Annotated in this window: 108 protein-coding genes and 2 tRNA genes (2 of these 110 only partly in view); 53 read left to right on the forward strand and 57 right to left on the reverse strand. The window is 39.8% G+C overall.

Annotated features, from left to right (window positions below; all coding sequences use genetic code 11):
- The 3 genes in view from H3V00_RS02290 to rlmB are tightly spaced (at most 58 nt apart) and all read right to left on the reverse strand, a layout consistent with a single transcriptional unit that may run on beyond the window.
- Positions 1-105 carry the 5' end (the start) of an SPFH domain-containing protein gene (locus H3V00_RS02290; protein WP_025330623.1) on the reverse strand. Its footprint begins 849 nt before the window's first position, so 105 of the gene's 954 nt are visible here — the first part of the coding sequence; its start codon is at positions 103-105; its stop codon lies off the left edge, out of view.
- A 2-nt stretch (positions 106-107) separates the two neighbouring features.
- Entirely contained in the window at positions 108-542 is a 435-nt protein-coding gene (locus tag H3V00_RS02295; RefSeq protein ID WP_198206552.1) for an NfeD family protein, read from the reverse strand.
- 58 nt (positions 543-600) lie between these two features.
- A complete protein-coding gene (rlmB, locus tag H3V00_RS02300) occupies positions 601-1,344 on the reverse strand; it encodes a 23S rRNA (guanosine(2251)-2'-O)-methyltransferase RlmB (protein WP_084586700.1) in 744 nt (247 codons plus the stop codon).
- A gap of 381 nt (positions 1,345-1,725) precedes the next feature.
- Here rlmB and H3V00_RS02305 point away from each other — a divergent pair, with 381 nt between their 5' ends.
- The 6 genes from H3V00_RS02305 (at position 1,726) to H3V00_RS02330 (ending at position 7,047) form a co-directional block, all read left to right on the forward strand.
- On the forward strand, positions 1,726-2,391 hold the full coding sequence (locus H3V00_RS02305; protein ID WP_025330626.1) for a DUF421 domain-containing protein: 666 nt from the start codon (positions 1,726-1,728) through the stop codon (positions 2,389-2,391).
- Positions 2,392-2,520: 129 nt separating this feature from the next.
- Positions 2,521-3,324 (forward strand): squalene/phytoene synthase family protein, encoded by an 804-nt coding sequence (locus H3V00_RS02310; RefSeq protein WP_198206551.1) that lies wholly within the window; start codon positions 2,521-2,523, stop codon positions 3,322-3,324.
- A 288-nt stretch (positions 3,325-3,612) separates the two neighbouring features.
- Complete coding sequence (locus H3V00_RS02315; protein WP_174830081.1) at positions 3,613-4,611, forward strand: ABC transporter substrate-binding protein; 999 nt, start codon at positions 3,613-3,615, stop codon at positions 4,609-4,611.
- A 103-nt stretch (positions 4,612-4,714) separates the two neighbouring features.
- On the forward strand, positions 4,715-5,617 hold the full coding sequence (locus H3V00_RS02320) for an ABC transporter permease (RefSeq protein WP_037393450.1): 903 nt from the start codon (positions 4,715-4,717) through the stop codon (positions 5,615-5,617).
- Positions 5,614-6,408 carry an ABC transporter ATP-binding protein gene (locus H3V00_RS02325; RefSeq protein ID WP_037393448.1) on the forward strand — a complete coding sequence of 265 codons (795 nt, stop codon included), beginning with the start codon at positions 5,614-5,616 and terminating at the stop codon, positions 6,406-6,408. The genes H3V00_RS02320 and H3V00_RS02325 overlap by 4 nt, the downstream gene beginning before the upstream one ends.
- 66 nt (positions 6,409-6,474) lie before the next feature.
- Positions 6,475-7,047: a pseudouridine synthase gene (locus tag H3V00_RS02330; protein ID WP_100125589.1), complete on the forward strand. Its 573-nt coding sequence runs from the start codon at positions 6,475-6,477 to the stop codon at positions 7,045-7,047.
- 86 nt (positions 7,048-7,133) lie between these two features.
- Here the strand turns inward: H3V00_RS02330 and H3V00_RS02335 are convergent, their stop codons facing one another.
- From H3V00_RS02335 to H3V00_RS02350, 4 genes are all read right to left on the reverse strand, one after another.
- On the reverse strand, positions 7,134-7,976 hold the full coding sequence (locus tag H3V00_RS02335; protein ID WP_037393445.1) for a MetQ/NlpA family ABC transporter substrate-binding protein: 843 nt from the start codon (positions 7,974-7,976) through the stop codon (positions 7,134-7,136).
- A gap of 160 nt (positions 7,977-8,136) precedes the next feature.
- Positions 8,137-10,965 (reverse strand): excinuclease ABC subunit UvrA, encoded by a 2,829-nt coding sequence (gene uvrA, locus H3V00_RS02340; protein ID WP_084551875.1) that lies wholly within the window; start codon positions 10,963-10,965, stop codon positions 8,137-8,139.
- A gap of 123 nt (positions 10,966-11,088) precedes the next feature.
- A complete protein-coding gene (locus H3V00_RS02345; protein ID WP_232335894.1) occupies positions 11,089-12,417 on the reverse strand; it encodes an MFS transporter in 1,329 nt (442 codons plus the stop codon).
- Between the two features lie 29 nt (positions 12,418-12,446).
- Positions 12,447-12,773, reverse strand: a complete 327-nt coding sequence (locus tag H3V00_RS02350; RefSeq protein WP_025330635.1) for a hypothetical protein — start codon at positions 12,771-12,773, stop codon at positions 12,447-12,449.
- Between the two features lie 258 nt (positions 12,774-13,031).
- On the opposite strand from H3V00_RS02350, the gene H3V00_RS02355 reads away from it, so the two are divergent.
- Entirely contained in the window at positions 13,032-13,895 is an 864-nt protein-coding gene (locus H3V00_RS02355; protein WP_198206550.1) for a DMT family transporter, read from the forward strand.
- Between the two features lie 78 nt (positions 13,896-13,973).
- On the opposite strand, the gene H3V00_RS02360 is transcribed toward H3V00_RS02355, so the two are convergent.
- A complete protein-coding gene (locus tag H3V00_RS02360) occupies positions 13,974-15,929 on the reverse strand; it encodes a LysM peptidoglycan-binding domain-containing protein (protein ID WP_198206549.1) in 1,956 nt (651 codons plus the stop codon).
- A 159-nt stretch (positions 15,930-16,088) separates the two neighbouring features.
- Here H3V00_RS02360 and H3V00_RS02365 point away from each other — a divergent pair, with 159 nt between their 5' ends.
- Positions 16,089-16,787, forward strand: a complete 699-nt coding sequence (locus H3V00_RS02365) for a class I SAM-dependent methyltransferase (RefSeq protein WP_078475548.1) — start codon at positions 16,089-16,091, stop codon at positions 16,785-16,787.
- 69 nt (positions 16,788-16,856) lie between these two features.
- Here the strand turns inward: H3V00_RS02365 and H3V00_RS02370 are convergent, their stop codons facing one another.
- From H3V00_RS02370 to H3V00_RS02385, 4 genes are all read right to left on the reverse strand, one after another.
- Positions 16,857-18,245: an aspartate aminotransferase family protein gene (locus H3V00_RS02370; RefSeq protein WP_198206548.1), complete on the reverse strand. Its 1,389-nt coding sequence runs from the start codon at positions 18,243-18,245 to the stop codon at positions 16,857-16,859.
- Between the two features lie 87 nt (positions 18,246-18,332).
- Complete coding sequence (locus H3V00_RS02375; protein ID WP_025330640.1) at positions 18,333-19,667, reverse strand: glutamine synthetase family protein; 1,335 nt, start codon at positions 19,665-19,667, stop codon at positions 18,333-18,335.
- Between the two features lie 8 nt (positions 19,668-19,675).
- Complete coding sequence (locus H3V00_RS02380) at positions 19,676-20,446, reverse strand: gamma-glutamyl-gamma-aminobutyrate hydrolase family protein (RefSeq protein WP_198206547.1); 771 nt, start codon at positions 20,444-20,446, stop codon at positions 19,676-19,678.
- A 674-nt stretch (positions 20,447-21,120) separates the two neighbouring features.
- Complete coding sequence (locus H3V00_RS02385; RefSeq protein ID WP_025330642.1) at positions 21,121-21,942, reverse strand: pyruvate, water dikinase regulatory protein; 822 nt, start codon at positions 21,940-21,942, stop codon at positions 21,121-21,123.
- Between the two features lie 419 nt (positions 21,943-22,361).
- Here H3V00_RS02385 and ppsA point away from each other — a divergent pair, with 419 nt between their 5' ends.
- Entirely contained in the window at positions 22,362-24,749 is a 2,388-nt protein-coding gene (ppsA, locus tag H3V00_RS02390) for a phosphoenolpyruvate synthase (RefSeq protein WP_198206546.1), read from the forward strand.
- 900 nt (positions 24,750-25,649) lie between these two features.
- On the opposite strand, the gene H3V00_RS02395 is transcribed toward ppsA, so the two are convergent.
- The 3 genes from H3V00_RS02395 to gpmI all read right to left on the reverse strand — a co-directional run bounded on the left by H3V00_RS02395 (position 25,650) and on the right by gpmI (position 30,179).
- Positions 25,650-27,212 (reverse strand): S41 family peptidase, encoded by a 1,563-nt coding sequence (locus H3V00_RS02395; RefSeq protein ID WP_025330644.1) that lies wholly within the window; start codon positions 27,210-27,212, stop codon positions 25,650-25,652.
- A 139-nt stretch (positions 27,213-27,351) separates the two neighbouring features.
- The gene (locus H3V00_RS02400; RefSeq protein WP_198206545.1) at positions 27,352-28,656 is read right to left on the reverse strand and encodes a murein hydrolase activator EnvC; all 1,305 of its coding nucleotides are present in this window, start codon (positions 28,654-28,656) and stop codon (positions 27,352-27,354) included.
- Complete coding sequence (gene gpmI / locus H3V00_RS02405; protein WP_198206544.1) at positions 28,656-30,179, reverse strand: 2,3-bisphosphoglycerate-independent phosphoglycerate mutase; 1,524 nt, start codon at positions 30,177-30,179, stop codon at positions 28,656-28,658. The genes H3V00_RS02400 and gpmI overlap by 1 nt, the downstream gene beginning before the upstream one ends.
- A 207-nt stretch (positions 30,180-30,386) precedes the next feature.
- Here gpmI and H3V00_RS02410 point away from each other — a divergent pair, with 207 nt between their 5' ends.
- The 4 genes from H3V00_RS02410 to H3V00_RS02425 all read left to right on the forward strand — a co-directional run bounded on the left by H3V00_RS02410 (position 30,387) and on the right by H3V00_RS02425 (position 32,797).
- Positions 30,387-30,965, forward strand: coding sequence for a YqgE/AlgH family protein (locus H3V00_RS02410; RefSeq protein WP_025330647.1), 579 nt, complete (start codon positions 30,387-30,389; stop codon positions 30,963-30,965).
- On the forward strand, positions 30,958-31,419 hold the full coding sequence (ruvX, locus tag H3V00_RS02415; protein ID WP_078475554.1) for a Holliday junction resolvase RuvX: 462 nt from the start codon (positions 30,958-30,960) through the stop codon (positions 31,417-31,419). Before H3V00_RS02410 ends, ruvX begins: the two co-directional genes overlap by 8 nt.
- A gap of 264 nt (positions 31,420-31,683) precedes the next feature.
- Complete coding sequence (argB, locus tag H3V00_RS02420; RefSeq protein ID WP_198206543.1) at positions 31,684-32,598, forward strand: acetylglutamate kinase; 915 nt, start codon at positions 31,684-31,686, stop codon at positions 32,596-32,598.
- A 123-nt stretch (positions 32,599-32,721) separates the two neighbouring features.
- Positions 32,722-32,797 (forward strand) — tRNA-Asn (locus tag H3V00_RS02425).
- A gap of 59 nt (positions 32,798-32,856) precedes the next feature.
- On the opposite strand, the gene H3V00_RS02430 is transcribed toward H3V00_RS02425, so the two are convergent.
- Positions 32,857-33,429, reverse strand: a complete 573-nt coding sequence (locus H3V00_RS02430) for an FKBP-type peptidyl-prolyl cis-trans isomerase (RefSeq protein ID WP_198206542.1) — start codon at positions 33,427-33,429, stop codon at positions 32,857-32,859.
- Positions 33,430-34,036: 607 nt separating this feature from the next.
- Between H3V00_RS02430 and rho the strand changes: the two genes are divergently transcribed.
- A complete protein-coding gene (gene rho / locus H3V00_RS02435; RefSeq protein WP_025330651.1) occupies positions 34,037-35,296 on the forward strand; it encodes a transcription termination factor Rho in 1,260 nt (419 codons plus the stop codon).
- A 290-nt stretch (positions 35,297-35,586) separates the two neighbouring features.
- On the opposite strand, the gene H3V00_RS02440 is transcribed toward rho, so the two are convergent.
- Positions 35,587-36,327, reverse strand: coding sequence for a UDP-2,3-diacylglucosamine diphosphatase (locus H3V00_RS02440; RefSeq protein WP_084554249.1), 741 nt, complete (start codon positions 36,325-36,327; stop codon positions 35,587-35,589).
- Positions 36,328-36,345: 18 nt separating this feature from the next.
- The gene (locus H3V00_RS02445; protein ID WP_198206541.1) at positions 36,346-36,699 is read right to left on the reverse strand and encodes a Spx/MgsR family RNA polymerase-binding regulatory protein; all 354 of its coding nucleotides are present in this window, start codon (positions 36,697-36,699) and stop codon (positions 36,346-36,348) included.
- A 194-nt stretch (positions 36,700-36,893) separates the two neighbouring features.
- Here H3V00_RS02445 and H3V00_RS02450 point away from each other — a divergent pair, with 194 nt between their 5' ends.
- Positions 36,894-37,535 carry a hypothetical protein gene (locus tag H3V00_RS02450; protein WP_084554245.1) on the forward strand — a complete coding sequence of 214 codons (642 nt, stop codon included), beginning with the start codon at positions 36,894-36,896 and terminating at the stop codon, positions 37,533-37,535.
- Between the two features lie 179 nt (positions 37,536-37,714).
- Here the strand turns inward: H3V00_RS02450 and secF are convergent, their stop codons facing one another.
- The 5 genes from secF to putP form a co-directional block, all read right to left on the reverse strand.
- A complete protein-coding gene (secF, locus tag H3V00_RS02455) occupies positions 37,715-38,650 on the reverse strand; it encodes a protein translocase subunit SecF (protein WP_025330655.1) in 936 nt (311 codons plus the stop codon).
- Between the two features lie 6 nt (positions 38,651-38,656).
- On the reverse strand, positions 38,657-40,510 hold the full coding sequence (secD, locus tag H3V00_RS02460) for a protein translocase subunit SecD (protein ID WP_084551886.1): 1,854 nt from the start codon (positions 40,508-40,510) through the stop codon (positions 38,657-38,659).
- A gap of 96 nt (positions 40,511-40,606) precedes the next feature.
- Positions 40,607-40,906: a preprotein translocase subunit YajC gene (gene yajC, locus H3V00_RS02465; RefSeq protein ID WP_025330657.1), complete on the reverse strand. Its 300-nt coding sequence runs from the start codon at positions 40,904-40,906 to the stop codon at positions 40,607-40,609.
- A 124-nt stretch (positions 40,907-41,030) separates the two neighbouring features.
- Positions 41,031-41,705, reverse strand: a complete 675-nt coding sequence (gene radC, locus H3V00_RS02470) for a DNA repair protein RadC (protein WP_084551887.1) — start codon at positions 41,703-41,705, stop codon at positions 41,031-41,033.
- Positions 41,706-41,832: 127 nt separating this feature from the next.
- The gene (putP, locus tag H3V00_RS02475; protein ID WP_172397116.1) at positions 41,833-43,320 is read right to left on the reverse strand and encodes a sodium/proline symporter PutP; all 1,488 of its coding nucleotides are present in this window, start codon (positions 43,318-43,320) and stop codon (positions 41,833-41,835) included.
- 620 nt (positions 43,321-43,940) lie between these two features.
- Here putP and radA point away from each other — a divergent pair.
- From radA to H3V00_RS02525, 10 genes are all read left to right on the forward strand, one after another.
- Complete coding sequence (radA, locus tag H3V00_RS02480; RefSeq protein ID WP_198206539.1) at positions 43,941-45,314, forward strand: DNA repair protein RadA; 1,374 nt, start codon at positions 43,941-43,943, stop codon at positions 45,312-45,314.
- An 89-nt stretch (positions 45,315-45,403) separates the two neighbouring features.
- A complete protein-coding gene (locus tag H3V00_RS02485; protein WP_084551889.1) occupies positions 45,404-45,706 on the forward strand; it encodes a putative quinol monooxygenase in 303 nt (100 codons plus the stop codon).
- 142 nt (positions 45,707-45,848) lie between these two features.
- A complete protein-coding gene (locus H3V00_RS02490) occupies positions 45,849-46,499 on the forward strand; it encodes a fumarylacetoacetate hydrolase family protein (RefSeq protein ID WP_084551890.1) in 651 nt (216 codons plus the stop codon).
- 259 nt (positions 46,500-46,758) lie between these two features.
- Complete coding sequence (locus tag H3V00_RS02495) at positions 46,759-48,162, forward strand: glycosyltransferase family 39 protein (RefSeq protein ID WP_198206537.1); 1,404 nt, start codon at positions 46,759-46,761, stop codon at positions 48,160-48,162.
- Between the two features lie 84 nt (positions 48,163-48,246).
- The gene (locus H3V00_RS02500; protein WP_084551892.1) at positions 48,247-49,206 is read left to right on the forward strand and encodes a glycosyltransferase family 2 protein; all 960 of its coding nucleotides are present in this window, start codon (positions 48,247-48,249) and stop codon (positions 49,204-49,206) included.
- On the forward strand, positions 49,206-49,619 hold the full coding sequence (locus tag H3V00_RS02505; protein ID WP_198206535.1) for a GtrA family protein: 414 nt from the start codon (positions 49,206-49,208) through the stop codon (positions 49,617-49,619). The genes H3V00_RS02500 and H3V00_RS02505 overlap by 1 nt, the downstream gene beginning before the upstream one ends.
- A complete protein-coding gene (locus H3V00_RS02510; protein WP_172397114.1) occupies positions 49,600-50,379 on the forward strand; it encodes a ChbG/HpnK family deacetylase in 780 nt (259 codons plus the stop codon). Before H3V00_RS02505 ends, H3V00_RS02510 begins: the two co-directional genes overlap by 20 nt.
- A gap of 195 nt (positions 50,380-50,574) precedes the next feature.
- Positions 50,575-51,588 carry a methionine ABC transporter ATP-binding protein gene (locus H3V00_RS02515; protein ID WP_198206533.1) on the forward strand — a complete coding sequence of 338 codons (1,014 nt, stop codon included), beginning with the start codon at positions 50,575-50,577 and terminating at the stop codon, positions 51,586-51,588.
- A complete protein-coding gene (locus tag H3V00_RS02520) occupies positions 51,585-52,253 on the forward strand; it encodes a methionine ABC transporter permease (RefSeq protein ID WP_198206531.1) in 669 nt (222 codons plus the stop codon). The genes H3V00_RS02515 and H3V00_RS02520 overlap by 4 nt, the downstream gene beginning before the upstream one ends.
- 236 nt (positions 52,254-52,489) lie before the next feature.
- Positions 52,490-53,302, forward strand: a complete 813-nt coding sequence (locus H3V00_RS02525; protein ID WP_025330669.1) for a MetQ/NlpA family ABC transporter substrate-binding protein — start codon at positions 52,490-52,492, stop codon at positions 53,300-53,302.
- Between the two features lie 72 nt (positions 53,303-53,374).
- Here H3V00_RS02525 and H3V00_RS02530 read toward each other — a convergent pair whose 3' ends face one another.
- A complete protein-coding gene (locus tag H3V00_RS02530; protein ID WP_025330670.1) occupies positions 53,375-53,959 on the reverse strand; it encodes a superoxide dismutase in 585 nt (194 codons plus the stop codon).
- A gap of 213 nt (positions 53,960-54,172) precedes the next feature.
- Between H3V00_RS02530 and dnaB the strand changes: the two genes are divergently transcribed.
- From dnaB to H3V00_RS02560, 6 genes are all read left to right on the forward strand, one after another.
- On the forward strand, positions 54,173-55,564 hold the full coding sequence (gene dnaB / locus H3V00_RS02535) for a replicative DNA helicase (protein WP_037393315.1): 1,392 nt from the start codon (positions 54,173-54,175) through the stop codon (positions 55,562-55,564).
- 111 nt (positions 55,565-55,675) lie between these two features.
- Positions 55,676-56,404, forward strand: a complete 729-nt coding sequence (locus H3V00_RS02540) for a Tfp pilus assembly protein FimT/FimU (RefSeq protein WP_198231791.1) — start codon at positions 55,676-55,678, stop codon at positions 56,402-56,404.
- A gap of 18 nt (positions 56,405-56,422) precedes the next feature.
- Positions 56,423-56,932, forward strand: coding sequence for a hypothetical protein (locus H3V00_RS02545; protein WP_084551899.1), 510 nt, complete (start codon positions 56,423-56,425; stop codon positions 56,930-56,932).
- Positions 56,929-57,816, forward strand: a complete 888-nt coding sequence (locus H3V00_RS02550; RefSeq protein ID WP_084551900.1) for a PilW family protein — start codon at positions 56,929-56,931, stop codon at positions 57,814-57,816. Before H3V00_RS02545 ends, H3V00_RS02550 begins: the two co-directional genes overlap by 4 nt.
- Before the next feature lie 36 nt (positions 57,817-57,852).
- Positions 57,853-58,434: a PilX N-terminal domain-containing pilus assembly protein gene (locus H3V00_RS02555; RefSeq protein ID WP_084551901.1), complete on the forward strand. Its 582-nt coding sequence runs from the start codon at positions 57,853-57,855 to the stop codon at positions 58,432-58,434.
- Between the two features lie 27 nt (positions 58,435-58,461).
- Positions 58,462-58,917, forward strand: coding sequence for a type IV pilin protein (locus H3V00_RS02560; protein WP_084551902.1), 456 nt, complete (start codon positions 58,462-58,464; stop codon positions 58,915-58,917).
- A gap of 128 nt (positions 58,918-59,045) precedes the next feature.
- Here H3V00_RS02560 and H3V00_RS02565 read toward each other — a convergent pair whose 3' ends face one another.
- Positions 59,046-59,447 carry a Spy/CpxP family protein refolding chaperone gene (locus H3V00_RS02565; protein WP_084551903.1) on the reverse strand — a complete coding sequence of 134 codons (402 nt, stop codon included), beginning with the start codon at positions 59,445-59,447 and terminating at the stop codon, positions 59,046-59,048.
- Between the two features lie 117 nt (positions 59,448-59,564).
- Between H3V00_RS02565 and rpe the strand changes: the two genes are divergently transcribed.
- Entirely contained in the window at positions 59,565-60,260 is a 696-nt protein-coding gene (rpe, locus tag H3V00_RS02570) for a ribulose-phosphate 3-epimerase (RefSeq protein WP_084551904.1), read from the forward strand.
- Positions 60,261-60,411: 151 nt separating this feature from the next.
- On the opposite strand, the gene polA is transcribed toward rpe, so the two are convergent.
- The 6 genes from polA to H3V00_RS02600 all read right to left on the reverse strand — a co-directional run bounded on the left by polA (position 60,412) and on the right by H3V00_RS02600 (position 66,999).
- Positions 60,412-63,207, reverse strand: coding sequence for a DNA polymerase I (gene polA / locus H3V00_RS02575; protein WP_198206526.1), 2,796 nt, complete (start codon positions 63,205-63,207; stop codon positions 60,412-60,414).
- Positions 63,208-63,495: 288 nt separating this feature from the next.
- Positions 63,496-63,951, reverse strand: a complete 456-nt coding sequence (locus H3V00_RS02580) for a type VI secretion system amidase immunity protein Tai4 (protein ID WP_025330680.1) — start codon at positions 63,949-63,951, stop codon at positions 63,496-63,498.
- Between the two features lie 174 nt (positions 63,952-64,125).
- Positions 64,126-64,599 (reverse strand): T6SS amidase immunity protein Tai4 family protein, encoded by a 474-nt coding sequence (locus H3V00_RS02585; protein ID WP_025330681.1) that lies wholly within the window; start codon positions 64,597-64,599, stop codon positions 64,126-64,128.
- Positions 64,596-65,177 (reverse strand): type VI secretion system amidase effector protein Tae4, encoded by a 582-nt coding sequence (locus H3V00_RS02590; RefSeq protein ID WP_144340666.1) that lies wholly within the window; start codon positions 65,175-65,177, stop codon positions 64,596-64,598. The genes H3V00_RS02585 and H3V00_RS02590 overlap by 4 nt, the downstream gene beginning before the upstream one ends.
- 126 nt (positions 65,178-65,303) lie before the next feature.
- Positions 65,304-65,834 carry an inorganic diphosphatase gene (locus H3V00_RS02595; RefSeq protein ID WP_198206524.1) on the reverse strand — a complete coding sequence of 177 codons (531 nt, stop codon included), beginning with the start codon at positions 65,832-65,834 and terminating at the stop codon, positions 65,304-65,306.
- Positions 65,835-66,003: 169 nt separating this feature from the next.
- Positions 66,004-66,999 carry an SHOCT domain-containing protein gene (locus H3V00_RS02600; protein WP_198206522.1) on the reverse strand — a complete coding sequence of 332 codons (996 nt, stop codon included), beginning with the start codon at positions 66,997-66,999 and terminating at the stop codon, positions 66,004-66,006.
- Between the two features lie 208 nt (positions 67,000-67,207).
- Between H3V00_RS02600 and H3V00_RS02605 the strand changes: the two genes are divergently transcribed.
- Entirely contained in the window at positions 67,208-67,780 is a 573-nt protein-coding gene (locus tag H3V00_RS02605; RefSeq protein ID WP_198206520.1) for a helix-turn-helix domain-containing protein, read from the forward strand.
- A gap of 136 nt (positions 67,781-67,916) precedes the next feature.
- A complete protein-coding gene (locus H3V00_RS02610; RefSeq protein ID WP_198206518.1) occupies positions 67,917-68,102 on the forward strand; it encodes a hypothetical protein in 186 nt (61 codons plus the stop codon).
- A gap of 45 nt (positions 68,103-68,147) precedes the next feature.
- On the opposite strand, the gene H3V00_RS02615 is transcribed toward H3V00_RS02610, so the two are convergent.
- The 14 genes from H3V00_RS02615 to gatC form a co-directional block, all read right to left on the reverse strand.
- Positions 68,148-68,223 (reverse strand) — tRNA-Lys (locus H3V00_RS02615).
- Positions 68,224-68,340: 117 nt separating this feature from the next.
- Positions 68,341-69,633 carry a serine--tRNA ligase gene (gene serS, locus H3V00_RS02620; protein ID WP_198206516.1) on the reverse strand — a complete coding sequence of 431 codons (1,293 nt, stop codon included), beginning with the start codon at positions 69,631-69,633 and terminating at the stop codon, positions 68,341-68,343.
- A 99-nt stretch (positions 69,634-69,732) separates the two neighbouring features.
- Positions 69,733-70,785, reverse strand: coding sequence for an anthranilate phosphoribosyltransferase (gene trpD, locus H3V00_RS02625; protein ID WP_041880190.1), 1,053 nt, complete (start codon positions 70,783-70,785; stop codon positions 69,733-69,735).
- Between the two features lie 45 nt (positions 70,786-70,830).
- Positions 70,831-71,400: an aminodeoxychorismate/anthranilate synthase component II gene (locus tag H3V00_RS02630; protein WP_084565647.1), complete on the reverse strand. Its 570-nt coding sequence runs from the start codon at positions 71,398-71,400 to the stop codon at positions 70,831-70,833.
- A gap of 60 nt (positions 71,401-71,460) precedes the next feature.
- The gene (locus H3V00_RS02635) at positions 71,461-73,098 is read right to left on the reverse strand and encodes a phospholipase D family protein (protein WP_198206514.1); all 1,638 of its coding nucleotides are present in this window, start codon (positions 73,096-73,098) and stop codon (positions 71,461-71,463) included.
- Positions 73,099-73,157: 59 nt separating this feature from the next.
- A complete protein-coding gene (gene ubiD, locus H3V00_RS02640; protein ID WP_198206512.1) occupies positions 73,158-74,636 on the reverse strand; it encodes a 4-hydroxy-3-polyprenylbenzoate decarboxylase in 1,479 nt (492 codons plus the stop codon).
- Between the two features lie 18 nt (positions 74,637-74,654).
- The gene (gene pth, locus H3V00_RS02645; protein WP_174833389.1) at positions 74,655-75,230 is read right to left on the reverse strand and encodes an aminoacyl-tRNA hydrolase; all 576 of its coding nucleotides are present in this window, start codon (positions 75,228-75,230) and stop codon (positions 74,655-74,657) included.
- A 34-nt stretch (positions 75,231-75,264) separates the two neighbouring features.
- Positions 75,265-75,561 carry an RnfH family protein gene (locus tag H3V00_RS02650; RefSeq protein WP_232335892.1) on the reverse strand — a complete coding sequence of 99 codons (297 nt, stop codon included), beginning with the start codon at positions 75,559-75,561 and terminating at the stop codon, positions 75,265-75,267.
- Entirely contained in the window at positions 75,551-75,985 is a 435-nt protein-coding gene (locus tag H3V00_RS02655) for a type II toxin-antitoxin system RatA family toxin (RefSeq protein ID WP_025330693.1), read from the reverse strand. The genes H3V00_RS02650 and H3V00_RS02655 overlap by 11 nt, the downstream gene beginning before the upstream one ends.
- A gap of 44 nt (positions 75,986-76,029) precedes the next feature.
- Positions 76,030-77,013, reverse strand: a complete 984-nt coding sequence (gene holA, locus H3V00_RS02660) for a DNA polymerase III subunit delta (protein WP_198206510.1) — start codon at positions 77,011-77,013, stop codon at positions 76,030-76,032.
- A complete protein-coding gene (lptE, locus tag H3V00_RS02665) occupies positions 77,010-77,495 on the reverse strand; it encodes an LPS assembly lipoprotein LptE (RefSeq protein WP_025330695.1) in 486 nt (161 codons plus the stop codon). The genes holA and lptE overlap by 4 nt, the downstream gene beginning before the upstream one ends.
- 18 nt (positions 77,496-77,513) lie before the next feature.
- A complete protein-coding gene (gene gatB, locus H3V00_RS02670) occupies positions 77,514-78,956 on the reverse strand; it encodes an Asp-tRNA(Asn)/Glu-tRNA(Gln) amidotransferase subunit GatB (protein WP_255516727.1) in 1,443 nt (480 codons plus the stop codon).
- Between the two features lie 15 nt (positions 78,957-78,971).
- On the reverse strand, positions 78,972-80,456 hold the full coding sequence (gene gatA / locus H3V00_RS02675; protein WP_232335891.1) for an Asp-tRNA(Asn)/Glu-tRNA(Gln) amidotransferase subunit GatA: 1,485 nt from the start codon (positions 80,454-80,456) through the stop codon (positions 78,972-78,974).
- A 63-nt stretch (positions 80,457-80,519) separates the two neighbouring features.
- Positions 80,520-80,807 (reverse strand): Asp-tRNA(Asn)/Glu-tRNA(Gln) amidotransferase subunit GatC, encoded by a 288-nt coding sequence (gene gatC, locus H3V00_RS02680; RefSeq protein WP_025330698.1) that lies wholly within the window; start codon positions 80,805-80,807, stop codon positions 80,520-80,522.
- Between the two features lie 190 nt (positions 80,808-80,997).
- Between gatC and H3V00_RS02685 the strand changes: the two genes are divergently transcribed.
- From H3V00_RS02685 to rodA, 5 genes are read left to right on the forward strand one after another with little or no spacing between them, the layout of a single operon-like run.
- Positions 80,998-82,035 carry a rod shape-determining protein gene (locus tag H3V00_RS02685; protein ID WP_025330699.1) on the forward strand — a complete coding sequence of 346 codons (1,038 nt, stop codon included), beginning with the start codon at positions 80,998-81,000 and terminating at the stop codon, positions 82,033-82,035.
- A 32-nt stretch (positions 82,036-82,067) separates the two neighbouring features.
- Positions 82,068-82,958: a rod shape-determining protein MreC gene (gene mreC, locus H3V00_RS02690; protein ID WP_025330700.1), complete on the forward strand. Its 891-nt coding sequence runs from the start codon at positions 82,068-82,070 to the stop codon at positions 82,956-82,958.
- Positions 82,951-83,448, forward strand: coding sequence for a rod shape-determining protein MreD (gene mreD, locus H3V00_RS02695; protein WP_025330701.1), 498 nt, complete (start codon positions 82,951-82,953; stop codon positions 83,446-83,448). Before mreC ends, mreD begins: the two co-directional genes overlap by 8 nt.
- Positions 83,445-85,484 carry a penicillin-binding protein 2 gene (gene mrdA / locus H3V00_RS02700; protein WP_025330702.1) on the forward strand — a complete coding sequence of 680 codons (2,040 nt, stop codon included), beginning with the start codon at positions 83,445-83,447 and terminating at the stop codon, positions 85,482-85,484. The genes mreD and mrdA overlap by 4 nt, the downstream gene beginning before the upstream one ends.
- Before the next feature lie 8 nt (positions 85,485-85,492).
- A complete protein-coding gene (gene rodA, locus H3V00_RS02705; RefSeq protein WP_025330703.1) occupies positions 85,493-86,599 on the forward strand; it encodes a rod shape-determining protein RodA in 1,107 nt (368 codons plus the stop codon).
- A 139-nt stretch (positions 86,600-86,738) separates the two neighbouring features.
- Here rodA and clpP read toward each other — a convergent pair whose 3' ends face one another.
- The 4 genes from clpP to H3V00_RS02725 all read right to left on the reverse strand — a co-directional run bounded on the left by clpP (position 86,739) and on the right by H3V00_RS02725 (position 90,673).
- Positions 86,739-87,350, reverse strand: coding sequence for an ATP-dependent Clp endopeptidase proteolytic subunit ClpP (gene clpP / locus H3V00_RS02710; protein ID WP_025330704.1), 612 nt, complete (start codon positions 87,348-87,350; stop codon positions 86,739-86,741).
- A gap of 84 nt (positions 87,351-87,434) precedes the next feature.
- The gene (gene tig / locus H3V00_RS02715) at positions 87,435-88,754 is read right to left on the reverse strand and encodes a trigger factor (RefSeq protein ID WP_198206506.1); all 1,320 of its coding nucleotides are present in this window, start codon (positions 88,752-88,754) and stop codon (positions 87,435-87,437) included.
- Between the two features lie 174 nt (positions 88,755-88,928).
- On the reverse strand, positions 88,929-89,795 hold the full coding sequence (locus H3V00_RS02720) for a DUF1853 family protein (RefSeq protein ID WP_025330706.1): 867 nt from the start codon (positions 89,793-89,795) through the stop codon (positions 88,929-88,931).
- 44 nt (positions 89,796-89,839) lie between these two features.
- Complete coding sequence (locus H3V00_RS02725) at positions 89,840-90,673, reverse strand: RNA methyltransferase (RefSeq protein ID WP_232335890.1); 834 nt, start codon at positions 90,671-90,673, stop codon at positions 89,840-89,842.
- 204 nt (positions 90,674-90,877) lie between these two features.
- On the opposite strand from H3V00_RS02725, the gene H3V00_RS02730 reads away from it, so the two are divergent.
- From H3V00_RS02730 to H3V00_RS02760, 7 genes are all read left to right on the forward strand, one after another.
- Positions 90,878-91,669 carry an inositol monophosphatase family protein gene (locus H3V00_RS02730; RefSeq protein ID WP_198206504.1) on the forward strand — a complete coding sequence of 264 codons (792 nt, stop codon included), beginning with the start codon at positions 90,878-90,880 and terminating at the stop codon, positions 91,667-91,669.
- Between the two features lie 79 nt (positions 91,670-91,748).
- Positions 91,749-92,204: a copper chaperone PCu(A)C gene (locus H3V00_RS02735; protein ID WP_198206502.1), complete on the forward strand. Its 456-nt coding sequence runs from the start codon at positions 91,749-91,751 to the stop codon at positions 92,202-92,204.
- Positions 92,205-92,469: 265 nt separating this feature from the next.
- The gene (locus H3V00_RS02740) at positions 92,470-94,599 is read left to right on the forward strand and encodes an AsmA family protein (RefSeq protein WP_198206500.1); all 2,130 of its coding nucleotides are present in this window, start codon (positions 92,470-92,472) and stop codon (positions 94,597-94,599) included.
- Complete coding sequence (mnmC, locus tag H3V00_RS02745) at positions 94,596-96,176, forward strand: FAD-dependent 5-carboxymethylaminomethyl-2-thiouridine(34) oxidoreductase MnmC (protein WP_198206498.1); 1,581 nt, start codon at positions 94,596-94,598, stop codon at positions 96,174-96,176. The genes H3V00_RS02740 and mnmC overlap by 4 nt, the downstream gene beginning before the upstream one ends.
- Positions 96,177-96,367: 191 nt before the next feature.
- Complete coding sequence (locus H3V00_RS02750; RefSeq protein ID WP_084565713.1) at positions 96,368-97,096, forward strand: metal ABC transporter ATP-binding protein; 729 nt, start codon at positions 96,368-96,370, stop codon at positions 97,094-97,096.
- Positions 97,097-97,101: 5 nt separating this feature from the next.
- Positions 97,102-97,977, forward strand: a complete 876-nt coding sequence (locus tag H3V00_RS02755; protein WP_078475598.1) for a metal ABC transporter permease — start codon at positions 97,102-97,104, stop codon at positions 97,975-97,977.
- A 36-nt stretch (positions 97,978-98,013) separates the two neighbouring features.
- A complete protein-coding gene (locus tag H3V00_RS02760; RefSeq protein ID WP_198206496.1) occupies positions 98,014-98,901 on the forward strand; it encodes a metal ABC transporter substrate-binding protein in 888 nt (295 codons plus the stop codon).
- A gap of 43 nt (positions 98,902-98,944) precedes the next feature.
- Here the strand turns inward: H3V00_RS02760 and H3V00_RS02765 are convergent, their stop codons facing one another.
- Positions 98,945-99,796: a ferritin-like domain-containing protein gene (locus H3V00_RS02765; RefSeq protein WP_198206494.1), complete on the reverse strand. Its 852-nt coding sequence runs from the start codon at positions 99,794-99,796 to the stop codon at positions 98,945-98,947.
- A gap of 153 nt (positions 99,797-99,949) precedes the next feature.
- Here H3V00_RS02765 and H3V00_RS02770 point away from each other — a divergent pair, with 153 nt between their 5' ends.
- A complete protein-coding gene (locus H3V00_RS02770) occupies positions 99,950-100,363 on the forward strand; it encodes a DUF1090 domain-containing protein (RefSeq protein WP_198206492.1) in 414 nt (137 codons plus the stop codon).
- A gap of 285 nt (positions 100,364-100,648) precedes the next feature.
- Positions 100,649-101,263: an outer membrane lipoprotein chaperone LolA gene (lolA, locus tag H3V00_RS02775; RefSeq protein ID WP_198206490.1), complete on the forward strand. Its 615-nt coding sequence runs from the start codon at positions 100,649-100,651 to the stop codon at positions 101,261-101,263.
- Positions 101,264-101,327: 64 nt separating this feature from the next.
- Here lolA and H3V00_RS02780 read toward each other — a convergent pair whose 3' ends face one another.
- The gene (locus H3V00_RS02780) at positions 101,328-101,768 is read right to left on the reverse strand and encodes a hypothetical protein (protein ID WP_179300431.1); all 441 of its coding nucleotides are present in this window, start codon (positions 101,766-101,768) and stop codon (positions 101,328-101,330) included.
- A 70-nt stretch (positions 101,769-101,838) separates the two neighbouring features.
- Positions 101,839-104,106 carry a DNA internalization-related competence protein ComEC/Rec2 gene (locus H3V00_RS02785; RefSeq protein WP_084551931.1) on the reverse strand — a complete coding sequence of 756 codons (2,268 nt, stop codon included), beginning with the start codon at positions 104,104-104,106 and terminating at the stop codon, positions 101,839-101,841.
- Positions 104,107-104,538: 432 nt separating this feature from the next.
- Here H3V00_RS02785 and H3V00_RS02790 point away from each other — a divergent pair, with 432 nt between their 5' ends.
- Both H3V00_RS02790 and aspS read left to right on the forward strand, forming a co-directional pair.
- On the forward strand, positions 104,539-105,255 hold the full coding sequence (locus tag H3V00_RS02790) for a DUF502 domain-containing protein (protein ID WP_084551932.1): 717 nt from the start codon (positions 104,539-104,541) through the stop codon (positions 105,253-105,255).
- A 71-nt stretch (positions 105,256-105,326) separates the two neighbouring features.
- Positions 105,327-107,135: an aspartate--tRNA ligase gene (aspS, locus tag H3V00_RS02795; protein ID WP_037395221.1), complete on the forward strand. Its 1,809-nt coding sequence runs from the start codon at positions 105,327-105,329 to the stop codon at positions 107,133-107,135.
- Positions 107,136-107,225: 90 nt separating this feature from the next.
- Here the strand turns inward: aspS and trmA are convergent, their stop codons facing one another.
- Together trmA and H3V00_RS02805 are read right to left on the reverse strand one after the other, a co-directional pair.
- Positions 107,226-108,317 carry a tRNA (uridine(54)-C5)-methyltransferase TrmA gene (gene trmA, locus H3V00_RS02800; protein WP_084554167.1) on the reverse strand — a complete coding sequence of 364 codons (1,092 nt, stop codon included), beginning with the start codon at positions 108,315-108,317 and terminating at the stop codon, positions 107,226-107,228.
- 35 nt (positions 108,318-108,352) lie between these two features.
- On the reverse strand, positions 108,353-109,081 hold the full coding sequence (locus H3V00_RS02805) for an SDR family NAD(P)-dependent oxidoreductase (protein ID WP_100125546.1): 729 nt from the start codon (positions 109,079-109,081) through the stop codon (positions 108,353-108,355).
- Between the two features lie 190 nt (positions 109,082-109,271).
- Here H3V00_RS02805 and bioB point away from each other — a divergent pair, with 190 nt between their 5' ends.
- Both bioB and H3V00_RS02815 read left to right on the forward strand, forming a co-directional pair.
- On the forward strand, positions 109,272-110,321 hold the full coding sequence (gene bioB / locus H3V00_RS02810; RefSeq protein ID WP_084586142.1) for a biotin synthase BioB: 1,050 nt from the start codon (positions 109,272-109,274) through the stop codon (positions 110,319-110,321).
- A gap of 532 nt (positions 110,322-110,853) precedes the next feature.
- On the forward strand, positions 110,854-111,309 hold the full coding sequence (locus tag H3V00_RS02815) for a hypothetical protein (protein ID WP_198206488.1): 456 nt from the start codon (positions 110,854-110,856) through the stop codon (positions 111,307-111,309).
- Positions 111,310-111,626: 317 nt separating this feature from the next.
- On the opposite strand, the gene H3V00_RS02820 is transcribed toward H3V00_RS02815, so the two are convergent.
- Complete coding sequence (locus tag H3V00_RS02820) at positions 111,627-112,784, reverse strand: hypothetical protein (RefSeq protein WP_084551937.1); 1,158 nt, start codon at positions 112,782-112,784, stop codon at positions 111,627-111,629.
- A gap of 600 nt (positions 112,785-113,384) precedes the next feature.
- Here H3V00_RS02820 and tadA point away from each other — a divergent pair.
- On the forward strand, positions 113,385-114,116 hold the full coding sequence (gene tadA / locus H3V00_RS02825; RefSeq protein WP_198206486.1) for a tRNA adenosine(34) deaminase TadA: 732 nt from the start codon (positions 113,385-113,387) through the stop codon (positions 114,114-114,116).
- 23 nt (positions 114,117-114,139) lie between these two features.
- On the opposite strand, the gene H3V00_RS02830 is transcribed toward tadA, so the two are convergent.
- Entirely contained in the window at positions 114,140-114,916 is a 777-nt protein-coding gene (locus H3V00_RS02830; protein ID WP_037476347.1) for a TSUP family transporter, read from the reverse strand.
- Between the two features lie 8 nt (positions 114,917-114,924).
- Positions 114,925-115,343, reverse strand: partial view of a CNP1-like family protein gene (locus H3V00_RS02835; RefSeq protein WP_198206485.1) — the 3' portion only. 112 nt of this gene lie beyond the right edge of the window; 419 of the gene's 531 nt are visible here — the last part of the coding sequence; its start codon lies beyond the right edge, outside the window — the gene reads right to left on this strand; it ends in the stop codon at positions 114,925-114,927.

Here is a 115,343-nt window from a genome sequence, read left to right on the forward strand (position 1 = left end):
GCGGCCTAAACGTTCAACAATATAGACTTCCTGCTGAGGTACAACTTTAAATGCCATGCAGATAAATGCAACAATGGCGGCGAGAAAAATAAAAGTCAGAATCATGATTATTCCTGCTGAGTAGAAGGGGCTTGAGAAGTAATATTTAAAATATTGCCTTGATGGCTGATGATTTGAGCACTGTCACCGGATTTTGCGTCAGTCGGATGATTAAAACGAGCCTGCCAGATAGTGCCCCGATAATGTACCTGCCATAATCCGTCGGGTAGGAGCTGAGTAAGTATCACTGTCTGACCGTAGTCCGGATCATCAGTTGGTTTTGCCATGTTTTCACGCGGATGTTTCTTTTGCCAGACACGTACGATGGTAATACCCAGAATAGAAAAAACTATTGCAATAACAGCATTGATGCTCTCACTGGTTTTCAGCAGCCATTCAGCCAGACCGGCACTGAGTAATGAGGCACTGATTACCAGCATATAAAAAGTGCCGCTAAACATTTCCAATACAAACAGAACCAAAGCTGCAATACACCAAATCATCAGTATCTCCTTAACTTTATAATATTTAACAGAAATGTGTTTTATTGTAAAGCCGACTTTAGGCAGATAGTATCCGTTGCCTACGGGTTTCGCTCAGAACGATACCAGTGCTGACAGAAACATTCAGGCTTTCAACGGTTCCGAACATAGGAATGGATACCAGTGTATCACACAGATCTCGTGTTAAACGGCGCATGCCATTACCTTCTGCACCCATTACCCATGCTACTGCTTCCGGGGCCGTAAAGTGATATAAGTCATCACTACCGTTCATATCAGTACCGATAATCCAGATACCGCGCTGTTTTAATTCACGAATGGTGCGTGCCAGATTTGTCACTGTAATATAAGGTACTGTTTCCGCAGCACCACAGGCTACTTTACTTACGGTGGCATTTAATCCGACACTTTTATCTTTGGGTGCAATTACCGCGTGAACTCCCATAACATCTGCAACACGCAAACAGGCTCCCAGATTATGCGGATCTGTAATGCCGTCAAGAATCAGCAATAACGGTGGTTCATTCAGATTTTCAAGTACATCTTCTATGTCTACATGTTGTCTGGAAGCATCGATAAAGCCTACTACACCCTGATGGCGGGCATGTTTACTCAAAGTATCGAGCCGTGCCTGATCTGCGCTGATAATGCGCACATTTTCTGCTTCAGCTTTATTTAATACATCGCGCATACGGGCATCATGTTTACCCTCCAGTACATAAAGTTCAATTATGCTGTCCGGGTTTTGCCATAAACGGGCATTAACTGCGTGAAAGCCAATGATGAGGCGCTGATTTGACATGTATATTTCATTTAGTGAGTAAAGAAACCAATTATAACGGAAATTAGTGTACTAATCTGATTATACCGAATAAATATCATTCTTCATTTAAAAATGTAATTGTGATGTAATTTTCCTGATAAAAGAAATAAATACCGTTGACAGGTAATTAAATTTTTCGCTCAGGGTTAAGACGGTATCAGTTACATCTTGATAAAAAATTATTGCTTATAAAATGTTATCTTTATCATTTATTTAAAATAAAGCAAATTAAACTAAAGTTTCTTAATGTTCATTTTCAGAGTTTATGAATAAAGTTAAGAATGATGCTTGTATGAGGGGAATGAACTCTGATCGGTAATAACTGGTTGGGAATTTAACTTTAATACAGGAAAAATTCTTATGGAATATTATTTATGGGTGCTGGCTAAATTTTTGGTTGGTTTTATTATTGTCATTCTGCATTTGAATGTAACAGGTAAAACGCAGTTGAATCAGATGACCCCGGTAGATTTCATTGGTAACTTTGTACTTGGCGGTATTATCGGTGGGGTGATTTATAATCAGGATATTCCGATTTATCAGTATATTATTGTGTTGTTAATCGGTGTTTGCCTTATTTCGTTATTAAACTGGGTATGCAAGCATGTTAGTTTTATCCGAATGTTTGCTATTGGTGAACCGATTCCGATTATGAAAGACGGACATTTTTTGATGGATAATATTCTGCGTAAAAAGAATAAGATTGATATTCTTAATGTGGCTTCACTTTTGCATGCTCAGGGTATTACTTCGTTTCAGGAAGTCAGTTATGCACAGATTGAACCCAGTGGTTCGCTGACGGTATTAACTGATAAAGGCAAATATCCTTCATTAATTTTATTTAAGGAAGGAGAGGTGCGTACAACGGAATTGCATCGGATAAATAAGGATGAGAAGTGGCTGGAGCAAAAAATTCAGCAACAGCACCTGACAGAAGATGATTTATTTCTGGTTGAATTCTGGAATAATAGTTTAAATTTTGTACTGCGTAACGGCGAAGTAAAAAAAGATACGCTAAAAAGTTAATTTTTATTGCAGATTAGTGGCTGGAGAAATATCCGGAAAAGGTTACAATACTGTTTTAGGTTAATTTAATTTATTGCTGTGCAGCCACTCGAATATTGTCTTCAGAAAATTTGCCATAGCAGGAATGCTATGGCTTTTCGTTTTCCTTTTCTTTCCTCGGTGCAGCGTCATGCACTGATAGCTTTGTATGCTTTGCAGCAAGAATTAAATGATGTAGTAGAAGATTGTTCTGATGCTAATGTGGCTTTGACAACACTGCGATGGTGGGAGCAACAACTAGATAAGCTGTATAACTCTGATTCTGTTCCTGAACATCCTTTATTACAGGCTTTAAAACCATTTATTACCCGATATTCTTTACCATTGGCTGAAATACTGGCTTTGCCTGATGCACTTCGTACGCAATTAACTCAGGCCAGATTTCAGGATATGGAACAGCTATGCCATTATAGTAAACAGGCAGGGATGGTGCAGGGGCGTTTAACAAGCAGAGTTTTGGGATTCAGTGCAGCACAAACTTTGGAATTTGCCGATAAAGTGGGTGAAATATGTCAGCTGGTGATGATTTACTCACGGATTGGTGCGGATACAAGGCTGGGAAAGCTGTATATTCCAGTAGAGTTATTACAGCAATTTAATGTTCCGGCTCATTTGGTACTTAACCGACATGGTGGAGTTGAATTTACGGCATTGATGAACGCATGGCTTGCTACATTAAAACAGCAGTTTAATTCTACTCTTGCTTTGCTGCCCTCTGCAGATAACCGCAGGCAGCGCCCAAGTCTGGCCATGCTCTCAGTAGCCTGGGCTCAGCTTAATGAAATTGAGCAGGACGGTCTACAGAATATCATGCAATATCAGCTGGTCGTGCCGCGACCGCGTCAGCAAAGGTTATTCTGGAAAACATGGTTGTGTGGTTTTCGGCCGGTATAGATTAAAAAATGTGAAGCAGGGTGTTTTCTAAGAAAAGTGTGATATGGCGAGTATTATGAGTTATAAGAACTATTTTTGTAATTGAATTATATTTTTAAAATTTTATTGCTTAAATAAATAAAATATTGAAATTATATTTCAATGTAAAAGCGTATGTCTGAGCAATTTTAATTACGCAATAAGGCTGGTTTTTTGTATAATTTATGCCATCATCTGCTTACTTGTGCAGGTGTAAGCAATTTTATTGCTAAATTGCTTCCGGATTAATCCTGTGCTGAGGAACCTCATATGCTCAGAGCAAAAAAAACCTTATTTATTCTGGGTTTAACTGCTGCCTGTTTGCTTTCTGCCTGTTCGCAATCCGAACAGGGAAATAAAACCAGCGATACCAATACGAAAAAAGTAGCCATTACGGCAATTGTTGAACATCCTGCTTTGGATGCTGTACGTCAGGGTGTGATTGATGAGTTGCGTGCTGAAGGCTATGAACAGGGTAAAAATCTTCAGCTGGATTTTCAAAGTGCACAAGGGAATACTGCTACTGCCGGTCAGATTGCTAAAAAATTTGCCGGCAATAATCCAGATGTAATTGTCACAATCGGCACGCCAAGCGCGCAGTCTATGGTTGCAGCAACACGCAAAATTCCGATAGTGTTTGCAGCAGTAACCGATCCGGTTGCAGCTAAACTGGTAACAAGCTGGGAACCCAGCAAAACCAATGTTACCGGTGTTTCTGATGAACTGCCTTTACAGCCACAGATTGATTTAATGAAACAAGTTGTACCTAACCTGAAAACAGTGGGTTATGTATATAGCCCGGGGGAAATCAATTCAACTGTTGTGCTCGGACAATTACAGTCTTTACTGGCTAAGGACGGTATTACTGTGGCCGCAGCACCGGCACAGCGTACAACTGATGTTCCCATGGCTACTAAAAGCTTGCAGGGTAAGGCAGATCTGATTTATACCTCTCTGGACAATAATGTGGTTTCTGCTTATGAATCCATGTACAAAGTTGCCAAAGACATGAAAATGCCCTTGGTGGCTTCAGATACCGGTTCGGTAAAACGCGGTGCGGCTGTAGCACTGGGGGTTAATTATCATGAGCTTGGTACAGCTACTGGTAAAATTGTAGGCCGGATTCTCAAAGGAGAGCAGGCTGGTAACATTGCTCCGCAGCGTATGACCGCAGATCAGCTTGATTTAATGGTAAGTAAATCTCATGCTGCCGAACAAGGTATTACATTTTCGGAGCAATTACTCAAACAGGCTAAATTAGTCGATTAGGATTATAAAAAGCCTCTGGGACGGATACCGTAACATCGGCAAGCTGATTCAGGCTTTGCCGATGTTGTTTTTATTTTCAACCACAATTTGTTAATTGGTTAATATGTCTTCTATAGCTTTATTTGGTGCTTTAGAAAGCGGGCTGATATATGCTCTCGTTGCTCTGGGTGTACTGATTTCATTCCGTATTCTGGATTTTCCTGATTTAACTGCCGATGGCAGTTTTCCGCTCGGCGGTGCTGTATTTGCCATTTGTGTTACCCATGGTATTAATCCGTGGCTGGCTACTGCACTTGGCGGAGTTGCCGGTGCATGTGCCGGTTTGGTAACAGCATGGCTGCATGTTTCTTTAAAAATCATGCAGCTGTTGGCCAGTATTCTGGTTATGGTTGCTTTGTATTCGGTTAACCTGCGTATTATGGGTGCACCTAATTTGCCTTTACTGGATCAGCCCAGTGTATTTACGCCGTTTTTTAATGCAGACGGAAGCAACCAGTATTGGGTGCAGCCGCTGGTGATTTTTGGTTTTGTGCTGGTTGCCAAATTTTTTCTGGACTGGTTTTTTGCTACAGAAATTGGCTTATCAATGCGAGCTACCGGCGTAAATGCACGAATGGCTCGTGCTCAGGGTGTAAATACTTCACGTATTTTGCTGTTAGGCATGGCGATATCAAACGCATTTATTGCCTTGGCTGGTGCACTATTTGTGCAGACTCAGGGCGGTGCAGATATATCAATCGGTATTGGCACGATTGTCGTGGGGCTGGCCGCGGTGATTATTGGCGAAACCCTGATTCCGGGAAAACGGTTTATCATCATTACACTGGCTGTTATAGTGGGGGCAGTACTTTACCGTGCATTTATTGCGCTGGCGCTGGGCAGTGATACATTGCAGCATATAGGCTTTGGACCGCAGGATTTAAATCTGGTTACAGCAATTTTAGTTGTACTTGCGCTGCGTTTGCCGGCAATCAAAGGTTACTTTAAAAGGAAATTCAAAGCATGATGCGCGCAGATAATTTACGCCTCACATTCAATGCGGGAACACCAATTGAAAATCCTGCTTTGCGAGGCATGAGTTTAAGTATTGCGGATGGTGAGTTTGTTACCGTTATCGGCAGTAATGGTGCCGGTAAATCTACTTTTCTTAATGCCATCAGCGGTGACACCATGGTGGATTCCGGTACGATTACTATCAATAGTAAAGATGTTACCAGTGAACCTGCTTATAAACGTGCGCCATTAGTAGCACGTGTTTTTCAGGACCCTCTTGCCGGTACCTGTGAAGCCTTAACCATTGAAGAAAATATGGCTCTGGCACTGCGGCGTGGCAGCAGTCGTGGTTTGCGTCCGGCTATTAAACGTCAGTATCGTGAACTGTTCCGTGAAAAACTGGCAATGCTTAACCTGGGGCTGGAAAACCGATTGAGCGACAGAATTGGTTTGCTTTCCGGTGGGCAGCGACAGGCTGTCAGTTTGTTGATGGCATCGTTGCAAAGTTCTAAAATTTTATTGCTTGATGAACATACAGCTGCACTGGATCCTAAAACTGCCGCTTTTGTACTGGAGCTGACTGACCGTATTGTGCGTGAAAATAAATTAACTGCAATGATGGTAACACATTCGATGCAGCAGGCCCTGGATCACGGATCACGTACTGTCATGCTGCATCAGGGGCGTGTGGTGCTGGATGTGGCTGGTGACAAACGTGCCGGTATGAGTGTGGCGGATCTATTAAAGATGTTCGAACATACTCAGGGCGAAAAAGTATCTGATGATGCTTTATTACTGAGCTAAACCTCGTGTGTTTATAAAGCAGGCTGTCAGCATTCCTGACAGCCTGATTTTCTGATTGGAAGCATAATGTCTGTACCTGAACTGATTGTACTGAATAAACCCTATGGTGTGATTTGTCAGTTTAGCGCTCATGAAAAACATCCTACTCTGAAGCAATATGTATCATTACCGGATGTCTATCCGGCAGGCCGGCTGGATGCAGATAGTGAAGGATTGCTTTTATTAACTGCGAACGGACGTTTACAGGCAAAAATTGCTCATCCTAAGTATAAACTGATAAAAACATACTGGGCACAGGTGGAAGGTAAACCGGATAATGAACGCATACAGCAATTGGCTGGCGGGGTAAATCTGGGCGACTTTATTACACAGCCGGCTCAGGTTCAATTGGTTAGTGCTGCTGATAGTGCCCGTTTATGGCCGCGAGTACCGCCAATTCGTGAACGCAAAACAGTAACTGATTTCTGGCTGCAAATTCGAATCAGTGAAGGTAAAAACAGGCAGGTACGACGCATGTGTGCAAAAGTCGGCTGGCCTTGTTTACGTTTAGTGCGAGTAGGAATAGGGCAGCTAGATGTTTTTTCCCTTAAGTTACCTTTGGGAAAGTGGCAGGCTGTGAATCCAAAAGATTTATCATAAATATTTTTTGAATTGCCATAAATTAAAAATAACCCTTATGTTACAAGCATAAGGGTTATTTGTATTTCCTAAAATGAAATAATTAATCAGAATGCAGGGATGATGGCACCCTGATATTTTTCTTCAATAAATTTTTTCACTTCAGGTGAAGTCATGGCCTGTTTTAGTTTTTGGATTGCATCACGGTTTTCATCCCCCGTGCGGACAACCAGAATATTTGCATAAGGAGAATCTTTTGATTCAATAAATAAAGCATCTTTGGTTGGAACCAGTTTGGCTTCCATAGCAAAATTGGTATTAATTACAGACAGAGTAGCATCATTTAAAGTACGCGGTAACTGGGGCGCATCCATTGGTGTAATTTTAAGATGTTTCGGATTATCAACAATATCACGTACAGTAGCACTGATACCGGCATCTGCTTTTAATTTGATTAAACCGGCTTTTTGCAGCAATAACAAAGCTCGGCCACCATTGGTAGCATCATTTGGAATAGTAACCAGACCGTCATCTGGTGTTTCACTGAGTGCTTTTACTTTTTTAGAGTAAATACCCATCGGTTCTACATGAATATTGGCAATCGGTGTTAACTGCATTTTGTGTTTCTGGACAAAATCTTCCAGATAAGGTTTGTGCTGAGAGAAATTAGCATCTACATCTTTCTCATTCAGGGCGATATTCGGACGTACATAGTCAGTCATCTGAATGATTTGTAAATCAATTCCTTCTTTTTCCAGTAATGGTTTAGCTACCTGGAGAATTTCTGCATGAGGAACAGGTGAAGCAGCAACTTTCAGTATTGTTTTATCTGTTGTTGCAGGAGTGCTGCCAGAACTGGCGGCCGGTACGGATTCAGTTTTCTGAGTACACGCTGTCAGTACCGTACTGATTGCTGCCACTGACAATAATGCAAATAACAATTTTTTCATATTTAACCTTGAGTAAGATACGCAATAGAAATATACAGCTGAACATTAACACAAAATGCATGTTACTTGTATTTTTTACATGCATGTTTACTTTGGTTAATAATTCTTTTAACTGGTAATTAAACTATGCGGCCGATAACAGCCGCACAGTTTAATTTATTTATTTGCCAAGCATTGGCTTAAGATATTTTCCGGTATAGCTTTTAGGATTGGCTGCAACTTCTTCCGGAGTACCTTCCGCGATAATCGTACCGCCTCCATCGCCACCTTCCGGACCCAGATCAACGATATAGTCAGCTGTTTTAATTACATCCAGATTATGTTCGATAATAACAATACTATTACCTTTCCCTTTCAGGCGATGAATAACGTCCAGTAACAGAGCTATATCGGCAAAATGTAAGCCAGTGGTTGGTTCATCAAGTATATAAAGTGTCCGCCCGGTATCGCGTTTGGAGAGTTCCAGCGCCAGTTTTACCCGTTGAGCTTCACCGCCGGAAAGTGTAGTGGCAGACTGTCCTAATCGTACATAACCCAGTCCTACGTCCAGCAATGTCTGCAATTTTCGTTTAATTGTTGGTACAGCATCGAAAAATGTACAGGCTTCTTCTACGGTCATTTCCAGAATTTCACTGATATTTTTGCCTTTGTATTGTATTTCTAGTGTTTCACGATTATAGCGTTTACCATGACAAACCTCGCAGGGTACATAAATGTCGGGAAGAAAATGCATTTCTACTTTAATAACACCATCACCCTGACAGGCTTCACAGCGTCCGCCTTTTACATTAAAAGAGAATCGGCCAACTGTATATCCGCGTTCGCGAGACAGTGGTACCCCAGCAAACAGTTCGCGGATGGGTGTAAACAGGCCAGTATATGTGGCAGGATTAGAACGCGGAGTCCTTCCTATGGGAGACTGATCAACATTAATGACTTTATCCAGATGCTCCAGTCCTTTGATATCTTCATAAGGAGCTGGCTCTTCACTGGCGCGATTTAATTCACGTGCAGTAATTTTTGCCAGTGTATCGTTAATCAGAGTAGATTTGCCGCTGCCGGAAACGCCGGTAATACAGGTAATCAGGCCGAGAGGTAAGGTAAGGGTTACATTTTTAAGATTATTGCCACTGGCACCGCTTAATATCAGTAAGCGCTCTTTATCAACCGGACTGCGCTGTTCCGGCATGCTAATGGCTTTTTCTCCGCTCAGATATTGTCCTGTTATGGATTCTTTGCATGCTGCCACCTTTTCAGGTGAAGCTGCGATAATAACTTGTCCGCCATGCTCACCGGCACCAGGTCCCATATCGACAACAAAATCGGCGGCACGGATAGCATCTTCATCATGCTCAACGACAATTACGCTATTACCCAGATCGCGCAGATGTTTCAGTGTATCGAGGAGGCGGTCATTATCGCGCTGATGCAGGCCGATAGATGGTTCATCCAGTACATACATGACACCTGTCAGGCCGGAACCAATCTGGCTGGCCAGCCGGATACGCTGAGCTTCACCACCAGATAAGGTTTCAGCACTGCGTGCCAGACTCAGGTAATTCAGGCCGACATTAATCAGAAAACCAAGGCGCTCATTAATTTCTTTAAGAATTTTTTCAGCAATCTGTTTTTTATTACCTTCCAGATTCAGATTCTGGAAAAAATCCAGTGTGGCTGTTAACGGCCATGCATTGACATCCGGTAATGATTTTCCGCCTATATAGACATATCGGGCTTCTGTTCGCAAACGGGCACCGCCGCAGGCCGGACAGGCTCGATGACTTTGATACTGGGCTAATTCTTCGCGTACGGTAGCGGAATCTGTTTCGCGGTAGCGCCTTTCGAGATTGGGCAGAATACCTTCAAACGGATGACTGCGGGTAAATTTTGTGCCCCGTTCAGACAGATAGGTAAATTCAATCTGCTCTTTACCGGAACCATAAAGAATAATATTCCGGATTTCTTCCTTTAATTCATTAAATGGCGTATTAACGTCAAATTTAAAATGATGTCCGAGTGACTGAATCATCTGGAAATAGAAAGTATTACGTTTATCCCAGCCCTTGATTGCTCCTGCGGCCAGCGATAAATCCGGATGCATTACTACTCGCTCAGGATCAAAATAATCCATGCTGCCGAGTCCGTCACAACTGGGACAGGCTCCGACAGGGTTGTTAAAGCTGAAAAGACGTGGTTCGAGTTCCTGCAGACTATACGAACATACCGGACAGGCAAAGCGTGCTGAAAACCAGTGTTCTTTACCACTATCCATTTCGATGGCCAGAGCACGCTCATTACCCAGACGTAGTGCAGTTTCAAAACTTTCAGCCAAACGCTGTTTGATATCCGCGCGTACTTTTACCCGGTCAATAACCACATCTATATCATGCTTGATGTTTTTTTGCAGTTTTGGTACTTCTTCAATCGCATATACCTCACCATCAACGCGAACCCGTGCAAAACCCTGTACTTGTAAATCAGCAAAGTATTCAAGAAATTCACCTTTACGACCGCGCACTGCCGGAGCCAGAATCATTACCCGGCTTTCTTCAGGCAGGTTCAGTATATGGTCAACCATCTGGGAAACAGTCTGACTGGATAAAGGCAGGTTATGTTCAGGACAATAAGGTGTGCCGACACGTGCATACAATAAGCGCAAATAGTCATGAATTTCAGTGACTGTTCCTACGGTAGAGCGCGGATTATGACTGGTTGCTTTCTGTTCAATGGAAATAGCCGGTGACAAACCTTCAATTAAATCAACATCCGGTTTTTCCATCATTTGCAAAAACTGGCGAGCATAAGCCGACAGGCTTTCTACGTAGCGTCGTTGTCCTTCTGCATACAAAGTATCAAAAGCCAGCGAGGATTTACCACTACCAGACAAACCGGTAATGACAACCAGTTGATGACGGGGAATATCCAGATCTATATTTTTAAGATTGTGTGTGCGTGCACCGCGAATATGAATCGTATCGTTATCTGACATAATGCCTTGCCCAAACTAGCTGGATAAAAGAGGATACCGGCTTTAATTAAATTGCTGTTTATTAAAACCATCCGGTATTATACCTATTTCAAAACGCTAATTTAAAGCTATCAGGTAAACGTTTTAATATTTGCGTAAAATAAATTCCTTAAAATCAATACGTAACTCTTGATTTCGCCATAAGTAAATTAAAACGGGCACATTTCCCAGCGCCACAATCATGTATAAGGCATTAATACTGTTAAACAGCCAGATAAGTACAGCGCTTAATATGGCTGCACAAACCATAAACAGACCGTTGATAATGTTATTGGCAGCAATTGCATGCGAACGGAACTGATCGCTGCTGGCTATTTGCAGCCATGTATATAACGGCAATGAGAAAAAGCCGCCGAAAAAACCAATACCGATTATGCAAATGATTATTGCCATGCTGTCCGGTCGGCCGATAAATGTACCGATACCGGCAACTGGCAGATTAGGTTGTGACGGTGTGAACCATACCAGTAGCAGACCGAATATACTCAGGCCGATTGTCCCGATCACAACCAGACTAAGATGTAACTGATGGCGGCTAATCCGTGCACAAACAATTGAACCCGTACCTATACCGAGGGAGAAGAGTGTTAGCATTAAATTAAATACAGCCTCGTTTCCACCAAGATTCAAACGGGTAAAAGTAGGGAGCTGGGTTATATATACAGAACCAATCAGCCAGAACCAGGAAATACCGATTATGGCAATCCAGAGATTTTTTTGCAGATAAGTTTGCCGAAGTAGCTGTTTTGTACTCCGCATGATGTTTGAATCAATATATTGCTGTGGAATTTGTGCAGGTACCCTTGGCATAAATATACTGGCAATCTGCCCCAGAATAGCGACGAATAGCAGGATACCAAACAGCCATGCTGTATTGGTGCCAGCCAGAATAGTACCTAAAATCTGCCCGAATAATATTGATAGAAAAGTACCGCTTTCGATCAGGCTATTACCGTTGAGTAGTTCATATTTAGGGAGATATTCTGGTAATACCGCATATTTCAACGGACCGAACAAAGTAGAATGTGTACCCATCAGAAACAGGCATAACATCAATATTGTGACAGACTGCATCCAAAAGCCGACACCTGCTATCAGCATAATGCAGATTTCCGCAGTTTTTATCCAGCGCGCCAGAATGGCTTTATCCATTTTATTAGATAATTCACCAGATAATGCAGAGAAAAGAAAAAAGGGCAGAATATACAGCAGGGCACCAGCATTCAGCATCTGGCTTGCTGGTAACCATGAATTAGCGCCAAGCCCATAAAAGCTGATTAAAACGAATAATGAGGTTTTAAACAGATTATCATTAAACGCACCAAAAAACTGAGTACCAAACAGCGGTAGAAATCGTCTGGTACAGGCGAAAGCAAACTGGTTGCCGGATGGAAGCATATCAGGTGTAGACATAAATAACCTTACCAATACATATGTTGTGGTTACAGGGTGCCGGTGAGGTCATTCAGTATAAAATGCTGACCACATAAGATGAGATATTGTTGCTGTAAACGCCCTATAATATTGTTCTCAGCATCACAAAGCTGAACATAATCGGCTTTGCGAAACCAACGAAGACTGTCCTGAACTGATAATTGCTGCAATATCTGCCATTGTGCCGTACAAGCTTGCTGGTCTGTTTCATCAGCCTGTGCTTTAACAGCATAATAGCCAGTAGCTCCATCAGTATAAGCTGAATTATCTTCATCCATAAGTACCAGAAAACCAAGATGGCAGTTATCCGGACTGTTAATACTAAAATAAAACATAGTCAAAAATTTCTTTTAATTCATAGAAGAGCTTAGCCAAATTATTTATTCTGCTGGGAGGATTCTAGCAGTTTATAAATGTTTGTGTATGCTAATATGCATGCTTTTGTGTACAGAAAAGCGTACTGGCTTTGAAACGTATTACAAATAGACATGATATTTGGTTAACACACTGATAAATATTTGTTCAGATTGATTGAATCATGTATTTAAAACGGGTCAGTGCGCAGAATTTTTAGTTTGTTTTAGTTTGAAATTATGCTTTATCTCTTAATTGCTTCATTTATGTGGGGTAGCTCGTTTATTGCTACAAAAATGGCTTATGACATGCTGGATCCGTCACTTGTGGTACTCGGCAGGCTGATATTGGCAGCAGTAGTTACCTTACCCATCACGTGGAGCTATTTTAAAAACTATAATGTTATTTCCAAAGTACAACTGATCAAAATTATCGGACTAGGATTGCTGACATATCCTGTAACTTATCTGTTACAGGTTACAGGTTTGAAACTTATTCCTGCGGTCAATGCGGTCACCATTATTGGTATGGAACCAATTATTATAGTACTGGTGGGTCTGATTTTTTTTCGCGAAAAAACACCATTGCTGGTATTTATACTGGGCATTGTGGCTTTTATAGGAGTGCTGCTGGTAGTAGGTAAACCAGAAAAAGCCAGTGGTAATACTGCTTTGTTGGGAGTCTCGCTGGTATTTACTTCAACTATTGTCATGGCTTTCTGGATACGTTTGTCACAAAAGTTACTACGCGAAATAGATGTTAAGATATATACAGCCTTAACGTTGCAAACGGGTACTGTATTTGGTTTGCCGTTTATGCTGTTTCTAGTTGAAAGCTGGGATATTCATTATTCTTTTCAAGGTATTGGTGCTATAGCTTATCTGGGTATCGGATGCAGTCTGGTGGCCGCATGGTGCTGGAATAAAGGGCTGGAAAATGTTTCTGCTAGTGTGAGCGGGATATTTCTGGCTATGGAACCGGTTTTCGGAGTAATAACGGCCATTCTGTTATTGAATGAAACAGTAAATATACAGGCTTTTGCCGGTATTGTTATGGTTATCGGAGCGGCAACTACCTGTATATTTATTCCAAAAAAGAATTAAATTTATATAGCTAAAAATAAAAGGTTAGTGAATGCACACTAACCTTTTTTAAATTAATTGCAATGACATGCTGTAAAATTACAGATTGGTCAGCTTAATTTTCTGACCGGGACGTAATACTTGTTTCCCATGTACTTTTTGCAATTTACTTACAGGAATATTCAGGCGCTGAGCTATGCTGCTAAGTGTATCGCCTTTTTTTACCGTGTATGAAACAGGGACTACACCGGATTTAGAGTCTTTACCTTTGCGTACAGCAGCCAGCATCCGTTTATTATCCTGATTCGGGCTAATTTTCAGTACCTGACCAACCTGCAGATTATGACCGCGCAGATTATTGGCAGTAACCAGATCAGCTACATTGATATTATAGCGCTGGGCAATTGAATACAATGTATCACCCTTATTCACTTTATGAGCAATATTACTGCGTTTGTCCGCAACGTTGATGATATTGCGTAGGGTGCGTTCATTACGGTTTTCAGCCAGACGAGCAGCAGTCTGAGCTTCTTCACGTTCAGCCTGTGCCAGTGCTTTTTGAACAGAAGCCGCAGCAGCTGCCTGTAATTGCGCATCCTGTGCAACCTGCATCAGTGCATCCTTATTGTTTGCAACAGGAGCGGGCAATTCAGCCGGGGTTGCTGCGTTTTCAGCCACGGTTATGGTTTGGGTTTGTACTGTTGTATTGACCGGTGACGGCTGGTCAGTATTCAGTACAGTGGATGTTGTGGTTGTAACTGTTTCAGTAAGAGCTGGTACAGATACATTGCCGGTATCAGTAACTTTATCAGCCTGAGCAACAGTAGTTGCTGCCGGATGAGTCACAAACGTGCCCGGAGGTAATACTGGTTTTGCCATAGCAATATTCAGTAATGGATCTGTATCACTGTTGCGGAAAGAATCCATAAGCTGAGTGTTCAAACTATTTTTACTGATAAGCAGGCTGCGACCGGCTGGTACAGTATTGCTGGACAAATTATTCAGCCGCTTGATTTCTGCACTGCTCATTCCGGTTTGTGCAGCTAAATCAGCTACACTGGTGGTTGAATATGCTTTAAAGATATTCCATGAAAGCAGAGTATTTTTATCTGCGTTGCGGTAATTGCGTTCAAAAGTATTTACTGCGGTAATCGGCAGCAGCATTTTACGATTTTCTTTAGGAATAAAAACCGGACTCTTGAAACTTGGATTAAGAGTTAAAAATTCTGAAGTCGAAATATTCGCCAGTCGGGCAGCTGCATCAATATCAATTGGCTGATCAATGCTGATTGCTTCAAAGTAGGGACGGTTCGGTACAGAAACCAGATTAACACCAAAGGCCTGCGGATTTTCGATAATATTCCGCACAGCCAGTAATTTCGGCACATAATTGCGGGTTTCATTTGGCATGCGCAGATTTTCATAGGTAGGATCTATACCGGCCAGCTGGGCACGTTTGATAGCCTTACCAACATTACCTTCTCCCCAGTTATAGGCCGCCAGAGCCAGTGACCAATCACCAAACAGGCTATAAAGATATTGCAGATAAGTTAAAGCAGCATCGGTCGCTGCATATACGTCGTGACGACCATCATAGAGATTAGTCTGTTCCAGCCCGTACTGTCGACCGCTACTGGGCATAAACTGCCACAGACCGGAAGCTCCTACCCGCGACTGAGCCTTACTGACGAAAGCACTCTCAATAAACGGCAGTAAAGCTACTTCAGCCGGCATCTGGCGTTTTTCTGCTTCATTTACGATGTGATATAAATAAGGCTGACTGCGCACAACCGTGCGGTTAAAGTAATCGCTGTGGCTTGAATAATACTGCTCCTGCCGGCGAATAATTTCAGGATTAACCTCGGTCATACGGAAATCCTGACGCATGCGCCCCCAGATATCATGATTAGAATACGTTTTTCCTTTCAGGGTAGCCGCATTCAGATTCATTATTGATAAACCAATGCCATTACTGGTGTAAGATTGGGCAAATGATAATGAGGGAGCAAGTATCAGGCCAGTAAGTGCCAGTACCATATGCTTCAATTTAGCCATTCGTTTAACCGTAAAATTTGTGCAAAATCCTATTAATATTAAAGAGGAAATTCTTAACGGTCAAGGATAAATCCCTATTTTTACAGTAATGATGTAAATGCAATAAAATGATTCAATGGTCTGCAGCTTAGATTTAATATGGTACATAATGGTGTTTGAATGAATACTCAGCAATTGGAAAACTGGCTGGCCGAACATAAATTTGGTCTCTATTTAAGCCGGCTGGAGCAGCAGTTTATCCTGCATAAATTAGCAGGGTTGCGTTTTGGCACCATATTACAATGCGGTATATCACAATGGCAGTTCCAGCATGTTTGTGCAGCTGAGTCCCAGTATATTATACAAAGTAATATAGCCGATAGTGGTACAGCAGTTATTGCTGAATGTAAGGCCTTACCCTGGGCTCAGCAAAGTATAGATACCATTATCTGGCCTCATGGTCTGGATACTTTATCCGATTATGAAGATTCTATAGCTGAAATAGCTCGTGTTCTGGTGCCCGGCGGGCATCTTGTACTGACCGGCTTAAATATTCATGGATATTGGCGCCTGTTTTATCAGAGCAGCCTGAAAGGTCATTCTGCTTTAAAGTTATTGTCTGCCCGTACGGCTGTTGATAAGATGCAACGCTTTGGTCTGTTTCTGGAAGAAGGCCAGTTTATGGGTTATGGTATTCCGGCCTGTTACGGTGATAATCACAAGGCTATAGAATATATAGGTAATCGCTGGTGGCCACATTTGGCAGCTGTTTATGGGCTGGTACTGGTTAAGCGAACTGTACCGCTCACTTTAACTGTGCAGAATGCAAATATGTTGCTCAATCCGGCACCATCAGTTGCTTTGAAAAGCATAGAATAAGAGCGATAAATTCACTCTCTAAAATAAACAAAAACCTGAGCGGTCACCCAGGTTTTTGTTTAATCAATTTCAGGCAGCCTTATCTGTCTTACAGTCCAGCTTTTTGTCCATAAGTTCCTCAAATTCACGCATGCACACACTGGCGATTGCCAGCATATTATCTATCTCCTTTTTGGAAATAATTAGCGGAGGAGCCGCTACGATATGGTCACCACAGGCACGGAAAATCAGATTGTTCTTAAAAAAGATATCGCGGCAAATCAAACCTGTAGTGCCGAAATCATCAAAGAACTCGCGAGTATCACGGTTTTTTACCAGTGTAAAACCACACATCAATCCTTCACTGCGAATATCAGCAACATATTTAAACTGACTGAATGTTTCCTGCCAGCGCTTACGCATATAAGGACCTGTTTTGGTACGTACCTTTTCAATCAGATTCTTTTTATCAATTATATTCAGGTTCGCACAGGCAACTGCGGCTGAAACCGGATGCCCGCTGTAAGTAAAGCCATGATTAAACTCACCCCCGGCCAGCAAACCTTCTGTTACTTTGTCATTGACCAGAACTGCCCCGATCGGTAAATAGCCGGAGGACAGTCCTTTAGCTGTCGTAAAAATATCTGGCGTGAAACCAAAAGTTTCGAATCCAAACCATTTGCCAGTGCGCCCATAGCCGCAAATTACTTCATCAGCTACCAGTAGTACGTCATATCTTTTACAGATAGCTTCAATTCGCGGCCAGTAACTTGCAGGAGGAATGATCACTCCGCCAGCACCCTGAATCGGTTCTGCAACAAACGCTGCAATTTTATCCGCACCCAGTGAAAGAATTTTTTCTTCAAGCCAGTTTGCAGCACGAATACCGAATTCTTCTTCACTTTCACCAGTTTTGGCTAAGCCGTAATACCAGGGTTGTTCTATATGAACTATATTGGCAATCGGTAAATCACCTTGCTCATGCATGCCTTTCATACCACCCAGACTTGCTCCGCCTAAGGTAGAGCCGTGATAGCCGTTCCAGCGACCAATGATCACTTTTTTAGAAGGCTTGCCGATAGATGCCCAGTAATGGCGCACCATACGTATCATGGTATCAACCGATTCAGAACCGGAGTTGGTATAAAACACATGATTAAATCCCTCCGGTGTGATTTCAACCAGTTTTTCCGATAATTTAATGATTGCAGGATGGGTTGTTTTGAAGAAAGTATTGTAAAACGGCAGCACTTGCATTTGTTTCTCGGCAATTTTAGCCAGTTTTTTTTCTCCGTATCCAATATTGACACACCACAACCCGGCCATACCGTCAATGATTTCATTGCCGTCACTATCATATACATAAATGCCTTTTGCTTTAACCATCATGCGTACACCGTGCTTTTTAAGCTCAGCATTATCGGAAAATGGATGTAAATGATGTTTTACAGCCAGCCTCACATCGGTTTTATTACTCATAAAAACTCCTTTGTTTTAAAATGTTATAAGCAATCATTCAATGTACAAGTACAAGAATAACAGTTGAAATATGCTATTGAGATGGTTTCAGACATGCAATAACAGATATTTGCGCTCCCAAGGGCTGATAACACGAAAATATTCTGAAACTTCCTGCTCTTTTACGGCAATGTACATCTCAACAAAGCGCTGACCCAGTATTTCATGAATTGGTTCACACTGGCGTAAACGTTCTATTGATTCTTCAAGTGTAGTAGGGAACTGATAAGGTAATGAATACGCATTACTGCTCAGCGGAGCACGCGGTTGTAGCTGTTCTTTAATTCCCAGATAACCACAAGCCAGTGAGCAGGCAATCGCCAGATAAGGATTCACATCTACTCCGGCCAGCCGGTTTTCAATCCGTCTTCCTTTGGCTTTAGCACGCGGGACACGTAAACCTACAGTGCGATTGTCATAACCCCATTCAACATTAGTGGGTGCAGCTGTAAACCGGGTCAGCCGGCGGAAAGAATTAACATACGGAGCAAAAAAGGGCATGGTTTGCGGCAGGTATTTTTGCAGGCCGCCAATAAAATGAAAAAATAGTTCTGAAGGAGTGCCATCATCACTGCTGAATGCATTATTACCATTCTCTACGTTGTTCAAACTCTGATGGATATGCATGGCACTGCCCGGTTCTCCTTCCATAGGCTTAGCCATAAAAGTGGCATACATTTTATGATGAAAGGCAGATTCACGTACTGTGCGTTTGAATAAAAATACCTGATCGGCTAAATCCAGAGCATTACCATGCAGGAAATTGATTTCCATCTGTGCTGCACCAATTTCATGAATCAGCGTATCAACTTCAAGGTTTTGTTCATGGCAGTAGTCGTAAATTTCTTCAAACAGAGGGTCAAATTCATTTACTGCATCTACAGCATAAGACCGTCGTCCGAATTCACTGCGTCCGGTACGGCCGATCGGAGGTTGCAGGGGGACATCTGGATCGGGGTTGGGTGAAATCAGATAGAATTCCATTTCCGGAGCAACGATGGGTTCCAGCCCCATATTTTCATACAATTTTAATATGCGTTTGAGTACATTGCGCGGCGCAGTTTCAACCGGTAAACCGTCAGGAGAGAAACAATCAAATATTAGTGATGCTGTCGGATCCTGAGCCCAGGGAACAAAGCGCAGAGTAGTCTGGTCTGGCTTTAACTCCATATCCGCATCTGTTTCATCCAGAAGGCTGGATTGTGGATATTCTCCGGTTACTGTTTGCAATAATACTGCCTCGGGTAGTCGCATATCCGGTTCAGATATAAATTTATCTTTCGGAATAATTTTACCGCGAGCCACACCTGTAATGTCCGGTAAGATACATTCTACTTCAGTGATACCATGTTCTTTAAGCCAGTTAAATATGTCATCATACATAAGTCACCTTAAAATGATTCCTTTTGCCTGTGCAATTTATATTGCATACATGCTTCACGAAAAGCTTTAAAAATAGCGATAGAAAGCGGCTTACTCCCATATTGCCATTCGGGATGCCACTGCACTGCATAGCCAAATATTGACGCTGCATCAATCCTGAATGCTTCAATAAGACCATCTGGAGCAGTTGCTTCTATGCTAAGCCCGGGTGCTAACGTTTTTACTCCTTGCTGATGTAAAGAATTGACCTGATACTGTTTGTGGTCTGTTGCCAGCCACAGCATCAATAAACTGTCTGTTTTCAGATTAACCGCATGCGCATCGCCATATTGAATTTCAATTGGCTGATTATCGGGTTCACGATGATCCAGATAACCGGGTATTTCCTGTATATGCTGGTGCAGGTCACCACCAAGTGCGACATTGATTTCCTGCAGACCGCGGCAAACACCCAGAAGTGGTATACCACTATCAATAATATATTTAATTAGCGGTAAAACAGTATGGTCACGGGCAGCATCCTGTAACGTTCCATCTCGTGCCGATAATTCACCATACCATTTCGGGTCTATATTTGAATAAGAACCGGGTAAAAAAACACCATCAACCAATTTGAGCAGGCGAGTTAAAACTTCCTGATCAGACAGCACCGGAAGTAAAATAACATCGCCGACACTGTCCTGAACCGCATGAATGTATTTTTCACCGACAGCGTGAAAATTCCACTTACCTATCTGCTTTACATCACATGGTATACCTATGATTGGACGCGGCTGCATAAAATTGTCTCAAAGGATTAATAGTTAAAACAATTTTGATTTTTATGATTCATAATCCCATGAGAAAAACAAAATGGCAAGAAAACTTAACTTAAATTGATAATAATTCGATTTATTGGTAACAAAAGATATTAATCTAAACACATAATAAAAATAAATTTTTAGAATTAAATTAAAAATATCATTATTATATTGAGGCCAAGATTATTCGTTGTTTTTGCTGGCGAGAAAATTTACTGACTAAGTAATAATTACTGATGTTAACGATTATGTTAAATGAATATTAATTATAGAATGTAATTAAGAAATACAAATAAGCATGCTTTATTGATTACGTCATTAAAGCAAGAGAATAATAATCTAAAGTATATCATTGCAACACTATTATCCATGTGTCTGACCACAGGATAATAGTCTCAGCACTTCCGGATGTTATCTGAATAGTTGGACATATTTTAATTTGGAAATTTAGATATAGTACAGTTACCTTGGATAGTATATAAAAAATATGCCATGTGTTTAGATAATAATATTCACGCGTTCAAAGATTGATTTAATATTAAAGCTGCTTAATTTATTCGTCTATTACTGATACAAGATAAATACAAATCATGATTGCAAGTTAAAATAAAGGCCCTGAATTTATTCAGGGCAAAACTTTATAACGAAACAACCTAAAACCGCCGTTGTAATTTTGCCGCTAAAATAATACTTGCAGCCAGTTCTTCAATAGATTTATGAGTTGTATTGGTATATGGAATATTAAAACGGCGGAACATATCTTCGGCGGTTAAAATCTCACGTCGGCAATTATCACGACTGGCATAACGGGAATCAGGACGACGCTCCGAACGAATATGGTGCAGACGGTCTGCATCTATGGTTAGCCCATATAATTTTTGCCGGAATGGTTGCAGCATTCTAGGTAATTCACTGCTTTCCAGATCTTCTGGAATAAGAGGATAATTTGCAGCACGAATTCCATACTGTAATGCCAGATAAAGACAAGTAGGCGTTTTACCGCTGCGAGAAACGCCCATCAGAATCACATCAGCTTTTTTCAATTCGCGATCAGTAATTCCATCATCATGATTAAGAGTAAAATTGATTGCTTCCATTCTCTTATCATAGCGTTCAGTATCGTGCATTCCATGGGTTCTGCCAATGGAATGATTTGCTTCTGTGGCAAGTTCATCTTCCAGCTCACCAATAAATGCATCATAAAAACTCATATGCAGCCCTGCACTGGTTTTAATCAGTTTACGGACATTTTCATCAACGATGCTAGAAAAAACCAGCGGACGCGCTTCACAGTGGTTTGCTGCATTATTAATTAAAGCAACAATCTCACGAGCTTTTGTTTCTGTATCTACAAATGGATAAGTAGCACGCTTGAATTCTATATTGTCAAACTGGTTCAATAAAGCAAGACCCATACTTTCGGCGGTGATACCCGTTCGGTCAGAAACAAAAAAGACTTGGCGTACTGGTTTCATAATCAATCTACATAATTCAGAGTTAAAAAGGAATGTGACTTTATGAATTATCCATTGTAAATGAAGTTTCTTCCAGTTCCTGCGTAAAATATTGGTTTTTTTTCAACATTGATACTAAAAAAATAAAAATAGACTGAATATATAAAATTTAAGCAATAAAATTAATGTTTTATTGAATAAAAAGATAATTTTAGATTAAAATTGCTAAAAAAATGTATAAATTGATATTTTAATCTAAATAATTGAAAATGTAATTAAAATACTTAAGGTATCAAGGATTTGTATTTGAATAGTGTTTGATTAGGGATAAATTATCCTCAATTATGGGCGGATAAATAGCCAAAAATACATGACATTTTATACCTGACTAGTTAGAATAGGTCGTCTTCAACTTTCCCACTCCTCACTGGATAACCATCATGGCCGGTAATAACGTAATCTGGTTTGAAAATCTGCGCATGACTGATGTTGAAAGCGTCGGCGGCAAAAATGCATCTCTTGGCGAGATGATTTCACAGCTCACCGAAAAAGGTGTGCGTGTACCCGGTGGTTTTGCTACCACTGCCGAAGCCTATCGCAATTTTCTTGCTTACGAAGGTTTGAGTGAACGTATCAATAACGAGCTAAAGGCACTGGATGTAGATAATGTTGCCGAACTGGCCCGGGTAGGTAAACAGATCCGTCAATGGATCATGGACACCCCATTTCCGCCTGAACTGGAAGCAGATTTACAGGCAGCATGGGAAAAAATGGTAGCTGATGCCGGTACTGACCAGATTTGCGTGGCTGTACGCTCTTCTGCGACTGCCGAAGATTTACCTGATGCCTCTTTTGCCGGTCAGCAGGAAACATTTCTGAATATAAGCGGTTATGATAATGTTAAAGAAGCTATGCATCATGTATTTGCTTCTTTGTATAACGATCGCGCCATTTCCTACCGTGTGCACAAGAATTTTGCTCATGATGTAGTGGCTCTGTCTGCCGGTGTTCAGCGGATGGTGCGTTCTGATAAAGGCGCCTCCGGGGTGATGTTCACCATGGATACAGAATCTGGTTTTGATCAGGTTGTATTCATTACATCATCCTATGGTCTGGGTGAGACTGTTGTACAGGGTGCAGTAAATCCGGATGAATTCTATGTACATAAACCAACTCTGCGTGCCGGTCGTCCTGCGATTCTGCGTAAAACCATGGGTTCTAAACTGATTAAAATGGTTTTCACTGATGCGGCTCAGGCAGGTAAATCTGTACAGACAGTAGATGTTGATGTTGCTGACCGCAAAAAATTCTCAATCAGTGCCGAAGAAATTACTGAGCTGGCTCAGTATGCACTGACTATTGAAGAACATTATGGCCGTCCGATGGATATTGAATGGGGTCGTGATGGTATTGATGGCAAACTGTATATCTTGCAGGCTCGTCCTGAAACTGTGAAATCACAGGAAAATAACAGCCGTGTACTGCGTCGCTATCAGATTAATGACAAATCTGCCATTCTGGTAGAGGGTCGCGCCATCGGTCAGAAAGTCGGTCAGGGTAAAGTGCGTCTGGTCAAATCTGTTGATGAAATGGATAAAGTGTTGCCAGGTGACGTACTGGTTACTGATATGACCGATCCGGACTGGGAACCGGTTATGAAACGTGCCTCTGCAATTATTACCAATCGTGGCGGACGTACTTGTCACGCAGCCATTATTGCGCGTGAACTGGGTATTCCGGCAGTGGTTGGCTGTGGTAATGCAACTTCTGCTTTGCAGGATGGTCAGGAAGTAACGGTGTCCTGTGCCGAAGGGGATACGGGCTATGTATATGAGGGTTTACTGAAAGTTGATGTCAATGAAATACCTTTAGATAATATGCCTGAATCACCAGCCAAAATCATGATGAATGTAGGTAATCCTGAGTTGGCATTCAGCTTCTCTGGTTTACCGGGCTATGGTATTGGTCTGGCACGAATGGAATTTATTATTAACCGCCAGATTGGTATTCATCCTCGTGCTTTGCTGGAGTTTGATCAGCAAGATGAACAGATGAAAGCCACCATTACTGACAGAATTTCCGGCTATTCATCTCCGGTAGACTTTTATATTGATAAAATTGCTGAAGGTGTGGCAACACTGGCAGCTTCTGTGTATCCGAAAAAAGTAATTGTGCGTATGTCTGACTTTAAGTCAAATGAATATGCCAATCTTTTAGGTGGTAATAAATACGAGCCTCATGAAGAAAATCCGATGCTGGGTTTCCGCGGTGCAGCCCGTTATGTTTCTGATGATTTCAAAGATTGCTTTGCGCTTGAGTGTAAAGCACTGAAATATGTGCGTGATGAAATGGGATTAACTAATGTTGAAATCATGATTCCATTTGTACGTACATTGAAAGAGGCTGAAAATGTCGTACGCGCATTGAAAGACAATGGACTGGAACGTGGTAAAAATGGTCTGCGCCTGATTATGATGTGTGAACTGCCAACCAATGCAGTACTGGCCGAACAGTTCCTGAAATACTTTGATGGATTCTCTATTGGTTCAAATGATATGACTCAGTTAACACTGGGTGTGGATCGTGATAGTGGTGGTCCGATCGCAGGTACTTTTGATGAACGTGACCCGGCTGTTAAAGTGATGTTCAGTCTGGCAATTCAAGCTTGCCGTAAATTAAACAAATATATTGGTATTTGCGGACAAGGACCGTCTGACCATGCTGATTTTGCTAAATGGTTGATTGAGGAGGGAATTGAGACTATCTCTCTGAATCCTGATACCGTAATTGAAACTTGGTTATATCTGGCTAATGAACTGAAAAAATAAGTTTTTCGGTTCGTAAAATAAAGGCTGCTAATTTTATTAGCAGCCTTTATTTTTTGATTAATAAATATAGAAATTTCATATATAAATGATTTATTTAAAGATTTTTAGTTTTGCTTAATTAAATTTTTATATTATGTGAAATTGATACAGTAAGTAAGTATAGAGAAAGATAATAAAGTGCCAATAAATCATAAAATCGTTTTCATAGCGAGTTATAACTTCTGCGTCTACAGATATTGAGCTAATTGTTTGTTATTCATCATTAACTGTAATCTATTTGCAAATAAATTACCGTCAACTAACTTTGAAACATTGATATTATTGAAAGATTGGCCATACAGATAAAAATTGTTTAATATTTTCAAACTAAATAAATCAATTTTTATTTTGTTCAAATTAAAAGTTTTTATTTAATTCATAGTACTTAATTCAATTGAGTTAAATATTAAATAAATTTGTTGGGGCTAAAATTTCACTAGATGAAAAGTAAAAAAGAGTGGGTTATTTACTATTTTTAGGTAAATATCATTATTGGAAACTTCCCAACCTAAAAGTATTAAGGTATTAACTAAAACTTTTCCTTAATAGTTTGTGGCAAGTTAATTGTTTATATTCATTCAATTTTATTTGTTGTTATTGAGTCTATTATGCAAACATTATTTTTGAGTAAGTTGGATTTTTAATTATTTTAATATTTTATAAGTTCTTTTTATTTAAAAGTGTAAAGACATGATTTGAATTCATTATCAGGTACTTTTAAATATTATTGAAGTATATGTAGATTTAGTTCTTTTTCTCTGCAATTGGGTTTTGGTTTGTCTATATGATTTTGCAAATAAATTAAATACATTTAATAAAAAACAGATAGCTTAAAGCTATCTGTTTTTTAAAGATAAAATTTTATTTTTTATCCTTTTTGTCGTTAGTTTTAACTGGTTTTTTAGCAGCCAGTCCCAATGACTGATTCCATTTTACCGGGTCTTTTACCAGATCCAGAGCAGATTTTAACTGAGCATCTTTTGCTGGGTTAGGTTCACGTCTCGCCAGCCAGTCTTCTTCATCCTTTTTCTTGCTATCTTTTTTATCAGCAGTAATTGTACCTTTATTGGTTTGATTTTCGTCTTTACCAGTTTTAACTTCCTTGGTACTGTCTTTATCCGAATCTTCGTTAAGCTGATTTACAGGTTCACTGGCAAAAGCCGGAGAAGTGGTTTTTTTCTGACTGCCTTCTAATCCTCCTTTTACCTCCTTACCACCTAACGGGTTACTCAGATGTCCGCCAAGATCAGCTTCGCGGCTTTCAAATTTTCGGTTTTTATCTTTTACTTCAACATCAGGAACGATACCCTGTGCCTGTATTGATCGGTCATTAGGAGTGTAATACAGCGCAGTTGTCAGTTTAACCGCACCACCATTTGATAGAGGAATTACTGTTTGTACCGAACCTTTGCCAAAGCTTTGTGTACCTACAATTACAGCACGTTTATAGTCTTGAAGCGCACCGGAGACAATTTCAGAAGCAGAAGCGGTACCTGAATTTACTAAAACTGTAATCGGTATGGTTTTAATTTCTTCAGGCATATTTACTAGCGGATCATTGCCTTTAACTACATAATCTTTAGGAATAGCTTTTAATACCATACCTTCTTTTTTATCACGGTTTTTCGTGCTGACAACTTTTACGCCCGGTTTCAGGAATACTGCGGATACACCAACAGCACTGTTTAACAGACCACCCGGATCATCGCGTAAGTCGAGTACCAGACCTTTCAAAGGCTGTTTGTTCTGTTTTTCTAAATCTTTAATAGCATCAGCCAGCAGACTTACAGTATGTTCCTGAAACTGAGTAATGCGTACGTAACCGTAATCAGGTTCCAGAAGTTTGTAACGTACACTTTTAACTTTAATAATTGCTCTTGTCAGATGTAATACAATTGGCTGTGCTTCATCTTTACGAGCTAAAGTCAGAGTTATACTGGTTCCCGGTTTACCGCGCATTCTTTTTACAGCTTCGGTAGTGGTCATGTTGCGAGTTGATTCGCTGTCAATTTTAACGATGTAGTCACCGCTTTTGATGCCGGCACGATCAGCAGGCGTGTCTTCTATAGGTGCCACAATTTTTATCAGCCCGTCTTCAGAGCTGATTTCCATACCGAGGCCGCCAAATTCACCTGTAGTGCTTTCCTGTAAATCCGAGTAATCTTTAACAGTCAGATATTCAGAATGCGGGTCAAGATTATTGACCATCCCTTTCATGGCACCTTCAAGAATAGTATCGTCAGTTTTATTCTCAACATAATTGGCTTTAATTTGTCCATAAACTTCCGCCATGGTATGCAGAGATTGTACCGGTAAAGCCTCGGATTTCTCATTGGCATAACTCTGTATGCTTAAAGTGAGAATGACACCGCTGAAAGCACCCAGTGTATATAAAGCAGCTTTTTTTAATCTAGATTTAGCCATTATTACTATTGTTCTTTCTTATAACGACATTAATTCAGGATATCAATAACCTGTTTATAGCAGGTTATGATGAAAATTCAAAATCGGTCAGAGTGTACACTATAAAATTATTGAAAGTAATAGCAAAGCATAATATGTGTTAACGCAACCATGATAATGGATTCATTGCCTGATTATGATAACGAATTTCAAAATAAAGTCCGTTCTGACCGTCCGGTAATTTACCACTTATACCAATGGTTTGACCAGAGCTAAGAATGCTACCGGCAGAAACATTGACGGAGGACAAGCCTGTGTAAATGCTAATATAACCTTCACCGTGATCAATGATAACGGTATTGCCGTAACCTTGTAAAAAAGCAGCATAGACCACATTACCATTAGAAATGCTGTGCACAGCCGCATTGTTACATGAAAAAAACAATCCTTTCCAGATACCGCCATTTGGTCTATTTTCTCCAAATTTTCCTGATATGCTGCCGTTAACCGGTCGGGGAAGGCGTCCCTGTTTCTGTGCAAGACCTTTAATAAGTGGTGTTTTAATATTTTCTGTAGCCTGTAAAGCTAAATCTTCTGCAGTTAAGGTAGAAGGCGGTCTGGTGCTGTCTGTATCATTGTTACCAGCATCGTTACTTGGAGTAATTTGTGGCTGACCTGTATTTTTCGGTTTGATGGTTTGTTTAGGAGGTTTAGGCTGAATCTGAGCCAGACGACGCATTGTTGCCTGAGCAGAAAGACGGCTTAAAAGATTGTTCAATCGTTTTTCATCAGCCTTTAATGATTGTAATTGCTTATTCTGTACTTGTAATTGTTGGTTTAATACACTGGATTTGCTTTGCTGAATAGTATGTTCATTACGCAGTTTGTTAATAAGCTGCTGTTGTTTTTTTTGTAGCGAAGAAAGTTGTTGTTGCTGATTATTAATAGCCTGTTGCTGTGCATTCATTCGCAATTGTTGTTCACGTAAACGCTGAATGACCTGCTCATTGGCTTCATTTAAATATCGTATATATTGTAACGAGCGCCCTTTTTGGTCGGAGGGATCCTTTTTTAGCATTAAATATACGCTGTTCGGCTGACGGTTACGGTAATGTGCATTAAGTAAACGGGCTATCTGGGTCTGAGTTTCTGCAATCTGGGTACGGGTTTTATCCAGATTGGTTTGCAGGGTTTGTAACTGCCGCATACTGGTCTGTTGCTGTTGTTGAATGCGGTGAAGCTCATTTTTTGCCTGGTTAAGCTGCTGGTCTGTTGCAGCCATTGAGGCATCAATTTTTTTCTGTTCAACCGTAGTTTTACTGATCTGGTTTTGTGTTGCTGAAATAGCCTGGTGAACCTGTTTCAGTTCACCAGTTGGCTGTTGGATTTTCTGATTATTGGCAGCGATAGCCAAAGAGAAAAGGGTACTGCACCATATCAGAATGAGACAGAATAAAGATTTCATTATTTATCTGTGAATTCAATCAGGTTCTGCCCTGTCATTTCTGCAGGCGGAGTCAGTCCCAGAGCAGTTAAAAGAGAAGGCGCTACATCTTTAAGCGCTCCGCCTGAACGGATTGTAGCCTTACGCCCTATATAGATAAATGGGACCGGTTCAACTGTATGTTGTGTGTGAGGTTGCTGATTTTTTTCATCATACATGTGTTCACAGTTACCGTGATCGGCAGTAATAATCACTTCTCCGCCTGCAGAAAGTGTTGTTTCGACAACCTGTGCAACACAACTATCTAGTGTTTCTACTGCTTTTATAGCGGCGTCAAGTGAACCGGTATGTCCAACCATATCACCATTGGCAAAGTTACAAATAATAACATCATGACGATGATGTTTCAGACTATCAATAATTTGTTCAGTAATGCCGACAGCACTCATTTCTGGCTGTAAATCATATGTAGTCACTTTGGGTGAAGGAATCATAATCCTTTCTTCACCAATATAAGGTTCTTCCCGACCGCCGCTGAAAAAATAAGTTACGTGCGGGTATTTTTCTGTTTCCGCTATGCGGAGCTGGCTAAGACCCTGTCCGGCCAAAAATTCTCCCAAACCATTATTTACAGGTTGTTTTTCGAACATTACCGAATTGCTGAATTGTGTCCCGTAAGCAGTGATAGTGGCAAAATAGCCCGGTTGTACACGATACTTGCGTTTAAATCCATCGAAATCAGCAAAAGTAAGAGCTTGAGTTAATTCACGTGCGCGATCAGCGCGGAAGTTGAGAAACAGAATGGCATCACCATCTAGCAGCCTTGCCTGCGGGCTGACAATGGTAGGTTTGACAAATTCATCCTGCTCGCCACGGGCATAAGCAGCCTCTAATGCAGTAACAGGGGAATCAGCCTGGTAGGGCGCATCTCCGAATAAGGCATTATAAGCAGCTTCAACCCGATCCCATCGATTGTCCCTGTCCATGGCAAAAAAACGTCCGACAAGGGCACCGCATAATATCTGAGAATGCTGTTGCATATATTGTTGCAGGCGTTGCAGATAGGGACGGGCACTTTGCGGCGGTGTATCACGCCCATCAAGAAATGGATGGACAACAATTTTTTGCATGCCGGCAGCTAGTGCGGCATCTATAACTGCAAAAAAATGTTCTATATGGCTATGCACACCACCATCAGAAAATAAGCCCAGCAGATGTACAGTATGATTCGGATTATTCCATGCCTGTTGCAAAACCGGATTTTGTTCAAGAGTATCGTCTTCAATAGCCATATCGATTCGGGTAATATCCTGAGGTACAACTCTGCCTGCACCAATATTCAGGTGACCCACTTCTGAATTACCAAACTGGCCAACAGGCAATCCGACCATTCGTTCTGAAGCATCTATCGTGCCATAAGCATAGTGCTGACGATAGTTATCGATATAAGGAGTATGCGCCAGTAAAATTGCATTGTCATTTCCTTCGGCACGATGGCCGAAACCATCCAGAATTAAAAGCACAACAGGTTTAATTAATGACACAATTGACCTTTCTGTGATGGCTGTCTTTGACTCAGTCTGCCAGTATTAGCTGTTTTGATAAAATTTTAAAAACCGGATAAAACAATCCGGTTCGGAGTAAGATAGAATTATAGCGAAAAGCATACGCTTGAGAAACTGTAAAACAGACCCAATTTAACGACATATTAATTTATATAGTCTGACATCATTTTCATGGATAAGCACAATATGGCTGCACAACAAAACGCTCCGTCCGGATTCTCTCTGGCCAATCATTTTCTGATTGCTATGCCGTCAATGGAAGACCCGTTTTTTAAAGAAAGCGTGATTTATCTGTGTGAACATAGTGCAGACGGTGCTATGGGTATCATTGTAAATAAACCATCACCGATTATGATGGATTTACTGTTTGATTCTGCTAAAACCCCTACACCGGAACGTTTTCACGGACAAAATGTTCTGATGGGCGGTCCGGTTCAAGTAGACCGCGGATTTCTGGTACATACTCCGACAGGTTCATGGGAAAGCAGTTTGCTGGTAACTGACGATATAGCCATGACTACTTCTCGCGATATTATTCTGGGGCTTACGCAGGAAAATGAAGTTGATAAAGCTGTAGCTACTATTGGTTATTCCAGCTGGTCTGCCGGACAACTGGAGCAGGAGCTGGCAAATAATAGCTGGATAACCGTGCCTGCAGATAACCAGATTTTATTTGATATGCCTTATAAGCAACGTTACAAAGCTGCTTTGCAGTTATTAAATATTGATATTGCCAATCTGAGCGTATTGGTGGGCCATGCCTGAATCAATCCCTTCTCCCCTAAAGCGTGGCACTGTACTCGGATTTGATTTCGGAAGCGCACGGATAGGAGTAGCCGTCGGTGAAGCTGAGCTGGCGAGTGTACATCCGTTGGAAACTATTACTGTTATCAGTAATGAACAGTATTTTAGCCGTATTAAAACTTTAATAAATGAATGGCGGCCACAGGTGCTTGTAGTAGGTCTTCCCACTCATGCAGATGGTGAGGACGATGAGGCTACTGCTCTTTGTCGCCGTTTTGGTAACCGTTTACATGGTCGTTTTAATTTACCGGTATACTGGGTAGATGAGCGCTGGACATCTGTAGTCGCCGAAAGTTTGCTAAATGAAGCTTTAGTTTTTGGGAAAAAGCGTAAACAAATACTGGATCAGGTTGCAGCACAGGCAATTCTGGCAACTTTTTTCAGTACCGGCGCATGTATGGTCAAACTTGATTAAATTTTCAAGTGTGTTTTAAATGAATCTAAATATCGGGTTACTGATAACGCAGAACTTATAACTACAAATACTGTTTTATTATTTCGATAATTTTTAGACTGCTTTTTCAATCAAGTATATTTTTCATTTATTTTTCAATTTGTACTTATTATTGCTTAAAATCTTAAACAAACATTAAATAACAAATTATGGTTTTATTTTATCATAACTAAAGATAAACTTAACCGTAGAAAAATAATCAGTTTAATTAGGCAGGGATAAATAATGAGCACAGACATCTTCACGAACATTAATGCTATTGAGGCTAAAACAAAAGCTAATATTTTAGCCGAGGCGCTACCATATATCCGGCGATTTTCCGGTGTGACAATGGTAATTAAGTATGGCGGTAATGCAATGACTGATCCGCAGTTGAAAGAAAGTTTTGCTAAAGATGTCGTCCTGCTCAAACTTGTAGGAATTCATCCGATTATTGTACACGGGGGCGGGCCGCAAATTAATGAGCTATTACAGAAAGTAGGAAAAGAAAATCAATTCATTCAGGGTATGCGGGTGACTGATAGCGACACCATGGATATTGTTGAAATGGTGCTTGGTGGTTGTGTTAATAAGGAAATTACATCTTTACTTAATCTACATGGAGGGCATGCAGTCGGAATTACTGGTCGCGACAATCATTTTATCAAAGCCAAAAAATTGTTTCTTACTACTTCTGATAATGAAAAGCAGGATATCGGACAGGTAGGTGAGGTTGAAGAAATTGATACAGCTCTGATTCAGGAAATGGTGGAACATGGTTATATTCCTGTAGTGGCACCTGTTGGGGTAGGTGAACATGGTGAAGCATTTAATATTAATGCTGATGTGGTAGCCGGTAAGCTGGCAGAAAGTCTGAAGGCTGAAAAACTGATTATGCTGACCAACACAATTGGTGTACTGGATAAAAACAATCAATTATTAAGCCGCCTTACGCCATCTGATATCAATGCATTAATTGCTGATGGTACTTTACAAAATGGTATGCTGCCTAAAATTAATGCGACTTTGCAGGCTGCTATGCATGGCGTTCACAATACTCATATTATTGACGGACGTGTTCCACATGCTCTCTTGCTGGAAATTTTCACTGATAAAGGTGTCGGAACTATGATTCTAGGTCAGAATGAACAGGCTGAATAATTTAAAATAAAACTGCTTACTAAAATATTATTATTGTGTAATTAATAATTTAATTAGCTTGTAACCATAAAGTTGTTTAAAAAGCTTGACAGTAAAATTACAGTCGCTATAATCTCGCCTCATTCCCTGATAGCTCAGTCGGTAGAGCGACGGACTGTTAATCCGCAGGTCCCAGGTTCGAGCCCTGGTCGGGGAGCCAGATTTTAAAAGCACTCAGTCTACTGAGTGCTTTTTCATTAATTATGCCTATAATCAGATTTACTTTCCAACTTTAATCAGCTTCACATCAAATATCAGAACACTGTTAGCAGGAATGACACTTGTCGGGCTATGTTCGCCGTAAGCAAGTCGGGCTGGTATATAGAATGTGTAGTCACTACCTTCTGACATAAGCTGCAATCCTTCAGTCCATCCGGGAATCACGCCATTAAGCGGAAATGTAACCGGCTCATTATTACGCTGAGCTGTGCTATCAAAAATAGTCCCGTCGATTAACCGACCTTCATATTGAACCGTCACCATATCAGTGGCTTTAGGTTTTTTACCGGATCCCTCATGATTAACTTTGTACTGCAAACCTGATGTAGTGGTTTTTACACCGGAAACATTTTTATTTTTGGCCAAAAACTCCTCTCCTGCACGCTGCGGGTTTCGGGTAGCCGAAGGTGCAGTTGAAGCTGCTACCGGCTCACTGCTGTTATTTTTATACCCATTATCAGCAAAGTTACAGGCCGATAAAACCAGTGCAGTAGTGATTCCCAGAGTAGTTAAAGACAAGTGTTTCATAATTTCTCTTTTAGTATTTAAAGGAGAGACAATTATAGCAGTCATCAGCAGAAAAGCATTTTCTTATCTGCTGTTTTACTGGTTGTTTGCTATTGTTTGATATCTGGAAATTCAGTTCTTTGAATATATAATCTATCTGTAACTGTTGTCTTTCTGATATATTCTTTTTCTATTTACATTATTATACTAATTTTAATAATGCGGTTATAATCCGGCCTGAATAACAGTTTATAGTTAAAAATTAGTGATTAATATAACAATAAGAAATTTATATTAACCTGAATTGTTGTTCGGTTCGGTTAATTCCTGATACAAACTAAAAAATACAATTATAACTTTTTATGCTATATGGATTTTCTGATGTCAGAATTAAATTTTAAGGGTATGCTTCATACAAGTGTTATTGAAAGTTGATAATAACTTGACATTATGTGGTTTGAAGATTAGAATTGCTCTTCATAAGAAGATGTCACTTCTGAAAAATCTTTTATTAATGTCTTTTGTGGCAGAATTAAACCAAATCAACTTTCAATAAAAACCTTACCTGTCTTTGGCAAGTATTTTGCAACTTAAAGACTGGTAACTGGAATTATTATGAGTTTTCTGACTCATTTTATCTTCGATTCTAATAAATAAGTTCATTTATATCTTTATGCACGTTTCTGAATTACAAAATCTACATGTGTCTGAATTACTGGGCATAGCTGAAGAGTTTGGTATTGAAAATGCCAATCGTTTGCGCAAACAGGATCTGGTGTTTGCTATTGTGCGCATTAAAATGAAGCAGGGAGAAGCGTTTACCTGTTCCGGTACGCTGGAAATTCTGCCTGATGGCTTTGGCTTTTTGCGTAGCATGGATACATCTTATCTGGCAGGCCCTGATGATATTTATGTCAGTCCGAGTCAGATACGGCGTTTCAATCTGCATACTGGTGACACGATTGAAGGCAGTGTACGTGTACCTAAAGACAATGAACGCTATTTTGCGCTGGTTCGTCTGGATAAGATTAACGGAGACGATCCGGATGTATGCAAACATAAAATCCTGTTTGAAAATCTGACACCATTATTCCCTGATCGCCAGTTTGTGCTAGAGCGGGATATTCGTTCCGGAGAAAATCTTACCGGACGTGCAATTGATCTGATTGCACCTATCGGATTTGGTCAGCGCGCTTTGCTGGTAGCTCCGCCGAAATCTGGTAAAACAGTGATGCTGCAGAATATCGCACATGCGATTACAGCTAATTATCCTGAAGCTGAACTGATTGTTCTGCTGATTGATGAGCGTCCTGAAGAAGTTACGGAAATGACCCGTTCAGTACGGGGTGAGGTAGTATCTTCTACTTTTGATGAGCCGGCTACCCGCCATGTACAAGTGGCTGAAATGGTGATTGAAAAAGCCAAGCGTCTGGTAGAACACAAAAAAGATGTAATCATTCTGCTTGATTCAATTACACGTCTGGCGCGTGCTTACAACACAGTTATTCCTGCATCCGGTAAAATTTTAACTGGCGGTATTGATGCAAATGCACTGCATCGTCCAAAGCGATTCTTCGGCGCAGCCCGTAATGTGGAAGAAGGCGGTTCATTGACCATTATCGCAACTGCTCTGGTAGAAACCGGTAGCCGTATGGATGATGTAATTTATGAGGAGTTCAAGGGAACGGGCAATATGGAATTGCATCTGGATCGGCGTATGGCTGAAAAACGTCTGTTTCCGGCAATTAATATCAATCGTTCTGGTACTCGCCGTGAAGAATTGCTGGTTTCTAATGAGCATTTACAAAAAATGTGGCTGCTGCGGAAATTCTTGCATCCAATGGATGATATTGAAGCAATGGAATTTATCATTGATAAGCTCAAGCAGTCTAAAAATAATGCCGACTTTTTTGATTTAATGCGCGGCAAGTAAATAATTATTTTTAAAACTAGTATCAACCGTGTTTACGCTTAGTAGACGCGGTTTTTATTTTAAAATCTCTGAATATAGTGGGTGATTTAATAATGATATGCTATTACCCGGATAAATCAGGGTATTTGGGAATGAAAAATAATAAATAAAAACCGAAAAGAATTTTTAATCTTTTCGGTTTTTATTTTACTGGCGTTGTATTCAGATACGAAATCTGACTGCTTAGTTAATAATGAGATAATCAACTGCTAGGAGCATTCCCATTAATAGTATAGATGTATTTTTTCTACTTATAGCTTAAGCTCATGTACATGTACACCATCAGTGTCTACAGCTAGATAGCCGCCGTAATTATCAGCCCAGTCCTGTATGACATAACGTTTGAAAGGTTGGTTGTTCAACTGTGATTCATGTACAGCCGGACGATGAGTATGACCATGAATCAGTGTAGGCAGAATAGGTTGAATATGGCTACTCATCAGTTCATTAATGGCTTGTTCTGTTACATCAGAAATCTCACTTTTACCCTCATTGTTTTTACGTGTTTCACTCATCTGACGGATTTGTCCGGCTAGTAAACGACGCTCTTCAATAGGTTTACTTAATACTGCCATTTGCCATAAAGGATTGCGGGACTGGGCACGGAATTGTTGATATGCAATATCGTCAGTGCATAATTCATCCCCATGCATAATAATATATTCATGCTCGTAAAGGTTTATTTGCTGAGGTGATGTAAGTAGTTGTATTCCGGTTTCTGCAGCAAATTTTTCACCAATCAGGAAATCCCGGTTACCATGAATGAAAAAAACTGGTGTCGCAGAAGAAAAAGATTTTAACTGAGATTTAATATGACGAATGAAATCACTATCATCATCGTCACCTATCCAGACGTCAAAAAAATCACCTAATATGTATAACGCATCGATATTTCCTTGCCATTGTTGCAGGCAGCGTTCAAATAGCTGATTTAAAGGCAGTGTCTGTTCAGAAAGATGTAAATCAGAAATAAATATTGTTGTATTGTTCATGGTTTGTATCTGCAAGTATCAGGCAAAAAACTCAGTATAGCGTTGCGGATCAAAACCAACCAATATTAATTGATTTTTTACCAGAACTGGTCTTTTAATCACCGAGGGGTGGTTTATCATTAGGCGAATGGCTTCATCATCATTACTTAAAGCAATTGTCTGTTCATTGTTACTTAATCTCCGCCATGTTGTACCTTTACGGTTAATTAATGTTTCTTTAGGTACTTGTGTAAGCCAGAACTGGATATCGGTTATTGTCGGCGATATTTTTTTATAATCGATAAATTCAGCGTTAATATGTTGATCAGTCAGCCATTTGCGGGCTTTTTTGACAGTATTACACTGACTGATACCATAAATTTGTATACTCATTGATGAAAGCCTGTTTGCGGAAATAAGCTGTTATTATACCGTTTTGCTTATATTTGCTTAAAGTGTTGGTTTTATGTCGATTGAGCGTTTTAAATTGTTTCTGACCAGTGAAGGTAAACTGCTTGCGTTGCTAATCCGGCATATTGGCAGTATGCTTTAATCAGTATAGATTTTATTTTATAAGGAATACCGGGATGAAAAAAATCAGTGTATTAGCCGTTAGCCTGTTACTGGCTGCCTGCGGAGGTAAGCAAGAAGCGAGTAATCACAATTTTACTGAGGCGATAGATGATTTTGCTAAAAATGATAAAGTTTGTCTGGCGGTTAATCTGATGCTGGATAATGCTCAGGGAGGTATGAATAATACGGTTGCACTTGGTAATAAAGAAATACGTATTGCCAGAAAAAATAGTGATGGCGATAAAGTTAATAAAACTGCTTTAAAGCAAATGGATATTTTAACTGATGCAGACTTGTATGAAAAAGGTAAGGATGCAACTCTGGTTGTTAATGGCGGAAAAGATATACCGCAGGCAGTGTATTACCGTACAAGTAAAGGTGAGGACAATGTGCAAAATACAGCTCAGGGAAGTATGCTGTGCCTAGGAACACAAAAAGTAGATAAAATTGTGCTCTTTACTGAACCTACCCCTGCAAATGGAATGACTATTTCCAAGGTAGTTTATGATGCAAAACTGGTACCTGAGAAATGGGCTGAAAAATTATTGAAAACTACCGATGAAAACTGGTGGAAGTCTATGCAGGAACCTCAACGTCGTGCGGCTGTATTGGTTTTAACGGATAAAGGTTGGAAAGACGAACGGGCATTACGTTAGCAATCAGATATTGTTCGGCTTAGGAACATCAGTTTGTTAGCTTTTCAAATTCCATTTTTGATTGCCGTATAGATAAACCTAATTTTGTAGGTAAATTTTAAAATCATAAAAAACTCCAGAAATAAAATATTATTCTGGAGTTTTTTAATTAATTAGAGGAAAACAATAGTAATTTAATCTTAAACTACAGCTTCCTCTTTCCGTTTTGGCGGCTTAACCAGATTTTGCCGGTTCAGTCCAAACATCAGTAATAACGGACTCGCTACTAATACTGATGAGTAAATACCAAACACAATACCAATTGTTAATGCCATTGCGAAACCATGCAAAGCAGCTCCGCCAAATACCAGCATAGAAATGACCATTGCTTCAGTAGATCCGTGAGTAATAATGGTACGGCTCATGGTTGCGGTAATGGCATTATCTATGATTGCCGGAACGCTTTTACCACGCATATGTGGTTTACGGAAATTTTCACGGATTCGGTCAAAGACAACTACTGACTCATTAACTGAGTAGCCAAGCACGGCAAGTACGCCTGCAAGTACGGTAAGAGAAAATTCCCAGTGAAAGAGGGCAAAGCAACCCAGAATAATTACTACGTCATGCATATTGGCAATAATAGCAGAAACAGCAAAGCGCCATTCGAAACGCATGGATAAGTAAATAATGATGCCAATCACAACCATGCCTAAAGCCAGTAAGCCGTGAGTAACCAGTTCTTCGCCCACTTGCGGCCCGATGAATTCAACCTGACGTAAACTTACACCTTCCTGATGTTGTTTAAGCAGGTCCATAACTTGATTGGACAATTGTGCTGAAGTCATATTGGCTTTATTGGGCAGACGAATCATGATTTGTTTATTTGTGCCCAATGCCTGTACTTGTATTTCTCCAAGTTTTAATCCATCCAGTTCTGTACGGATTTTATTTAAATCCGCACTCTGTTTGAATTCCACTTCCATTACAGTACCGCCGGTAAATTCTACAGAAAAGTTCAGCCCGCGAGTAACAAGAAAAAATACAGCCAGAATAAAAGTAATTAATGAAATCGCCGTTGTCAGCTTACCATAGCTCATAAACGGGATATCACGTTTTATTTTGAAGAATTCCATAATTTATTAAGCCTTACTTTTACCAGTGGCAGCTTTATCTGCAATCCAGATGTGGCCGATAGAAAGTGTTTTCAGTTTGCGTTTGCGACCATACCACAAATTAACAAAGGCACGAGAAACCACTACTGACGAATACATAGATGTAATAATACCCAGACAATGTACGACAGCAAATCCGCGAATAGGGCCTGAACCGAAAATCAGTAACGCCAGACCGGCAATCAGTGAAGTGATATTAGAGTCTACAATAGTATGCCAGGCGTGATCGTAACCTGCATTAATTGATATTTGTGGTGTATTACCATGACGTAATTCTTCGCGGATACGTTCATTAATCAATACATTCGAGTCAATCGCCATACCTAGTGTAAGAGCAATTGCCGCTATACCCGGCAGTGTCAGAGTAGCCTGCATGGCAGACAAAATAGCGATCAGGAACAACAGATTGCATGACAGGGCAATTACTGAAAACAGTCCGAACATCCGGTAATAAAGCATCATGAATATGGCTACTACTACAAATCCCCATAAGGTGGAATGAAAGCCTTTGCTAATATTTTCTTTACCCAGAGACGGGCCAATGGTTCGTTCTTCGATAATTTTCATTGGTGCAGCCAGTGAGCCGGCACGCAATAGCAATGCGGTATCATTGGCTTCAGCAATACTCATACTTCCTGAAATAATGGTTTTACCGCCGGGAATAGGTTCATTGATTACCGGTGCGGTAATCACTTCTGCCTTACCCTGATCGATAAGTACCATCGCCATACGTTTACCAACATTATTGCGGGTGAGGTCAGCAAAAATGCTGGCACCTGTACTGTCAAAATTTACGCTTACACCTGGCAATCCCCGGTCGTTAAAGCTGGCCTGAGCATCATTAATATTGTCCCCAGTCAGTTCAACCTGTTTGCTGACCAGTGTAGGTGCTCCGTTACCGGCAGATGGCAGTAGTTCAAATCCATCTGGATTGTGTCCTTGCAGCGCCTGCTGATACAGATTGGGATCATCACTTACCATTCGTACCTGTAAAGTTGCAGTACGGCCAATGATATCTTTAGCTTTAGCAGTATCCTGAACGCCCGGCAGTTGTACGACAATCCTGTTCGGTCCGGCCTGCTGTATAACCGGTTCAGCAACACCCAGCTCATTAACACGGTTATGCAGGGTATTAATGTTCTGGGTCACTGCATCTGTACGAATTCTGGTCAGCGCAGTGTTACTCAGGCTAACTACCAGACGGTCACCATTCTGAGTTAGTGTTGCATCATTAAGATATTTTTTTAATCCGGATATTGCAGTGGAAGCATCGTTTGCAGATTGGAAAGGAACAACCAGTGTCTGTCCGTTTTTAACAATATTGCCGCTGCGGATTTGTAGTTTGCGCAGCTGACGACGGATATCTCCGGCATAGCTGTCAAGTGTTTTATCAACGGCTGAATCCATATCCACCTGCATGGTAAAATGTACACCACCACGCAAATCAAGACCAAGAAACATTGGTTTGGCATGAATTTTTTCCATCCATTCCGGAGTATTGGCCAACAGATTCAGGGCTACTATATAGCCTTCGCCAAATTTAGAAGCAATAGCATCACGTGCTTTAAGCTGAGTTTCAGTATCACTGAAACGCACTTTCAGGCTGCCATCAGTAATGAACATACCCTGATGCTGTATGTGTGCAGCTGCCAGAGCCTGTTTAACTGTATTTTCAGTTTGTTCATCGATAGTAATGGCCTGCCGGTTGGTAGAGATTTGTACTGCCGGTATTTCGCCAAAAAAATTGGGAATGGTGTATAACAGACCCAATACTATTGAGACGATAATAAGCAGATATTTCCATATAGGATAACGATTCATATTTGCTGCCTTGTTGCAGACTGTTGTTCTTCAGTTAATAAAAGAAAGAAAACAAACAAAGGCCGCAACTGAAAAGTTGCGGCAGGATTACTGATTTTATTCTGGTGCCTTACCACTGATGGCATTGCGTTCAAATTCAACTTCTACTTTAGGAGCAATTTCTAAAGTGAAATATTGTTCATTTACTTTAGTGATTTTGCCAACTATTCCAGCCAGAGTAACAACTTTATCGCCTTTTTTCAGTTCGGTTAGCATTTGCTGGTGTTTTTTATGTTTGCTTTGCTGCGGGCGGATAATCAGAAAATAAAAGACAACAAGAATTAATAAAAGTGGGACGAATTGCATAAGGCCACTCTGTGAACCGGCAGTGTTGGCAGCATAAGCAAAATCAATCATGGGGTACTCCGTATGATTAAGGTAAATAACGCTATTAAACCAGTTATTGTAATCGGCAATGATAAATTTATCCAGCTTTGCACTATTATGCTATTAAGATAGAACGTTTAATTAATAATTTTTACTACATTAGATTTAATTCAGCCATTGATGTTATTTTTTCAGCAGTAACAATAAAATGATCCAATAAACGAATATCCAGCAGATTTAAAGCGGCTTTTATTTCTCTGGTAAATTGAATATCGCCATTAGACGGCATAGTAGATTGTCCTGGATGATTATGTGCCAGAATAATTGAGACTGCGTGGTGTTTTAAAGCTGCTGTAGCAACTTCGCGAGTGTAAACCCGTGCTTCATTGATGGTACCGCGAGCCAGTTCAATGGTTTGCATAAGCTCGTTACGCTGGTTCAGAAGTAAAGCCACACAAACTTCCACTTTTTCATGGCCTATATGTAAACGCAGGAAATCAGCCACTACAGCCGGCTGAGTAAAAATAGGGCGGCAATAAATTTTTTCTGCCAGCATGCGTCTGCTTATTTCTCTAATTACTGCAAACTGGGTATAACTGGCAATGCCCATACCGTGATACTGACAAATTTGCTGACAATCTGCTTCAAGCAGTGCGCGCAGACTGCCCAGTTGAGAAATAAGCTCTCTTGCCAGATCTACCGCACTTATACCCCGAGTACCTGTACGCAGCAGGATTGCGAGTAGCTCGGCATCACTTAGCGCTGAGGCGCCCAGATTAAGAAGTTTTTCCCGAGGGCGATCGTTTTGCGGCCAATGCTTGATGCTCATTATTACAATTATGTGAATTAAAGGACATAATCATAATATAGCTATGTAATAAAATAAATTGGTTTGAGAGCATATTCGGATTACTGATTAACTTAAAAACAGTTTAATCCGCCAGGTTAATTAAAGTTCATTTTGTTTTAGTATGGTAGTGCTTATAAGCATCTTTAAAATGAATCTGTACTATCTCACTTGGTTTTTTATCACATAAACTAAAAATAATGATTGCAATTGATGCAAGTATGAATCCAGGGATGAGTGAATACAGATTAAACCAATTAAAATTGATCCACAGCAATACTGTGACAGCACCGGTAATCATACCGGCTAATGCGCCGTTTCGTGTCATACGTGACCAGAATACGGAAAAAATAATAATCGGACCAAATGCAGCCCCAAAACCAGCCCACGCATGGCTCACCAAATCCAGAACGCTGTTATTCGGATTAATTGCCAGTAAAATGGCAATCACAGATACTATAAACACCATTATTCGTCCAATCCAGACCAATTCTTTCTGTTTTGCTTTTGGACGGAAAAATGCACGATAGAAATCTTCTGTCAAAGCGCTTGAGCAGACCAACAACTGGCAACTTAAGGTACTCATCACAGCAGCCAAAATTGCAGCGAGAATAACACCGGCGATCCATTGATTGAAAAGTAATTTAGATAACTCGATAAAAATCCGTTCATGTTTTCCATTGCTGACCAGATAGCTTAATTCTGGATGGTTGGCAAAATATGCTATTCCGAAAAAGCCGACGGTAATGGCTCCGGCCAGACATAAAATCATCCATGTCATGCTGATACGGCGTGCATTTTTCATTACTTCATGCGAATCAGCAGCCATAAATCTGGCTAAAATATGCGGCTGCCCGAAATAGCCCAACCCCCAGCCTAGCAATGAGATTATGGCAATAAAATCCATATGGGCAAAAAGGTTGGTATAGTCCGGATTCAGGTTTTCAATATGAATGAGTGCATCAGAAAAACCACCGGCATTAATGATTACCATTATGGGGGTTAAAATCAGAGCGAACATCATCAGACTTGCCTGAATGGTATCTGTCCAGCTAACCGCTAGAAAACCGCCTATAAGCGTATAAAGTATAGTTGCACCAGCTCCTGCCAGCATTGCCCAGCCATAGCTCATGCCAAAAGTACTTTCAAATAATTTAGCCCCGGCAACAATCCCTGATGCACAATAAATTGTAAAAAAAATCAGAATAATTACTGCTGAAATAATACGCAGTAAGGAGCTGTTATCTTCAAACCGGTGCGTAAAATAATCGGGTAAAGTTAACGCATTATGGTTGATTTCTGTAAAAACACGCAGACGTCCGGCAATCAATAACCAGTTCAGGTAAGCACCAAGTACTAAGCCAATTGCTATCCAGCTTTGTGAAATACCAAATAAAAATACTGCACCCGGTAATCCCATCAGCAGCCAGCCGCTCATGTCAGAAGCTCCGGCCGAAAGTGCAGTTACTACGCTGCCAATACGACGCCCGCCCAGAATGTAATCACCAAAATTCTGTGTTGACCGATAGGCAAAAAAACCAATTGCAATCATTCCTAAAATGTACACAGCGAATGTGACAATCATTGGCAAAGACATAGTTTTGAAAAACCCTGTGTATAAAAATTGAAATAAAAATAGATTGATTTAAAACATTAAAATATTCCGCCAAGAATTAGCCGAAGACTAAAATTCATTCCATTTTTTTCGATGTATGTTAAAGATTAAATAGTGTAATGTAATAATTGACCATGCAAGAGAATATCAAGGTAAAACTGGATTTAACCTGCACGAATTGACAGAGTATATAATAATTGCCAGACAAAGTAATTATTATAATTTGTTTTGGGAAGCAATTACTATTTGCCAAAAACATTTGATTTTATCGTTCAGTTATAAGTGTAGACTCTTTTGAATTTGAATCAGTAAATTGCCATATTTTTTAATCTGCTAATCATTATGATTAAAACCATTATAGTGCTTCAATTGTCTATATATACGGATGTTACTATTTTGATTTAATAGTTTTAGCATCAGAAATTTAACTAAATTATACGCTGTTAAAGAGTAAAATTAATGGCTATTTTTTGTTCTGGCTAGGTGAAGCTTAGATAAAATAGAGAACTAAATAAAATTGGTCAATTTTATTGAATCATTATTTCCCAATAATCAAAGGAAGCTATGTTTGAATTTAATGCAGGTATTGCCGGAAAGGTTTCATGGTAAAGCAAAAAACTCAGTTTCAATGCCGTAGTTGTGGTGGAAGTTCACCTAAATGGCAGGGACGTTGTCCTCATTGTGGCGAATGGAATACTCTGGAAGAAACAACAGTTTTATCTGCATCTTCTTCTGGCAGCCGTTTTCAATCATGGGCTTCAAGTGAATCATCAGTACAGTTACTGGCAGAAGTCAGTGCGGTTGAAGTACAGAGAACGCCAACAGGAATGGGGGAGCTGGACAGAGTACTTGGAGGTGGTTTAGTAGACGGAGCTGTTATTCTGCTAGGCGGAGATCCGGGTATTGGTAAATCTACATTATTGCTACAAACAATAGCCTTGATGGCCGAACAGGAATCCGTATTGTATGTTTCTGGAGAAGAGTCAGCTCAGCAGGTTGCTTTACGTGCCCAGCGTCTTGGTGTACATGCAGACAAAGTTCATTTACTGGCAGAAATACGTGTAGAGGCAATCAGTGCAGTTATTGCACGCCAAAAACCCAGAGTGGTAGTAATCGATTCTATTCAAACCATGTATTCTGATGGTATTACTTCAGCACCCGGTTCTGTATCACAGGTTAGGGAATGTGCAGCACAATTAACTCGTCTGGCAAAACAACAGGGTATTAGCATGTTGCTGGTTGGTCATGTAACCAAAGATGGCGCGATTGCTGGTCCCCGGGTGTTGGAGCATATGGTGGATACAGTATTGTATTTTGAAGGGGAAACTCATTCAAATTATCGTATGATTCGTGCTATTAAAAACCGTTTTGGCGCCGCTAATGAGTTAGGTGTTTTTGCAATGACAGAAAAAGGGCTGAAGGGAGTTTCCAATCCTTCAGCATTGTTTTTATCCAGTTATCGCGATGATGTTCCCGGCTCATGCGTTCTCGTTACTCAGGAAGGTTCACGCCCCTTACTGGTAGAAATTCAGGCGCTTGTTGATGATGCTCATGGTTTTGCTCCAAAACGATTAACTGTAGGGCTGGCTCAGGAGCGTCTGGCCATGTTGCTGGCTGTGCTGAACCGTCATGCAGGTATCGCTTGTTATGATCAGGACGTGTTTCTTAATGCTGTAGGTGGTGTGAAAATTACCGAACCGGCAGCAGATCTGGCAGTGATTCTGGCCATGCTTTCAAGCTATCGTAATCGACCATTACCGGAAAAGCTGATTGTATTCGGAGAAGTCGGGTTATCAGGTGAAATTCGTCCAGTTCCTCGTGGACAGGAACGTTTGCGAGAGGCAGAAAAACTTGGATTTACTCATGCCATAGTACCTGCAGCTAATTGTCCCAAACGAACGGCAGATTTTCCGAGGCTGACTATTATCGGGGTAAATTCGGTACAGGAAGGTGTAGATGCTACACGACGTGATTAATTTTATATTTGCCTTTAGCTAATTAAAAGAATAGGCTTTACTTTTGTAGGTGCTTTCGTACCGTCTAAGAAAAATTAAGGAGATAAAATATGTCACAGCCAATTAAACTAATTGCAATCATGGATCTGAAAGCAAATGCCTGGATAAATATTGATGCTGCCGTTGAGCAATGTGTGGAATTGTCACGTAAAGAAAAAGGAAATGTGTTTTACACCGTTAATAAAGATTTAGATAAGGCTGATCGAATTATATTTATTGAATGCTGGGCTGATGATGCAGCAATTAATGAGCATGGTAATACTGTACATTTTCAAAACCTGATTAAAACAGTAGAACCATACTTGAAAGAACCAATGCAATTAATAAAATTAAGTGAAATTACTGCTTTTTAATTTTACTAAATATATTATCTCTGGTTCTCACAGACTATACAGGCTGAATTTTCAGTTTTGATAAACTAATTTTGGCCGGATAAATTGCTATTTCCAGACAGTAATTAATTTCAAATCTGGATTTAATTTTTGGTGACACAAGATGAAAACCGTTTATATCAAAGAACAAAAAGTTGCTTTAGGTAATATTTTTTGTATTGGAAGAAATTACACAGAGCATATTAAAGAATTACATAATGTAAAACCTGAAGAACCCGTGGTATTTATGAAGCCAACTTCTTCTCTGGCTCTGGAGTCTGATGATATTCAATTACCATCCTATAGCTCTGATGTACATCATGAATGTGAGTTGGTTATCTATATGGCAGAAGATGCTTTTGATGTTCAGGAAAATGAGGCGTTAGATTATGTCGGTGGCTATGCTATTGGTCTGGATTTAACTGCGCGAGATGTACAGGCAGAGTTAAAGAGTAAAGGTTTGCCATGGGAAAAAGCCAAAGGGTTTCCTACAGCAGCCTGTTTATCGCACTTTATTCTGCCATCTGAAATTGATGATATCCAGCGACAGGAATTTTTCTTAAAGGTAAATGGAGAGATACGCCAGCAGGGTTATACAAAAGATATGATGTTTACGTGCCGGCAAATTATCAGTTATTTGTCCAGAGTTTATGGCTTGCAGGCAGGTGATATTATTTACACTGGTACACCTGCCGGAGTTGCAGCGATTCGATCCGGTGATGAACTAGAATTAATCTGGCCGGATAAAATCAAAGCTACATTCCGAGTAGCTTAAGCTAGCTTTAGTTGAGCTGATTTTGCATTATTCAGGCGCAATTTTTCATTGCGCCTGAATGCTTTGAGTAAATGATTTTTTAAAATCAACAGATAAGTTTCTTGATAATATTGCTATACCGTAGTGTCTAACAGTAACTGCACCCTTTATAATAACTTAATTTGAAAATTGAAATCTTTTTATGCCAAGCAAACCGTTGTCGCTCAGACTACCCTTTTGGTTAATACTTTATTTTATCTTGTGGACGGTATTACCTTTTATGCTTTCCTCAAGTTATCCCTTAGATGTTCCTGAGGGTATTTACTGGGGACGAGAATGGCAATGGGGATATTATAAGCATCCGCCATTTTCAAGCTGGGTACTCTATTCTTTTTATTATACTTTTGGTCATATAGGTCCGTATATTTTAAGTCAATGTACGATAGCATTGAGTTTATGGCTGGCTTATTTGTTCGGCCGGCAATTGATGAGCAAAAGCCGGGCTTTTATCGGTGCATTGTTTTTGCTGGCAATATTTTATTACACGTGGCCTTCTCTTGAATTCAATCACAATATAGCGCAAATGCCCGTATGGCAGGGTTTAATCTATATCTTTTATCTGGCTATTCGAGAAAATCGCTGGAAGCACTGGTTATTGTTTGGTTTGCTGGCTGGTATTGGCATGCTAGTAAAATATACCGTTGCCTTACTGCTATTAACTATGGTGTTATATTCATTGTGTACTACGAACCGACGGTTATGGCTGACACCAAGGCCGTGGTTGGCAATACTGCTTGCTATGATTGTGTTTGCTCCGAATATATACTGGCTGATAGAGCATAACTGGTTACCACTGACTTATGCTTCAGCACGCTCAGCTGAAGATGCAAACCGTAACGGGCATCTGGCGGCTCTGGGCTATTTCGGCACTCAGCTACTTAATCATTTACCTATTTTATTTATTTTGCTGTTTACCCGTACACGATTGAATTTACGCCCGTCTGTTCAGGTATTGCGTCAGCGTGACTGGTATTTTCTTTTATGGATGGGATTAGTTCCTACGCTGATACTTGTATTTGCCGGACTGATTTTTGGACTAGGATTACGTGATATGTGGGGTATGCCGATGTGGGGCTTATCCGGACTCATAATCGTGTCTCTGATTCCCGAACCGGTATTTATATCTAAAGATAAATCTTTGCTGAAAGGTATAGCAGTCTGGGCGCTTATTGTTACCATATTGATGGCTGTTTATGTAGGATTCGGAGCCAGAATCCGTCATAAACCTTCTCGGATGGACTGGCCTCAGGCTGCACTGGCCAAACAGGCTGATGATCAATGGCAGGAGTTGTCTTCTTGTAAGCTTGATAGTGTGACTGGTTCAGACTGGGTAGTATTGCTGGTAGCTTCCTATTCAAAATTTGCTCCATCAGTCATGGTGTCCGGTAATTCCGCTTATTCTCCATGGATGAGCAATAGTCGTTTACAGCAGCAAGGTACGCTGGCATTATGGCCTGCGGATGAACATCCTCAGACACCATGGTTAGAACCTTTAGCCCATCATTCTGAGCTGGTTGTAAAACAAGGTGAGTGGATAGTTCGATGGAATAAATTACCCGATCGAGAGCCTCTTAAGGTAATGTGGCAGGCATACATACCGAAAAAATGTTTAAAACAACAATGATTTTTTATATTTATATAAAATTAAAAATGATTAATAATACATTTGGATTATCTCAGTTTGCTGTTAGGCTGAGAGGTAAATGATATGGATAAAGTTAGCACTGGTTTAAGTATTATTTTGCCGGTATATAATGATGCAGCAGCTATAAATCGCTTTTTGCCTGAACTGTTTGTTTTTACCAGTCAGCAACAACAGAACTGTGAAATTATTTTAGTAGATGATGGTAGTAAAGATCATCTGACCACATTATTTGAAACGTTTCGACAGCAATTACCAAGTAATACAGCATTGAGGCTGATACAATTTTCGCGTAATTTTGGTAAAGAAGCTGCACTTACGGCCGGATTAGCGCAATCTCAGGGTGAACTGGTTACCATGATGGATGCTGACGGACAGCATCCGGTTTCAGTACTGGAACAAATGCTTGAATTAATTCAGACCAATAATGTGGATGTGGTGGCTGCCGTACAGGCTTCACGTGAACATGAAGGCTTAATAACCCGGATATTGAAAAATGGCTTTTACCATTTTATGCAGGATACTCACCGGTATGAGCTGACACCTAATGCCGGTGATTTCAGACTGATGAAACGTCGTGTTGTAGAAGCTTTACTCAAGTTACCTGAGCGGCAACGGTTTATGAAAGGGTTGTATGCATGGGTAGGATTTTCTACCATTTATATTCCTTTTCAAGCATCTGAACGGCAGGCAGGCAAGAGTAAATTTAATTATTTCAGCCTGTTTGAGCTGGCTTTAATAGGTATTACTTCGTTTTCTCAGCGTCCATTACGCTGGATTTCCAGAATGGGAATGATTATTTCATTCCTGTCGATTGTCTATGGATTGTATATCGTTGCTGATACACTGTTTTTTGGTAAAGACCTTGCTGGCTGGCCGACACTGGCAGCTGGAATTATGTTTTCTGCCGGGATACAGCTCGTTTGTCTTGGTGTAATTGGCGAATATATCGGTCGTATTTATGAAGAAGTAAAACAGCGACCGCTTTATCTGGTAGACAAAGTGTGGGACAGTCGCGAAAAATAATGAAATCTGTATCTGCACAGGGCATATGGTTTACTCTGGTAGGAGGAGCAGCTGCTGCTATGCATTTTTTATGTTTGGTGGTGTTAGTTCAATATGCTCACTTTTTACCGGTTTTGGCCAATCCTCTGGCTTTTCTTTGTGCTTTTGTTATCAGTTTTACCGGTCATTATTACCTTACATTCAGTCTGACGCGACATACATGGTTTCAGGCTCTCTGGCGCTGGTTATTCAGCTCTATAGCCGGTTTTATGATAAACCAGATTTTATTTATGGCAGGTATACACTGGTTTGGAAATCAGGCCTATTGGTGGTTATGGTTTATTGTTACGCTGATAGTGACAGTTTTATCTTTTATACTGGGTAAATTCTGGGCATTTAATGAAAAGGCACACAATGAAACCAGTTATGATTAATGTAGATGATCTGGGTTTATCTGCAGCTGTAAATGAAGCTGTACTTCGTCTATCTGAGTTGGGACGCATACAGGCAAGCAGCTTTATGAGTCTGGGCACCATTGCTTCAGATGAAGTTGCAGAATTGAAAAAGCAGCATACTGATATCGGTTTGCATCTGGATTTTACCGGATTTGCCGGGTTGGGTACCCTGAAACAGGTACTAATTAAATCTTACCTGCATGCATGGCCGGAAAAAATTTTGCAGGATATTATTAATCGCCAGCTGGATGCTTTTGAAGATAAAATTGGTGACATACCTGTTTTTATCGATGGACATCAGCATGTACATCAGTTCCCACAGATACGCTCTGTACTACTAAATATAATATTGCAGCGTTATGGAAATACAATAGCAGTACGCAGCACAAAAACTTCTCAGAAAGATATCAAGGCAAAATTTATTCATACCCTTGGTGGCCATGCTCTCGACAGCGCTTTAGATGCGGCTAATATTACGCATAATCATTTCTTTGCAGGTATCTATAACTTTAACGCCAATTTAAAAATTTTACAGCATAAATGGAATAACTGGCTTAGCATGCCTGCTGAACATTCATTGTTGATAATGTGCCATCCGGCAGTATCTTCAGAACACTGGCATGATGAAATTAAAAATGCGCGCGAATACGAATGGCAATGGTTACAAAGTGAAGCATTTGCGCAATGCTGGCACCAACATCATTGTTATGGCGTTAACTGGCATAATTTTAAACAATAGTTTTATTTTATACGCTAAAAAAGAGTAATACATAATAATGAACTTAATCACCAAGATTTACAGTATACTTGCATTTTTTAGCCGTAGTCATTAGAAAATCAGTCAGCACGTTTACGATTTATCAAGTACACTATCTGTATTGCATTACATCTGGATCATTGGAAATCAGATCGCAGCGAGTATTTAAGGATCGTTATGATCATATTTGAAAATATAAAAAAAACTTATATCAAAAATAAACAGCAGGTTCATGCCCTGAATGATATTAACCTTACAGTTGATACAGGTGATATCTATGGGCTGATTGGATGGAGTGGCGCAGGTAAAAGTAGTTTAATTCGTCTGGTTAACCAGCTGGAAAAACCAACATCCGGTACGGTTACTGTTGACGGTGTAGATTTAAACAAACTGGATACCAAGGCTCAGCGTGAGCATAAGAAAAAAATCGGCATGATTTTTCAGCATTTTAATTTACTGGAATCTAAAACGGTTGCTCAGAATATTGCAATTCCATTAGTTTTACAGGGATTAAAACGTGATGAGATAGACCGCAGAGTCGATGCTATGTTGTCGTATGTTGATCTGGCTGGTAAAAAGCAAAGTTATCCAAGCCAGTTATCCGGTGGTCAAAAACAGCGTGTCGGGATTGCCCGTGCTCTGATTACAGAACCAACAATATTATTATGTGATGAGGCTACTTCCGCATTAGACCCTCAGACTACTTTATCTATTCTGAAACTATTAAAACAAATTAATAGCGAACGCAATATCACTATTTTACTGGTTACTCATGAAATGGAAGTGATTAGCTCCATTTGTAATAAAGTAGCGGTGATGGAAAAGGGGCAGGTAATTGAGAAAGGAACTGTACTTGATATTTTTTCCGCCCCTCAGCAAGAGACAACGAAAAAATTTGTCAGCACAGTAATCAATGCAAAAATACCCGAAGCAGTGTTGGATAGTCTGGTTGAACAGGAAAATATATTCAGGTTGGAATTTTTAGGTAATTCAGCTAGAGAACCAGTAGTTAATGAGCTTATTTTAAAACAACTGGTGGAAATTAACATACTTTTTGCCAATATGCGCGAAATAGGCGGAGTAGTGCTGGGAAGTATGTTTATCCAGATGAATGGTATTGAGACAGATGTAGAAAAAGCGTTGACATTTTTGCAGGACAGAGGCGTTCGAGTGGAAAGAGGTGGTGTATGAATCAGTGGTTTGATACCTCATTAACTGCTGACCAGTTTGGTACGGCAATATTGCAAACTTTCAATATGGTCAGTATCTCATTTGTTCTGGGATCGATACTCGGAACAGCCTTAGGTGTACTGTTATTGCTTACCCGACAGGGAGGAGTATGGCCAAAGCCGATACTGTATAATTTGCTAAATATTATTATTAATATTGTTCGTTCATTACCCTTTATCATTTTGCTGATTTGTGTGTTACCAATAGCCAGTCTTGCTATCCATACATCTATTGGTACCAAGGCAATGATCATTCCGTTGATTATTTTTGTTTCCCCTTATATTGCTCGGTTAATTGAAAATTCCTTATTAAGCGTACCGGCAGGTATTATCGAAGCAGCTCAATCAATGGGAGCAACCAATTTTCAGATTATTCGCTATTTTATTTTACCTGAAGCTATGCCCTCTATTTGGCTGGCCTTAACTACAGCACTTATCGGTTTAATTGATGCTACAGCCATGTCTGGTACAGTTGGTGGCGGAGGTATCGGTGATTTAGCTGTTAATTACGGATACCAGCGATTTGATTATGTAATTATGATTGTTACAGTTGTCGTTCTGGTATTAATTGTACAAATTATTCAGACCATGGGTAACTGGCTTGCAGCTAAGACTAAAAAAAATTAACTTTCTATTTATTTAAAACGGCTTATTTTAAGCCGTTTTTGATTTCTGCATATATATAAATTTCTTATCTTTGGTTATAAGCAGTCAGTCTTTTAATATTCATATGCAATGATTAGACTACCCAGCTATATTATATTTTTTCCATAAGCCAATTAATCTTTAATTCACATAAATAAAACGTACTTGCTGTTATGTGAATTAAAAATATGAAATTGACTATCATCGGAGCCAATAGCATGAAGTTTTTTAAGCAAATTATTATTTTAATTACTGCCTGTCTGGTACTGGGAGCCTGTCATCAGGATAAAACCAGTAATAAACAGATTATTGTCGGCACTTCACCCGGCCCCTATAGCCAGCTTTTTCTTGATGCAGTAAAACCTATTCTGGAAAAACAGGGATATCAAATTAAACAAATTGATTTTTCTGATTTAATGCAGGCTGATATCGCTTTACAACAAGGTAGTATTGACGTAAATGTTGATCAGCATACTGCCTATATGGATGCATTTAATCAGAATAAAAAAGCCAATCTGATTGCTTTAACTCATATTCCTACTGTGCCAACAGCAATTTATTCTAAACGCCATACAAACTTGCAGGCAATAAAAAAGGGAAGTGCTATTGCAGTACCAAACGATCCGGCAAATGCTGCACGAGCCTATCGTCTGCTGGCAAAAGCTGGCTGGATTACCCTTAAGCCTTCAACCAATCCGGGCATGATCTCTAAAAATGATATCAAGACAAATCCTTATGAATTGAATATCACTGAGCTGGATCCGGGTAATATTCCGCGTACTTTATCAGATTTTGATTATTCAGTTATACCGGGAAGCAGGGCATACGCAGCCAAAATTAACCCCGATCTTGCCCTGTTACAGGAAGATATTATTCCTTCATTTGAGTTAGTTGTAGCGGTAAGAGCCGATAATGCACCAAAAGCCTGGGCACAGGCTGTGAAATCAGCTTATAGCTCAGCAGAATTCAAACAGTATATGCAAACACACAATACTAAAAATTACTGGTATGTGCCGAAAGAAAATAACTGAAACAGATGCACAGTTATGAAAAAACTGCCTTTAGATAAAAGGCAGTTTTAATTATGTGCAGTTAATTATAGCTTATGCTGCAAAGCGTTTTTCTACTTCATTCCAGTTAACGATTTCCCAGAAATTACTTAAGTAATTCGGACGGCTGTTGCGATAGTCAATATAATATGCATGTTCCCAGACATCGCATGTCAGCAAAGGAGTGTTGTCAGTGGTCAGTGGTGTGGCTGCATTACTTGTAGAAACCAGATCAAGATTACCGTCCGGTGTTTTTACCAGCCAGGCCCAGCCTGAACCGAAAGTACCTGCAGCTACTTTGTCGAACGCTTCTTTGAATGCATTAAAATTGCCCCATTTCGCATTGATAGCGTTAGCCAGAGCACCATTTTCAGTTAATGCCGCACCTTTAGGTGTAAAGCCAAACCAGTAAAATGTATGATTCCAGGTTTGAGCTGCATTATTAAATAACCCGCCCGAAGATTTTCTGACAATTTCTTCCAAAGGCATATTCTCAAACTCTGTTCCCTTAATTTGGTTATTCATATTGGTGATATAGGTCTGATGATGTTTGCCATAATGATATTCCAATGTTTCTTTTGAAATATGTGGTGCCAGCGCATCAAGGGAGTATGGTAGTACTGGTAATTTATGTTCCATGGTTGAGATTCCTTCTGATAGAGTGAGTATTGCGTATTTTGCAGTGAGCTCAATGTAGAGTTATATAAGATATATTTGCAAATATATAGAACATTTAACTCACTTTAAACCATTATATGGTTCGTTAATATTGTAATACACAGCTCTTATTACCCGCAAATAAGCAGTCACTTAATGGTAAAATTAAAAAAGTTGTTAAAAAAGTCAGAAGACATGGAAGAAAACGATATCAGTGCAGATGAAACAAATCAGTTAGCTATGCCGCCGCATTCGATGGAAGCAGAACAGTCGGTTTTAGGCGGGCTGATGCTCGAAAACAGTGCATGGGACAGAATTGCAGATTTAATTGATGAAGACGACTTCTATCGTCATGAGCATCGCCTTATATTCAGAGCAATTAAAGCATTAGTAGAGCTCTCACGTCCGGCGGATGTGATAACAGTACAGGAAGAGCTGCAAAAAAGAGAAGAGCTTGAACCGGCCGGTGGTCTGGAATATTTAATAACGCTGGCACAAAATACCCCTTCAGCAGCAAATATCCGGCGTTATGGAGAAATTGTTCGTGAACGTTCCATAATGCGCCAGCTGGCTCAAGTAGGAACACAAATTGCCCGTTCGGCTTATAGTCCTCAGGGAAAAGATGCAGCACAAATGCTGGATGAAGCCGAAAACAGCGTTTTTCAGATTGCTGAATCAACTGCACGATCAAAACAGGGTTTCCTGACAATGCCGGTGCTGCTAAAAGAAGTTGTGGCACGAATTGACTACTTGTATTCGCGTGATAACAAAAACGATGTAACTGGTGTTTCAACCGGTTTTATTGATCTCGATAAAAAGACATCAGGTCTGCAACCGGGAGATCTGATTATTGTTGCAGGTCGTCCGTCTATGGGTAAAACGGCTTTTTCACTAAATATTGCAGAGCATGTCGCTATTGCAGAAAAATTACCGGTAGCTGTTTTTTCAATGGAAATGGGTGGTGCTCAACTGGTATTGCGAATGCTTGGTTCAGTAGGCCGTGTCGATCAGAGTGTTCTGAAAACCGGACAATTGCAGGATGAGCATTGGGGTAAACTCAATGATGCAGTAGTTAAGCTCACAGATGCCCCAATGTTTATTGATGAAACCCCCGGATTAACAGCGCTGGAAGTGCGTGCCCGCGCTCGCAGACTGGCACGTCAGCAAGGCGGTAAACTGGGATTAATTGTACTGGATTATCTGCAATTAATGTCTGGTTCAGGCCGCTCAGACAACCGTGCTTCTGAGCTGGGTGAGATTTCACGATCTTTAAAATCATTGGCTAAAGAACTTCAGGTTCCTATAATTGCTTTGTCACAACTATCCCGTACGGTGGAGCAACGTACCGATAAACGACCTATGATGTCAGATTTACGTGAATCTGGAGCTATCGAACAGGATGCTGATCTTATTATGTTTATGTATCGTGATGAATACTATCATCCAGACAGTCAGTTTAAAGGATTGGCAGAATGTATTATTGGTAAACACCGTAATGGTCCAACCGGAAAAGTTCATCTTACCTTTCAGGGGCAGTTTACTAAATTTGATAATGCTGCCATGCCTGATGGTTATTTTGATGAATAAAAATCACTTATTTATTATATTAGTAGTCTAAATCATATGTTTTGATGTAAAATTAATTTAAAATAAGTGTATATTAACTTGTGTCCGGCTTATTAGAATTAAGGTTAGAAAATGGCTTCATCTAAACCAACAAATGCTGGTTTTACTTTAATTGAATTGTTAATTGTCATTGCTATTACTGCCATACTGGCTGCAATAGCATTACCGGCTATGAACAGATTGGTTGCATCACACAGGACAAATAACCGAGCAGATCAGATGCTTGCAATGTTTCAGTTTGCAAGAGCTGAAGCTATTCGTACTAACAAACCTGTATTAATTTGTCCTACTGTAATCAGAAATGGTACAGGTACAACTAATGGATGCAGTAAATTTGAGGATTATTCCGATGGTACCGGATGGGAAGGCTTTTTTGCATTTAATGATAACGATTTAGATGGTAAATTTATAAGCGCTAATACATCCACTAATACATCCACTAATACATCACCTGATACACCTGTGCGAACTGTTGCGATAAATCAGAACACAAATAAAATCAAAGTAAAACTTAACTGGGGAGTATGTCAAAATAATACAAATAATTGTACCGGTAAAATTACAGATTCAGACATGCTGGCATTTATGCCGAATGGACAATTCGGTCTAGGTTATGGTACTGATTCTACTAAATGGACAATAGGGACTTCCAATGTAGCTATAGAAATATTTGATGCCGATTACAAAGATATTAAACGTCGCATTGTTATATCACCTAGCGGCAGACCTGTATCATGTTATGGTAATTCTAAAAATGGTTCTGTTTCTGCTTCTACACTTTGTATTGCAAGCCTAAAATAGAGTATATCAAGGAATTATATGGATAAGTATATGTACCGGTATATTTCAGTCAGGATATTATATTCATCAAATAGATTTCAGCGTCAGAATGGATCTACAATCATTGAAGCTATTGTGGCCATGTTTGTCTTGTCATTTGGTGTACTTGCATTAATGCTGGCTCAGATCACTGCAGTTCATACATCTGTAAATGCAGCGAATCAAGGAGAGGTAACCAGAGCAGTACAAAATTACATTGAACTGATGAATTCTCAACCAAAAATTTCTTTAGAAGTAACAGAAGATGCAGCAAAAAATAAGATATTTACTTTGAAAAAGGATTTTTCAGATTTTAATAATAAAAATTGTTCAACTCTCCTCAATATTAATTTAACAAATGCTAAGGTAAACAGCTGTGTAATTACAGATGGTCAGATTACTGTAACCTGGTGGGGGCAGATTCTTGATAAGGATGATGATAACAATGATGATAACAATTTAAAGGATAAAAATCTATTTTCGTATTCCCTGACTGCAGGTCAGTCATGAACACAACAGACAAAAATACAAAGATTGATCCAATAATGAAAATAGTTAAAATCACTAATTTAAAACAAATTCCACGCCGGCAGCAAGGATTCAGTCTGGTCGAACTGATGGTGGCATCTGCAATCAGCATAATTGTTTTATTGGCTGCCAGCTCTACATTTTTAACAACGTATAAATTAAAAGAACAGGTTAAAACACGTATTAGTTATGAACAAGATGTGCGTAATGCAGCAAATGTAATTCGTAGCGATATGCGGCAGTTGGCTGATTTTAGTTGTATGAATCCCCCATCGACATCCCAATTAAACTCTATATTCGAAAATGCATTTAGTGTGAAAAATAAACAGTTTTTATCAACTGATTTACCAACCGCATCTTCTAGTATTGCTGTAAAACCAGTAACAGGCAGTAAGCCTTTAGTGTTAACTTATGTAAGTGATAAATTAGTCAATAGTATTTTGTCTTCGAAATGTCAAACTAATATAGATGATGAAGACATAAGTGGTGCGGTTTATATAGTTGGAACTACAAATTTGGATCCAGATCCGGGATTTTATCGAATAAATTATTCTAATAAAACATTTAGCGCCCCACAACTGGTAGTAAGAAATGTCACTGCTGTAAATTATCATTTTGATTATGATAATCATACTGCAAATGATTGCCCCAGTGCTGCCAGTGCTGCCGGCAGCAAACTCCCTCCGCCTTTGAAAGCCAATGTAACACGTACAACTGATCTTAATTTCAAGTATGAAAAGCCACCTGTTTTAATTGGAGTAACCCTGACAGTAAGACCTAATGGAACAAATGATAATACAACTATCAATTATGAAATTAATGCCTCTGTACGACAAGGTGAAGTTTGTGTAAGTAGCAAAATTTAATTTTATAGACCAATTACTCTGGAAATCTTTGCAGACATGAAAATTAAAAATAAAACCTTACAATCCAGTCAGTCTGGTTTTGCATTATTTTTAGTGCTGATTATGATGATAGTTATTGCTTTTCTTGTAGTAGTAACTATGCAAAGTACATCGATGGATACGCGAACCAGTGCTAATGATAGCGATCATCAGCTTGCATTTCAAAACGCACAGCTTGGTTTGGCTGATGCTGAAAAGAAAATTAGTGAGTGGCCTGGTTTAAAGACAGCACAGCAATTTAACTGTGATTGTAAAGCAGGATTATGTGCAGCAAAAGGAATAGATCCCGCAAAAGTAAACAGCAAAATAGCTAAAGTTGAATCCTGTACTGATTTAAAAGATGTTTGGAAACGATCTGGAGTATTTACAGATATAAAAGATAGTGATCCATCATTCAAATATCCAGATAAGCAAAATGAGAAGGCAGAGTACCGTTATGTAATTGAATATTTAGGGCCTGATACTAAAGCAGGAGTAGGGTATTATATATTCCGAATTACTGCAAAAGGCTGGGGACAAAATGCTTCAACTTCAAGTATTATTGAAGAAACTATTCAAGCCGCTTTATATGATTATTAATATAAAGATTTATATCTGGAAAAATGCATGAAAAAATATCAAAATGGTTTCTCTTTGATTGAGCTAATGGTGGTAATTGCAATTATGGGGATTTTGACTGCCTTAGCTGTACCGGTTTATAGTAGCTATATTGAGAAAGCAGATTTAACAGATGCTACTACTACACTAGCCAATATCAATCAAGATATAGCACAAACAAAACTAAAACTATTTAATAGAAATTTACTAAAAGATGATCTCGATTCATCAATTAAGAATCAATTGACCAAAAATGGTAATGTAGACAAAAAATATGAAATTGGAGTTACATGTAGTACAACTGATGATTGCACAAAATTTCGTTTATATGCAGAACCTAAAAATGGTGTCCATTTAAAAAAATCAGTTTGGATGAGTAATGACTCAAGTACTTACATTTGTAATACAAAATCTGTAAAAAGTATTACAGATCCATCTCAAAATTCTTTGTGTAGCAGGCAATAAGCATTTTTTATCGTATTACTATACTTTATTTTATGATGGTATTAAGTAAAATCTGAATTCATGTAATTGATTTATTCAAAATAATATTTAATTCAAATAGTTATCTATCAAGTACTAATTTTATAGTTTTAACGCAAACAATTATTAATCCAGTTTTGTCTTTGCTGCTGATTTAAAACTTGCAAAAACTCATATTGTACTTTTAATTCATCTATATCTTGTTGTATACGAGGCATATAATAGTTCAACACATAGCGTTTTGCTTCAGTTTCATCAAATTTTGGTTTCATCAGAATCTGTGTTAATTGCTCACTTTTACGTTTATTGTTTGCGGTATGCTGCAAATTAGTGTCCTGATTTCGTTTGTACTGCATTCTGATAAGCCTAAGCCTTGTTTTTTGCATTTGAGTTAATTCAAGCTTGCGTAAGTCACAATTAATCTGACCCGAGGCAAAAGTAGAAAAAGTAAATGTTAATAAGACAAAACCGGCACAATAGCGGGTCATTTTTTGCCAGTATGAAAATATCATTTTGTTCTCCCTTTGATTTCTATCAGTTATTATGAGTATACTTCAATAGCAGTCAAACACATATAATGGTAGTAAACTTGCGTAAATAATATAATTTATTATAGATAATGTTTTAATATGAATAAGTTAACGAAACCGGATTTTTATATTGCTCCTAGTATTTTATCAGCAGATCTTGCCTGTTTGGGCAATGAAATTACTTCCGTAATTAACAGTGGAGCAGACTGGATTCACTTTGATGTTATGGATAATCATTATGTGCCAAATCTTACGTTTGGTCCTATGGTTTGTCAGGCAATAAAACCATATGCTTCTGTTCCCATTGATGTACATTTAATGGTAGAACCAGTTGATGAAATGATTAATGCTTTTGCAAAAGCCGGTGCGGATATTATTACTTTTCATCCCGAAGCAAGTAAGCATGTAGATAGAAGCTTAAATCTAATAAAGACAGCTGGATGTCAGGCAGGGGTGGTATTAAATCCGGCTTCTCCAATAAGCTTATTGGAAGAAGTATTAGATAAAGTAGATGTCATATTACTGATGTCGGTTAATCCAGGTTTTGGTGGACAGAATTTTATTCCATCCACACTGAAAAAAATTCGTAAGGTTAGGGCAATAATTGATGAATATGCCTATGAAAGTAAAAGATTTATCCGATTAGAAGTAGACGGTGGAATCAAAATTGATAATATTGCTCAGATAGCAGCAGCAGGAGCTGACACATTTGTTGCAGGTTCTGCAATTTTTGGTCATAACGATTATTTTAAACAGATTTCTGCTATGCGTGCACAATTAGCTGAAATAAAATAAATTAGTTATTTAGCATTTAATTAATATGTTACTATTTTGATATATTCTGTCATAAAAATAAAGTTTTTATTGTTAATTTTTAAAAAGGTAGCCTGATAAATTTCAGACTACCTTTTATTATTAATCCTGATATTTCAAATAGAGTATTCCATTAATGAGCTTCATCCCAATTATGCCCATATCCGACATCAGCAATTAATGGAACTTTTAATTTAGCCACATTTGCCATTAATTGAGGCAAATGTGTTTGTACAGATGACAACTCATATTCAGGTACCTGTAATACAAGCTCATCATGTACCTGCATAATCAATCTGGTTTGCATTTTTTCCTGATTAAGCCATTTATATACAGCAATCATGGCTCGTTTAATTAAATCAGATGCCGTCCCTTGCATCGGTGCATTTATCGCAGCTCTGAATGCTCCGGCGCGTTCGTTAGCATTTGTACTTTTTAAACCAGGCAGATAAAGACGACGCCCGAATAAGGTTTCTACATACCCATGCTGTAATGCTTGTTCTTTAGCTTTTTCCATATATTCGTGTACACCCGGATATCTGTTAAAGTAACGTGATATAAAGTGTTGCGCAGCCTGCAATTCAATTCCTAATGATTTGGCCAGACCATATTCGCTCATACCATAGATTAAACCAAAGTTAATGGTTTTAGCATAACGACGTTGTTCTGCAGTTATTTGTTCCTGATTTGTCGAAAAAATTTCTGCTGCGGTACGCTTATGAATGTCCTCATCATGCTGAAAGGCATCAATTAAGGTAGAATCATTAGAAAGATGAGCCATAATCCTTAGCTCAATCTGTGAGTAATCCGCAGAAACAATTAACTGGTCGGGGGGGGCAATAAAACTTTTACGAATACGCCGTCCTTCTTCAGTACGTACCGGAATATTCTGTAAATTTGGATTATTACTGGCCAGACGACCTGTAATAGCGACAGCCTGAGCATAGGTAGTATGTACACGACCGGTATTCGGATTAATTAGTTGCGGTAATTTATCAGTATAAGTGGATTTTAATTTAGCCAGACTACGTGTTTGTAAAATAAGCTTGGGTAGGGGATAATTTACTGCAAGCTTTTCCAGCACGGTTTCATTGGTAGAAGTACCTCCGGATGAAGTTTTTTTCAGGCCGGAAGTAGGGATTCCCATTTTTTCAAATAGAATAGACTGAAGCTGTTTGGGTGAGTTTAAATTAAAAGTCTGTCCTGCCAGTTGATATGCCTGTTCTTCGAGTCGAACCAATTCAGTACCAAGCTCATGGCTTTGCTGAGCCAGTTCCTGACGATCTATTAGCACTCCGGTGCGCTCCATGTTATAAAGTATGTTCTCTACAGGGATTTCGAGATTACGATATAACTCAAGTTGCGCTGTATCCATCTGTTTTCTTAGTAAAATTTCAAGGCGAAAACAAACATCCGCATCTTCTGCTGCGTAATTAACGGCATCTTCAAGCGCGACATCAGCAAAACTGATTTGTTTTGCTCCTTTGCCACATAAATCTTCATAATGAATAGTTTGCCAGTTCAGATGACGAAGTGCCAATTCATCTAGACCATGGCCTAAATGGCTTTCAATTATATAAGAAGCCAGCATTGAGTCACCGGTAATTCCCTGTAAATTAATCTTATAGTTAGCCAGAACATGTTGATCATATTTAATATTTTGACCAATTTTTTCGGGTATATCTGCTTCCATATAAGGTTTCAGGGTAGCAAGCACAGTTTCAATAGGTAATTGCTCACTAATTACTGCCGGGCTGTGTCCGACAGGTATATAAAATGCTGTTCCTGGCTCTAGAGCGATACTGATACCGACAAGATGCGCATTCATCGCATCCAGGCTATCTGTTTCTGTATCCAGTGCAATAACTTTAGCGTTGTCTAATTGTTGTTGTAATTTATTTAATTGTTCAATTGTGGTAATAGCTGAATAGTTTTTGGGTATATTTCGGATTTGTTCAGTTTCTGCTGTATTTTCTATAATTTTAGTATCAGTACTATCATCATCGGTTTCAATATCACTAAACAGATCATTAGCAGGCTGAGAAGTTTCATTCGTATTCTCGTGACAATGATTTTGTGCTTCTTTTAACCAGCTTTTGAAACCAAGTTGCTTGAATTGTGAAATTAATTCTGTCCAATTTGGAGTTTTTCGCTGTAAATCTTCAATTCCGTGCGGTAACTCATGACGTAAATCTACATCAGTTTTGATAGTAATTAATTGATAGGACAGGGGTAATTTTGATGATGCAATTCTGAGATTTTCACCAACTTTACCTTTAATTTCATTAGCATGTTCAATAATATTTTGTAATGAACCATATTCCTGCAGCCATTTTACCGCAGTTTTAGGACCACATTTTTCCACACCGGGTACATTATCGACTTTATCACCAATCAGACTAAGATAGTCTATTATCTGGTGTGGTTTTACGCCAAATTTATTAATTACACCTTCTATATCAAGTTTTTCATTGTTCATGGTATTAACAAGCGTAATTTGGCTGTTAACCAGCTGAGCCATGTCTTTATCACCAGTAGAAATAATAACCTGATAACCGTCTTGTTCTGCTGAATGAGCTAAAGTACCAATTACATCATCTGCCTCAACACCTTTGACAGATAAGACCGGCCAGCCCATTAATTTCACTAATTCTGGTAACGCTTCAGCTTGTGGTCTAAGTTCTTCTGGCATAGGCGGACGATTAGCTTTATATTCAGGATAAAGCTGATGGCGAAAATTTTCGCCTTTAGCATCAAATATACAACAAGCATAATCATGTTGTGTATCTAAGCGCAAACGCCGTAACATATTTAGTACGCCATATAAAGCGCCTGTTGGCATACCTGTTGGACTGGTTAATGGTGCAAGAGCATGAAATGCTCGATATAAATAAGATGAACCGTCTACCAGTAATAGTTTTCTTTGCATAATTATTCCAGAAATATCAATTCTTACTTACACATTCATTCTTAGAAGCAAGAAACAGATGTTAGATATAAAGCCTCAATAAATTTGTATTTTACGATAAAAATATCATCAGTAATTTAAAACTATGATTGAATTAGCCAAGTATTATTGAACGAAGCTTTAAACAGATTTAATTTCGCATAATATATATTATGTTAAATTTTATTATTGCATTCAGCTAGCAATAAATATTAATAACAACTTGACTGCCCTAATATATTAAACTCAATATTGTCTAATATATCAAATTTAATATCCTTGACTTGCTTTTCTTTGGGGATATGGAACGACTTTTCTGGCAAGTTTATCAAGCTCTTTACTATGATAAAGATCAAGACATTTAAGGAAATCAAATTTTACACCTTTTATTTGTGCCTCCACTATTGGATTAAAATAATTACGTGATAGATAAGAATTAACTATTTTAAACTCTTCATCTACGCTTTCATTTATATCGTAAGAAACCCATTGCTGTAATGCACCCTCACTGCTTCCGATATCTTTTACTATATCTTTATTATCGTTATATGCTTTAGTTAAACAAGAAGCAAAGACCATATCCTTATAGTTCTGTATAAAAGTACGTTTTGGAGCTCCTGGATAATCAGGTTTAAAAGTATGCCTTGGTATATCTGATGCACCACATATTAAAGTTGAAAATAATAAACAACAGCTATACAAAATTTTTAATCTTGCCTTTACCATTTTAATCCCTTTATTTAAATCAGATATTTTTGTTTTTTATTTGAATAGTCTAATAGATCGAATTTAATATCCTTGACTTGCTTTTCTTTGCAGATACGGAACGACTTTTCTGCCAAGTTTATCGAACTCTTTACTAGGATAAAGATTTAAATATCTAATATCTTTATTTAATTTTTATTTCTTTCTATTTAAGTCCCTATAATAATTACGACTTGAACTTTTGTAAGTTTCATTTGGATCATAAACTATTTCTTTTGCTAATCTCTTCAAATCCTTACTATGATAAAGATCAAGACACTTTAAATAATCATATTTTACTTCTTTGTCAAATTCAGCATATGGATTAAAATAATCACGTGAGAGATACTTATCTATTAAATTGTGCACAGCCTTAGTTTCGTTTAAATCGAAGTATGCCCAATCAATTAATGCACTCGCACTACTACCGGCATCGCTTGACGCTGATTTGTCACCACGATATGCCTTAGCTATACAACGTCCTAAAACTATATCTTTAAAATTTTGTAAGTTTGTACGTTTATATGCTTCAGGTGACATGGCATTTAAATGAAGTTCTGATGCAATACATATTAAGGGCGATAATAATAAAGAGTAACTAAATAAAATTATTAATTTAAGTTTACTCATGATAACTCCCAAAAATGTGCTTTAGAAGTATTGTATCCTTGAGAACAAAAATAACAATGATCGTAACATGATGCTGCCGTACGCGTTCCATCAATTAATTGTGCTCCTTTAATTAAGGTAGCATGACCAGTAGCATCTGAAAAATCAGTCTCAAATATAATTATGCCTTTTTTTCCTTCTACATCTTTTTCAGTAGGACGATCTATTTTTATATCAGGTTTACCCCATTCATTTGTTAAAAAATTAATTAAATCTTTCACTCGATAATAAAACCAGAACTTTTTCTCATTAATAAAACCAGATACTGTTTGATCTTGTTCATACTTTATTTTTAGACCACCTCTATTCAAAATATAACTCATACGAATAGCACAAGTATTTTTGAAGTCCCCAGAATTAATATTCGCAGCAACCATACCACCAATCTTTTCAGCTACCATTTTTAGTAGTGTTTCTATATCCCAGTTTGGGTTATAAATTTCACTAGAGTATATTATGGCATCTTTGAAAAGCGGACGTACGCCTTGCCGTGTTCCATTTACATTTTGGTGTCTGTTAACTTGTCGCAGTTTACCCACAGTAATCCCCTTCAAAGAATTTAAGTTTTTGAGTTTGAAAATTTGCTGCGATATCTGAATATACCAAACTTCAAATGTCGCAGCAATCTAACATATTATGGTTACATAAATTATTGTATGTTTAAATTATTTTTGATTCCAGCGTTGCTGAGATTCACGAATAACACTTTTTGCTTCTTCTATATCGCCCCAGTGTGTAACTTGGGTTGTGCCGGCCTTTTTTAAATCTTTATAGTGGTTGAAATGAAATTCAATTTGTTTTATTAATTGTGCCGGTAGGTCGGCCAGTGTTTGAATTGCATTACCATTATTGCGATCGTCAGCCGGTACAACTACAATTTTGTCATCCACTTCGCCATCATCAACAAATTTCATTACGCCAATAATTCTGGCTTCCAGATAAATACCGGTAGTCAATGGCTGATCGGTAATGATTAATGCATCCAGTTCATCACCATCTTCATCCAGCGTTTGCGGTATAAACCCATAGTTGGTTGGTTTAGCAAAAATACCAGTTTCAACGCGATCGAGTTTCATGGTAGCCAGTTTTCTGTCCCATTCTATTTTATGGTTTGATCCGGCCGGAATTTCAACTACTACATTAATAATACCGCCGTCTACATTACCAGCATCCAGAATCTGATTAAAATCTGCCATAATTAAATGTCCTGCTTTAAAGTTTAAGTAGGCGTATTGTAAACAATGGCTTTTTGTTTGCCCATATTTTATTTAAATTTTACCGGGTAAAAAACAATTCATAGCTATTCGTATTCGAAAGTTTTTACCAAAAGGCAAACTATGATTAAGTTTGCCTTTTGGATTAAAACTAAATTTTATAGCCGTTCAGTTCTTTGATTTTGCTTTCAGATTTTTTAATGACACATTTATCATAATTTATTTGAGTTTCAGTAAGATTCTGGGCTGTTGGTCTGGAAAGGCAATATTGGTTTACCTCATCAGACCACTGTTCAAATGTCTGATTCAGGTTCTGTTGTATATCTTCCGGAATTGTTGACCAGGTTAAATTCACTCTTTTTAATGCGTCAGTTGCCATTTTATCCATTTGAGCAGTTTTTTCCTGTTTAATATCAGCCAGAGAAGATGCCTGTTCATCAAGTAAACTTTGTGCCCTGCTATTTAACATCATGGTTTCGCAATACTGATTAGCTACCTGTTGTGCTAATGGTGTACTGTAACCTGATAAAGAACAATTAGCTGCTAATGCGGTGCTATCCCAATCTTTCTGTTCTTGCTGCACTGTTGCTTTGAAATCAGGATCAAGACCAGCCCAGACAGAGTGTAAATTAGCTACCGCATTAGCACGCTCTTGCTGAAATTTAATCAATAGTTTATTGAGTTCTTCTGGCGTTTTTTTATTTAGATTCAAACCTGTTTCATCTGTGTTTGCTTCCAAGGTTGTATCACTGGGTTGCTGGGCATTCACTGTGATAACACTACTGGCCATACTGGCTGAAAGAGTACTCTGGTCATTAACAGGGGGGGTATTTACTCTATTGCTGAAGAAAATAAAAAACATTGCTACAAGTATGATTATTCCAATCATGATAATTAAAATAATCTTGACACTGTTACTGTGAGATTGCTGATTTTGAATTTGAGCAGGCTGTTCTATAAATACTGGGATTGATTCATCCTGAGATTCTACAGATTCTGGGAAGGATGTATTTGTATTTATAGGCTGTTGCTCTTGATTTGATAAGAGTAAAGTTTTTTGAGCTTCATACTCTTCTTTAGTAATCGCTCCTTTTTCAAGCAAATCAAATAATGCTTCCAATTCTTCAGTTATTGAAGATTTATCCATACCCTAACCCTTTAATGCAGACTGTTAATATATAAAGGTTATAACATAAATTAAAGATTTATTTATAGCAAATTTTTATTTGTTTCTGGTATCCGGGTTTTAGTTTTACGATGATTTCTATCAAAAATAATATTATAACCAAACTATTTAAAGGTATTTAAATACTAATTTAATCAGTACAATAGTGCCTTTATTTTAAGGTAATAATATGAATGGCTTAAATGAACGCTTAAAAAAAGCGCGGTTAGAAAAAGGAATAAGTCAAAAGGAATTAGCAACCAGAATTGGCAGATCCCAGTCGGCAATTGCAGCCCTTGAATCAGGACGCAATAAAGAAAGTACAAATATTGCAACAATTGCACAGGTACTTGGTGTCGACCCTGTATGGTTGGAAACTGGTAATGGACAAATGAAAAATGCTTATAAATCAGATGAAATGATTTATGAGAATCAAGCACGAAACGGATTTATTCAATTCAAGAAGATTGACTTATTCGCAGACTCTGAAAACGAAATAAGATTGGTTGAAATTTCAGAAGAATGGGTCAGGAAAAACATAGGTAATGATTTTAAAAATACTTTTATAATTACTGCTCCAGATGATTCTATGTATCCAACTTTTTCTAATGGGGATTTGTTATTTGTAAATATTGCAATTAAATGTCATCGTGGCGATGGTGTATATCTGATTGCTACACCGAAGAGTCTGCTTGTTAAGCGTATACAAGCAACGATTTGCGGTGATTTAAAAATAATAAGTGATAACAAAAATTATGCCTAAGAAATCATTTCACCTGCAAAGCTGAAATCTATACATATTTATGGAAAGATTGAAGCTACTTTTGCATTCAAAACTATGTAATTGAACTTTGTTAACCAAAAGGTTTGATTTAAGGCATAAATAGGCAAGCTAGCTCATGCAGAATAAAGTCTCGTTATATGAGCTAAAAGCAATGGTAAGATTGCAATCACTGGAAATGGTGCAGAAGTACGCTCATCTGGATAATGATCATTTGCACGCACATGTAGCTAAGATTGGCAGCATCATGCAAATTGCATTACAAAAAACGACAAAGATAGATACTCAATGGACTATTTATTAACACCTAAACAGCCATAGAATCTATTGAATATAATATGTTAATTTGTGGTGGGTCGTCAGGGGATCGAACCCTGGACAAATGGATTAAGAGTCCACTGCTCTACCAACTGAGCTAACGACCCAATAGGATTGCTGATTATACGCGTCTTTACACTGAAGGGCAATATTTAATACGGTGGTGTATAAATATTGCCCTTAGTAAAATTTTGATAAATTGAGATTCAATAAATCGTTGATATTTATGCGCGTAATACGCTTAATCCGCCCAGATAAGGTTGTAAAGCCACTGGAATATTAATGCTTCCATCCTCATTCTGGTGATTTTCCAGTAATGCAACCAAAGCTCTGCCAACTGCCAGGCCTGAACCATTTAATGTATGTACCAGCTGATTTTTGCCGTCATTATCTTTAAATCTTGCTTGCATACGCCGTGCCTGGAAATCTTCGCAGTTTGAGCAGCTGGAAATTTCCCGATAAGTGTTTTGTGCAGGTACCCATACCTCCAAATCATAGGTTTTAGCGGCACTAAATCCCATATCACCTGTACAGAGAACAATTACCCGATATGGTAATTCCAAAAGCTGAAGAATCTTTTCAGCGTGGCCAACCATTTCTTCCAGAGCAGCATAAGAATTTTCCGGTCGCTGAATCTGCACCATTTCTACTTTGTCAAACTGATGCTGCCGAATCAGCCCGCGTGTATCTTTACCGTAAGAACCGGCCTCAGAACGGAAACATGGTGAGTGTGCGGTGAGTTTTTTAGGTAATTCATCCTTGCTCAGAATACGTTCACGCACGGTATTAGTCAGGGTAATTTCTGCGGTTGATATCAGATATTGTTCCTGTGTATTTTCTTCGCCTCCGCAGCTTACTTTATACATATCTTCAGCAAACTTGGGTAATTGACCGGTACCTAACAGAATTTCAGGATTAACAATATAAGGGGTGTAATGTTCTGTATAACCATGCTGCTGAGTATGGGTATCAAGCATAAATTGTGCCAGTGCACGATGCAGGCGAGCTATCGGACCCCGCATTAATGAAAATCTTGCTCCGGATAGTTCTGAGCCGGTTTTGAAATCTAAGCCTAACGGTTCACCTAAATCAACATGATCCTTAATTGCAAAATTAAATTGTCTTGGCGTACCGAATCGGCGGATTTCGATGTTGTCATTCTCATCTTTGCCCACAGGAACGTCACTATGCGGTAGATTCGGAATTGTCAGGATCAAATTATTAATTTGATTTTGTATGGTTTGGTAGTCCTGATCAACCTTTTCCAGTTCGGTCTTGATTTGGGCAACTTCAGCCATTGTCTGGTTAGCTTCATCATGTTTGCCCTGACCTTTTAGTGCACCAATCTGCTTGGAAAGATTATTGCGTTTAGACTGCAACTCTTCTGTGCGTATTTGTAATTGTTTACGCTGTTGTTCCAGTCGGGTGAAAGTTTCGGTATCCAGATTAAAACCACGAGTCTGTAATTTTTCCGCAATACTGTTGATATCCTGACGGAGTAATTGAGTGTCTAGCATAATAATATAGTGTGTTTAGTGACAGATTATAGCCATTATTGTAAACGATTCATTGCTAAAATGAATGCATACAAATTTTATTTAGCTTATAAGCCGGGTTTATTTAATGTTAGTATTTGACTGGTTAGCCAATTGTTGTGTTTTTTGGATAAATTCTGTTTGTTTCGCTTTTGCCTTACCAGAATCTATGGCGGTAATGGCTAAATCAACACCCTCTTCTAATGAAGAAGTTATGTCTGCCGCATAGATTGCAGCAGCTGCATTGAGCACGACTATATCACGGCAAGGTCCTTTTTCTCCGTTTAATACGCTATTCATGATATGCAGCGATTCTTCACTATTGGCCACTTTTAAAGGTTTTAAGTCTTCAATTACCGGCATGTCAAACTGAGCCGGATGGATATCGTATTCCATGATAGTGCCATTTTTTAATTCAGCTATGCGGGTTGTGCCGGTAAGTGTAATTTCATCCAGTCCGTCACTTCCATGTACAACTAAAACATGTTTGCTGCCAAGCTGTTTCAGCACACGAGATAAAATCCCGACCAGATCAATATGGAATACCCCTAAAACCTGGTTGGATGCTGTTGCCGGATTGGTTAATGGTCCTAGTATATTAAAGACGGTACGTACGCCTAATGCCCGACGTACGGGAGCTACATAACGCATGCTGTTATGATGATTTGGTGCATACATAAATCCGACACCAAGCTGATCGATACATTCTCCTACTTGTTCAGGAGCTAATTCGAGTGCAGCACCCATGGCTTCAATGATGTCAGCAGAGCCGCTTGAAGAAGATACGGAACGTCCTCCATGTTTGGCCACTTTTGCTCCGGCTGCTGCAACTACAAACATGCTGGTTGTAGATATGTTGAATGTATGTGCATTATCTCCACCCGTCCCAACGATATCGACTAGATGTTCTCGCTGCTGTACAGGTACTTTTGTTGAGAATTCGCGCATAACGGTTGCCGCAGCCGCGATTTCCGATACGCTTTCTACTTTAATACGTAATCCGATTAAAATAGCAGCTATGACTTCAGGCGCCACTTCTCCGTTCATTATCTGGCGCATTAAATCTGTCATTTCATCATAGAATAATTCATTGTTGTCCAGTAAACGATTAAGTGCCTGTTGCGGCGTTATCATGATAATTCTTTCTAAAATATAACTATTTTTAAAATTTTTACTTTATTAGTTATGCTGTTGCAGAAAATTGTGCAACATTGCATAACCATTTTCGGTAAGCAACCCTTCAGGATGAAACTGAACACCTTCGACAGGCAGAGTTTTATGTCTGATACCCATAATTTCGTTGTCATCAGTCCAGGCAGTTATTTCGAGACAATCGGGTAAAGTTTCTTTTTCTATAACCAGACTATGGTATCGGGTACAATTTACCGGATTAGGCAGGTTATTGAAAAGGGAGTTATTGTGATGGTAAACAGGTGAAATTTTACCATGCATAACTTTTTTGGCACGTACTATATTTCCGCCAAAAGCATAAGCTATACTCTGATGTCCCAGACAAATACCCAGTATCGGTATTGTGTGTGCAAAATGTTTAATGGTATCAACAGAAATACCAGCTTCTCTGGGTGTGCATGGACCCGGACCGATGACAATTTTATCCGGAGCCAGTCTGCTAATATCTTGCAGTGTAATTTCATCATTATGCTTAACAATTACGTTTTCGCCCAGTTCGCCAAGGTATTGCACTATGTTAAAGGTAAAACTATCGTAATTATCTATAAACAAAAGCATTGGCAATACCTTTTAAAAGAAATATCAAGTTGTGAACAAATGAAAGATGGCTAAAACTGGTTAAAGTAAACTTTCCAGTGGGAGTAAGGAGAGCATTTTTACCCAGACACGCTGCCAAAAAGTGGTATCCGGTTCATGATGATAAACCTTTGTTTGATTTTTGTCGTTGGTTTCTGTCCATTCCAGCTTGCCTTGTGGTGTTAGTTTTACCTGATAAGTAACATATGGCAATGCTTCATTAATCGCTTGATTCATAAATTGTGCCATTTCCGGAGACTGTATTACGACACCCATTTCTGTATTGAGTCGTGCCGAACGTGGATCAAAGTTTAATGAACCGATATATAGCTGTTGTCCGTCGATAGTAAAAGTTTTAGCATGCAAGCTTGATTCGGAATTACCTGTAAATGCACGGTCACGAGGTCCTTTTAAAAAGCCCTGATTTTTGAGTTCATAAATTTCTACTCCTTCTTTTAACAGCGGTATTCTATAGTGAGAATAACCAGAATGTACTGCTGCCACATCGGTTGCTGCTAAGGAGTTTGTGAGAATACGTATCTTAACACCCTCTTCCCGTAATTTTTGCAGATACTCAAGACCTGTTTGTGTGGGTACAAAATACGGAGTGATAACTAGTAAATCTTTTTGAGGTTCAACAACAGATGCGGCAAGTGCGTTCAGAGTCAAACTGGCTTTTTGATATTTAATTACTGGTGGTTGTTCTGTATCCGGCTCAATTAAAAGATTATTATCAGGCTGGGTGGTATTTACTTTTCGCCTGTTTTTAGGCAGAGCTTTATCAGGATTATCACTCACTAGTATCAAATGTGCCCATTGATAATCCAGTGATCCGTCTAGTAACCGGTTGGCAAAATTGTCACGATTATATGCATTATCATAACTATTGGCACGTAAATGATTGAAACTGCGATGTTTGAATATAGGCATGCTTGCCTGTAATTTAATATGGCGGGGATGAACTATACCATTTAAAGGATATGACGAAGCACTGTTCCAGTAGCGGTCAAAATTGTTTGAAACCTGATTAACAATAGGTCCTATGGCGAGAATATCTAAATCTACAAAAAGTGTGCCTTTACCCATATCAAAATATTCATCACCAATATTCCGTCCGCCTAGAATAGTGGCCTGATTATCAGCTGTGATAGATTTATTATGCATACGCCGGTTCAGGCGGGCAAAATCTGTCATGTAGCTTAAAGCGCGCCAGTGCCGGTGCATAAAAGGGTTAAATAATCTGATTTCGATGTTCGGTTCTTGATTAACTGCTTTTAATATATTATCAAGACCAATAGTATTGTTGTCATCAAGCAGTAATCGAACGTGTACACCACGCTGTGCAGCTAATACCAGTTCATGAAAAAGTAGCTGACCGGACGTATCGTTACGCCAGATATAGTACTGTACATCCAGACTATGTTCTGCGGCGCGAACCAGAGCTATCCGTGCGGCGAATGCTTCATGTCCGTCATCAAGCGGATAAAGACCGGATAAACCTTTATGTTCGGATACAAGTGAAGCATTAGCATAGGCAAGAGAGGACGGAGTGTCGGCAGTAATATGTGTTTCAATACTACGCCCCTGCTGTGAAGGCAGGTTTTGGCAGGCCGCCAGAATAGAGACAAGACCCAGTTTCAGGCACCATGTACAGATACGATTTATATATTTACTTCCCATGTTTATGCCGTATATATTGTTAAACTTCAATCTGTAAAATTCATAATGACTGAAAATAGCTATAGACCCAAATCTTGCCATATGGCATCAATTTTAGCTATGGTTGCCGGATCCTTGTGTATTACTTTACCCCATTCACGGTTTGTTTCTCCGGGCCATTTATTGGTTGCATCCAGACCCATTTTCCCGCCAAGTCCGCTAATCGGACTGGCAAAATCCAGATAATCAATCGGTGTATGATCGATTAGTGTTGTATCCCGCACAGGATCCATACGTGTGGTAATTGCCCAGATAACTTCTTTCCAGTCTCTTATATTAATGTCATTATCTACTACAATAATATATTTAGTATACATAAACTGACGCAGATAGCTCCAACAACCCATCATTACTCTTTTGGCATGTCCGGCATATTGTTTCTTTATGCTAACAACGGCCATGCGATATGAACAACCTTCCGGAGGCAGATAGAAATCAATAATTTCCGGAAATTGTTTTTGTAATAACGGGATAAACACTTCATTCAGTGCGACTCCCAGAATTGCCGGTTCATCAGGCGGTTTACCGGTATAAGTGCTGTGATAAATGGCATTGTCGCGCATGGTAATGCGTTCTACGGTAAATACCGGAAAATCATCCTGTTCATTATAATAACCGGTATGGTCTCCGTAAGGACCTTCCAGTGCAGTCTCATCCGGGTAAATAACTCCCTCAAGAATGATTTCTGCCCGGGCCGGAACATGCAAATCATTCCCGATGCATTTAACTAGCTCAGTACGCGATCCTCTTAATAAGCCGGCAAACTGATATTCACTGAGACTGTCTGGTACCGGGGTGACTGCTCCGAGGATGGTAGCAGGATCACAACCCAGTATGACTGATACAGGGTAAGGTTTGTTTGGATATTTTTGTTTAAAAGCCTGAAAATCCAGAGCACCGCCACGATGAGCAAGCCAGCGCATAATTAGTTTGTTTTTTTTCAGTAGTTGCTGTCGGTAAATGCCTAGATTCTGGCGTTTTTTTTCTGGGCCGCGTGTAACTGTTAAGCCCCAGGTAATTAGCGGAGCTGCATCTTCCGGCCAGCATTTTTGAATTGGCAATTGTGTTAAATCTACTTTATCACCTTCTAGAATAATTTCTTGACAAGGTGCTTTTTTGACGATATGCGGAGCCATGCTCCATAAATCTTTGAGTAAAGGTAATTTAGAAAAAGCATCTTTGAATCCTTTAGGAGGATCCGGCTCTTTCAGGTAAGCCAGTGTTTTACCTATTTCACGTAATTGACTGGTATCGTCTGCCCCCATTCCCATGGCAACACGTTCCGGAGTACCAAAAAGATTAGCCAGAACAGGAAACTGGTATGTTGTTCCTGTCTGATTTATAGTATTTTCAAATAATAATGCCGGTCCCTGCTTTTGTAATACCCGGTCAGCAATTTCTGTTATTTCCAGATGAGGAGAAACTGATGTTTGAATTCGCTTTAATAATTGCTGCTGCTCAAGAACAGCAATGAATTCCCGCAAGTCACGATATTTCATAACACGATCTTTCAAATTTTACTTGCTGTGTAATTGTTGCTGCGCCCTGCCGAATTCTCCTTTTAGCAGCAGGGGTATAGCATTCAGAGATTTATGCAAAGCTTCGTCTATCAAAACTTTTTCTTCAGCCAATGGTTTATGCAATACATAATGAACAACAAGATTACGATCACCCGGATGACCAATACCTAGTCGTAGCCGGTAAAAATCTGCGGTGCCCAGCCAGGCCTGTATATCTTTTAGTCCGTTATGACCACCACTTCCTCCCCCTTTTTTAAACCTGATCTGGCCGCAGGGAATATCCAACTCATCATGAATTACCAGTATTTCCTCAGGTGATATTTTGAAGAATTTGGCTATAGATTGCACGGATGTGCCTGATTTGTTCATGTATGTGGAAGGTTTAAGCAGCCAGATTTCGTTTTCGGGTAAGTTAACTTTTGCTACTTGTCCAAAAAATTTTTTTTCTTCTTTTAAGCTGATTTTCCATAACCTGGCAAGTTCATCAACGAAATCAAAACCTATATTATGCCGTGTATGTTCATATTCTGTGCCCGGATTGCCCAAGCCAACTATTAGCCTGATATGAGACATGTATATTCCTCGGGAATTACAAACTGTTTAAAAGTTAACTAGAAAACGATTCTTTTTGCTTTGCACGCCGTCGCCGGTTTTCTTTCGGATCAATCAGTAACGGTCGGTAAACTTCAATTCGATCCCAATTGGATAATATATAATCATCATTAACTTTTTTACCGAATATACCAATGGGTGCTACATAGAAATCAGTTTGTGGAAATTTTTCTGGTAAATCTGACTGTAATAATGCCTGACGTGCACTGGTTCCTGCCGGAACTTTTCCCTGCCAGAGATGCTGATAATCAGTGGTGGCATATACTGCTTCAACAACAATTTCAGTCATCATAGCGTCTGTCTGCTTCCTTAATAAAAGCATCAACCAATGTTGTAGCGATAATATTAAAGACCGGACCTATTAGTGCTGAAAGTACTGCATTGGAGAATTCATATTCCAGACGAAAATCGATTTTACAGCCCAGATCATCGATAGGAGTAAATTGCCAGATACCTTCCAGTTTACGAAAAGGACCATTAAGTAAACTCATCTGGATTTTATTTGGTCTTTGATTAATGTTTCTGGTAGCAAATGACTGACGTATTTTCATATAGTCCATGTACAATACAGCTTCAAGAGATTGTTCATCCCGTTTGAGAATATCCGTACGATTACACCAGGGTAAAAACTTAGGATAATCTTCAACTGTGTTGACCAGATCAAATATGTGTTCGGCACTATGTAGTACTAAAACGCTTTTTTCAACTGTTTTCATCATTATTGGATCAATAGTTTAACGGTGAGTTACCAGAATAATGTTCAGATGGTCAGAGACAGAAAAAGATGTTTGATTTCTGCCCATGCATTACCTTCTTCTGCACCTTTAATTTGTCGGTCGATAAACGCACATATCTGTAAAGCTTCAAGAAGACGTCTGATGCCGATACGTTTGGCAGCTTGTGGTGCTAAAGTCTGTTTTTCACCCCATAAACGCAGGCTTTGGCGCATTTCACTGATTGATTTACCTTGCTTTAATGCTGCAAGTAAACGTATGAGAGTACGAATATCCTCACTGATAACCCATAATAATAGTACCGGTTCATTTCTCTCCAAAGCAAGACCCTCCAGTAAACGCAATACCCGTTCTGAGTTTCCGCTCATCCATGCTGCTGACAATTGAAAGATATCAAAACGTGCTACGTTAGCTACTGCTGTCTGTGCGTCATCCAGAGTAACGGTATGTCCGGCCGGATGAATTAGAGCCAGTTTATCGATTTCCTGCTTTGCGGCTAAAAGATTGCCTTCTACTTTTTCTGCAAACAGGGCAAGTGCATCATTATCGATATTCAGATTCTGAGCCGCCAACCGATTTTTTATCCACTGAGGTAATGCATTTTGATTAATTGATTTTGCCTCAAATATCTGAGCATTTTTTGCCCAGCTTGAAAACCATTTACTCTGTGTTTGTAATCGTTCCAGTTTAGGAAGTATTAAAAGCAGGCAGGTATTTTCCGGCAATTGTTCAGCCAGTTGTTGTAATACTGCGGCTCCTTCTTTGCCGGGTTTACCAGAGGGAATATGAATTTCCAGTAATTTTTTATCAGCAAATAAGCCAACGGAATGAACTGAGGACAGAAGTGATGCCCAGTCGAATCCGGTTTCTATATTGATAACTTCGCGCTCATTATATTGCTGACTGCGTGCAGCTGAACGGATAGCATCTAAAGCCTCTATTCGTAATAATTCTTCTTCACCGTGAATCAGATATGCTGAAGACAGAGGCTGGACTGATAAATTACTCATTCGTTAGTAGTTACAGGCAGAAAAGCCAGGCGACGTACAATTTGTTCTGCAGCATCGGTACGCATATCATGCCAAATCATACGTTGTTCATCTTCTTTGGCCAGTACCTCATGATCAGAATAATCCATATAACGGTGTACTGTGACTTGTATCGGATCGCCTAGTGGCTGATCATTATGATAGGCTTGTACATTCACTTTCAGTGTGAGCAGATATTCACTGGCTCCGCCAGATAAATCTACTGCTGATGTAGAAGAATCCTGTGTCGCTGAAATGACTTTTACCACTACATCTGGATGTTCAGTATCCACAATTACATTAGGCTGCCGCCGCAATACGATTTCCAGAGCCCGCTGCATACTACCGCCTTCAATCTTCCAATTATGGTATGGCATGGGTGTGTCGAATCCGGAAGTTCCTTTCAGATGGAATCCGCAGCCTGTTAATACAAACAGAGTAGCCAATAGCAGCCATTTTTTCATGTTTGAACCTTATCTTGCTTATGCCAGTTTGCTATGCAGTAAAGACTGAACTTGCTGAGGGTTGGCTTTACCGCGAGAAGCCTTCATTACCTGCCCTACGAGAGCATTAAATGCTTTTTCCTTGCCGGATTTGAATTCTTCTACAGATTTCTGATTATTAGCGAGTACTTCATCAATAATTTTCTCAATGGCACCTGTATCCGTCATCTGTTTCAAACCATCACGTTCGATAATGGCATCAGCAGTAAGATCACTGTTCCACATGGTTTCAAATACCTGTTTAGCCAGTTTATTGTTTAAGGTATTATCCGCAATTCTATTTGTTAAACCGGCAAGACGCTCAGCACTAATCGGGCTTTCAGAAATATCTATTCCGGCTTTATTCAGAGCAGCTGCAAGTTCTCCAAGCATCCAGTTAGCAACCAGTTTACCGTGACCATGAAGTTTTGCAGCCTGCTCAAACCAGTTTGCCTGTATATGATTGCTAGTTAATAATCTTGCATCATAATCAGAAATACCATATTGATCGATAAAGCGACCGGCCATCTCTTTAGGCAGTTCAGGCATGCCCGCTTTGGCTGCATCCAGCATGGTATCAGTAATGATCATTGGTAATAAATCAGGGTCAGGAAAATAACGGTAATCATGAGCATCTTCTTTACTGCGCATGGCGCGAGTTTCACCCTTGTTCGGATCAAACAAACGTGTTTGCTGAATGACTTTACCGCCGTCTTCAATTAATTCAATTTGTCGTTCCACTTCATAATTAATGGCTTGTTCCAGAAAGCGGAATGAGTTCAGATTTTTAATTTCACAACGGGTGCCAAATTCAGTCTGTCCTTTCGGACGTACTGAAACATTGGCATCAATACGGAAAGAACCTTCTGCCATATTACCGTCACATATGCCTAACCAGGTTACCAGGCTATGCATTGTTTTAGCATAAGCAACAGCATCTGCTGCTGAACGCATTTCCGGTTCTGACACGACTTCCAGTAACGGAGTACCAGCCCGGTTTAAATCGATTCCGGTATAGTGTTCAAATTCATCATGGATGGATTTACCGGCATCTTCTTCCATATGAGCTCTGGTAACATTAATGGTTTTAACTTCATTACCAACCACGATTTCAAGTTTTCCGTGCTCAACTATCGGCAAATCAAGCTGACTAATCTGATAACCTTTAGGTAAGTCCGGATAAAAGTAGTTTTTCCGGTCAAAAACATTTTTCCGGTTAATATTCGCACCTAAAGCCAATCCAAGTTTAATGGCCTTGTTTACCACATCACGATTCATTACTGGTAAGGCACCAGGCAGTGCGCAATCCACAACATTGGCCTGAGCATTGGGTGCTGCGCCAAATGCAGTAGATGATCCACTAAAAATTTTGGAACGCGTGTTTAACTGAACGTGGATTTCCAGACCGATTACTGTTTCCCAATTCATTCTGTCTTCTTTCAATTCGTATACTGGCAATTATTGTACAAATGGAGTTCTGGTATGCCAGTCACTATATTGCTGAATCTGGTGTGCAATACCTAGCAGACGGCTTTCTGCGAAATAATTACCGATAAGCTGAGCGCCTACGGGTAATCCGCTTGTGGTAAATCCTGCCGGCAGAGAAATACCCGGCAAACCGGCAAGATTTAAAGAAACGGTGTAAATATCTGAAAGATACATTTCAACAGGATCACTATTATGGCTTTCTAATAATGGTGCTGCAGTAGGCGCAACCGGAGCCAGAATAATATCGCACTGTTTTAATGCTGCCTGGAAATCGTTTGCAACCATTCTGCGTAATTTTTGTGCTTTCAGGTAGTAAGCATCATAGTAACCGTGAGATAAAACATAAGTGCCTATCATAATGCGGCGTTTTACTTCAGACCCGAAACCTTCGGCGCGGGTATTACTGTACATTTCGTCCAGATTACCGAATTCAGCAGCACGATGTCCATAACGAACACCGTCGTAGCGTGATAGGTTTGTACTGGCTTCAGCTGAAGCCAGTACATAATAGGCAGGAATGGATAGTTCTGTATGTGGTAAAGTAATATCTACAATTTCCGCACCCAGTTTTTTGAGTACTTCTACAACACTATCAATTGATGCATGTACTTGTACGTCCAGACCTTCGCCAAAAAATTCGCGCGGCAGACCTACTTTTAAACCTTGTAACGATTGATTTAAATCGCGGGTATAGTCCTCTTTATTACGCTCTATACTGGTAGAGTCCCGCTCATCAAAACTCGCCATACTATTCATTAACAAGGCGCAATCTTCTGCTGTTTGAGCCATTGGTCCGGCCTGATCAAAACTGGAAGCATAAGCAACCATACCGAAACGGCTAACTACACCATAGGTGGGTTTCAAACCAGTAATACCACAGTGTGAGGCAGGCTGACGAATGGAACCGCCAGTATCTGAACCCAGCGCAACCGGTGCTAGCCGCGCAGCCACGGCTGCTGCTGAACCACCTGAGGAACCACCCGGAACATGATTAAGCTGCCACGGATTGTGAGTTATACCATAGTAGGAAGACTCAGTTGTTGAACCCATGGCAAATTCATCCATATTGGTTCTGCCTAAGGTTACCATACCTGCATCAAGCAAATTCTGAACTACTGTTGCTGTATAAGGTGCAGTAAAAGTATCCAGCATTTTGCTGGAACAGGCACTGCGCCATCCCTGTTGGCAGAATATATCTTTATAGGCTATGGGTACACCGGTTAATACATTTGCTGAACCCTGCGCCAAACGTGCATCAGCAGCCTTAGCTTCAGCAATAGTGCGTTCTTTATCCAGTGTGATATAGGCATTAAGACTGGTATTTTCACTTTCAATTGCAGCCAGATACTCCTGCGCCAATTCGACAGCTGAAGCCTGTTTTGATTGCAGTAAGTCACTGCACTGTTTTAATGTATAATTTTTTGGCATAGTGGTTATATAACTTTCAGGCAACATTGTCTGTAGTTACCTGCAATAAATTTAAATATGAATGAACAAGTCATTGTGGTAAGGGTTGAGTTATTCAATAACCTTAGGTACAAGATATAAATCTCTGTCTACTAGTGGTGCGCATGACTGGATTGCATGATGCTCGTCTTTTTCAGTAACTGCATCGTCGCGTAAACGCAAGGCCAGTTCATGCGGGTGTGCCATCGGTTCAATCCCGTCAGTATTGACTTCCTGCATTTTTTCGACCAGATCGAATACATGGTTCAGCTCTGTCAGCATGTTATTTCGCTCTGCTTCTGAAAGACTCAAGCGAGAGAGGCGTGCGAGCTTATCTACATCACTTAATGTTAAAGCCATCAAAAATCCTTAAATTTGATTTAGCAAAACGGGCAAACTGCGGTATCATTGCGCGTTCTGATTCGGTTGTTACATAATATAGAATTATAACCGAAAACCCTATTCTTTGGCGTACTGATTTGCTGAGTACAGTGCGCCGCAAAACTGCTTTTGCCATACTTATAATTTAAAAGTTCATTAGGACATCCTCATGTTTCGCTTTTTTTCCAAATATTTATCCAATGATCTGGCTATTGATCTTGGTACTGCTAACACTTTGATTTTTATTAAAAACAAAGGTATTGTTTTAAACGAGCCGTCTGTGGTGGCCGTGCAAAATGACACCATAAATGCTAAAAACGGCATGCTGGCTGTGGGAACAGCTGCAAAGAAAATGCTGGGGCGTACGCCGGGAAGCATCCAGGCAATACGACCTATGAAAGATGGTGTGATTGCTGACTTTAATGTCACTGAAAAAATGCTCAAGCAGTTTATCAAAAAGGTAAACAACAGCCGATTTACTGCTCCCCGAATCGTTATTTGTGTTCCATGCGGTTCAACTCAGGTAGAACGTAAAGCTATTCGTGATTCAGCTTTAGCAGCCGGCGCATCGATTGTAAATCTAATTGAAGAGCCTATGGCAGCAGCAATTGGTGCGGGTTTGCCTATTGAAGAACCAACTGGCTCAATGGTCGTGGATATTGGCGGCGGAACAACAGAAGTTGGTGTGATTTCTTTATCTGGTGTCGTTTATTCTCACTCAATCCGCGTAGGTGGTGATGCATTTGATGATGCCATTATTAACTATGTGCGCCGCAATTATGGCATGCTGATTGGTGAATCTACTGCTGAAGAAATTAAGAAAAATATCGGTTCTGCTTTCCCCGGTATGGAAGTAAAAGAAATTGAAGTAAAAGGACGTAATCTGGCAGAAGGTATTCCGCGTGCTTTTACAATCAGTTCAAATGAAGTTTTGGAAGCACTGACTGAACCACTTAATCAGATTGTACAGGCAGTTAAAAATGCTTTGGAGCAGACTCCCCCAGAGCTGGGTGCGGATATTGCCGATCGTGGTTTGGTATTAACCGGAGGTGGCGCTTTACTTAAAGGTTTGGATCGTTTGCTTTCTGAGGAGACCGGCTTGCCAGTTATGATTGCAGAAGATCCGCTGACATGTGTTGCACGGGGTTCTGGTCATGCATTAGATATGATTGGTAAAATGAACTCTGTATTTGTATCCAATCCGTAAATGCAGCACTGTTTGTCAGATATAAGATAATAATGGCAGAGCCTTCACTCAATTTTGTACACAATGGTCTGCGCAGTACCAGTAAACTGGTTGTACTGTCGCTGTTAGCAGTTGTATTGCTGTTGCTTGATAACCGGTATGATGTGGTTAAAATTAGCCGCAATTATATCGGTACGGCATTATATCCGTTACAGTGGCTGGCTATGCAGCCGGTTAATGCTGTATCTAATGGTATGGTGTTTCTCGAAAAGCAGCAGAATCTGAGCGATGAAAACAAATTGTTGAAGGCTCAAAATGCGCAGCTTAAATTACAAATTAGTCAGCGTGACGTACAGTTAAAATCAGTAATCAGTCTTGATCATCTGACTCAGCTTCAGAAAGCAGCATTACCTCAGGCACAGGTTGCACAGATTGTATCAAGTGATACTAATCCGCTGACTGACCGCTTCATTATAGATAAAGGCAGTCATCATCAAATTCGACAGGGTGATGCCGTAAGTGATGAACATGGTCTGATTGGTCAGATTACAGCTGTTCAGCCATTGAGTTCTGAAGTGACACTAATTACCAATAGTAATGCAGTTATTCCGGCGATGGTAATGCGTACTGGAGTACGCACACTGGTTTATGGCCGTTCAGGTAGTTTGGATCTGCGTTACTTTCCGGCTAATGCCAGCCTGTTACGTAATGATTTACTGGTTACTTCAGGCATGGATAGTATTTATCCTGCCGGAATACCTATTGCCACTGTCATACAAGCGCAGAGTGGTAATGGTTCACCCTATTACCGGACACAAATTGAACCTGTAGCGCAACTGCGCAATAGTAATTTTGTGCTGGTTATCCCGCAAAAGCATGCGCAGATAGTTGATCATTATGCTGATGCAACAGCCACTAATACTTTATCCATCAATCATGACTGAAGTTGACAGCTTGCACCGCCATACCAGAAAAAGGCTTATTGTACTAAGCTTAGTAATTGCATTATTTCTGGATCTGATTCCGTTTCCTCAGCCTCTGGCTGGCTGCCTACCTGCATTTACAGCCATGATGACATTGTATTGGAGCTTGCACCGACCACAAAATATCGGTATCGGTATGGCTTTTGTATTAGGACTGCTCTTGGATGTGGGAATTGGTACTCCGTTCGGGCAACATGCATTAGGCTTGATGGCAGCTGTCTATTTGATTGAACAAAACAGGCATCAGATGCTTGGTTATTCTTATGCTTACCAGGCTCTGACTATTTTCGGCAGTCTGATGCTAATGACTCTGATTTTAGTCGTTGTACACTTCTTTTCTACCCATCAGTTTAGTGGCTGGAATCTGTTTGTTTCACCATTTATCAGTGCTCTGCTCTGGCCTCTTTTATCTAAATTCATGCTTTATCTCGCCTATTCAAGACGTCTATGAAAGCACTGCAATTCCGAACTAAAAAAAAGCGTGTATCTAAACCTGCGCAAAATGGCGATCTCGGTTTACGGATTGCAGTAGCCTTTGCTTTGATTATTATTTGTTTTTCTATGCTGATTGCCAGGTTTGTATACTTGCAAGTAATCAAATATGATGAATATGTCATTGCCGCTACTAATAATCGTATCTCATTAATTCCTACACCACCCATTCGTGGAGAAATAGTTGATGTTAATGGCGTGGTACTGGCACATAATTATCCGGCTTATTCTCTTGAGATAACCCCTAATCAGATACCGGGTAAACTCGAAGATACAATTAATGCCTTGCGCAACTATGTGGACATTACCCCCAGCGATATGAAGCGGTTTAATAAATTCCGGGCAGAATACCGTTCTTATGAAAAAGTACCTTTAAAACTTAAGTTAACAATGGAAGAAGCCAGCCGTCTGGCGGCTGAACTTTATCGTTTTCCGGGTGTTGAAATTAATGCGCGAACATTTCGCGATTATCCTTATGGCGAATTACTTGCTCACATCGTAGGCTATATCGGCCGGATCAGCGACCGCGATATGGCAGCTCTCGACAAAGCTGAACTGACAACACTTTATCGTGGTAGCACTCATATAGGAAAAATGGGGCTGGAAGAATACTATGAACGCCAATTACATGGTATTCCGGGTTATCGTGAAGTTGAAAAGGATGCGCAGGGACATATTGTTCGTACTATTAAAACAGTGCCGGCAGTGCCCGGACAAACGCTTCGTCTGGGACTCGATATCCGTGTACAGCAAGAAGCAGACCGGTTGATGGGTGATAAACGTGGTGCTTTAGTTGCTATTAATCCGCAAACGGGTGCGATACTGGCTATGGTATCCAAACCCAGCTATAACCCGAATCTGTTTATTGATGGAATCGATACTGATACGTGGAAAAGTCTGAATGAAGACTGGCGTCACCCGCTTTTAAATCGTGCGACTCAGGGTATGTATCCTCCCGGATCTACATTTAAGCCTTTTCTGGCAATGGCTGCTTTGGAAAGTGGCAAACTGACTCAGAGTACAGTTTTACCTGCTCCGGGGTTTTGGAGTATTCCCGGATCAACCCATCAGTTTAGGGATGCTGCGCGAGGTGGCCATGGATCAGCCAATCTGAATAAAGCTATTCAGGTTTCGTCAGATACATTTTTTTACCGTCTGGGCTATGAAATGGGGGTGGATCGTATGTCACCTTATTTAGCTGAGTTTAATCTTGGTAAGCAGACGGGTATTGATATAAATCATGAATATGCTGGTGTATTGCCAACACGCGCTTGGAAAGAAAAAAGATTTGCCCGCTCTAAACCTCAGGCACGCGTATGGCAGCCGGCTGATAGTGTGAGCATGGCCATCGGTCAGGGCTATAATGCGTATACTCCTCTGCAGATGGCTTTTGCTACAGCAATTCTCAGTAATGATGGTGTGGTTTACCGCCCTCATCTGGTTCAGGCATTACTTGACCATAATTCGAAAAAAATGACTTTAATCGACCCGCAACCAGTTAGAACTGTCCCTTTCAAACGTGGCAATTTTGAATATGTTAAAGATGCTATGCAAAAAGTATTAAAACCGGGTGGTACGGCTGCGGCAGTAGGTTCTGGGCTGGCTTATACTATGGGCGGCAAAACCGGTACTGCTCAGGTCGTACAGATTAAACAAGGTGCACGTTATAATGCGGCAGCATTAAAACTACAGCTGAGAGACCATGCATGGTTTATTGCATTCGCGCCTGCAGATAAGCCACAGATAGCGATTGCAGTTATTCTTGAAAACAATGGTTGGGGTGCTACAGCAGCCCCTCTGGCTCGTCAATTAGCTGATTTTTATCTTTTGAAATTAAAAAATCTCCCTAGTGCAAAAGAAGCAGCTAATTCTGCAGACTTACCGGTGAATGATTTATCCAATAATGCCATGATGGATGCAAAACAACATAATGAGCATAGTCAGACTGACTTACCTCCGTTATTGCGTGCTTATCGTCCTCAGCCAGGCCTGTGAGATAAACAATGATCAATGAACAAAAATGGTTTAAACGTCTCTGGATCAAACTTTGGGCACCTATGGATGTATGGCTTTTTTATGCCATGTTGATTATTTATGTAATGAGTTTGTTTTTGCTCTATTCTGCCGACGGTCAGGATTTTGGTCAGCTTGAAAATAAGACCCTGCATACTATTCTAAGTTTTATCTTACTTTGGGTTATTGCGCGTACTCCTCCTCAGATATTAAGTAATTTTGCTTTACCTGCATATTGTTTGGGGATTTTGCTATTGATTGGGGTACATTTTGCCGGAATTACGGTAAATGGTTCTACACGATGGCTGAATGTTGGTATAGCCCGTATTCAGCCTTCAGAAATTATGAAAATTGCCGTACCGATGCTGATTGCGTGGTACTTTCAGAAAAATGAAAGTAATATTCGCTGGTATCATTATATTATTGCTTTCGTACTGATATTCATTCCGGTAGCACTGATTTTAAAACAGCCGGACTTGGGGACTGCTACTCTGATTATGGCTTCAGGTCTGTTTGTGATATTTTTTGCCGGTTTACCGTGGAAAGTCATCATTTCAGCAATTATTGGTTTCGTTGCCATGCTGCCATTGATCTGGAATTACGGTATGCATGATTATCAGCGTATGCGTGTATTGACTTTACTGGATCCAACTAAAGACCGGCTGGGTGCCGGATACCATATTCTCCAATCTATGACAGCAATTGGTTCTGGCGGAATATGGGGCAAAGGATGGTTAGAAGGTTCGCAAACACATTTAGATTATATTCCTGAATCAACTACAGACTTCATTTTTGCAGTGTTTGGAGAAGAGTTTGGCCTGATAGGAAATATTTTACTGGTAACCGTATATACGTTTATTCTTGTGCGCGGCCTTTATATAACCTTTAAAGCGCCAACCTTATATTGCCGAACCCTGGCTGGAGCATTAACCATGACCCTTTTTTGCTATGCATTTGTAAATATGGGTATGGTTAGCGGGATTTTACCTGTGGTAGGAGTGCCTTTACCATTGGTAAGCTATGGTGGTACAGCTACGTTATCGGTAATGGTAATCTTAGCTATGCTGATGGGTATAAGCAATCAGCGTAAACAATAATATTCTACTTATTTGTTTAAGATAAAAAATATTGTTAGCTTACATGTTATAAATACTACAATAAAAAACGAAACCTTGTTCGAAGGTTTCGTTTTTTATTGTAGTAGATATACTATCTAAATGTCTGCTTCTAAAAATTCTATTTAGGCCTGTGGACTAGTACTTCATCTATCAAACCATATTTTTTAGCTTCTTCAGCTGACATGAAATTATCACGATCGGTATCTTTTTCAATTTGTTCAAGCTTCTGTCCGGTATGACGGGCAAGGTGCTCATTTAACTGTTTTTTCAGTTTAAGTAATTCACGCGCGTGGATTTCGATGTCTGAGGCCTGACCACCTAATCCGCCACTGATAAGCGGCTGGTGAATCATGACGCGGCTATTAGGTAGGGCAAAGCGTTTTCCTTTAGCCCCTGCAGAAAGTAAAAAGGCACCCATACTGGCGGCCTGTCCCAGACACAAAGTTGCTACATCGGGCTTAATAAAATTCATCGTATCAAAAATTGACATGCCCGCTGTAACTGAGCCGCCCGGAGAATTAATGTAAAGAGAAATATCCTTATCAGGATTCTCGCTTTCCAGAAATAATAACTGGGCAACCACCAGATTGGCAGTCTCATCGGTAACGGGCCCTACCATGAAAATAATGCGCTCTTTAAGCAGGCGTGAATAAATGTCGTATGCACGTTCTCCGCGGCCGCTCTGTTCTACTACCATAGGTACCAGACCCAGATTTTCAATATGTGACATATTTTTTCCTCAGTTGAAATAAAAGCACCTAAGCAGCTTTACAACCACTTCGGTGCTTGGTCATACAGATTATGTATTTTACATTCAGGCTTGGGCCTGCTGACCCATCACTTCATCAAAAGTCAGTACTTTATCAGTCACTTTTGCTTTGCCTAATACATAATCAACAACATTCTGCTCAATGGCTAAGGAAGTAGGTGCCTGAAGATTTTTTCTGTCGCTGTAGTACCAGTCGATAACTTCCTGCGGATCTTCATAGCTATCAGCAAATTCGTTAATAACGTTACGCACCTGCTCTTCTGATGGCTCAAGCTTTCCTTCACGAACCAATTCACCCATAATCAGGCTGATGGCAACACGACGACTGGCCTGTTCGTTAAACATGTCCAGAGGTAATTCCAGATCTTTCTGATCCATACCTTGAGCAGCAAAATTTTCTTTCATTCTTGCTGCCATGCTTTTAGCTTCTTCTGTAATCAGTGAGGAAGGTACTTCAATCGGTGTTGCAGCCAGTAATGCATTAATTGCACTGTCTTTAGTCATTTCGCTAACGCGACGGTTTACTTCACGGCTGACATTTTTTTTGATTTCAGCACGCATTTTTTCGACATCACCATCTTCAATACCAAGTGACTTGGCAAATTCTTCATTTACTTCGGGCAGAACTGCTTCAGAAACGTTTTTCAGAGTAATAGTGAAATTTGCAGTTTTTCCTGCCAGCTCTTTACTTTGGTAATCTTCCGGAAAAGTAACGGCAACTTCTTTTACATCATCTTCTTTCATGCCAGCAATACCTGCTTCAAAATCCGGCAGCATCTGGCCTTTGCCCAGCATAAACGGATAATTTTCAGCAGTACCGCCAGCAAAGGCTTCACCGTCAATTTTGCCGGCAAAATCAATAATAACCCGATCGCCTTCACGTGCCTCACGTTCAACATGATTAAAACGGGTACGCTGCTGGCGCAGAATATCAACAGTTTTATCTATTTCTGCATCACCGATTTCAGTGCTGAACTTCGTTACTTCCTGATTACTTAAATCACCGACTTTGATTTCTGGAAATTCTTCAAATACTACGGCAATTTTATAAACTTTTTCATCATCCTGATCGGCATCTTCCAAAGCAGTCAGGCTTTTCAGGCCAGCAACTTTTAGTTTTTCAGCTACAATGGTATCTTCAAATGCTTTATGGGTCATTTCGTTCAATACTTCATCACGAATACCATAGCCGTACATAGAGTCGATTATTCTCAGCGGTGCTTTACCGGGACGAAAGCCATCAACACGGGCACGTTTCTGTGCTACTTTCATGCGTGCGTTGACTTTTGCTCTGATGTCTTCCCAGTTCAGAGCCAAAATGATTTTACGCTCTAAATTATCTAATTTTTCTACTGTTACGCTCATCGTAAACCCTTAGATGTCAGTTGATCTGATTTTGGTTTCATTTGTCTTAAGCTACTGCTTTTGGGCTGTACGCACACGGGCATTTACTCATGCAGACAAAAATTAAATGGCAAGTGTACCATAAGCCCTTACAAAAACCTATGTAGTGATAAAAACACTTACTGCTGTTCATGTTTAGTTGTTTTTACAATTTGTTTTCATTATACGCTGCACTTCATGCCAGCAGCCGTCTGCACGCTCTTCAACCACTGCAACCATACCCTGGCGGATTTGCTTAATCTGATTGAAGGTAACTATAGCATTACTACTGATGCGTGCAGGAGACAGAAAAGATAAATGGTCAAGTACATAAAAACGACTATTTTCTGAGCATTTAAATTCATCCCAGTTTTCTACATAATACCCTTGCCAGCTCAAAGAATTTAATGGTGCTGGCAATTGTTGCTGTGGTTCAGGCATAAACAGCATACCGCGAATAATGCTGGCATGTTGCAATTGCTCATGCTCCAAAGATAAATCTTTCAGGATATTTTCAGCAGCAGGCTCCGTGCTTAACCTGAGCTGCTGCTGGATTTTATGCATTTTATTAATAAGCTGGTCAGTCGGATTCAGACCGGTAAAGTTTTCAAGTTGATTTGACCGGCTGCCATAATATTTAGTTGCTAACTCCAGATGGTAAATACTTTCGTTTAACTGTACGATAAAATCGAAAGCCCCCAATGTTTGCTGATTATGCTGAACCTGCACATTATGTGCAATCAGTCTGCTGTGCGGAGCATGTAAAAACCAATACCTGAGTAAACGTTCTGCATAAATGCCCAGGCGGCTCTGATATCCGCCATGTTTTTTCAGAAATAAATACAGGCTTTCAGGCTGCTCATCCAGAGAAAGTAAAAATCGGAATCCTTCATCTCCCAATAGTACTGAAACTGGTATCTCGGCAGATGATATCCATGGAGGTGGTGCCGTTAACAGACTGGCCAGATCGCGTACGATCGTTTTTTTTAAACGCCACCAAATCGGATCTGAAGAATAATTCATACTGGCACCCTTTTCTTTTGCAGACAAATATTTACAATATAATACTAATTTTGATTTTTTTGTAATTGCTGACTAACAGTATTGTAGAATCCGCGCAAGACATCGATATCTTCTGTGCTTAACTGTGCACGGTCGAACATTGCAGCCATGCGTCGCATCAGCCTTTTTTCATTGCGCCGGTTAAAGAAGCCGGCCAAATTCATTACCTGTTGTAAATGTTCTACCATACCGCTTGTTTGCTGATGAGTAGCCAGATTCTGTTCTTGTTTTAGATGTGTCATGCTGATATCAACATGGCTGAACAATTCATAACATATAATTTGCACCGCCTGGGCCAGATTAAGAGAAAAATAATCCGGATTACCATTAATAGTAATCAGACGATTGCAACTTTGAACTTCATCTATACTTAATCCAAAAGTTTCATTTCCAAATACCAGTGCTATTTGCTGACCTGTACCGGCTACCGAAATTAATGAGGGCATGATTTCCCGCGGGGTATGTAGCGGAGCGGACAACTCACGCCGCCGGCTGGTTAAGGCACAAGATAAAGTAGTATCTGCAAGAGCATCATCCAGTGTAGCGACAATCCGTGCATTTTCCAGTACATCACGAGCACCTGAGGCCAGGATAAAGCTTTCTTCAGGTAATACAAATGCAGCTGGATTGGCATAATCGAACTTAGCAGGTTCAGATGTCATCGGTGTTTGCATCAAATTCGGTGCAACAAGAGTAAGTCTGGTTAAACCCATTGTTTTCATGGCTCTTGCTGCAGATCCGATATTGGCAGGATGACTGGTTCGGCTAAGTACAATAGTAATGTTGTTGAGAAAATCCGGTAGAACAGGTTTATTCATATCAGTGATTAATACAGACATCTGCTGAATGCAGAAATTCTGCATATTATAGCAAAATCAGACCCCTCAATCTGCTATGAGAGCATAATTTTGGCAAAAACACTTTTTGTCGTATAATTGGCAATATTCTGTTTATATTGCCGCAGTGTTTCTATGCGGCATTTGTTCTTTAAAATACCCATTGTATATCTGTTTTAGCTTTTAAGCCCTATCTCGAGAATTAGCATGAATCCTATATTAACTACTGCGTGGAAAGCAGCACGCAAAGCCGGCCAAATGATGCATCGCGCCAGCAGCAATTTAAATAACATTAAAATTGATAACAAAGCTGCTAATGATTTTGTTTCAGATGTAGACCGTGAGGCTGAGCATATTATTGTTAACACTATTCAGGAAGTCTATCCTCATCATGCTGTTTTGAGTGAAGAGGTTGGTCATTTAGGTAATACTAATGCGGAATATCAATGGATTATTGATCCGCTGGACGGTACAACCAATTATTTACACGGACATAAACAGTACGCTATTTCTATGGCTTTGCTGCATAAAGGTACTTTAGCCGAAGCACTGGTTTATGCACCGGAACAGAATGATTTATATGTTGCCAGCCGGGGTCAGGGTGCTTTGCTTAATGATAAACGTATTCGGGTTAGCAATCGAAGTGACTTATTGCGCAGCCTGATAGCCACAGGTTTTCCAGTTGTTGACCAAAGCATGATGGATACTTATCTGGCAATTTTAAAAGACGTACTGGCTAAAACAGCCGGTGGTCGCAGAGAAGGTTCTGCTGCTCTGGATTTATGTAATGTTGCCTGCGGCAGAGTTGACGGATATTTTGAGTTTAACCTGAAACCCTGGGATATTGCCGGTGGTGCTCTGATTGTGCAGGAAGCTGGCGGTATTGTTACTGATATGCATGGTGAACAAACTTGGTTGGATAGTGGGGATATTGTTGCTGCAAATCCCAAAATTCTTGCCCAGCTTTTACAAATTATTGCTCCGCATTTAGCTGTATAATGTTTTTATGGCAAATTGCTCCGGTTAAGGTCATTCGGGTACAACAAATTTTATATCTGCTTTTATAAAGATGATAATTATGAAAAAAATTTTGTTTTCGACTTTATTGGCTTCATATGCAGGTTTGGTATTGGCACAAGGTATTGCTGCTAATCATGCATGGGCACGGTTCAGTGTGCCGGGAATGTCTTCCAGTGGTGTATTTATGGATTTGGATAATCATTCAGGTAAAGATGATGTTTTACTGAGTGTATCCAGCCCGGTGGCAATGTCTGGTGAAGTGCATGAAACAACCGATGTAGATGGCGTTATGAAAATGCGCCCTTTACCGCAAGGTCTGCCCTTGCCTGCCGGTAAGGTGACGCAGCTTCAACCGGGAAAAATGCATATTATGTTAATGGGTTTAAAAAAGCCCTTAGTAAAAGGGACAACAATTCCGGTGCGTTTAACTTTTCGTTATGCTAAACCGTTAATGCTTAATGTTCCTGTCAGTGTCGGTTCTTCTGGTTCAGATAATCATCATATGCATCATTAGATTTGCAGCCAGTCTGTTAAACAGGCTGGCATTTATCTTTATCTTACAATCTCTGGTCTTTCAATAGATTCGTTTACTTAATTGACTAAGCTGATTGTTGGCTTCTAATTTAATCAGTAGGATATTTTTATTTTATTGATTGAATTTGTTTTATATAAAAATACATTTTGTTTCTTTGTTCTGATGATAAATCAGAACAAAGTTTTTGAGAATAATCCAATTTTAATTCAATATGATTTCCTTATTGCATTCAGGCAAATTTTGGTTGAAGCTGATCGTATTCAGCTGCCTGAGCATTATCCTTTTTCTGGCCATTGATATAGCCGTTTTGCATTATTTATTTAATGCAGAAGAAATTAATAAACGGGCAAATGCCATGATGGCAAATAGTGGCCATCAGGTTGTTTTTGACCAGGATATAAACCGTGCTATGTTTCCACGCCCGACAGTTACTTTGCACAATGTACGTATTAAAAATAAATTCAGCAAAGCAGACGATATTCATATTGATGATATGAAAATTGGTTTAGGGTGGCAAAGTTTGTTTGGTCGCATGACAATTGAAAAATTACAGCTTACAAATGCACACGTTAATCTTGTTAGAGATAGTCAGGGGCAATGGAATCTGAGCGATTTATGGGAACAACAACATAAAAATAATCAATTGAAAATTAATCGCTTTATTTTGGAAAATGCCAGCCTCCGTATCAATGACGGACAAAATATTCAGAAAATTAATCAGCTAAATTTACAATGGCATAATCTTGGTAATAACAGTTTGCTTAAACTGGATGGGACGCTCAGCGGCCAATACATGCAGACTATGCAATGTCAACTAAGTGCTGTTTACCGTCCTGATGCGGTTATGCAATGGCAGGATGTCAATCTTGAAGTAAAAACTAAACTACCTTCTTTGGGCGATAGTAATGGCCAATGGCATTTTGATGCGCGCTGGCTGCCTCAGCAGCAGCTTTTTCAGACAACTGCTGTCCAATGGCAATGGCACAGTCAGCATAATCAGTTGCATATTTCAGGTAATGGCCAGAACTGGCAACTTGGTTGGGCTAAACTCTTATTACCTCAATTGAACGGTGTGGCTACAGCACAAATTGGTGATAATGAGATTAATGCAACTTTATCAGCCAGTAATACTAGCTGGATACAGAATCAATGGTCTTTATCACAATTTCAGATTGATAGCGGCTGGCAAAGTCATTTATATCAAACTGCTTTAACCGTGAGTGGTCAGTTAAACTGGCTGGATATGCGACATTGGAAAATTAGTAATTTATCGGTTAACAGCCATCAGGATGCTGTTAATGCTCTGCCCAATTCGCGGTTTATCAGTGATCTAACTGGCAGCCTTCATGGAGATGACAACGGAAATGCACAGTTAGTATTACAAGGTCTATTCGATAATCAGCCTGTGGATATTAATTTAAATTACCAAAGTGATAAAAATTCAGGAAAAGTGAATGGAAATATTCATCTTGTTCAGCTAAATCTGCGCCCGTATACAGATAATACTACCGGTATACTTCCGTCTGACTGGCAAAAGTTGTGGCAAAACTGGTTTAAGAACCGTTCTGTTAATACCCTGCTTAATATTGATTCTTTGCAGACGCATAAAGTGCAGCTGAATCAGCTGAAAACCAATCTTTCAATCGATGCGCATAATTTTACACTGCAACCATTCAGTATTCAGATGTATGGCGGAAACACTCAGGGAATGTTACAGATTAGTAATGCCAATCCTTTGAGCTGGAAAATTCAGCAACATGTAAATAATGTGCAGATTAAATCTTTTCTTCAGGATACATTTGGCTGGCATAACCTTGATGGAACTGCAGATGCCGATTTTGAGTTACATGGTAATGGAATTAACCGTAATCAATGGCTGTCGACTCTGACTGGTAATGCTAAATTACAAATCCATCAGGGTTTCTGGAATGGGATCGATATCAATAATATTCTGCAAAACGGTGAAAATCAGACTACCGTTGCTTACAATGAAACCAGCCAAACACCATTCCGTATTATTAAGCTGTTTATTCCGGTAGAGAAGGGTAATAGTAAAAACGGACGAATAGAATTGCATGCTGATAACTTTGATATTAAAGGTGTGGGTAGTGTTAAATGGTTACAGCAGCAAATGGATTATAATGTGCTGATTGCTACCCGGCGTGCCCAGCAGCAAAATTTACTGCCATTACGCATTAATGGCACTTTTAGCCGCCCTTCCTTTACTATTGATTATCAGAAACTGACTGCTGGTTTACACACTTCACAACAAAAACAGGACAGTTTGCGGCAAACATTACAGCAGCAATGGTTATGGCTTAATCAGGGAGCCAGTTCTTCTTCTGAAACTCATACCTCTGCTCGTCAGCCATGAGCGTTTATACTTTCCACGGGTGGCCGAAGCCAGATGAACTGGCTGAGAAGATTGGTAGTGATGAGCAGGCAGAAATCATAATAATTGCACAAAACTGGCCAGAATCTTTAACTGCACAATCACATGCCGGCCAGATTATTGTACAGCTCTGGGTTGAAGCCAGGATATTCTGGCAGCACCAGCCGGTATTTAGTTATCCATTTCGTCATGCAGGAAAATTTACTTTTATTCAGCCGCATGTATATGAACAATGGGTTCAGTTTAATCCCGGTATAGTCTGTACAAGTACGACGCCCGTTTATTCTGAATTCAGATATAAACCATGGCTTACCTTGCCGGATTTATTACCGGTTAAATCCGTTGTGGTGATTGGCGCAGGTATTGCCGGCGCTGCCACTGCCTTTGCTCTGGCAAAGCGTGGTATAGCAGTAACAGTTATAGAACAGCATACAATTGCCAGCGCAGCCTCAGGCAACCATCTTGGTCTGTTATACGCAAAAATTTCTGCCCATGCTACGGTTCAGACTGAGCTACTACTAGCTGGCTATGGCTACAGCCGGGCACTGCTCAGCAACTGTTTGCCTGCCGGTCAGGGTTGGCTGGATTGTGGTGTTATCCATCTGAATTACAATTCAAAAGAACAGCAACGTAATATGCTGTTGGCTAATCAAAATCCGCAAAGTAAATTATTTCATGCTGTTACACAGGAAGAAGCCAGTCAGATTGCCGGTATAGATTTGCCGCATAGTGGTTTATGGTGGCCTTATGGCGCAGCAATTAATCCTCTCAGCTGGATTCAGAATATGCTCAGGCACCCGCTGATTCAGGTATTAACAACAACGAAAGTAAATGCCATTTGCCGGCAAAAGGATTTATGGCAGATAGATTGTCAGAATCAGCTTGAGGTATTTTCACTTAATGCATCACATATTGTCATTTGTGCCGGAGCCGAAAGTAATTTTTTGTATCCGGTAGCCGGATGGCCATTTCATAAAATACGCGGTCAGACGACTACAGCCAGTATAAAACAGGAGGCTGTGCAGCCACACTGCGCATTGAGTGCAAATAGTTATATTACCCCGCAATGGCGTGATAAATTGTGTTTTGGCGCTACTTTTCATCCCAATCAAACCAATGATGATTTAACCAGTGAAGACGAAAAAGAAAACTGGCAGCAATTACGCCAATGGATGCCGCATCTTGCAGCAAACTTAGATTCTGATAGCCATTTGCGGGGACATGCAGCCATACGCTGTGATGCTTATGATCATTTACCGGTTGCCGGACCAATTGGCGATACATCTGCTATGTTCAAGTATTATGCGCAGTTACGTATGGATAAAAACTACCCGCTTACCCAGCCCTGTCCATGGCTGCCGGGAGCATTTATCAATACCGCTCATGGCAGCCGTGGATTGATTACTGCTCCGCTATGCGCTGAAGCTATAGCTGCATCTATTCTTGGTTTGCCCTCTCCTTTATCGGTACGCTTACAACAGGCTTTACATCCTAATCGTTTACCCATCAGGATGCTAACTCATCACCAATCATTCACATTTGCTAAACAGACTAAGTAACATTTTGCATATATATAATGTTATAGGGTATCATTTATGTAATGTTATATAGTAACATTCTTGATTAATATTGGTTATTAAAGGCTCAGTATGTTTTCACTCTTGCTTTGCGGAGCAATAAAACGTCTGTCATGGGTAAGCCTGATTCTGGTTTTTCTCTGGTTAATGTATGCATGGGCGGTGTGCGGATCATGAGTATTCAGCTTGAAAATGTTACTGTGAGCTACAGACATCGCCCTGCTATTCATCATATCAATATTGATTTTAATATGAATGAGATGTGGGCTATATTTGGTCCGAACGGAGCGGGTAAATCAACTTTGCTTAAAGCCATTATGCATCTTGTTCGCCCTGATAGCGGGCAAATCAGCTGGGGAAAATTGCAGCGCTCCGATATTGCTTATCTGCCTCAGCAGTCGGATATTGATCGTAGCCAGCCGATGAGTGTATTTGAACTGGTAGCAATGGGTTTATGGTATGAAACCGGTTTTTTTGCCAGTATATCTAAAGCCATGTATCAGCGAATTTTTAATGTCCTTAATCAGGTAGGGATGTTGCAATATAAAGACCGCAGTATTGCCCAGCTTTCCAACGGCCAGTTTCAACGCATATTGCTGGCGCGTATGCTGATTCAGAATGCAAGCGTATTATTACTGGATGAACCATTTAATGCTGTCGATGCGTCAACCACATTTGCTTTACTGGATATACTCAAGACATATCAGCAGCAACAAAAATGTACTGTTATTACCGTTTTGCACGATTATGAACAAGTACAAGCCTATTTTCCCAATACGCTATTAATTGCCCGTGAAAAAATTGCATCAGGTAAAACAGATAAAGTCATAACAGAAAATAATCTGCAAAAGGCGGCGGCAGCTATGCAGCAATATGAACAAAACCAGTGGTGTGACAGGTAAAACTGATGAATATTGTCCATTTACTTACAGAACCTTTTGCTGATTACGATTTTATGCGTTATGCACTCTGCTCTATTGTTTTTCTTGCTTTAGGGACGGCACCGGTAGGGGTTTTTCTGATGATGCGCCGCATGAGTTTGGTTGGTGATGCTTTAGGCCATGCAATTTTACCGGGTGCTGCGGCTGGTTATATGATTGCCGGTCTCAGTCTGCCCGCAATGAGTTTAGGCGGCTTTATTGCCGGTTTACTGATGGCATTACTGGCCGGTCTGGCCAGCCGCTTTGCCGATGTACGTGAAGATGCCAGCTTTGCTGCTTTTTTTCTTACCTGTCTGGCTTTAGGCGTGGTATTGGTCAGTCGTGGCGGTAATAGCGTCGATTTACTGAATTTATTATTCGGCTCAATTTTATCGGTTGATCGCGCAGCCTTAACTTTGGTTGCGGTAGTCAGCAGTATAACCATGCTGGTACTGGCTGTTATTTACCGGCCGCTGATGCTGGAAAGTATCGATCCGCTGTTTTTGCGTGCCGTAAACGGAAAAGGGACACTCTGGCATATTATCTTTTTAATACTTGTCGTTTTGAATCTGGTAGCTGGTTTTCAGGCATTAGGCACCCTGATGTCTGTAGGCTTGATGATGTTACCGGCTATCAGCGCAAGGCTATGGCATAAAACAATGGGCGGTATGATGACGATTGCTGCCGGTATTGCCATAGTATGCGGATTTATCGGATTACTGCTTTCTTACTATATAGATCTGCCTTCAGGTCCGGCAATTATTTTGTGCTGTGGTTTTGTTTATATTCTGTCTTTATTTATTGGTTGTGAAAACGGTATTTTATGGCGGTTATATAAACGTCACCGTCATCATATTGCCTGAAAAATTTTCAGTAAACTCATTCTAGGATATTAGTTGATGAAACGTGGTTTGTTTATCTGTCTGTTAACTTTATTTCTGACTGGTTTTGCCAGCATAAATCATGCAGCACCATTACCGGTAATCACAAGCTTTAGTATTCTGGGAGATGTTACACGGCAAATCGGCGGTGAACGAGTACAGGTACGAAACCTGATTGGTACTGATCAGGATGCGCATATGTATCAGTTAGTAAGTAAAGATTTACGTGACATGCGTACTGCTAAACTGATTTTGCTTAATGGACTGGGGCTTGAACCTCTTGCTTTGCAACGTGCAGCTCAGCAAAGCCGAGTACCGATGTTTACTGTTACTCAGAATATTAAACCGTTAATGCTGGCTGATGATGGTCACGGACATCATCAGCATACCGATCCGCATGTCTGGAATGACCCTGTTCTCATGCAAATATATGCACGCAACATTGCTAATGCTCTGATTAGTGTGGATCCGCAAGGTAAAGCCTATTATCAGCAGCGTCTGACTGCATATCAGCAACAACTTGCCGGATTGAATAACTGGGCAAGCAAAATGTTTAATGCAGTGCCTGCAGAAAAACGAAAAGTGTTAACCGGACATGATGCTTTCGGTTATATGGCAAAACGTTACCGGATTGAATTTATTGCGCCACAAGGTATGAGCACAGAAGCAGAGCCTTCGGCCCGTCAGGTTGCCGCTATTATCAGCCAGATCCGGCGTGATCATATTAAAGCTATATTTATGGAAAACATAAAAAATCCGAAGATGGTTCAACGTATTGCCAGCGAGACTCAAACCAAAATATCCGGTCGTCTTTATTCTGATGCACTGAGCAAAGCTGCTCCGGCAGCTACATACATCGATATGTTCCGTTATAATGTAAATGCTTTATGCAATGCGATGAAATAAATTTACAGATAAGCATATAGTCAGAGCTGGCTATATGCTGTTTTTAATTTTGTAAAGCCTGCCGCCAGTTGTGTATATCTGTCTGGCGGTTTTGCTCAAAATTTTCCAGCATTTCCAGTTCAAAACTGGAAAAACCGGCTTGCTCCCGTGCTTCCAGATTAACATAGCCGCGAAAAATAAATAAATCATAACGACTGAGTAAGCGACGAAATAATGTCAGTGGCTCAAGTCCGCGCTGTTTACATAAATACTGATACCAGTAATTTCCCGCACGTACATGCCCTACTTCTTCACGATAGATAATATCCAATACAGCACAAGTTTCATCATCCCCTTTTTGAGCAATTTTCTTACGCATTCCCGGTGTTACATCCAACCCTCGTGCTTCCAGTACTCTGGGTACTAAAGCCATACGCAGTAATGGATCAAATGCAGTTTTATAAGCCATATCCCATAAATGATTATGAGCTGAAAAATTACCATAATCATATCCAGTTGCTTGCAAACGCTGACGCATAAGCTGAAAGTGTTTTGCTTCTTCAGCAGCAATCCGTACCCAGTCACGAGTGAACTCTTCCGGTAACAATCTGAATCGGTAGGCAGCGTCTAAAGCCAGATTGATTGCATTAAATTCAATATGACAAACTGCATGCAACAAAGCTGCATAACCTTCTATAGTAGTTAATTTTCTGTTTGTAACTCTGGAGGGAGGCACTAACTCAGGTTTCGGTGGATGTCCGGCCAGACGAAAATCTTTTATTTCACCTGTTTCATCCCTTCTCAAACTATTCGCAGGTGTATCTAAGCACAGTTGTTGTGCAGTTAAACTTAGCGTACATTTTTCCTCAGGCTGGCAACTCAACAAAGCAGATTCGAGTAATAAGACGATAGACATATATAGAAGTTACGTTATGGCAAAATTATGATTGAGTATACATGTCCTGCCGCTGCTAAATAAACCGCGATTTAATATGATTTAACATTTTAATGGTTTTAATCAGCTATTATGAATTACAATATCAATTTATTAATATATAAAAGGATTAAAATGTATTATTCATGCACAACAAAAGCTGTTCTTTTAACTTTGACTTTAGCAGTTTCCATTCCTGCACTAGCTGATCATAATTGGCAAACCTGTAAAGAAAAACAGCAACAGATTGAAAAACAATTGCAATATGCACAGGCTAACCATAATCAAAAGCAAATTAACCGGCTGAATGCACAAAAAGCAGACATCATTCAAAATTGCTCAAATGATGATTTACGACAAAAATACACTCAGAAAATTAATAAATTAGACAGCAAAATCAGTGAAACACAGCGTAAACTGGCCAAGGCTCAGGCTAAAGGAGATACAGAAAAAACTGCTGAATTACAAAATAAATTAAACGAAAATACATCAAAGCTTCAACAGGCTAAACAGAATTTAGCCCGTTTTGAGCAGGCTGCTAAACATTAAATGCACCAATATTGCTGATGAAAGAGCTTTTCACTTAAGGCTTTTTCATTAGCAAATTTATTTTCTGAAAATTCTTAGAAATTTTATGTAAACTAATAAGAAATCCCTATACCATCATTGATTGATATATTGGCCAGATATTTTCAAATTCCTTATTTGTTAAGACTATTGTCATTATTCATTTATATTGTAATTATACAAACAGAGATTAATAGCTTAATTTAGTTTCATCTTTGTTCAGGAGCAGCTAAAATATCCTTTAGTAGTTCATCAAAGGAGTAATTAATGCGAATTTTGAGTAAAGCAATACTAACCGGCTTTATGACTGTCAATTTAACTCTGGCCTATGCCGGAGGTCTTGATACTCTGCAAAAATTCAATTCCGATACAGATGGTATTTCCGGTCAGTTCAGTCAGACTGTTCACAGTAAAAAGCGTACTCAAACTACTTCAGGAACATTTTCCATTCAGCGCCCGGGACTTTTCCGCTGGGAATATACACAGCCATATAAGCAAACTATTGTTGGTGATGGTAAAACTGTCTGGTTATATGATCAGGACTTAGCTCAGGTAACCAAGCGCTCTCAGAATCAGACCATTGGCGATTCTCCGGCAGCTATTCTTTCGAATAAATTAGCGTTGAATGCCAATTATACCTTGACAGATGATGGCAGCAGTAATGGCATTGATTATGTTCGGGCCATTCCAAAACGAAGCGATACAGGCTATCAGAATATTCGTATTGGTTTTCGTGGTGACAATCTGGCCAATATGCAGCTGAAAGACAGTTTTGGTAATCTGACCAATATTACTTTCAGTCAGCTTAATACTCATCCGCAGTTTAATCGCAATCAGTTCAAATTTACACCGCCCAAAGGTGTAGATGTATTAAGCCAGTAAAATAGACTAATAGCATAACAGGCAGCCTGTACCTGCCTGTTTTATATTGCTCATTAACGGGATGTCAGCAACGATAAACGTATGAGCGTCCGTTATGAACACCCCGGCACCAGCGCGGGCGGAACATCATCCAGTCCATATCATCATCCCATCTGCGCTGCATTGCCCAGTTCTGTGCCTGCTGCAATTTAATTTTGTTAATATAATTATTCCATGCCAGCTTGTAACAACTCTGAAAAATAGGTAAATTAACTTTTTGCCGGTATTCTTCTGCTAATTTGGCATTGGCAGGATCAGATAAAAATGTCGGGTTTTGCATTTGTTCCCGCATTAATTCAGCAGTACGGGTATCACACTGTTCAGCCAGATCCAGCTGCAGTTTTTGCTGTGCTGCCTTTTCTGCTGCTGCACGCTCGGCCTGACGGGCAGCTTTTTGTTCAGGTGTAGCACAAGCAGCCAGCGCTAAGACAACTATGCCTAAATAGCAAATTTTCCGCCAATACATACAGATTCCTTTTATCCGATTACTTTCAGATCCTTATAATTATACACCAGGACATTATGGCATTTAATTGTTATAGCCTTGATGTTTGTTTTATCGGTTTTCGTTGCCAGTATGGTTTATAAACCTGTAATGGCTGCCAGCTCAAATTTCGTTCGGATAAAATTGACTGTATTCCTCCCATCCGGTCTGTTCGTAAAAGACTAATATTTTCTTGTGCCAGCAACGCTTGCACCTGAATATGCGGATGACCGTAAGGATTTGCATAGCCTGCACTGGCCACGGCATATTGAGGGGCAACTGTTTGGATAAAAGCAGCATCACTTGAATAACGGCTGCCATGATGACCTAAAACTAAAATCTGGCTAAATAATTTATCTCCATAAGCTTTTAGCAAGGCCTGCTCGCCTTTTTTACCTAAATCGCCGGTTATCAACACGGCTTTATCAGCACTGACTACCCTTAAAACACAGCTATAATCATTTTTTCCTTTTTTATTAGTTGCTACTGGCTGATTAAGAAATTCAAACCAGACATTGTCCCACTGCCAGTTAGCTCCGGCTGTACATGGGTGGACAGGATACTGATATGCACTGATTTGTCCGGCGATGATTTTTTTAGGTTGCAGCTGCTTTTTAATCAGTACAGCACCCCCGTCATGATCAGCATCATTATGTGAGAGTACTAGCGTATCAAGTTGCCTGATACCGGCTGCGCGTAAATTAGGTAATAACACCGATTGCGCAGCATATGCTGTACCCGTATCAAATAATAATTCATGCCCGGCCGTACTAATGCTTACAGCCAGACCTTGCCCGACGTCCCATACTCTAACTAATGCTTCACCCTGAGCGGGACGTGGAGGCCGGTAACTAAGCATTAACAATAAAATTAGCAGGCATAGCGGACGCAGATGCCAGCCTCGGGGCAGCAACATAATTAAAACAGACATTATCGCCAGTAACCACATAGCCAATGGTGCATGTGCGGGATAATATTCCGGCGCATATTCGGCTATTGTGTACAGTATCTGCATAGTTTTTTCGGTAAGATATGCAGCAAAAGTACGCAAGAAATCTAACGGAACAATCATTGATAATAATGCTATTGGTACCAGAACCAGTGTGAACCACGGAATGGCCAGAGCATTTACCAATGGCGATATGACAGGTATTGAACCAAAACAGAAAGCTACCAGTACGACTGAAGCAAGCCCGGCAGCCCACTGTGCCTGCACTAACTGAAACAATTTAATTTTATGATTTACACCTTCTCCTGCCCACATCAGAACTGCAACTAACAAAAAAGAAAGCCAGAAACCAACACTAAGAACGGCCAGAGGATCAAACAGCAATACAAGTGCTATCGTCAGCCACCAAATTTGAAATGCTCGCAAATACCCCCGCCGCCACGTCAGTGCCAGAATGATAATCATTAGCATACTTCGCTGGGTCGGCACGGCAAATCCGGCCAGAGCACTGTATACAATCGCAGTAATTACTGCTGCACCACGTGTCAGTATCCATGGTTGTGAAACCCGAAAAGGGAGATATTGTAAGCATTTGCTGCACAGCCATGCGGCCAGCATGGCTAACATCCCTACATGTAAGCCGGAAATGCTGACCAGATGATTTAAACCCAAAGGACGGAATACCTGCCATGCTTCAGCCGGTAATGCAGACTGTTCGCCAACCGTAAGTGCTTTTATTAATGCTACCCCCTGCGGATATATCTGAGATTGTGTTTCCCATCGGCCGCCGCACCAGACGCGCCAGTTTGTGAGCTTTTCCTTCCAGCCGGACGCAGCCGGAAGTGCTTTGCGCTTACCTTTTACCACAGTAGCCTGAGCGCTGATATGATTAGCCAGTGCCCATGCTTCACGATTGAAACCAACCTTATTAGCTTCACCGATTATGGCTCGCACTTTTGCTTTTATTTGCCATCGGCTGCCAGCCGGCCATTGTTGTTTTGAATAATCAGTAAGTAGCCATTGCTGTTGCCGGCCATCAGGTAATTTAACCTGTGCCACAAAACGACTGCGTTGCTGTTCATATTGCGGGATATCGCTTACAGTAAGCGTAATATTTTGCACACTTGCTTTATCAGTAAGTGGCCATTGATTTTGTAATAAATTATCCGTGCGCCATAATGCAAATATTATTCCGGCGCATAAAGCACAACCAAACAAAAAAAACTGCCAGCGCGTAAAAAATGCGAAGACTAACAAAATAAAAAAAGCATATATCCACGGTAAAATCGCTGGTGATGGCAGCAGATAAGAACCGCAAACACCCACTACCCACCACGGTAACCATCCACTGACTACGAGAGTTTTTGACATACAAGCTGCTGTTAATTTCAGATAAATATTTATTTGTAATTATTATAACCACATTATACTGAATTAAATTAAAAATGTTATTGTAATTTTTTGGCCGTAAAGCTTTTAATACTAGATTTATAGAAATCTGAGATGATAATAACAGGACAGATAATCATACATAAAATTAAATCAGGCAGATGAAAAATTTAATACTCGATTAACGGGTTTTATTCAGTTCTATTAAAATTGTTTAATCTGGTTTAAGATGAAATTCCAATATGTTGTTTTGAAAATATACAGTTATTTTGCTAATCTGAATTTTCAGTATCTGTACTGTTGAATTAAATTTAATTAATCTCAGTAATGCCGCTGTGAAAACAAACAAATATGGGTATAATATAAAGTTTGATAATTTTAAGCCGGCTTTAATTAAAAGGACTTAATCACACTATGGCACAACAGCCTGCCGAGGGCGGAAAACTGAAAAAATCATTAAAGAAATACATGCTCACTGGCGTGCTGGTATGGTTACCTATTATTGTAACAATCTGGGTAATTAGCTATATCATTGGCATGGCAGATCAGCTTGTCAACATTCTGCCTGCTCACTGGCAGCCTCAGGCAATATTGGGATTCAAGATTCATGGTTTAGGCTTACTGTTTGCTATTATTGTCGTATTTTTCACTGGTTTACTGGCAGCAAATATGCTCGGACGCAGAATATTCGCTGCCTGGGATGCGTTGTGGGGACGTATTCCTGTCGTAAAAAGTATTTATTCCGGAGTCAAAAAAGTTTCTGAATCTCTATTGTCAGATTCCCGGCAGTCGTTTAAAACACCCGTACTGGTACCCTTTCCTCAGTCAGATATCTGGACTATCGGATTCGTATCAGGTCACATACCGGATAAACTGGCATCCGCCTTACCGCACCATTCTGAAGAAGCTTCGTCAGATAATTATATTTCAGTATATGTGCCCACTACACCTAATCCGACAGGTGGTTACTATATTATGGTTAACAGTAAAGATGTCCGCGAAATTGATATGAGCGTGGATGATGCACTGAAATATGTTATTTCACTGGGTATGGTGCAGCCGGATGAACCACCGCACAACCAGTCATTACAGGCTATTTTCTCTTTACACAAACCAGCCAAACCGCATTAATGCATGATTGGCCGGAAATAATATTCCTGAATGACACAATTAACCGTAATCATAGTAACAAAGGCATCAAAATGCGAACCAACTATTGTGGCTTAATTAATGAGCAATATCTCGACCAGACTGTTACCGTAAAAGGCTGGGTACATCGTCGCCGCGATCACGGCGGTGTAATATTCATTGACCTGCGCGACCGGGAAGGTATCGTACAGGTAGTGATTGACCCGGATACACCTGAAGCTTTTACTCTGGCTGACTCTGCCCGTAACGAATATGTACTGAGTATTACCGGTCGTGTACGTGCACGTCCTGAAGGTACCAAAAACGATAAAATGATTTCCGGCGGTATTGAACTATTAGCAAAAGAAATTGACATACTCAATACTGCTGCCACCCCGCCATTTTTAATTGATGACGAAAGCATCAGTGAAAATGTACGTCTGACTAACCGCGTAATCGATTTGCGCCGCCCGGTAATGCAAAATAATCTGCGACTGCGTTATCGTGTTGCAATGGCTGTTCGCCGCTATCTGGACAGTCAGGGATTTATAGACATCGAAACACCGATGTTAACCCGCTCTACTCCGGAAGGTGCACGGGACTATCTGGTACCTAGCCGTGTATTTCCGGGTGAATTTTTTGCTTTACCGCAGTCTCCGCAGCTATTCAAACAGCTACTGATGGTGGCAGGATTTGACCGCTATTACCAGATTGTAAAATGTTTCCGTGATGAAGACCTGCGTGCTGACCGTCAGCCGGAATTTACTCAGATAGACCTTGAAACTTCGTTTTTAAGTGAAAACGAAATCATGGATATCACTGAAAACATGGTTAAGCTGGTTTTTCAGGAAGCTCTGGCTGTAGACCTACCTGTTTTCCCGCGCATGAGCTGGCATGAAGCTATGTTCCTGTATGGTTCGGATAAACCGGATTTGCGTGTAAATCTGCAATTTACCGAATTAACCGATTTGATGAAAACGGAAGAGTTTAAAGTATTTCGTGCGGCTGCCGATATGAAAAACGGCCGTGTTGTTGCCTTACGTGTCCCTAATGGTGCCAGCCTGAGCCGTAAGGAAATAGATACCTATACAGAATTTGTTGGTATCTATGGCGCAAAAGGTCTGGCGTATATCAAAGTAAATGACATTAGCAAAGTTAACAATACAGAAGATAGCGGTTTGCAATCTCCGATTGTGAAATTCCTTTCTGATCGTGCTTTGCAGTCTATTATTGAGAAAACCGGTGCACAAAATGGCGATATCATTTTCTTCGGTGCTGATAAAGCCAAAGTGGTTAATGAAGCTATTGGCGCGCTGCGCGTTAAAATTGGTCACGAGCATGGTGCTGCTAACGGCTATTTTGCTGACGAATGGCGTCCATTATGGGTAGTTGATTTCCCGATGTTCGAATATGATGAAGAAGAACATCGCTGGTCTGCTATGCATCATCCTTTTACTGCACCTAAAGCCGGTCATGAGGATTTACTGGTATCTGCACCGGATCAGTGTATTGCCCGTGCTTATGATATGGTGCTAAATGGCTGGGAAATCGGTGGTGGCTCTATTCGTATTCATCGTGCAGATATTCAAGAGAAAGTATTTGCTGCACTGAAAATCACTCCGGAAGAACAACAGAATAAATTCGGTTTTCTGCTGAATAACCTGAAATTCGGTGCTCCTCCGCATGGAGGTCTCGCGTTTGGTCTGGACCGACTGGTAACCCTGATGGCTGGTGCTGATTCAATTCGTGATGTTATCGCATTCCCGAAAACTCAGCGTTCGCAGGATTTACTGGTAGATGCACCAAATCATGTTGACGAAAAACAATTGCGTGAGCTTGGCCTGCGTTTACGTCAAAAAGTTCAGACTGAAGAGAAAAATTAATTTATTCTTTTGATAAAAAACTGCCTGATAAAATTTATCAGGCAGTTTTTTTATCATTTAGGCAAAGTACTATTTATAAATTAAATTTAATCAGCGTCTCTTTAGCCAGACACCAGATTCAATATGCGGTGTGAAAGGAAACTGATCAAACATGGCGGCCTGTTTAACGCTATGAGTAGCTAATAATGTTTGCAGATTTTCGTGCAAAGTGACCGGATTACAGGATACATAAATAATGTTATCAAATTTCTGTAACAACTTAAGGGTGCCATGATCAATACCGGCTCTCGGAGGGTCCACAAAAACCGTACTGAACTGATAATCAGCCAGATTAATCTGCTCACTGGCCAATCGCCGGAAAGTTCGGATGCCTGTAAATGCTTCTGTAAATTCTTCTGCCGAAAGTCGGGCTAATGCAATATTATTGATATGATTATTATCAATATTCCAATGCGCTGCCTGTACAGAAGTTTTTGATACTTCTGTAGCCAAAACTTTGTGAAATTGGCGGGACAGGGGCAAAGTAAAATTACCATTGCCACAATAAAGCTCCAGTAGATCTCCGCCATTGATCGATTGAGCAACATCAACAGCCCAACCCAGCATTGACTGACAAATTTCTGCATTCGGCTGAGTAAAACCACCTTCAAACTGTTTATACTCAAAGATTTCATTATGAACTTTTAAGCGTTCAATAACATAATCGCGTTCCAGAACTACCTTCTGTCCACGGCTTCGCCCCAAGATCTGAATGTTCAGTTCAGTGGCCAGCGATTTCGCCGACTGAGCCCAGACATCATCCAGTTTTTTATGATAAATCAGAGTAACCAGCGTATCGCCAGCCAGTGTAGTTAAAAATTCAACTTGAAATAAGCGTGTTTTTAACTCTTCTCTGGCCTGTATTTTGCTCAGTAAAACAGGCATCAATGAGTTAATATTTTCATGAGCTATGGCAAAATCACGTATTTTACATACATTACCGGAACTGGCTTTTTCTCCCGGGGTAAACATAGCATAACTACAGCTGTCTCCTTCATGCCAGATACGAAATTCCGCACGCATCCGGTAATGAGAAGCCGGAGAAGTGAAAATCTGTATTGGCGGAAAAGCACAGTCTGCAAATAGTTGCTCCAGATAGTGCTGTTTATCAGATAATTGTTGCTGGTAAGTAATACCGGTCATATAGTTATCAGCCAAAGCAAAAAGGGCTTATTATATCAAACCCCGTTCTGTTCCCGTACATCGCGCAGAATTTGCCGGCCATAATCATCTGCAGCAATCATATCCGCAATTCTTTTTGCAGTATCTTCAGCACTTTGCAACTGATTTTTATCCTTTAAGCCAATAAAATTTTGTACCAGGGGAAATTTATCAGCATCGGCAGAACGGATATTTTGCTGCATATTGGTATCAACAACGCCGGGAGCAATACTGGCAATACGTACATGCGGATGTTGTTCAGCCGCTACTACTGCTGCATGCTGATCCAGTGCCGCCTTAGTGGCTCCATATACGCTCCAGCCTGCTACCGGATGCCGCCCGGCACCACTACTGATATGCGCAATGCGAATTTCAGCTTTCGACGTAGCGGCAATCACCGCATTAGTTAATAGTAATGGTGCAGTAATATTTACGGCTACCGCTTTAATAATTGCATCACAATCCTGCTGGCCTATTATTGAATTCGGCTCTACCATACCAGCGTTGTTTATCAGAATAATTTCATTTTTATTTTCAAGACCACTCTGCCAGCTGGCTGACCGGATTAATGTCGCCATAGCATCAGCATCAGAAAAATCAATTGAATATTCCAGTAATTTTTCCGGCGGATTATCCCAGCCGTACCTTGATAGACCGACAACTTTGACTTCTTTGGTCAGGTAATATTCTGTGAGGGCCCGTCCTAACCCCCGACTATGACCAGTAATAATTACACAACATTGCATATTAAATTCCCTTTTTCAAAAATTATCTGAGTTTCTAGCCAGATAGTAATCATACACTTTGCTTATGCAGTAAAAAAATCAGATTTTAATTTGTTTAAATATAAACTTTATTTATGAAGAAATTGACTTTATTAAGTTAAGTATTATCATGCAATGTAAATTTTATGCCTGTTATTTAAAGGAAACTTTTATGTCGTTAAGCATTATTCGTCATGATTGGTCACTACCAGAGGTTATCAAATTATTTCAACTGCCATTTAATGATCTGATATTTAAAGCACAAACAATACACCGACAATTTTTTGATGCCAATAAAGTGCAAGTTTCAACTTTACTATCCATAAAAACCGGTGCTTGTCCGGAAGACTGTAAATATTGCCCGCAATCAGTCCATTACGATACTGGTCTAGAAAAAGAAAAATTACTTGAAGTTCAAAAAGTAATTGAAAAAGCCAAGGCTGCAAAAGCAATCGGTTCAACACGTTTCTGTATGGGTGCTGCCTGGAAGCATCCTACTGCCAGAGATATGCCGTATGTTCTGGAGATGGTAAAAGGTGTTAAAGCACTGGGTATGGAAACCTGTATGACTCTGGGCAAATTGTCACAGGATCAGGCTCATGCGTTATCTGAGGCCGGATTAGATTTCTATAATCATAATTTAGATACTTCACCTGAATTTTACGGAAACATCATTACCACCCGTACCTATGCGGAGCGTTTGCAAACATTGGCTTATGTCCGAGAAGCAGGCATTAAAATTTGCTCGGGCGGAATTCTTGGAATGGGTGAATCTCTAAAAGACAGAGCCAGTTTATTAATTCAACTGGCTAATTTAGATGAACATCCGGAAAGTGTTCCCATCAATAATCTGGTCAAGGTTAAAGGTACACCTTTAGCGAATGAACAGGATATTGAACCGTTTGATTTCATCAGAATGCTTGCTGTTGCCCGTATTATGATGCCCAAATCACATGTGCGATTATCCGCAGGACGTGAACAAATGAATGAGCAAATGCAGGCACTGGCTTTTTTAGCAGGAGCAAACTCTATATTTTATGGAGATAAATTGCTTACCACATCTAATCCTCAAGTTGAAAAAGATAATGCTTTATTTATTAAATTGGGTATCAGTCCCGAACAATGTGAGGATTATAGTGATGAGATACACCGGGCAGCTATTGTACAGGCAATTTCCGAGCAAACACAAAATAACATGTCTGGTAATATTAACGAAGCTTAGTAACTTAGTGTTGTTTAAGCTCATTTGAACAGTAGAGTGAATTGATAAATCTATACTGCAACATATAAAATTCCTTGAATCAACCTTTAGTGTGCATACAAACAAAAAGCAAGAGTTACTGTCAAAACTTGCATTTCTTGAAAACCTGAAGAGCGGTAGCCTAATCTGCCCTACTGGTGAGCGGAAATTGATGGTCACAATACTAAGGTTCTTTCAGGTGGTACAGCGAATGTATTAAGTATAGTGATTCAGATAGAACTGATTAAAACGTTTTTGCTTACATGTGTTTTATGTTATTAGGTGAAATTTTCACAGCCTGTGATATAGAACGGCAAATGCTAGCCTTAGACTTTATTATTCCTACAGGTTTTTATCAGATAATTATCGTAACGCATGAAGACACGACTTAAGCTATTGCTAATACCCTGATTACATTGTAACTATTAAACTAAGGTAATAAGCTTCGGTTTTTATTTCCTAATTAATACGATAAAATCAAATTTTTAATTAATTTTCCCAAGAACAAGTGAGAATGACTAACAAAAACAAAACTAAAGACAACACAATATTAGCTATGAGAGCTCAACGGACTCTTAAAGACTTAGGTGTAAATCTACTTATCCCGCAAGACTCTAAACAATGGAAGGCGTTTATCTGTAATCTTCGAGTTAATCTTCTGGGTTTATCTGCTGAAGAATTCTGGGAGATTTTAGGATTATCCAGAAGTTCTGGTGTCAAATATGAAAGTTCAGATAGATCTTACAGCAGACAACCTAATCGGAAACTTATGCTTCTTATAGCGGAATCCTTTAATCTGAGCTGGGAGCCACTCAACCAAGTATTTGATAATCCTATTGATTCAAAATATTCCACAAAAATGTTAGAAATGCTGAAAAAAAATAATGTCAGCATGCATGAACTTGAGATTCTTTTAAAATGTCTGAGTGATTTACGGAAATTACATTCTAAAATGGAAATTAAAAATTAACCTTTATTAAGATTTCTGCATAAATAAGGATGGAGTAAGTCATAACCATGAGTTACACGAACTTGGATAAACTCGGGTAGTTTTAAAATCACTTTTTCTGTGTCAGTTTTAATTTTAGTATCCTTTGTTGGTTGCTGATTATTTAGTTCTTGGTGATTAGTTTCTGATTCCTCCGCATTATCTAAGGTTTCAGGTTGTTTTACTATATTAGTCTCCTCTACGCCATCAATCTGTTCAACATATTCAGTCAGACCTTACATTTTTTAGGTGATCTTGCCATTAAATTCCCCAGCAGGCTGCCGAAGCAGCCTGTTAAATTAGTTTAGAGTAGTTACTTTAAATGCCTGATCATCATGACGATATACAACTTGTCTCTCGTAAAAATGCAGTGATTTACCATTTAGCATAACCATCTCTTCAACCGCATCAAAATTAGCCCAAGAATTTTTAAGTCGTGCAATAGCATACCGTGAATCAATCCCTACTAAAGTACCAGGCGGAACAACACCTTCATTAAGAATAAATATTTGAGGTTCAAAAATATTCTTATTGATAGGTTTAGTTGCGTAAGCCATTTGTTCTAAACTTATATTAGGACAACCTTTACGCTCGATAATTCTGAAGTAATCATCTTCATTACACAGAACATAATCTACCTGATAGATTCCCCTATCATTCCATAACCACTTCATATAAGCTTTATGGGTTAACACACCATTACCAGCTTCGCTATCATATTTATTGATAGGAACAACAGGTAATGGTTTGATATCCATATCTCTATCACCATTAATCAAAGAATTTAGCTGTTGGCGCACTAAATTAGAAGCTAGTGACTTACGAAGACTTCTTAGGTGAATTGTTATAGCATTAATGGAGCATGCTTTTAAAGCCTCATCTGAGGCTTTTAAGCCATAAGAAAAAGTTGGAATTGTGTGTGATTTCCGAGAAATCGTTAATCGCCCTACATAAGAGATTGCTGACTGACCAATAGCAGAAGCTTGTCGTTTATCTGCATTTGACAAATCAAAAATTGGTATTGCAAAAGTGTCACTTGAAATAGATTCGTCTATTGCAATCAACTTTTCAAACATACTAAGCGTATCAGTACGGTCTTCGGCAGGATTTTCTTCTACTATTGACAAAATCGCAGCAGGTGCTAAAATTGCACAAGCTGTTTTTGCGTCCTGAGTTATTGATGCTTGAAATGTTCCGTCTAAAACATCTCCAAGTGCCATACCTCGAAAACCTCTTCCCTTTGCATTAATAGGGATATTTAAGGATGCCATAACTTGTGAAAAAACGCTGCCATTAGCATAATTTTTATCAGCTTTCTGACCATACTCTTGCTGTAAATATGCAGGGACAGAAAGGTTACTGTCTGCTGCTAACTTATAAAGATCTATTGAAATAGGTATTTCAGAAGGTCTACCACCTGATTCAATAAATGATGCTTTACCTATTAATCCGGCCATAAGTTCCTTTCGTTAATAAATTGCATTCAATTAAATGCACATTTGGGTTACGAGTATCTAAAGTGATAACTCTCCATTTAAAGTTAATAGTGCCCCCTTTCTTCACTACGGTCGTTTATACAGATTTAACAGGTGATTAAGATTTTCATTGGTTGTACTAGGCGGAATTTGAGCCCCACATATAATATTATCCCCAAACTCAAATTCTACCCTGTCATAAACATACGAACTAATGAGGTATGGTGAACACAAACTCCATACGACAAGCTGTCTAAAGTGCCGGATGCTATAGAATTAACTAAACCTTCAATTTCATCACCCTCTTCACACAGCACAATTGTGTTAGAACTCGTACGCTTAATTGCTTTGTTTCATTCATTAGTTTGATTCAAACCCTAACTTCATGTACCTTGTAAAGTTTTGCTCTGAACACCTTTTAATGAATTTCAAATATGGCTGAATAATAGCATCATTTTATCCATTTGTACAATTTTTTTGTACAAATTTGAACTTATAGCTGAAACTTAAGGTGGGTACTTTAGCGTTAATTTTAGAGTATTTTAGTATTTTTATGATTTATAATGATTGATACCTTTACTTATGAGCACGCCGTTAACAACGCCTCCGCTGGCACCTAAAACCATAGCAATTCTTAAACAACTTAATATACATTGCTTAGAAGATTTACATCTTCGCGGAGCGTTAACGGCGTTTTTACAATTTAAAAGCATCAGTACAGGCTGTACAGACAGTCTTTTGTGGCAATTTATTGCTCTAGTAGAAGATCGCTCAGTTCAATCGATTACATCTAAAGAGAAAGATTACTGGCGCCAGCAGCTTAAACTGCATCCGCCAGTAGCTGTCTTTCCGTCTGAAAAAGTTATGCATCAATGGATGCATCAGGCTCTGGATGCAGCGCATCAGGCTTCTATACTGAATGAAGTGCCGGTTGGTGCTGTTGTTGTCTGTGAAAACACCCTGATTGGTTATGGCTACAATCGCTGTATCGTTGATTGTAATATTAGCCATCATGCAGAAATTCAGGCATTAACGGCAGCCAGTAAAGCATTAGGAAATTACCGTCTGGAAAATTGTGATGTTTATATTACTCTGGAACCGTGCGCTATGTGTGCAAGTGCATTAATACAGGCACGAATCAGAAGGGTAATTTATGGAGCTAGTGAAACAAAAACCGGGGCAGCCGGCAGTGTGATTAATTTATTTACTAATCAGCAGTTAAATAAACACACTGCAATCATTGGTGGTGTTCTGGCTAATGAATCCACCCAATTATTACAGGATTTTTTCCGGCGTAAGCGCAGCCCGGTATAAACCAATGCTGCTGCAATCAGAAATTACAGTAAATCGTAGCCAAATTTACCAATCATGATACACAGAAGAATAATAAAACCTTTACGCAATAATTTGCTGCCGCCACGCATTGCTAATCTGGCACCAATGATTCCTCCGCTCAGATTGGCAATAGCCAGTGGAATTGCCCAATGCCATACGACATACTGATGTGGAATAAAAAATATCAGTGCGGCAAAATTTGTTGTGAGATTAATGACTTTAGAAGATGCTGTTGCGGTAATAAAATCGAAGGCAAAAAAGCGAACAAATATAAAAGCCAGTAAGCTGCCTGTACCGGGACCGAATATACCGTCATATAAACCGATTAAAGCACCCATTAACAGTCCGATAATATACTCACGTCGGGTCAGCCGGCTTTGGCGCTGAACCTGACCCAGATCCTTTTTCAAAAAGGTATAAATCGCCATAATGATTAAAATAACCAGAATGGACGGTTTCATCCACGCTGTGGGCAGATATTCCACAACATGAGCACCCATATATGAAAAAGCAAATGCAAGTACGGCGGCAGGTAACAGCATTGCCCATGGAACCGGTATACGTCGGGTATATTGCACAGCTGCTACCAAAGTACCACAGGCAGAAGCAAATTTATTTACCCCTAGAACAACCGGTGTGATGGTTTTCTGTGGTAATGCGCCAAACAGCCCGGGGATCTGTAACAACCCGCCACCACCGACAGCTGCATCCATTAAACCAGCACTGAATCCGATAATTAATAACCACCAGATATGAGAGTCACTGAGCCATTCCACGATATATCCTACTAGCGCATGGCACGTGTGGTAATACGTTTAATTAACTCTTGCTGATTACGGGGTAACCCGTCTTCGCAGAAAGTCTGATACAGCACCGAACGCACTTTATCCAGTTGATTCAGGCTGGTACCGATTACTTTCCATTGACTATTGCGCGGCTGTATCCAGCGTTTATTCACATCGTCACCATATCCGAACACTTTCATGCGCCGTGTCGGGCAATGAATAGCTTCAGCAGTAAGGTTACTAATCCCCTGATCTGATTGCTGGTTCAGAATATAATGGATAGTACGGTCTGTATTGATTTGAATACTGTTCAGCATTAATTTTGGCTGACCCTGATATGTCTGGCTGATATAAATATCTGCCCATTGCTCATTACCTGCCGGATATGCAGGCATAGGTACAGCCTGCTCTTCCCAAGGCT

Origin of the sequence: Snodgrassella sp. W6238H11 (assembly GCF_016100525.1) — a bacterium.
Lineage (GTDB): Bacteria > Pseudomonadota > Gammaproteobacteria > Burkholderiales > Neisseriaceae > Snodgrassella > Snodgrassella alvi.

Bases quoted from the DNA above. Each gene is read 5' to 3' on its own strand.
- H3V00_RS02295 (WP_198206552.1), bottom strand. From the start codon at position 542: ATGATTTGGTGTATTGCAGCTTTGGTTCTGTTTGTATTGGAAATGTTT.
- rlmB (WP_084586700.1), bottom strand. From the start codon at position 1,344: ATGTCAAATCAGCGCCTCATCATTGGCTTTCACGCAGTTAATGCCCGT.
- H3V00_RS02305 (WP_025330626.1), top strand. From the start codon at position 1,726: ATGGAATATTATTTATGGGTGCTGGCTAAATTTTTGGTTGGTTTTATT.
- H3V00_RS02310 (WP_198206551.1), top strand. From the start codon at position 2,521: ATGGCTTTTCGTTTTCCTTTTCTTTCCTCGGTGCAGCGTCATGCACTG.
- H3V00_RS02315 (WP_174830081.1), top strand. From the start codon at position 3,613: ATGCTCAGAGCAAAAAAAACCTTATTTATTCTGGGTTTAACTGCTGCC.
- H3V00_RS02320 (WP_037393450.1), top strand. From the start codon at position 4,715: ATGTCTTCTATAGCTTTATTTGGTGCTTTAGAAAGCGGGCTGATATAT.
- H3V00_RS02325 (WP_037393448.1), top strand. From the start codon at position 5,614: ATGATGCGCGCAGATAATTTACGCCTCACATTCAATGCGGGAACACCA.
- H3V00_RS02330 (WP_100125589.1), top strand. From the start codon at position 6,475: ATGTCTGTACCTGAACTGATTGTACTGAATAAACCCTATGGTGTGATT.
- H3V00_RS02335 (WP_037393445.1), bottom strand. From the start codon at position 7,976: ATGAAAAAATTGTTATTTGCATTATTGTCAGTGGCAGCAATCAGTACG.
- uvrA (WP_084551875.1), bottom strand. From the start codon at position 10,965: ATGTCAGATAACGATACGATTCATATTCGCGGTGCACGCACACACAAT.
- H3V00_RS02345 (WP_232335894.1), bottom strand. From the start codon at position 12,417: ATGTCTACACCTGATATGCTTCCATCCGGCAACCAGTTTGCTTTCGCC.
- H3V00_RS02350 (WP_025330635.1), bottom strand. From the start codon at position 12,773: ATGTTTTATTTTAGTATTAACAGTCCGGATAACTGCCATCTTGGTTTT.
- H3V00_RS02355 (WP_198206550.1), top strand. From the start codon at position 13,032: ATGCTTTATCTCTTAATTGCTTCATTTATGTGGGGTAGCTCGTTTATT.
- H3V00_RS02360 (WP_198206549.1), bottom strand. From the start codon at position 15,929: ATGGCTAAATTGAAGCATATGGTACTGGCACTTACTGGCCTGATACTT.
- H3V00_RS02365 (WP_078475548.1), top strand. From the start codon at position 16,089: ATGAATACTCAGCAATTGGAAAACTGGCTGGCCGAACATAAATTTGGT.
- H3V00_RS02370 (WP_198206548.1), bottom strand. From the start codon at position 18,245: ATGAGTAATAAAACCGATGTGAGGCTGGCTGTAAAACATCATTTACAT.
- H3V00_RS02375 (WP_025330640.1), bottom strand. From the start codon at position 19,667: ATGTATGATGACATATTTAACTGGCTTAAAGAACATGGTATCACTGAA.
- H3V00_RS02380 (WP_198206547.1), bottom strand. From the start codon at position 20,446: ATGCAGCCGCGTCCAATCATAGGTATACCATGTGATGTAAAGCAGATA.
- H3V00_RS02385 (WP_025330642.1), bottom strand. From the start codon at position 21,942: ATGAAACCAGTACGCCAAGTCTTTTTTGTTTCTGACCGAACGGGTATC.
- ppsA (WP_198206546.1), top strand. From the start codon at position 22,362: ATGGCCGGTAATAACGTAATCTGGTTTGAAAATCTGCGCATGACTGAT.
- H3V00_RS02395 (WP_025330644.1), bottom strand. From the start codon at position 27,212: ATGGCTAAATCTAGATTAAAAAAAGCTGCTTTATATACACTGGGTGCT.
- H3V00_RS02400 (WP_198206545.1), bottom strand. From the start codon at position 28,656: ATGAAATCTTTATTCTGTCTCATTCTGATATGGTGCAGTACCCTTTTC.
- H3V00_RS02410 (WP_025330647.1), top strand. From the start codon at position 30,387: ATGGCTGCACAACAAAACGCTCCGTCCGGATTCTCTCTGGCCAATCAT.
- ruvX (WP_078475554.1), top strand. From the start codon at position 30,958: ATGCCTGAATCAATCCCTTCTCCCCTAAAGCGTGGCACTGTACTCGGA.
- argB (WP_198206543.1), top strand. From the start codon at position 31,684: ATGAGCACAGACATCTTCACGAACATTAATGCTATTGAGGCTAAAACA.
- H3V00_RS02430 (WP_198206542.1), bottom strand. From the start codon at position 33,429: ATGACTGCTATAATTGTCTCTCCTTTAAATACTAAAAGAGAAATTATG.
- rho (WP_025330651.1), top strand. From the start codon at position 34,037: ATGCACGTTTCTGAATTACAAAATCTACATGTGTCTGAATTACTGGGC.
- H3V00_RS02440 (WP_084554249.1), bottom strand. From the start codon at position 36,327: ATGAACAATACAACAATATTTATTTCTGATTTACATCTTTCTGAACAG.
- H3V00_RS02445 (WP_198206541.1), bottom strand. From the start codon at position 36,699: ATGAGTATACAAATTTATGGTATCAGTCAGTGTAATACTGTCAAAAAA.
- H3V00_RS02450 (WP_084554245.1), top strand. From the start codon at position 36,894: ATGAAAAAAATCAGTGTATTAGCCGTTAGCCTGTTACTGGCTGCCTGC.
- secF (WP_025330655.1), bottom strand. From the start codon at position 38,650: ATGGAATTCTTCAAAATAAAACGTGATATCCCGTTTATGAGCTATGGT.
- secD (WP_084551886.1), bottom strand. From the start codon at position 40,510: ATGAATCGTTATCCTATATGGAAATATCTGCTTATTATCGTCTCAATA.
- yajC (WP_025330657.1), bottom strand. From the start codon at position 40,906: ATGATTGATTTTGCTTATGCTGCCAACACTGCCGGTTCACAGAGTGGC.
- radC (WP_084551887.1), bottom strand. From the start codon at position 41,705: ATGAGCATCAAGCATTGGCCGCAAAACGATCGCCCTCGGGAAAAACTT.
- putP (WP_172397116.1), bottom strand. From the start codon at position 43,320: ATGTCTTTGCCAATGATTGTCACATTCGCTGTGTACATTTTAGGAATG.
- radA (WP_198206539.1), top strand. From the start codon at position 43,941: ATGGTAAAGCAAAAAACTCAGTTTCAATGCCGTAGTTGTGGTGGAAGT.
- H3V00_RS02485 (WP_084551889.1), top strand. From the start codon at position 45,404: ATGTCACAGCCAATTAAACTAATTGCAATCATGGATCTGAAAGCAAAT.
- H3V00_RS02490 (WP_084551890.1), top strand. From the start codon at position 45,849: ATGAAAACCGTTTATATCAAAGAACAAAAAGTTGCTTTAGGTAATATT.
- H3V00_RS02495 (WP_198206537.1), top strand. From the start codon at position 46,759: ATGCTTTCCTCAAGTTATCCCTTAGATGTTCCTGAGGGTATTTACTGG.
- H3V00_RS02500 (WP_084551892.1), top strand. From the start codon at position 48,247: ATGGATAAAGTTAGCACTGGTTTAAGTATTATTTTGCCGGTATATAAT.
- H3V00_RS02505 (WP_198206535.1), top strand. From the start codon at position 49,206: ATGAAATCTGTATCTGCACAGGGCATATGGTTTACTCTGGTAGGAGGA.
- H3V00_RS02510 (WP_172397114.1), top strand. From the start codon at position 49,600: ATGAAACCAGTTATGATTAATGTAGATGATCTGGGTTTATCTGCAGCT.
- H3V00_RS02515 (WP_198206533.1), top strand. From the start codon at position 50,575: ATGATCATATTTGAAAATATAAAAAAAACTTATATCAAAAATAAACAG.
- H3V00_RS02520 (WP_198206531.1), top strand. From the start codon at position 51,585: ATGAATCAGTGGTTTGATACCTCATTAACTGCTGACCAGTTTGGTACG.
- H3V00_RS02525 (WP_025330669.1), top strand. From the start codon at position 52,490: ATGAAGTTTTTTAAGCAAATTATTATTTTAATTACTGCCTGTCTGGTA.
- H3V00_RS02530 (WP_025330670.1), bottom strand. From the start codon at position 53,959: ATGGAACATAAATTACCAGTACTACCATACTCCCTTGATGCGCTGGCA.
- dnaB (WP_037393315.1), top strand. From the start codon at position 54,173: ATGGAAGAAAACGATATCAGTGCAGATGAAACAAATCAGTTAGCTATG.
- H3V00_RS02540 (WP_198231791.1), top strand. From the start codon at position 55,676: ATGGCTTCATCTAAACCAACAAATGCTGGTTTTACTTTAATTGAATTG.
- H3V00_RS02545 (WP_084551899.1), top strand. From the start codon at position 56,423: ATGGATAAGTATATGTACCGGTATATTTCAGTCAGGATATTATATTCA.
- H3V00_RS02550 (WP_084551900.1), top strand. From the start codon at position 56,929: ATGAACACAACAGACAAAAATACAAAGATTGATCCAATAATGAAAATA.
- H3V00_RS02555 (WP_084551901.1), top strand. From the start codon at position 57,853: ATGAAAATTAAAAATAAAACCTTACAATCCAGTCAGTCTGGTTTTGCA.
- H3V00_RS02560 (WP_084551902.1), top strand. From the start codon at position 58,462: ATGAAAAAATATCAAAATGGTTTCTCTTTGATTGAGCTAATGGTGGTA.
- H3V00_RS02565 (WP_084551903.1), bottom strand. From the start codon at position 59,447: ATGATATTTTCATACTGGCAAAAAATGACCCGCTATTGTGCCGGTTTT.
- rpe (WP_084551904.1), top strand. From the start codon at position 59,565: ATGAATAAGTTAACGAAACCGGATTTTTATATTGCTCCTAGTATTTTA.
- polA (WP_198206526.1), bottom strand. From the start codon at position 63,207: ATGCAAAGAAAACTATTACTGGTAGACGGTTCATCTTATTTATATCGA.
- H3V00_RS02580 (WP_025330680.1), bottom strand. From the start codon at position 63,951: ATGGTAAAGGCAAGATTAAAAATTTTGTATAGCTGTTGTTTATTATTT.
- H3V00_RS02585 (WP_025330681.1), bottom strand. From the start codon at position 64,599: ATGAGTAAACTTAAATTAATAATTTTATTTAGTTACTCTTTATTATTA.
- H3V00_RS02595 (WP_198206524.1), bottom strand. From the start codon at position 65,834: ATGGCAGATTTTAATCAGATTCTGGATGCTGGTAATGTAGACGGCGGT.
- H3V00_RS02600 (WP_198206522.1), bottom strand. From the start codon at position 66,999: ATGGATAAATCTTCAATAACTGAAGAATTGGAAGCATTATTTGATTTG.
- H3V00_RS02605 (WP_198206520.1), top strand. From the start codon at position 67,208: ATGAATGGCTTAAATGAACGCTTAAAAAAAGCGCGGTTAGAAAAAGGA.
- H3V00_RS02610 (WP_198206518.1), top strand. From the start codon at position 67,917: ATGCAGAATAAAGTCTCGTTATATGAGCTAAAAGCAATGGTAAGATTG.
- serS (WP_198206516.1), bottom strand. From the start codon at position 69,633: ATGCTAGACACTCAATTACTCCGTCAGGATATCAACAGTATTGCGGAA.
- trpD (WP_041880190.1), bottom strand. From the start codon at position 70,785: ATGATAACGCCGCAACAGGCACTTAATCGTTTACTGGACAACAATGAA.
- H3V00_RS02630 (WP_084565647.1), bottom strand. From the start codon at position 71,400: ATGCTTTTGTTTATAGATAATTACGATAGTTTTACCTTTAACATAGTG.
- H3V00_RS02635 (WP_198206514.1), bottom strand. From the start codon at position 73,098: ATGGGAAGTAAATATATAAATCGTATCTGTACATGGTGCCTGAAACTG.
- ubiD (WP_198206512.1), bottom strand. From the start codon at position 74,636: ATGAAATATCGTGACTTGCGGGAATTCATTGCTGTTCTTGAGCAGCAG.
- pth (WP_174833389.1), bottom strand. From the start codon at position 75,230: ATGTCTCATATCAGGCTAATAGTTGGCTTGGGCAATCCGGGCACAGAA.
- H3V00_RS02650 (WP_232335892.1), bottom strand. From the start codon at position 75,561: ATGATGACTGAAATTGTTGTTGAAGCAGTATATGCCACCACTGATTAT.
- H3V00_RS02655 (WP_025330693.1), bottom strand. From the start codon at position 75,985: ATGAAAACAGTTGAAAAAAGCGTTTTAGTACTACATAGTGCCGAACAC.
- holA (WP_198206510.1), bottom strand. From the start codon at position 77,013: ATGAGTAATTTATCAGTCCAGCCTCTGTCTTCAGCATATCTGATTCAC.
- lptE (WP_025330695.1), bottom strand. From the start codon at position 77,495: ATGAAAAAATGGCTGCTATTGGCTACTCTGTTTGTATTAACAGGCTGC.
- gatA (WP_232335891.1), bottom strand. From the start codon at position 80,456: ATGTTGCCTGAAAGTTATATAACCACTATGCCAAAAAATTATACATTA.
- gatC (WP_025330698.1), bottom strand. From the start codon at position 80,807: ATGGCTTTAACATTAAGTGATGTAGATAAGCTCGCACGCCTCTCTCGC.
- H3V00_RS02685 (WP_025330699.1), top strand. From the start codon at position 80,998: ATGTTTCGCTTTTTTTCCAAATATTTATCCAATGATCTGGCTATTGAT.
- mreC (WP_025330700.1), top strand. From the start codon at position 82,068: ATGGCAGAGCCTTCACTCAATTTTGTACACAATGGTCTGCGCAGTACC.
- mreD (WP_025330701.1), top strand. From the start codon at position 82,951: ATGACTGAAGTTGACAGCTTGCACCGCCATACCAGAAAAAGGCTTATT.
- mrdA (WP_025330702.1), top strand. From the start codon at position 83,445: ATGAAAGCACTGCAATTCCGAACTAAAAAAAAGCGTGTATCTAAACCT.
- rodA (WP_025330703.1), top strand. From the start codon at position 85,493: ATGATCAATGAACAAAAATGGTTTAAACGTCTCTGGATCAAACTTTGG.
- clpP (WP_025330704.1), bottom strand. From the start codon at position 87,350: ATGTCACATATTGAAAATCTGGGTCTGGTACCTATGGTAGTAGAACAG.
- tig (WP_198206506.1), bottom strand. From the start codon at position 88,754: ATGAGCGTAACAGTAGAAAAATTAGATAATTTAGAGCGTAAAATCATT.
- H3V00_RS02720 (WP_025330706.1), bottom strand. From the start codon at position 89,795: ATGAATTATTCTTCAGATCCGATTTGGTGGCGTTTAAAAAAAACGATC.
- H3V00_RS02725 (WP_232335890.1), bottom strand. From the start codon at position 90,673: ATGTCTGTATTAATCACTGATATGAATAAACCTGTTCTACCGGATTTT.
- H3V00_RS02730 (WP_198206504.1), top strand. From the start codon at position 90,878: ATGAATCCTATATTAACTACTGCGTGGAAAGCAGCACGCAAAGCCGGC.
- H3V00_RS02735 (WP_198206502.1), top strand. From the start codon at position 91,749: ATGAAAAAAATTTTGTTTTCGACTTTATTGGCTTCATATGCAGGTTTG.
- mnmC (WP_198206498.1), top strand. From the start codon at position 94,596: ATGAGCGTTTATACTTTCCACGGGTGGCCGAAGCCAGATGAACTGGCT.
- H3V00_RS02750 (WP_084565713.1), top strand. From the start codon at position 96,368: ATGAGTATTCAGCTTGAAAATGTTACTGTGAGCTACAGACATCGCCCT.
- H3V00_RS02755 (WP_078475598.1), top strand. From the start codon at position 97,102: ATGAATATTGTCCATTTACTTACAGAACCTTTTGCTGATTACGATTTT.
- H3V00_RS02760 (WP_198206496.1), top strand. From the start codon at position 98,014: ATGAAACGTGGTTTGTTTATCTGTCTGTTAACTTTATTTCTGACTGGT.
- H3V00_RS02765 (WP_198206494.1), bottom strand. From the start codon at position 99,796: ATGTCTATCGTCTTATTACTCGAATCTGCTTTGTTGAGTTGCCAGCCT.
- H3V00_RS02770 (WP_198206492.1), top strand. From the start codon at position 99,950: ATGTATTATTCATGCACAACAAAAGCTGTTCTTTTAACTTTGACTTTA.
- lolA (WP_198206490.1), top strand. From the start codon at position 100,649: ATGCGAATTTTGAGTAAAGCAATACTAACCGGCTTTATGACTGTCAAT.
- H3V00_RS02780 (WP_179300431.1), bottom strand. From the start codon at position 101,768: ATGTATTGGCGGAAAATTTGCTATTTAGGCATAGTTGTCTTAGCGCTG.
- H3V00_RS02785 (WP_084551931.1), bottom strand. From the start codon at position 104,106: ATGTCAAAAACTCTCGTAGTCAGTGGATGGTTACCGTGGTGGGTAGTG.
- H3V00_RS02790 (WP_084551932.1), top strand. From the start codon at position 104,539: ATGGCACAACAGCCTGCCGAGGGCGGAAAACTGAAAAAATCATTAAAG.
- aspS (WP_037395221.1), top strand. From the start codon at position 105,327: ATGCGAACCAACTATTGTGGCTTAATTAATGAGCAATATCTCGACCAG.
- trmA (WP_084554167.1), bottom strand. From the start codon at position 108,317: ATGACCGGTATTACTTACCAGCAACAATTATCTGATAAACAGCACTAT.
- H3V00_RS02805 (WP_100125546.1), bottom strand. From the start codon at position 109,081: ATGCAATGTTGTGTAATTATTACTGGTCATAGTCGGGGGTTAGGACGG.
- bioB (WP_084586142.1), top strand. From the start codon at position 109,272: ATGTCGTTAAGCATTATTCGTCATGATTGGTCACTACCAGAGGTTATC.
- H3V00_RS02815 (WP_198206488.1), top strand. From the start codon at position 110,854: ATGACTAACAAAAACAAAACTAAAGACAACACAATATTAGCTATGAGA.
- H3V00_RS02820 (WP_084551937.1), bottom strand. From the start codon at position 112,784: ATGGCCGGATTAATAGGTAAAGCATCATTTATTGAATCAGGTGGTAGA.
- tadA (WP_198206486.1), top strand. From the start codon at position 113,385: ATGAGCACGCCGTTAACAACGCCTCCGCTGGCACCTAAAACCATAGCA.